Genomic DNA, 114,378 nt, shown 5'->3' on the forward strand with positions numbered 1-114,378 from the left:
ATGCCGATCGGGAAGACGACCGAGAAGCTGCCGAAGCCCTTCTGCTCGGCGAGCTCGCGCACGGCCGCGTACGACCCCGCGAAACCGATGCCGGCAATGACCACCGCACCGGCGACGACCACACCGATCAGAATCCGCTGCATTCTGCTTAAGACAACAGGCGCCTCTTCCCACGCCACTCACATACGGCCCCTCACCCTCACCACTTCCACCTCAAAAGCAAATCACATCCGCACACCACGAGCCAGCAACTTGAAACAGCAAAACACCCTCGTGAACCTCAACCAGGCCTGCCTGACACGCCCTTGATGTAGACCCGGAGCAGCCTCAGCACACCTCCGCCCCAGACTTCTCCGGCGCGAACGCAAAGTATGCGGCGCCCGCAGCACCCGGCAGCGGCCGCGCCCTCCATGCACACATCTGGGACTGCGAACTTCACGCCGAACACCGCAGCAGCCAACTGCGGGCCTCCGGACCGCGTGGGCGCGCCACGTCCGACCAAGCTCTCGCCGTCAGATACCTCCGTAAGGCCGTTGCGCGACAGCAGCGGTCGACTGCCGAAGGCGCGTGCATGAGCACGAAGAAGAAGCCTTACGAGCGCGAGCTGTGCTACCAGCGTCATCGCACTGGCGAGCCGTGCGCCCGCTGCGCTCGGATCAAGCCGAGCACGACGCGCTGGCCCATCGGGCCGGTCTGCCAGGTCTGCTGTACCCCCGTACTTTGATCATCGACAACGCCCTGGCCGCTCCCGAAGAGGCCGCGCAGCGCGTGCGCAGCCGTCTGCGTTCCCTCGCCCGTCACGGCCAGCCGGCGGCGTGGGACGAGGAAGACGACGGGGGTGAGGGCTGGGACGAGGACGGCGAGGAGGACGAGGAGCTCACCGCGCGGACGGCTGCGGTGCTGCGGGTGGCGCTCGAGGAGCTGTCCGAGCGGGCCGGAGTGAGTTGTCGATCACGACTGTAGCGGGGCGGTCGTCGACGTCACGGTTGAGCGAAGTTCCCACCCGGCGTCGGGGCTGGCCTCGCGCAACCCAGATCAGCCGCCCACTTGACGCCCATTCACCCAGGTATGCCGCAACCGAATCCTCTGGCAGTGACTCGGGCGACTTCGGCGAGTTCTACTCCACTACGGTCGAGCAGACGTTCAACAGTGTCCGCCGGATGCGAGTGGAGAGATCGAGTTGCCTGAAAAGTGTGACGGCGTTCGGGCCGTGCGCGCACTGCCCCTGGCCTCCGCGGCCGCCGACGCACTCAGGGCCTGGAGTGGGCAGGAGGACACCACCCTGGATCTGTGCGGTCTCGACGCGTCCGGCACCGACCTCACCGGCGCCGACCTGGCGCTGGGGCTGTTCATCGAGACCCGCCTCGAGGACGTGGTCCTGACCGGCACCTGCCTGTACCGCGCTGATCTGGGATACGCCGTCCTGGACCGCGCCGGGCTCGGCCGAGCCTGCCTGGTCAAGGCAGTGCTGGATAGGGCGAGCCTGCGAGGCGCTGTGCTGTCCGAGGCGAACCTAGGGGGCGCCGACCTCTTCGAGACCGACGCCCGTGGGGCTTGCTTCCGATCTGCGCGGCTCGATGGTGCTGCGCTTCTGGGTGCGCGAATGGAAGGGGCTGATCTGACCGGTGCGACGGTGCAAAGGACGTCCTTCAAGGTGCTTCTGGACGAGCACACGAGGGTGGAGGGCCTCACCGGCAGCGTGTACGGGCCCGCGCGCATCATGGCCAACGGGTCGCGCCAGGAGCTGGCGGGGCGTGCACTTCAACGGTGGCTGAATCAGCAGGGCGCCACGGTGGAAGTCCTCAACTCCGCGCCGGACACCACCACGTACTACGCGAAGGTCGGCGAGGGATACCCGCGCAGCCGTCCTGCGGGGATCGTGCGCCGCAGCACGGAGGACGGCCTCGCCTCGGATCACGCGTTCACCCGAAACCTGCGCTGGGAACCCACCGAGTATCTGCGCCTGTACTGGCTGGGGCACAACGACACCGACCACGTCGAGATCAGCGAGGCTGAGGCTGCGGCGTTCATCGCACGGCTCACCAAGAACCCTCCGCCCTGACAGCCTTCCCAGCACCGGCTCGGGACCGGCGCGCGCAAGGCATACAAGAAGGTCGAGAGCGCCGGCAACGGCGAGGCGCCTGGATATAGGTGTTAGCTACAGCCTCCAGGGCCGCGGCCACTATCCGCCTCGCGCCCTCGCGGACGATGTCGTCGATCAGGGAACCGTCTCGGTCGTTCCATCGGCATTCACTACGCTCAGCACGGGCGTGCCTTCCCGACCGACAGTGCAACGTCGGCCTACTCAATGACCAGAAGTCGATCACTCGGGAAGGTACGCCCTGCGCTTCCAACCCGAGGCCGATCCAGGGGTCATGAGCATTGCTCGGCGGCGGCAACATGATCGAGTCGGTGAGTTTCGAGCGGACGACGTGCGCGGCGATGCCGCACATGGTGGAGGCGGGCACCGGGAACGTCTCGGGCGTCGTCGGCCTCCTCGCGGCCATCGACTGGCTGCGCGGCTTCGACCAGCAGGCTGTGGCGGCGTACGAGCAGGCGCTGAAGTCGTACGCGCGGACGGCCATGGCGAGCGTGCCGGGGGTCGAAGTCATCGGCTCGGCCGCCGAGCGGATCGCGGTCCTGACGTTCACGCTCGCGGGCCCCGATCCGGCGCCGGTGGCTGACTGGCTCGACCGGGACGGGATCGCGGTGCGCGCGGGCCACCACTGCGCGCAGCCCGCGCTCGCCCACTACGGTCTGGAGTCCGCCGCCCGCGCCTCCCTCGCCCTGTACAACACCTCCGGCGAGGTGGACCAGTTGATGGCGTCCCTGCGGCGCCTCCAGGAGGCCGGTTCCCGGCGCCGGCGAGGGTTAGCCGGGAGGGCGGCCGCGGTCCGGTTCGGGGCCCGGGGTCGTCAGCGCGTCGGGCGGCGGCTCCGGGTCCTGAGGTGGAACACGATCAGACCGATGACGGCGAAGGCCGCCGCCCACATCAAGCCGAAGCCGAGATAGCGCCACATGACGGTGTCGCCGAGCGAGCCGCCGACGGAGAACTGCATCGGCCCGAAGGACGGGAAGTACTGCAGGGCCGGCTTGTTGGCGGCCGGGTTGCCGAGCGGGTTCTGCAGGAACGTGTCCGTGAGGCCGCCCATGATGATCAGGAAGAAACCCTCCAGATCGTTCTTGACCAGGACGCCGAGGAGCAGCCCAAGCGAGCCGTAGGTCAGCGTCATGGCGACGAACCCGGCGAGGATGGTCGCCCAGCCGGTGAATCCCGGGCGCCAGTAAATCAGCAGCGCGAGGGAGGTGTAGAGCGCGATGGTGCCCGCGACGATGGCGATGGCGAGCATCTTGGCGCCGATGAGGGTGGACTGGCTGAACCCGGCGAAGGCGAGGCGCTTGTCGAAGTTCAGGGCCTTGCGGACTGCGTCGAAGACGACGAAGCCGGAGATCATCGTCAGGGAGTTCATCCCCGCGGTGATCAGCGTGACGTGCTTGCCGTCGACGCTCAGGAGCTCACCGGTCGCGTAGAGCTTGAACTCCAGGTCCTTGTCGCCCGCGATCGAGGTCATCAGGAGATACCAGAGCGGTACGAACACGACCAGGAGCAGCGCGGCGAGGCGGTTGCGGCTCTGCTCGCGCACGGAGAACCCGAGCGCGGTCGGGAACTGGCCGTACAGCGGGGTGCTCGCGGCACTCCGGGTGCTGGGTGTGCCCTTGAGGGCCTCAGGCGCCGACATTGCTGTGCTCCTTCGCTGCCGCCGCCGTACGCGGTGTGAGTCGGCCCTCGACGAGGTCGGCGAGCACGTCGAACCGCTCCTGCTCGAAGACGAGGTGGGTGATGACGACGACTGCCTTGTCCCGCTCGTGCAGCTGGTCGACCAGGTCCCAGAAGCGCAGATACGTCTCCCAGTCGAAGCCCTGGTACGGCTCGTCGAGCAGCAGGACGTCCGGGTCGTGCAGCAGCGCGAGGGTCAGGTTGAGCTTCTGCCGGGTGCCGCCGGAGAGGTCGCTCGCGGCGGTCTCGCGGTACTTCTCGTAGCCGAGCATGCCCACCAGTTCGTCGGCGCGGTCAAGGCTGTGGAGCTTGTGGGCGGCGGCGAAGTACTGGAGGTGCTGGTCCACGGTGAGGTTGAGGTTGAGGACCGGGTCCTGCGGGCAGTAACCGAGCTTGCCGCCGAGGCGGACCTCGCCGCTGTCGACGGCCAGGGTGCCCGCGATCGCCTTCAGAAGGGTGGACTTGCCCGAGCCGTTCTCACCGACCACGGCGACCAGTTGGCCCGGTTCGACGGTGAGGTCCGCTCCCCGCAGGACCTGGTGTTTGCCGAACGCCTTGTGGATGTCCCTGGCGGCGAGTGCGGGCTGTGGCCTTGGAGTCATGCCTGGCCTCCTACTGCTTCGGGTTCCTGTGCTGCTTCCGGTGCTTGGTGCGATGCCTGTTCCGGCGCTTCTTCCGGTGCTTCCGGGGCTTCCGGTGCTTCCGGTGCTTCCGGTGCTTCCGGTACTGCCGGGGGTATCTCCGGTGCCGGGGCGGCGTCCGCGTTCAGGCCGCCCGCGTAGATGCTCAGGAGTTCGGGTCCGAGGCGGGCGAGACCGGCAGCGGACAGCGGGTCGACGCCGAGGACAGCGGTCAACTGATCGCGGAGCAGGAACACCGAGAGGTCGTTGACCAGCAACAGCGCCGCGCGCACCTGCGGGTCCTTGCCCCGTTTCGCGGCGCCGGCGTCGGCGAGGGCGTCCAAGGTCTGTCGGCTCACGGCGTACAGGCGGCGGAACAGGCCGCGGCCCCCGTCCGTGTCCGAGAGCAGGAGCATGCGCAGATAGCCGGGCAGCGGCGAGCCGACGGGCAGGTGCTGCAGAAAGATCTCACCCAGGGAGCCGGTCGCGGCGCCCGCGTCCTCGAACGAGACCGTGCCGTCGCCGGTCAGCTCGCTCAGCAGGCCTTCGAAGACGGTGAGGACGTACTGGTCGACCTCCTGGCGCAGGTTGTCCTTGGAGCGGAAGTGGTGAACGACCAGCCCCGGCGAGACCCCCGCCGCGGTCGCGATCTGCCGGACGGTGACGGATTCGGGGCCCTGCGCGGCGAACAGTCGCAGGGCCTCGTCTCGGATGACGGCGCGGGTGGTGCGGTCATCGGGCATTGAACGCATGTACAGCATGTTAAACAACTGTTTAGCCCGTTGTCCAGCAGGGCGGAACGCTGGACTCCGCGCGGATCACGCGCCCCCCGCTCCGGCGCGCCAACGCACTCGGGGCGCACCCTTGTCAGCCGTCCGTTGCGGCGCGCTCCGTCATTTCTCCACGAATGATCGAGGGGGTCTCCGGAAATTGATCGGGACACATGTCAGGTAAACCCGCCAGGTGATCGATGGTCGCGGGACAGCGCCCCCTGCGAAAATAGTGCACAGCCGAACAGAGGGGGCCGAGGGCGCCATGGAGGGGAGCAAGGAGCCAATGGGAATCCCGAATCCGTGTGTTCTCTCCCCTTTGAGCGACGAGTGCTGCCCTTTGCTGCCCAGTGATGTCGATTGCTGCACCGGGGGAACATCATGCACATCAATGTCCTGGGGCCCGTTTCCGTGGCCGCGGACGGAATGCGCCACGGAATCCAGTCCAACAAGGTACGGACCATGCTGGCCACGCTCGCGCTCGACGCGGGCCGGGCGGTCTCGCACGCGGACCTCGCCGACGAGCTGTGGGCGGGCCAGCCGCTCGGCAACGCGCGCAACGCGCTCCAGGCGCACGCCACCCGCCTGCGCAAGGCGTTGGACGGCCACCGTCCGCAACAGCGCGGGATGACCGTGCTCCGTGCGGTGCGCGGCGGTTATCTGCTCGACATGCCGCCCGCCTGCGTCGACGGCAATCGCTTCCTCGACCTGGCCACCCGTGGTGCGGCCGCGCTGTCCGTGCAGCCCGAGCGCGCCATCGAGTTGTTACAGGCGGGCCTGGAGCTCTGGCAGGGGCCCGCGCTCCTCGACGCGGGGGACGGGCTGCGCTGCCGGGGCGCGGCCGCGCTCTTCGACGAGCGGCGCCTCACCGTCTGGGAGGACCTCGTCCGCGCCCGGATCGCGGTCGAGGACACCTCACGGGCGGTGGCCGAGCTGCGCCGTCTGGTGGCCCAGCACCCCCTGCGCGAGCGCTTCTGCGAGCTGCTGATGCTCGCCCTGTACCGGACGGGCCGGCAGGCGGAAGCCCTGGAACTCTTCCACGCGACGCGGCGGCGTCTCGACCAGGAACTGGGGGTGCGGCCGGGAATCGTACTGCAGCGGCGGCACACGGAAATCCTTTCGCAGGATCCGGCGCTTTCCCTCTCCACCGCCACATCCACCCCGTGAGTGTTTTTCCCTACCACCGAAACCTTCCGGCATCACCCGGCGTCATCCGTCCCGCTTTCTCCACGCACTCGGAAAGGACTGCCGACCTCATTTCTCCACGCTCCCTCCACACATTGCTTGTCCTTTGAATTGCGTCGTTCTCCGCACGACGGAGTGCGCGATGGCGCAAGCCCGCCGACGACCGCAGGAGCAGCCGCGTGACGACGTTTGATCCGCAAGCCCGCCGGGCCCGGCCCGCGCGGCCGGGGGAACCCATCGCGATCGTCGGGATCACCGAGCTCGATCCGGGCACGCTCGACGACGTCGTCGTCGACGTGGCCCGGTTCGGCATCCCGCCGATGCAGGCCAAGTCCATGAACCGGATGCAGCTCCTCATGCTGGAGGCGGCACGGCGGTGCCTCGCCGACGCGGGCCACCCGGGACGGCCGCTGCCCGCCGAGCGCACCGATGTCATCACCGGCATGTGCTTCGCCCTGGACCGGCAGCACGCCAACGCCCTGCGCGTCGAACTGCCACGGTACGCACGCGAGGTGGAGCGCGCCGCGGCCGCCGCGGGCGCGGAGCCGGACAGCGCGGCGCGCGCCGCCGACGAACTGCGCGCGATCCTCACGCGACGGCTCGGCGGCTCGCCGCACGACCGGGTCGGCGAGATGGCGAGCACCATCCCCGCACGGATCGCCGCGGCCTTCAAGCTGCGCGGCCGCACCCTCGCCGTCGAATCGGCGGAGGCCACGTCGTTCGTGGCCCTCGCGCAGGCGGTCCGGCAGTTGCGCGCGGAAGTGTCCGACGCGGTCCTCGTGCTCGCGGGGCAGCGCCGCGAAAGCCCTTACGTGGCGCGGGCGTTGGCCGCGAAGCTGCGCGGGGGCCCGGACGTAGGCGGTCCGGAGCGGCCCGGTGGCGAAGGGCCGCCCGCGCTGCCGCTCACCGAAGGCGTCGGCGCCGTCCTCCTCAAGCGGCTCCCGGACGCCGTCCGTGACGGGGACCGCGTCTACGCCACGATCCTCGACTGCACGCTCCGCCACGATCCGCTGCCCGGCTGCTTCCGGCCGTCGCGCTCCACCGCGCTGCGGCGGCTCGCGGCGGAGGACTCGCTACGGGCGGCGGGTGCCGACGCGGACACCGTGCAGTACGTGGAGCGGGTGGAGTCCGCGCTCGGGCCCGGCGTCGACGCCGGTCACCCTTCCTTGGCCGCCGATTCCCCCTCCGTGGACGTGGGCCGCCCTTCCGTGGACGACGGCTGCCCTTCCGTGGGCGTCGGCCGCGGCTTCGCCGGCCCGGTCCTCGGCACCGGTGACGGCCGCGCGTTCGCCCACGCGGGGCTCGCCGCTCTCACCAAGGTCGCGTCCGCGCTGCATGCCCGGAGGTATCCGGTTCCGGGCGGGCCTGTCGCCGCGTCCCCCGGTACGCGTACGGGGACACCCTGGACGGCGGGCGTGCGGGCCGGTGTGCCACGGCGGGCCGTGGTCCACGGGGCGTCGCTGACCGGGACGTTCTGCCATCTCGTACTGGAGGAACACCCGGGTGCGGAGACGGGCCCCGCAGGCGCGGTGCCTGCGGGCGGGGTGCCCGGCGGCACCACGTCCGTGGGCCGGGCCCCCGCCCCGGTCCCTGGGCGCACCGGGCGCACCGCGCCGGGACGCCCCCGTGCCCGGCGCGCCCGAGCCGCCACGCGTGCCGTGCCGATCGCGGTGGTCGGGCTCGGTGGGCGGTTCGCAGGGGCCGACGACGCGGCCGGGTTCTGGCGTGTCGTGCGATCGGGCCGCACCCGCATCGCGCCCGTGCCGGACAGCGTCCTCGACCGGAAGCTGTACCACTCCCCCGGCGCCCTCAGCCTCACCCACACCTATACCGACCGCGGCGGCCATGTGCCGGTGCCCGCCGCGCCGCCGGAGGACCCGGCGGTGCTGCCGCCGCGGTACGCGGTGCTCGACGGCGCGCAGCAGCTCGCGCTCACCGTCGCCGCGGAGCTCTTCGCGCCCCGCCGCACCCGGGGGCGGCCCACCGGGCGCGGCATCGTCGCCGTCGGCGGCACCCTCGGGCCGACACGGGAGCGGCGCGCCCACACCGCCCTCGTCCTCGGCGGCCTCGACGACACGGTCACAGGCCTCGCGGCGCTCCGGGGCCTGTCCGCGCTGCAACACAAGAAGCTCCTCGATCGACTGCGGGAACGGACCGGCCAGACCGGCCAGAGCAGAGGGGACGAGCACGGCGACGCCCTCGCTCCCGCGCTCCTCGACGGCTGTCTGGCCAGCGGCGTCGCCGCGCTGCTCGCGAACGAGTACGAGCTCGAAGCGGTGCCGCTCGCCGTGGAGGCCGCCTGCGCGTCCTCGCTCGCCGCACTCGACATCGCCGTCGGCGAGCTGCGCGCGGGCACCGCGGACTACGCCGTCGCGGGCGGCGTCGAACTCGCCTGCACCGTACGGGACATGGTGCTGTGCTCGGCGCTCGGTCTCCTCTCGCACAGCACGAACGCACCGTTCGACGCCGCGGCGGACGGGTTCACCCCCGGTGACGGCTGCGGTCTCTTCCTGCTCAAGCGGTACGACGACGCGCGCCGCGACGGCGACCCGATCCACGGTGTGATCCGGGCCGTCGGCGCGTCCAACGACGCCAAGTCCCTCATCGCTCCGGACGTCGACGGCCAGGTGCGCGCCATGCAACGTGCCTTCGCGCAGGTCGACTTCGAGCCCTGCACCGTCGACTATCTGGAAGCGCACGGCACCGGCACCAAGGTCGGTGACCGCGTCGAGATCGCCGCTGCGGCCCGGCTCTACGCGGGCGGGCCTCGGGCCGAACCCCTGCGGATCGGCTCCGCGAAGTCGTTCTTCGGCCACACCTTCGCGGCGGCCGGCAGCGCCGGGCTGCTGCGCACCCTGCTCGCCCTGCGGGCAGCGACGCTGCCGCCCAACACCTTGCTGCGGACGCTCAATCCGGCACTGGGCCTCGCCGCCATCCCGGCCGAGATCCTCACCAGGCCCGAGCCATGGGCCCGGCCACCCGGCAGGCCGCGGCGCGCGGCGGTCAGCTCCTTCGGCACCGGCGGCATCAACTACCACGTCCTCGTCGAGGAGCACCCCGACGTCCGCGACGTTCGTGACGACCGCGACGAAGTCCAGGAAGAGGAGGTCCGGCCGCGATGACCCGCACCCACAGCACCACCACCGAGGCCGAGACGCAGGACATGTGCCGCGCGGTGGAGCAGTTCGCCCGGCGTCATCTTGGCGAACCGCCGCAGCCTTCCGATCACGCGGAGTTCCGGCGGCGCTGGCTGCTCGCGGGCAGGCAGGGCCTTGTCGGCAGTGTCGTACCGGAGCGCTACGGCGGCACTGGCCTGGACGCCGTGGCGGCGACCGCCGTCCTGGAGGCGCTGGGCCACGGCACGCCCGACACCGGGTTCGCGTTCTCCGTCGCCGCGCACCTGTTCGCCGCCGTGATGCCGATCGTGGAGTTCGGCACCGAGGAGCAGAAGCGGCGCTGGCTGCCCGCGCTCTGCTCGGGTGAGCGGATCGCCGCGCACGGCATCACGGAGCCGGAGGCCGGTTCGGACACCCTGGCCCTGCGGACGCGGGCGGTGCGCGAGGGCGACCACTACGTCCTGGACGGAGCCAAGGCATTTACGACGAACGCCCCCGTGGCGGACGTCCTTGTGGTGCAGGCGGCGACGGCGCCCGGCGGGGGCTTCTTCGGGCTCACTGCGTTCGTCGTCGACGCGGACACACCGGGGCTCACTGTCGGGCCCCCGTACGACAAGGTGGGTCTTCGCGGCTCGCCGACGGCGGATGTGCGGCTCGACGGGTGTGTGGTGCCCGCGGACCGTGTCCTGGGCGCCGAGGGCGCGGGGGCCAGTGTCTTCGCCGGGTCCATGAAGTGGGAGCGCACCTGTCTGTTCGCGGCGTACCTGGGCGCGATGCGACGGGTGGTGGAGTCCACCGTCGACCATGTGCGCGAGCGCGAGCAGTTCGGTGTGCCCATCGGGGGTTTCCAGGCGGTGAGCCATCGCGTCGTCGACATGGTTCTCGCCCTGGAGTCGGCGCGGCTTCTCCTGCACAAGGCGGCACGGGGGCTCGCGCGGGGCAGCGAGGACGAGGTCGCGCCCGCCCTCGCGAAGCTCGCCGTGAGCGAGGCGGCCGTACGGATCGGGCTCGACGCCGTCCAGCTACGGGGCGCGCTCGGCATTCTGACGGGTGGTGACGCCGAGACCCTGCTGCGGGACGCGCTGCCCGCGCGCATCTTCTCCGGGACCAACGAGATCCAGAAGAACAACATCGCCCGCGCGCTCGGTCTCGGCGGTAGCCGCCCCACGAACCGCCGCCGCGCCTCCACCCCGAAAGACCGTGCCTCCACCCCGACCGGCCGCGACTCCGCCCCAACCAGCTGATGGGATGTCACCCACCATGTCCTCCACCGCTCGCAAGCCCCCCGCCGCCCCGACCGTCATCGTGCACCGCATCCGCCTGCGCGAGGGCGTGGCACCGGAGCGCTTCGAGTCCTGGGTCCGTGACGTCGACTACGCGACGTGCCCGCAACTGCCGGGTGTCGTGGCGTTCGCGGTGTTGCGCGTACCCGACGCCGAAGCCGCGTCGCCCGGCGAGTACTTCGAGATCATCGAGGTGACCGGCCGGGAGGATTTCGAACACGATATGCAAAGCGAGCCATTCCGTCGACTGGTTGCCGATTTCGAGAAGATGGCCGTGGTGGTGGCCGAGTCGACCGGCGAGCGTGTGGGTTCCGGATACCGATCCCGCTGATGTTGCGAACCGAGAAACCGGGCGGTCGGAACAGGCCGCGGAAACGGCGGTGAATAAAGTCCAACCGTCCCGGCCGGGAACGGCCCCTTTCATCCTTCTTGGCCACGGAATTCAGCGGCCCGCCCGATGGCCGCCATTAATCCTGTTTCATAGGCAATGGCGACTGCCTGGGCGCGTGTGCTCACGCCCATCTTGCGGAGCACATGGTGAACATGGGATCTGACGGTCGCGAGGGACACCGAGAGTTCCTCGGCGACTTCCGCATTCGACTTGCCCTGCGCGAGCAGCACGATCACCTCGGACTCGCGCGGGGTGAGCTCCGCCGCCATCTCCGCCGAGCGGCTCGTCCAACCCTGCCGCTCGGGCAGCCGCTGCAGGCTGCGCCGGGCGGCGGCCGGCATCACCATGGTGGCGCCCGCGCTCACCGTACGGAGCACGTGAATCAGGTCGTCGGCCGAGGAGTCCGGGGCGAGGACCGCTCTGACGCCAATACACAGGGCCTCGACGCAGCGGTGCGCGGACTCGGCCTTGGCGATCAGGATGATCTTCGTCATGGCGGCGAGCTTCGCGAGCTCGCGTTTGTCGTCCAGGCCGAGCGCCGGGGCCACCACGATCATGACGTGGGGTGCCATCTCCGCGACGGCCGCCGCGGATTCACGGCCGGTGGCATAGCCCGTGACCTCGATGTCCGGCTGCTGATCGAGCAGCGCACGCATCGCCGCGGACATGATCGACTCATCGCAGCACACCAGGACACGGATCTTCATGGGTCGCCGCCTCACCGCATCCCGTCCGGCAGCGTCCCGCCGCCGCACCGGTCGCACCGGTCCGCACCTTCCGTCACGGCAGCACACCGGGGCAGACCGGCCGCACCGGCCCGGCGGTGACTTCCGGACGGTGCCTCTTGCAGCAGTTCCCCATCTCGCCGCCCCCTGTTGAATGACACGACCATGCGCCTTCGGATACCCCTCGTCGCTGCTGCCCGTAAACGAGTCCGTCGCGTGTTCGATTTGCGCTTTACACTGCCCCTCCTTCGCTCTGCCGACGTATCGGGGCAGACGTGCGGGCGCGGAATATTCCGTCCACTCTGCAACAGTATGCGGGTGCAACTGGTCTCGGGGCGAGGGTTAATAAAATAAGCATGAGAATGGCTCGAAACGGCGCGGAGCAAAAGTCAGATCGAGCGTATGGGTGCGCCTGCGGAGCGCCGCGGGGAGCGCGGGAACTCGGTGGTGGGCCACCCCAGACGGCTCACGAAGAAGGCGCGCCCAGGAATATCAAGGCGCGACTGGAAGGCGGCCCGCACGTCGTCGTGCTGGAGTACGACACTCACGGGGTGCAGGACGAGCCCGACCCGGGTCGCACACAGCCAGTAATCGGCCAGTCGCGCTCCGCCCTGTATGGCGTCCTCGACCGTCGGCGGGCCCCCGGCGGTCGGTGTGCCCCCGGCGTTCGGCTCGCTCCGGGTGAAGCTCATCGCGACGACGGCAGGGGTGGGCCGTACGGCGTGCGCGAGCCTGCGGGCGAGCAGGCGGTCGTAGCCGGCATGGCTGAGCAGTCGCATCGTCGTCGGGGCAAGGGCCACGCGCAGGGCCTGCCGACGCGGCCACGGCAGTGGCCCGAAGAGCTGGTCGAGGGCGAACCCGTCACCGCGCGCGGTGGCCGCCGCAGCGGTGGGCCGCAGATAGGCGTGGGTCTCGCGCCAGGCCGCGCGGTGGCTGAAGTCGCGGCCCCCATAACGCGCCACCAGGTCCGCGAACGCCGCGCGGTCGGCGCCGGATGTCAAGTGCCGTACGCCGACCTCGGCGCCGCGGGCCGCGCCGCGGCCCGACGGGGTCGCCAGGCCGTCCAGGAGGGCGGGGCGGACCGGGTGGGGGCGGTAGGGGGCCCGGTTGGTGCGGCGCGCCCTCGCGGCGGTGCGCAGGGCCGCCAGCTCCCCGGCCCCCTCCGCCGTCCCGGCCGTGGACCGCAGCCGCGCGACGCACAGGGCCGCCCAGGTGCGGGGCCAGTCGGTGCCGGGCAGCCGTAAGCCGGTCACCGGCTCGCCCTCCGCGGGGCCCGCCGCGAAGCGCAGGGCGTCCACGGTCCAGCCCTGGGCGTCGAGGGCCCGCAGCAGGAACTGCCCGTACAGGCCGCAGCTCAGCAGCATCTCGACGGCGTGGGCGGGCAGCGCGCGCAGACCGCGGTCCCGGTCGAGCCCGAGTACGAGGTACTGACACGTTCCCTCGGCGCCCTCTCCTCCGGGCGGTTCGCCGCCGCCCTCCTCCAGCAGCCGCGCCGCCGCCGTCCGCGACTCGGGGCCGCGTGCCCACGCGAGCGCCCAGGGCTGGCAGTTGTGCGACGAGGGACTGAGCACGGCGATCCGGGCCGCCGTGTCCAGGGCGTCGGCGAACCGGACGGTTTCGGCGGGGGCGGAGCGGGGGGCCCGGTTCGTGGTCATCGTCGTGTTCTCCTCAACTCCACACGAGGGCGAGGGAGTAGCCGTCGACCTCTTTGGCCCAGCTGTCCAGGCGGGCGGCGTTCGCGGTGGGGGCGTAGCGGCGCAGTCCGGGGCCCGGGCGCCAGGAGAAGCGGCCGTCGGCGCGCCAGGCGGTGAGTTCGACATCCCGGGTGTCGACGCGCAGGCCGAAGCCGAAGTGTTTGAGCACGGCCTCCTTGCAGGCCCAGCGCAGCGAGAGCGGCATGGTGGCGAGCAGAGGGCAGCCGGAGGCGGTCGGGGTCAGGAGCTCGGCGAGCGCCCGGGGCACCTGGCGGGTGCGTTCCAGGTCGATGCCGAGTGTACGGGGGCCGCAGGCGGCCACGGCCAGGTCGCCTGAGTGGGTGAGGCCGACCTCCACCGGCGCGTTCACCGTGGGCTTGCCCGCCCTGATGCCCCGGGGCACCGTGTCCACGCGCACGTCCCTGGTGGGGACGTGCGCGCCGTCGTGGCGGCGCAGATACGCGCTGACGCCGTGCTTGAGGGCGAGGCGCCCGGCCGTCCACTCCACGCGCCGCTTGGGTACGGGGAGTTCGGCGGCCCGGGCCGCCTCGTCGGCGGACAGGTGCCTGGCCCGGATCGCGGTGCGGTCCGCTTCGTCGCGGGCCCGCATCCAGGCGATGGACACCACGGCCAGGGTCAGGGGGCCGCGGACATGGGTTATTCGCAGCGGGCGGGCGGGGTCGAGGGTCACGCCGTCGTCGAGAGCGGGCGCCGCGGTACGCGCGAGGAGGGCCATGGGCTCAGCGGTCCACCGGGGGCGGAAGCAGGAAGGGGTAGGGCTTGCGCCGCACGGTGCGGTGCCAGAACCGGTCGACGGCGCGCAGCCGCTGGATCAGCTCCCACATCCGGGCGTCGCCCCGGTAGTACGCGGCGACCTCGTCGGCGGTGAGCGGCTTCTCCAGGCGGGCGTTGGCCTGTTCGAGGAAGGCGGGAATCAGGGCGTCGAGGCGTTCCTTGTGGAGGTTGCCGAGGAAGTCGAGCAGTACGCCGCGCGTCTCGTAGAACTTGTCGAAGACCGACTTGGTCATGGAGACGCGTACGGCGTCGCGCAAGATCCACGGCAGCGAGGTGAAGAAGAGCCGCACGTCGAGGCGTTCGCGGCCGCGGGCGTCACGCATCAGCGGCGTGGTGACGTCCAGGTAGGTCAGCTCGCCGCCCATGTCCATCCAGTTGGAGGCCTGCGCGTCGAGGCCGAGGCCGGGGTGTACGGCGGCGTCGACGCCGTCGAGGAAGCGGGCGAAGAAGTTCTTCGCCCAGGTCTCGTCCCGGGTGTGGAGCAGCCGCGAACACAGCCGCTCATGCGGGAGTTCGCGCTGCACGCAGTAGGCGATGACGCGCCCGCCGGGCCCCCGGGTGTGCCACACCTCGGTGGGGGCCACGGTGAGGCCGCGTTCGGTCAGGAGGCGCAAGTACTCGTCGAGGGAGTGGCGGTAGCGGTCGAAGCGGTCCTGGCCGGGGAAGGCGGGCAGCCGTTTGCAGGCGAAGGACCCCTCGGGGGTGCGGAGCCGCAGGACGAGGGTGATCTCACCGTAGCCCAGCACGTCGAGGGCGTCGCGGGCGCTGTGGGCGCTGTGGGCGCTGTGGGCGCCGCGGTGGTCGTCGGGGGCGCGCAGGGCGTCCTGAACCTGTGTCTCCAGGCGCGCCAGAGCGGTGTGCGGGACCGTGAAGGTCATGGGGTGCCTAACTCTCGGCGCGGGTCGTTCCGGTGGCCGGCGGCCCAGGGCCGCCTCACGCCGCGGTCACCACGAGCACGGCGTTCTGGCCCCCGAAGCCGAAGGAGTTGCTGACGGCGGCGTCGAGCCGTCGCTCGCGCGGGGCGCCCGCGACGATGTCCAGTTCGACGTCGGGGCCCTGGTGGCACAGGTTGGCGGTCGGCGGCACCCTGCCGTGCTGTACGGCGAGCACGGTGAGCGCCGCCTCGATGGCGCCCGCGGCACCCAGGGTGTGGCCGAGCACGCCCTTGGTGGAGGTGACCGCGGGGCCCGCGCCCAGGAACTTGCGAAGGACCGCTGCCTCGGCCGCGTCGTTGAGCGGTGTGGACGTGCCGTGCGCGTTCACATGGTCGACCTCGTCCGGCATGACGCCCGCCCGCGCGAGCGCCGTACGCAGCGCCAGGAGCACTCCGGTGCCCCGCGGGTCCGGTGCCGTCATGTGGTGGGCGTCGGCCGACGCGCCGTACCCGGCGATGCGGGCCCGTACGGTGGCGCCGCGCGCGCGGGCGTCGGCCGCCCGTTCGAGGACGAGCATGCCGCTGCCCTCGCCGATGACGAATCCGTCCCGGTCCCGATCGAAGGGGCGGGAGGCGGCGGCGGGTTCGCCGGTCCGCCGCGAGAGGGCGCCCATCTGCGCGAAGCCGGACACCATCAGCGGGGTCACACCGGCCTCGCCGCCACCCGCGACCACCACGTCGCAACTGCCGTCGCGGAGCAGGGCGAGCGCCGTGCCGACGGCGGTGGCGCCGGAAGCGCAGGCCGTGGCCGTCACCAGGTTGGGTCCTGTCGCGCCCAGGTCCATGGCGAGGTGTCCGGCGACCATGTTCGGCACCAGCATGGGGATCAGGAGGGCCGAGACCGCCTGCGGTCCTTCGTCGAGCATGCGGCGGTGCTGCGTCTCCCAGGTGGCGACGCCGCCGAGGCCGCAGCCCACGACGACGCCCACCCGGGCCCCGTCCCACGTACGCGGATCGAGCCCGCTGTCCGCGACGGCCTCGCGCGCGGCGGCCAGCGACAGCTGGATGAACCGATCGTGCGCCAGGGCGCTGCGCCGGCCGACGTGCTCGCGGGCGGAGAAGCCCGGCACGGTGCAGGAGATGTCGACGGGGAGCCCCGCGAGGCGCGGGTCCCTCGCGGCGGTGGAGCGGCCCGCGCACACCCCCGCCCAGGTGGCGTCCACACCGATGCCCGCTGCCGTGACAAGGCCGAGGCCGGTGACGGCGATGGCGGCGGTGCTCTCGGTGGCGGCGGTGTCGGGCTTGTCGGCGACGGGCGGTGCCGCGTCATCGCCGACGGCCGCGCCCGGTTCCTTCCGGATGGCCCTGCCGTACCTCGTGCTCATCGAATGCGCCCCACCTCTCCGGTCGCTTGAGGTCGAGTCTGCGGGCCGTGCCTGACCGGTCACGCCGCCGGACGCTGACCGATGGCTGACCACACGGGCTTCGAGGAGGGCCGCGGCGGCGCTCCCGGCCCGATCAGCGTGCCGTCAGCGAGCCGTCAGCTTCCGTGACCGTGTCCTGTCAGCCCGCCCCGCGACACTCGATGTGTACCGCACGGTTGCACCGCGATGCCTCCGACACCGCGGCACGCACCCGGGCCGCGCCCGGGCCGCCGCCATCCGAGCCGTAAGCCGGCAACCAGCAACCGCTCAGCACCACTACACCAGCGTCCTGCCATCCGGGAGACCGAGGAGCACGCGTGACCGCACCCCCACCGAGTCAGCCGCCACCGCAGCGAGCCGCGGTCCTCAGCGGGGTCGGCGGCTGTCTGCCGCCGACCGTCGTCAGCAACGACGAGCTCGCCGCGCGTCTCGACAGCTCCGACGCGTGGATCCGGTCCCGCACCGGCATCCGGCAGCGGTACTTCGCCGCACCCGGCACCGCCACCTCCGACCTGGCCGTCGGCGCCGGCGCCAAGGCCCTCAAGTCGTCCGGCACGCCCGTCGTGGACGCCGTGCTGCTCGCCACCACCACGCCGGACCGGCCGTGCCCGGGGACCGCGCCCGCCGTCGCGGCGCGCCTCGGCCTGACCGGCACCGCCGCCTTCGACGTGTCCGCGGTCTGTACGGGCTTCGTGTACGCCCTCGCCACCGCGGCCGGTCTGATCGCCACCGGTTCCGCCGACCGTGTCCTGGTGATCGGCGCGGAGACGTTCTCCACGCTGCTCGACCCCGGGGACCGGTCCACCGCGGTGATCTTCGGTGACGGCGCGGGCGCTGTGGTCCTGCGCGCCGGCGACCCCGCGGAGCCGGGCGCGCTCGGACCGTTCGACCTGGGCAGCGACGGCGGCAGGGAGGACCTGATCACGGTGCCCGCGGGCGGGTCGCGGCAGCGTCTTTCGGGCGTACCGCCGCGGCCGGCGGACCGCTACTTCGCCATGGACGGCAAGGAGGTGTTCCGGCACGCGGTGCAGCGCATGTCCGCGTCGGCGCGGGCGGTCCTGGACCGCGCCGGATGGGCGCCGGAGGACGTCGACCACCTGGTCGGACACCAGGCCAATCTGCGCATCACCAACCATGTGGCCGACGAGGTCGGCATCCCGCGGCCGCGCTGCTTCAGCAACATCGCCGACGTCGGCAACACCGCGGCCGCGTCCATCCCCCTCGCCCTTGACCAGGCCCACAACGACGGCGTCCTGCGGTCGGGCGGACGGGTGCTGCTCACCGCGTTCGGCGGCGGGCTCACCTGGGGGTCGACGGTGCTGACCTGGCCGCGGCTCGACCGCGGCTGAGGACTCGACCGCCATCCGAGGACTCGACCGGCGGCTGCGGACCGCAGCCGGGGCCGGTCGCGCGACAGAGCAGAAGGAGAACCGCATGAGCCAGACACGTAGGACGAGCGAGACGAGCGAGACGTACGGCAGGCTGGTCGATCTGCTGGTCGACCGGTTCGAGGTGGACCGCGCGGAGGTCGCCCCGGACACCAGGTTCGAGGACCTCGACATGGACTCGCTGTTCCTGGTCGAGCTGCTCCTCGTCATCCAGTCCGAGTTCAAGGTCGACATCGGTGAGGACGCGGCGACCCCGGGCGACACGGTCGCGGCGGTCGCCGCACTCATCGAGGGCCGGCGCCCCCTCGCGAGCCCGGGCGCCGGTGCGGCGTCGGCCGCCGGAGACCGGGCGTAGGGCGGCCATGACCACCGAAGAGTCGATCATCAACTACATCGCCGACGTCTGGCTCGACGGCGACACCGAAGGCCTCGACGCCCAACTCCCCATCGCCGACCTGAACATCATCGACTCGGCCGGGATCTTCGACCTGGTGCACTACTTGCAGAGCGACTTCCGCGTCACCGTTCCGCTGCAGGAGATCTCCCCGGCGAACTTCCGGACCGTCGACTCGATCGCCGCACTCGTCGAACGGCTGCGGGCCAAAGGAGAGAGCGTGCGATGACCGACGTCACGGACACCACGGCCCCACCCGTAACCGACCCCCATGTCTCCCACGGCCACGACGGCGCCGCCGTGCAGCGGCAGATCGTGGACATCGTGGCCTCGCGGACCCTGTACGACGAGTCGTACCTGCTGCCCGACAGCCACTTCGAGGCCGAGCTCGGCATCGACTCCGTGATCCATGAGTCGATCCTCGCCCTGGTGCGGGAACGCTTCGCGCTCGCCGCGCCGCTGCCCGCGGGCCTGGCGACCATCGGTGAACTGACCGCCGCCGTGCGGGCCGCGCTCCCGGGCCCCCGCCCCGAGCCGAACGGCCCGCCCGCACCGGCCGCACACGACGACGACCCCCTCGTCGAAGCCGTCCTCCGCGCCGCCATGCACCACACGCAGTACCGGCGCGACCAACTGGCCCTCGACGCCGACTTCGAGGGCGAGCTCGGCGTCGACTCCGTGGTCCTCGTGTCGATCGTGGCCGACTGCGCCCGCGAACTCGGCCTGCCCGACAACCTCGCGGGCACGCTCACCGCGCCGACACTGCGCGATCTGATCTCCGCACTGCGCGATCACATCTCCGCGACGGCCGCAGGGGAGCAGCGGCCCGCGGACGAGGGGACGCCCTGGGACAGCCGGTCCATGAAGGACTTCGTGGAGGAGCGTGACGGCGACCTCTTCGCCAAGACCCGCAGCTTCCGTTCCCATCTGCGTGGCCGCGAGGCCGAACGCCTCTACTGGTATGGCATGCCGCTGCACTCCCGCTGCGGCAGCCGCGCGGTCATCCTGGACGAACACACCGGCCGCAAGCGCGAGTTCCTGATGTTCGCCTCCAACAACTACCTCGGGGTCGCCAACCACCCGAAGGTGATCGAGGCAGTCTGCGACGCCACCCGCACCTTCGGCGCGACACACACAGGATCGCGTTTCATCGGCGGCACGAACATGCTGCACAAGGAGCTGGAACGGCGCCTCGCCGCGTTCAAGGGCCGGCCGGCCTGCATCGTCTTCCCGGGTGGGTACGCAGCCAACCTCGGCACCATCTCCGCCCTCGTCAAGAGCTACGACACGCTGGTCGTCGACAAGCTCAACCATATGAGCATCGTCGACGGCGCCCGCCTCGCGGGCTCCGCCCGCAAGATCTACCAGCACAACGACATGGCGGACCTGGAGCGCATCCTCAAGCGCTGCGACGACCGCGGCACCGGCAAACTCATCGTCGCCGACGGCGTGTTCAGCATGCACGGCGACATCTGCGACCTGCCCGAGATCGTCAGGCTCGGCCGTGACTACGGCGCCCGCGTCATGATCGACGACGCGCACGCCACGGGTGTGCTCGGCGAGCGCGGCTCGGGCACGGCCGAGCACTTCGGCCTCAAGGGTGAGGTCGATCTGGAGCTCGGCACCATGAGCAAGTCCCTGGCAGGCATGGGCGGTTTCGTCGTCGGCGAGGAGGAGGTCGTCGAGTACCTGCGGTACTACGCCAGTTCGTACGTGTTCGCCGCCAACATCCCCGCCGGGGTCGCCGCCGGGCTCATCGCCTCCCTCGACGTCATCGAGGCGGAGCCGGAGCGGCTCGTCCGGCTCTGGTCCAACATCCGCTTCCTGCACCGGCAGCTCGCTGACGCGGGCTTCGACCTGGAGAACACCGAGAGCGCCATCCTGCCGCTCGTCATCGGCGACGAGCGCAGGGCCCTGGAGATGGGCAGGGCCGTACGGGCCCGCGGCCTGTTCTGCCAGACGGTGGTGTTCCCCGGGGTGCCTCTCGGTGACGCGCGGCTGCGGGTCAGTGTGACCTGCGAACACACCAGGGAGGACCTGGAGACGGCCGCGGGCGTCTTCGTCGAGGCCGCCCGCGAGACCGGCGTCCTGCCGTCGGCCGGGTGAGCGCGATGACCTTCCCTACGCGGGACCTGTTCCGGTCCACCCCCGCCACCACTCCCCCTGGCCCCTCCGATCTCCCCGCTCCCTCCGAGCAGGCCCGGTCCGCCCGCACCTCACTGTCCGATGTCGCGCTCATCCGCAAGCCGTGGCCGCAGGACGCCGGGCAGTCGGCGCGGCCCGCCTTCGTGGGGCCCGGCGCCTGCACGTACGGCGAGCTTGCCGCGGAGGTCGCCGCGGTCGCCTCGGGGCTGCTCGGGCTCGGCGCCGAGGTCGGCGACCGGGTGGCGATCTGGGCGGACAAGCAGCCGCGCTACGCGCAGGCGGTCCTCGCCGCGCTGCACGTGGGCTGCGCGTATGTGCCGCTGGACGGCGGGCAGCCGGTGGCGCGGGTGCGGACGATCCTGGCGGACGCCGAACCCGTCGTACTCGTCACGGACAGCCGACGCCTGGCCGCCCTCGCCGACCGCCCGCTCCCCGCGTCGGTTCGGGCGGTCGTGCTCACGGACGACGAGCCACCGCGCCCGGGCGGCGGCCAGGACGCGTCCCGGCGCCCGGCTCCGTTCGGCGGGGCGTCTCGCGCGCCCGCCGTGCACGGTTGGTCCGCGTTCACCTCGAACGCCGCGGGCCACGTCGTCCTGCTGCCGTCACTGGAGCGCGACGACCTGGCCGCGCTCTTGTACACATCGGGGTCGACAGGAACCCCCAAGGGTGTCCGCATCTCGTACCGCAATCTCGCGTGCTTCATCCGGTGGGCGCGCGACGAGCTCGACGTCGGGCCCGGCGACGTGTTCGCGGGCCACGCCTCTTTCAACTTCGACCTGTCGACCTTCGACCTGTTCACGGCCCTGTCGGCGGGCGCGAGCCTGTGGATCGTGCCGGACGCGGCGACCCGGGACGTGGGCGCGCTCGCCGCGGGCATCCGCGAACACGGCGTCAGCGTCTGGTACTCGGTGCCGTCCGTGCTGCATCTGCTCACGGTCTCGGACGCGCTCACCGCGGACGCCGCCCGGAGCCTGCGGTACGTCCTGTTCGCGGGCGAGGTGTTCCCGATGCCGCAGTTGCGCGCGCTCGCGGCCCGGCTCGCGCCGGACACCGGGCTCTACAACCTGTACGGGCCCACCGAGACGAACGTGTGCACGTACCACCGGGTGCGCCCGGAGGACCTGGCGCGGCACGAGCCCGTGCCCATCGGCACCCCGCTGCCCGGCGCCAAGGTGTCCGTCGTCGACGACGCGGGCCGGGTGCTCACCGGGCCCGACGCGTTCGGGGAACTCGTCGTCGAGGGCGACTGCGTCACCCCCGGATACTGGCGCCGCGAGTCCGAGCCCGCGGCGGCCGGGCACCGCCAGGGCCGCCACGCCACCGGCGACCTGGTGGGCCTCGACGATGGCGCCCTCGTGTACCGGGGCCGCAAGGACCGCATGGTGAAACTGGCCGGGCACCGCGTGGAACTGGGCGAGATCGAGGCGGCCGTGCTGCGGCACCCCGGCATCGCGCACGCCGCGGTCGTCGTCGACAGCGGCACCGGCACCGGCACCGGGAGCAGCGACCTCTCGGGGGTCGCCCTCTACTTCACCCTCAGCGGCAGCACCCCGCGGCCCGGACTCATCGAGCTCAAACGGCACTGCGCGCGCTACCTGCCCCGCTACATGGTGCCGCGCACGGCCACCTGCCTCGACGAGCTGCCGCGCAACGCCAACGGCAAGACCGACTACCAGCGCCTCGGCGGCGCGGCGCCCGCGTCCGCCACCGCCCCGCGCGCCGTGCCCGGCAAGTGACGGAGACGTACATGACCCAAGGCCCGAGCGAGAACCACCGCCGTGGCGACGCGCCGCGGACCCTCGTCGCCGTGCTTCGCCGGCACGCCGAGCACCGGCCGGACACCCTCGCCTACCGCTTCCTGAGCGGCACCGAGGCCCCCGGCCCAGCGGGCGGCCCCGACCCAGCGGACGGCCCCGGCGCCGAGCACTCCTGGACCTTCGCCGAACTCGACCTCCAGGCCCGCCGCGTGGCCGCCCTGCTGCAGCGCGAGGGCGCGGCGGGCGAGCCGGTGCTGCTCCTGCACCCGCCCGGGCTCGACTACATCGCCGCCTTCCTCGGGTGTCTGTACGCGGGGTCCTTCGCCGTGCCCGCGTACCCGCCGGACACCCGCCGCTTCGGGCAGACCATGCCGCGGCTCGCCGCGATCGCGCGGGACTCGCGGGCCACGCACGCGCTCACCACCGGCGACCTGTCCCGGTTCGCGGGCGACCGCAGGAACGAGCTGGCCGCGCTCGGGCTCGGCGGGCTGCGCTGGCTGGTGACGGGCGGGCCCGACGGTGCTTGCGCGCCGGGTGCCGGGGGCGGCGGGCCTGACGGGCGGGGAGCCGTGCACGCGGACGACTGGCGCGAACCCGAACTGACCGGCGACTCGCTGGCGTTCCTCCAGTACACCTCCGGCTCGACGTCCGCGCCCAAGGGCGTCATGGTCGGCCACGGCAATCTGCTGCACAACCTCTCCGCCATCCACCGGAGGCTGGCGCACGACACCGCGTCCGAGATGGTGTCGTGGCTTCCCCCGTACCACGACATGGGGCTGATCGGCGGCATCCTGTCGCCCCTGTACGGCGGGTTCCCCGCGCATCTGATGTCCCCGATGTCCTTCGTGCGCCGCCCCCTGCTGTGGCTCCGGGCCCTGTCCGAGACACGCGCTTCGACCAGCGTCGCCCCTGACTTCGGCTTCGAGGCGTGCGTCGGGCGGATCACCGACGAGGAGCGTGACCGGCTCGACCTGAGCCACTGGCGCCTCGCCCTGAACGGGGCGGAGCCGGTGCGCGCGGACACCCTGGACCGGTTCACCGAGCGGTTCGCGCCGTGCGGGTTCCGGCGCGCCGCGCTGCTGCCCTGCTACGGCCTCGCCGAAGCCACCCTGATGGTGACCGGCGTACGCGCCCACGAGGCCCCCGTCGTCGGGGAGTTCGACACCGCGGCGCTCGGCGCGGGACACGCGACCCCGGCCACGGGGAGCCGTGTCACCCGGATCGTGGGCTGCGGTCCCGCGGTGCCGGGCCTCGACGTGGCGGTCGTGGACCCGCGGACGCGGCGCCGGATCGCGGGCGAGGGCACGATCGGCGAAGTGTGGATCGCGGGCGGCAGCGTGGCCCGCGGCTACTGGCGCCGCCCCGAGGCCACCGAGGCGACGTTCCGCGCCCTCCTGGACGGGGAGGACGACAGTGCGGGCAGCAGGAGCGGCACTCCGTATCTGCGCACGGGTGACCTGGGCTTCCTGCGCGACGGACAGCTCCACGTCGTCGGCCGCACCAAGGACGTCGTCATCGTCCAGGGCCGCAACCACTACCCCCACGACATCGAACGCACCGTGGAGCGCGCGGAGCCCGCCGTCCGCAAGGGCTGCGGTGCGGCCTTCGCCGTCGAGGTGGACGGCGCCGAGCGCCTCGTGGTCGCGTACGAGATCGACAGCCGGCGGGCCGACGACGCGCCGGGCCTGCTCGCGCGGCTGCGGTCCGCGATCGCGGACGAGCACGAGGTCGCACCGCACGCAGTCGTCCTGCTGAAGCGGTCCACGGTGCACAGGACCACCAGCGGCAAGATCCAGCGGCAGGCCTGCCGGCAGGACTTCCTCGACCTCGGCCTGAAGGTGGTGGCGGCCAGCGTCGCCCGCGACACACCACCACCACCCGCCCCGGTGGCCGTCCCGTCGCCGCGGCAGCCGGTGGGCGCGGCGGTCGAGGAGGTCCTGCGCACCTATGCCGACATCGACGGCGGCGTCCCGGACGCGACCACGCACACCTTCGCCGAGCTCGGCCTCGGCTACCAGGATCTGTTGTCCCTGGTGGGCGAGTTGGAGCAGCGGCACGGCGTCGCGATCCCGGTCGGGGAGCTGCTCGTACGGCCGCGCGTCGACACGCTGACGGGGCTGCTCACCACCCGGGGCCCCGCGGGCGCCGTCTGGGGTCCCGAAGCCGTTCAGGACTGGCTGACCGCCCGTGTCGCCGAACGCCTCGGGCTGACCGCGGCGGCGGTGGACCCGGCCCTGCCGCTCGCGTCTCTCGGCCTGGACTCCAAGCAGGCCGTGGCGGTCCTCGCGGAGCTGAGCGCCCGCACCGGCCACGAGATCCCCGCGACCGTGGTCTTCGACCACCCGACGATCCGGGCGATCGCCGCCCACCTCGCCACCACCGGCGCGGAGTCCGCCCCGGCGCCGCACACCACCGTGCCCGCGCGGTCCGCCACGGCCTCTTCGTGCACTCGGACCACACCGACCACACCGAGCACACCGACCGGGGAGCATCCCGAACAGCTCCGACAGCCCCTGCCCGACGGCGGCGGGCACGAGCCGATCGCCGTCGTCGGCATCGGCTGCCGCTTCCCCGGGGCGCCGGACCCGGACAGCTACTGGCAGCTGCTGCGCGACGGCCGCGACGCGATCACCGAGGTGCCGCGGGACCGCTGGGACGCCGGACAGGTCGCCGCGCCCGACTTCGGCGGGTTCCTCGACGGCGTCGAGGAGTTCGACGCCCGGTTCTTCGGCCTGTCGGCGCGCGAGGCCGTCCGGATGGACCCGCAGCAGCGGCTGCTCCTGGAGACCGCCTGGCAGACCCTGGAGGACGCGGGCAGCGACCCGACGTCGCTCGCGGGCAGCGACACCGGCGTGTTCGTCGGCATCAGCAGCCACGACTACGCCGAGCTGGTGATGGGCCGCCTGGACACCGTCGACGTGCACGGCGCCACCGGCAACGCGCACGCCGTCGCCGCCGGCCGGCTGTCCTACGCGCTCGACCTGCGCGGCCCGAGCCTCGCCCTGGACACGGCGTGCTCGTCGTCCCTGACGGCCGTCCACCTGGCGTGCGACAGCCTGCGCAGGGGCGAGTGCTCCCTGGCGCTCGCGGGCGGTGTGAACCTGATGCTGACGCCCGGCCTCTCGGTGGCGTTCGCCGACGGCGGGATGCTGTCGGCCGACGGGCGCTGCCGTACGTTCGACGACGCCGCGGGCGGCTATGTGCGCGGCGAGGGCGCGGGCCTCGTCTGTCTGAAGCCGCTTGCGGCCGCCCTCGCCGACGGCGACCGCGTGCACGCCGTGATCAGAGGCTCGGCCACCGGCCACGGCGGCCGCAGCAACGGCCTCACCGCGCCCCGGGGCTCCGCCCAGCGCGCCGTCGTCGAAGAGGCCCTGGCGCGCGCCGGGCTGAGCGGCAAGGAAGTCGACTACGTCGAGGCACACGGCACGGGCACACCGCTCGGCGATCCGGTCGAGTGGGAGGGCATCACGGAGGCGTACGGCATGGGGCGGCCGGACGGCGCCCGGTGCCTGGTCGGCTCGGTGAAGACCAACATCGGGCACCTGGAGGCGGCCGCGGGCGTCGCGGGCCTCATCAAGGCGGCGCTCGTCGTACGGGAGCGCGAGGTGCCGCCGACGCTCCACCTGAGCACACCCAACCGGCGACTGGACTGGGACGGCGCGGGCCTCGACGTACCGACACGCCGTACGCCGCTGCCGCGGCGCGGGCCGGTGCGGGCGGCCGTCAGCTCCTTCGGGTTCGGCGGCGCCAACGCGCACGTCGTCCTGGAGTCACCGCCCGAGGCCAGGACCGCGCTTGCGACCGCGCGGCCGGTGCACGCCCTGTGCCTGTCGGGCCACACGCCGACCGCGCTGACCGCCCTGGCCCGGCGCTGGCGCACCCACCTGGCCGCCAGCCCGGAGGCGCCGGTGGCTGGCCTGTGCCGGTCCGCGGCGACCGGCAGGGCCCGGCTCGGGCACCGCGCGGTGATCGTCGGCGGGTCGGCCGAGGCGCTCGACGCGGGCCTGGAGGCGCTGGCGGCCGGTGCGGCGTCGACGGCCGTGGTGCGCGGCACGGCCGGGCACGGACCCGGGCCGCGCACGGCGTTCCTGTTCGGCGGCCAGGGCACGCAGTACCCGGGCATGGGCAAGGGCCTGTACGACACGCACCCGCCCTTCGCCCGCAGCATCGACCGGGCGGACGACGTGCTGCGGCCGCACCTCGGCGTGCCCCTGACCGAGCTGCTGTTCGCCGACGACGGCACCCGGCGGCTGCGCGCCACCCGCTACTGCCAGCCCGCGCTCGTGGCCCTGGAGGTCGCGCTCGCCGAGCTGTGGATGTCCCTGGGCGTGCGGCCGGCCGCCGTGCTCGGGCACAGCGTGGGCGCCTACGCCGCCGCGTGCGTGGCCGGGGCGATGACGTTCGACGACGCGCTGCTGCTCGCGGCGGTCCGCGGCAGGCTCATGGACGAACAGCCGGGCGACGGCGCGATGATCGCCTGCCTGGGTGACGCGTCGGTGGTGCGTGACGTCGCGGAACGGTACGGACCGCTGTCCGTGGCCGCCGTCAACTCGCCCACGCATCTGGTGCTGTCCGGTGGCCGCGCGGAGATCGAGCGGGCCCGAACGGCGCTCGCGGAACGCTCCGTCGTCGTCAAGCCCCTCGCCGTGTCGGGCGCCTTCCACTCGGCGCTCATGGCGGGGGCCGCGGAGCCGCTGCGCGAGGCCGCCCGTACCGTGCGCTTCGCCGAGCCCGTCGTCCCGTGGGTGTCGGACGCCACCGGTGAGACCGTCGGCCGCATCGACGGCGACGCCCTGGTGGACCATCTCCTCGGCACCGTGCGGTTCGCCGACGGCTTCGGCACGGTGCGGCGGCTCGGCTGCACCGCCTTCGTGGAAGTGGGCCCGCATCCGACACTGCTCGGGCTCGGCCGGTCGATGACGGCTTCCGGCACGGCGGAGTCCGGCCCGGACGCGGACCCGCTGCTGTGGCTGCCGTCGCTGCGGCGTGGCCGGGCCGGTGCGGTGCCGGGCGCCGCGGGTGACTGGGAGACGCTGCTCCAGTCCCTGGGGCGGCTGCACTGCGCGGGCGCCACGGTGGACTGGGCGGCCCTCGACGAAGGGCGGCGCGGCCCTGTCGTTCCGGTGCCGCACGCGGTGTTCGAGCGGGAGCGGTACTGGTTCACGCCGCCTCCGCCGGAAGAGGCGCCCGGGCTCGCCCTCGTACCACGGGAAGCAGGTCCCGTACCGCGGGAAGCAGGCCCCGCCCCGGACGCCCCGGACGCCCCGGACGCCCCACAGGAAGTGTTCGCGCAGGTGTCCCGCGTCTGCGGGCACCCCGTCGAGCACATCCCGCCCGAGGCGCGCCTCGGCGCCGACCTCGGCTTCGACTCGCTGATGCGTACGGAGCTGGAGCGAGCCCTGCAACGGCTGTTCCCGGGGCACTTGAACGGGAACCGCGAGCGGCTGCCCGAGGACCCGACGGTGGCGCAGCTCGCCGCGCTCCTCACGGGCGCCGCGCCCGTGCGTACCGGTGCCCTGCCGGTGCCCGCGCCCGCCGCTCCCGCGCCCGCCGCCCCCGCGGCGCCGGACACCACCGGCCCGCCCGTCCGGCAGGAGCGCGTCTTCGAGGAGTGGCCGGAGTACGCCGAGCTGCAGGGACGGCTCCGACAGGCCACCGCCGACGGGGACAACCCCTACGGGCGCACCCACGAGGGCTACAACGGCGGCAGGGCCGCCGTCGGCGGGCGTACCGTCCTCAACTTCTCCGCCTTCAACTACCTTGCCCTGTCCCACCATCCGCGTGTCCGGCGGGCAGCCCGCGAAGCCGTCGACCGGTACGGCACGTCCTGCTCGGCGACGCCGCTGCTGTTCGGCGAGACCCCGCTGCACCACGAACTGGACGCCGAGATCGCCTCGTTCCTCGGCACCGAGGCCGCCATCGTCTTCGCGGGCGGGCACGCCACGAACGTCGCCACCATCGGGCACCTCTTCGGCCCCGACGACCTGATCCTGCACGACGAGTGGATCCACGACAGCGCCGTGCGCGGCAGCGTCCTCTCGGGCGCGCGGCGGCTGCCCTTCCCGCACAACGACTGGCGGGCGCTCGACCGCGCGCTCACCGGGTCCCGGGCCCGCGCGCGTCGGGCCCTCGTCCTCGTCGAGGGCGCCTACAGCCAGGACGGGGACCTCCCCGACCTGCCGAAGTTCATCGACGTCAAGAACCGGCACGGCGCGCTCCTGATGGTCGACGAGGCCCACTCCCTCGGCGTGCTCGGGCGCACCGGGCGCGGCATCGGCGAGTACTTCGGCGTCGACCGCGCCGACGTCGACCTGTGGATGGGCACGCTCAGCAAGGCCGTCGGCAGCCTCGGCGGCTATGTCGCGGCGCGGCGAACGATCGTCGAGTACCTGAAGTTCACCGCGCCGCTGCACATCTTCAGCACCGGCACGTCGCCCGCCAACACCGCCGCCGCCCTGGAGGCGCTGCGGGTCCTGCGGGACGAACCGGAGCGTGTCGCCCGGCTGCGGCACCTCGCCGAGCACTTTCGCGACTCGGCGCGCGCCCGTGGCCTCGACATCGGCGTGTCGCGGGCATCGGCGGTGGTCCCGGTCGTCATCGGCGGCTGGGAGGAGACCATGGCGCTCTCCAACGCGCTGCTCCGCCTCGGCGTGAACGTGATGCCGATCGGATATCCGGCCGTGCCGCGCGACGAGTGCCGCCTGCGCTTCTTCATCAACGCCGACCACACCGAGGACGAACTCGACCGCGCACTGGACCTGTTGGGGCACGCAATGACGCAACGCAGGACGAACGGAACCGCACGCACCGGGCAGCGCCCCGGGACGGCTCCGGAGACGGTTCCCCAATGGGCACCCGAGGCGGCTCCCCAATCGGTACCCGAGGCGGCTCCGCAGACGCCACCCGGGACGGCAGCGCAGACGCCACCCGCAACCACGCCCCCCGCCCCCTCACCCGCCGTGGCACCGGCCCCCACCGCTCGGTTCGCCGCGCCCGACGTCCTGGTGGCGGGCGCGGCCGGGTTCATCGGCGGACACCTCACCCGGCGCCTCGCCGAACGCGGCCACCGCGTGCGGGCCCTCGTCCGGGCGGGCAGCGACCGCTCCGCCTTCGCGGGCGCCGACGTCGAGGTGGCCGTCGGGGACCTGGGCGATACGGACAGCCTGCGCCGGGCCGCCGCCGGGGTCCGGCACGTGTACAACTGCACGGGTCTGTCCGCGGACTGGGGCCCCTGGGCGGACTTCCGGCGCGTCAATGTCGACGGCAGCCGCAACCTCGTCGAAGCCGCGGTCCACGCGGGCTGCGTCGAGCGCTTCGTGCACGTCAGCACCACCGACGTGTACGGCTACCCGGTTCGCCCCTGCGGCGAGGACACCCCGCCGCGCGACATCGGGCTGCCCTACAACCGCAGCAAGCTCCTCGGCGAGCAGGCCGTGCGCGAGGCGGCGGCGCGCGCGGACCTGCCGCTGACCGTGGTGCGCCCGGTGAGCGTGTACGGGCCGCGCAGCAAGGACTTCGTCGTCGAGATCGCCACGCTGCTCCTGAGCAGGCAGATGGTCTACATCCGCGGCGGCGACGTCCCCGCGGGGCTGCTGTACGTGGCCGACGCGGCCGACGCCATGATCGCCGCCTGTGCGTCCACGAGCGCCGCGGGCGGCACCTACAACCTGCGCGACGCCGACCGCACCACCTGGCGCGAGTACGTCGAGGCCCTCGCCCGCGGGCTCGGGGTGAAGCCGCCCTTCCTGAGCCTGCCCACGCCGGTGGCGCGCGGCGTGGCGGCGCTGTCGGAGGGAATTTACGGGGCGCTGCGGCTCAAGGCTCGGCCGGTGCTCACCCGGCACGCGGTGCACCTCTTCGACCGCGACCAGTCGTACGCGATCGACCGTGCCCGCGACGACTTCGGCTTCAAGAGCGAGGGCGGCTTTGAGGAGGGCGTGCGGCTGACGCTCGCCTGGCTCGACACGCCCGAAGGCCGCGCCCGCGTCCCGCGCTGACATCCCCCAGCCGCGACCCCGCCCGCCCCGAGCCCGAGAGGAACCCGATGCCCCGCACCGAACGGCCGCAGGCCCGCCGCCGTGCGCCGGCCCACGCCTGGTTCACAGGCCCCGGCTTCGCGCCCGCGACCGGCGCCGCCGATACCGCGGGGCCCCGGCTGATCTGCTTCGGCTACGCGGGCGGCACCCCGTCCGTCTTCCGCGACTGGGCGGACAGGATCGGGCCCGGCGTCACCGTCGTACCCGTCCTGCTGCCCGGCCGTGGCCTGCGGAGCGACGAGGCCCCGTACACGGAGATGGCGGAACTGGCACGGGACGCGACCGAGGCCCTGGTCGCGGCCGGGCACACCGCCCCCGGGTCCTGGCACGTCTTCTTCGGGCACAGCATGGGCGCCCTGCTCGCCTACGAGGTCGCCTGTGCGCTGCGGGACCGGGGCCTTCCCGGGCCCCGGCACCTGTTCGTGTCCGGCAGCAAGGCGCCGCACCTGTACGGCGGCCCGGACGGCCAGGAGCTCGGCGACGACGTCCTGCGGCAACTCGTGCGCGACCTCGGCGCGCTGCGCCCCGACGACCGGGTGGGCAACGCCTACCTGGAGCGCAGACTGCCGGTGCTACGTGCCGACCTCGCGTTGTGCGCGCGCTACCGCTGGCGACCGCGCCGCCCGCTCGGCTGCCCGATGACGGCGTTCTCCGCGAGCCACGACCCGATCGCCCTGCCCGCCCAGGTGGAGGCGTGGCGGGCGTACACCGCCGCCTCCCTGCTGCACCACAGGGTGCGGGGCGGCCACTTCTACCTGAACGGACCCGCACGGCTTCCGCTCCTTCGTGAGCTGCGCGCCGAACTCACCCGTACCGCCGAGGAGAGGGAACCCTCATGGACCTACTGAGCCTGGCCAGGACCGTCAAGGGCCGGGCGCAGGAGCCGTTCACGGGCGTGGCCACGATGGCCAGGACCGTCGCGGACCCACGCCTTCCGCTGCTTCTCGTGCTCAATCGCACCCTGTTCACCCCGCTGTACCGGGCCTCGTTCCTCTCCGCGGCCGCGGGCTCCGGTGTGCTGCGCTGCATGGCGACACGCCCCTGCGACCTGGAGAGCATCGCCGAACACCTGGACACGGGCCCCGAGGAGCGGCAACGCCTTCGCGCCTGGCTGGACATCGGGGTGCGCCTCGGCGAACTCGACCGGCGCGAGGGCTGCTACCGGCTGAAGAGCCGTACCGCCAAGGCGCTCGCGCGGGTCGGCAACGACGCCGTCGCGGCGACCCTCGAAGAACTGCTCCGCTTCCATGTGCCGGCGCTGCGGGACGCCCCGCGGATGCTCCAGGGGGGCGGCCGGTTCGGTCTCTGTGACCAGGACGGCCTGGTCGTCGCGCGGTCGTCCCTGGTGGTGCGCGGCTTCGTCGAGGCGGCCGTGAGGAAGGCGCTACCGCGCACCGCACCGGTGCGGCTCCTGGAGGTCGGCTGCGGCAGCGGCGCCTACGTGCGGTACGCGGCGGAACTCAATCCGCGCCTGACCGCGCTCGCCGTCGACCTGCAGGCGGATGTCGCCGGGCAGGCGGCCAAGAACATGGCCCAATGGGGGCTCGCGGACCGCGTCGAGACCCGTCACGGCGACCTGCGCACACTCGACCTGCAACCGCAGTTCGACATCGTGACAATGCACAACAACATCTACTACTTCCCGCAGGACGAGCGCGCCGAGATCCTCGCGCGCGCCCGCTCCCTGCTCGCCCCCGGCGGCACGCTGCTGCTCACCTCCTCCTGCCGGGGCAGCGGCACCCTCGGCCTGGAAGTGCTCAACCTGTGGTTCGAGTACGCGCCGTTCGGCGGGCCCCTGCCGCGCGAGGACGAACTGCTCGGCCAGCTCCGCGAGGCCGGTTTCGACGACGTACGGGCCACGCGGGTGCTGCCAGGACAGGCCTTCCGCGCGTTCACCGGCAGGAACTCCGTGACGGGCCCGGCCGGGGCACCCCCGGCCCGCTCCGCCGCCACCACCACCGTCGAGAGGACCGGTTCATGACGACGAAAGCCACGACCGAGACCGGGGCCGACGCGACGACCGGGGCCGGGGGTGCGACCGGGGCCGGGGCCCAGGAGGCCCCTGTCGCGGCGGGCGCGGCTGCGCACGGGGACCTCGTGGCCGTGCTGGGGGACCCGCACACGGCGAGCCCCGACGAGCTCGGCGGCAAGGGCGCCCGGCTCGACGAGCTGATCCGGGCGGGGCTTCCGGTGCCGCCCGCGTTCTGTCTCACCACCGGGCTCTTCGAGCTGTTCCTGCGCGAGAGCGGCCTCACCGCCGAACTCCGCGCCGCCGGGGCCCGCTCCGCGCCACCGGCCGCCGTCCGCGAGGTGATCCTGGCCCGGGACATCCCGGAGCCCCTTGCCCGCACGGTCCTGGCGGCGTACGAGGCACTCGGCCGCCCGCGGGTCGCGGTGCGCTCCTCCGCGCCGCGCGAGGACTCCGCCGAGCGGTCCTTCGCCGGTCAGCACGACACGGTCCTCGATGTGTCCGGGGACGCGGCGCTGCTCGACGCGGTCAAGGTCTGCTGGGCGTCGCTGTGGTCGGACCGCGCCGCCGCCTACCGTGCCGGGGAGCCCGCGGGGGCCATCGCCGTCGTCGTGCAGGAGATGGTGCCCGCCGACGTCAGCGGGGTGCTCTTCACCGTCGACCCGATCGGCGGCAGGCCGCACCGCCTGGTGGTGGAGGCCTGCTGCGGTCTCGGCGAGGGCCTGGTGTCCGGCAGGGTCTCCAGCGACTTCTTCGTCGTGGACGACCGCACGCTCGACGTCGTCGAGGAACGCGTGCGCTACAAGGTCACCAAGTGCGCGCCGCTCGCGCCGGGACGCATCGGCGTGACGAAGGTCGACGCCGCCGACCGGGACACACCCTGCCTGACGCGCGACCAGCTCGCCGCCCTCGCCCGGCTCGCCCTCGACGTCCGGCACCGGTACGGCACGGAGCAGGACATCGAGTGGGCCATGCGCGACGGGGCGCTGTATCTGCTCCAGTCCCGCCCTATCACCACCCGGCCCCGGCCCGAGACCTCCGGCGACGCCCGCAGCCCCTACCTCCCTGAACGCCTCGAAGGGCAGCCGGACGCCGTGCGGCACGGCACCCTCTGGTCGCGCATGGACATCGGGGAGATCTTCGTCGGCCTGATGACCCCGCTCGGCCTGAGCTTCGCCCGCCACTACCAGGACCATGTGCACGGCGACTGCGCGGCGGCGCTCGGCGTGCGCGACACCGGTGACGTGGGCCTGCACATGGGCTTCCTCCAGGGCCACGTGTACCTCAACATCTCCTACACCTCCTACCTCCTCGGCCAGGCCCTGCCCACCCGCGACCAGCGGCACTTCACCCGCCGGTTCGTCAGCGAGGAGGTGGACCTGGCGACGTACGAGAACCCGTTCGGCACCTTCTGCGGCGGCATGCAGGACCTGCTCTCGGCCACGCACTGGCTGCGGACCACGGCGAACGAGATGCTGGTGATGAAGGGCCGCGCCCGCACCATGGTCGACGCCCGCCTCTACGAGTTCGACCGGGCCCGGCGCCTGGACCTGACCCGGATGGGCCGCCGCGAACTTCACGCCGAACTCAGCCGCTACCTGGACTACTTCCACGACGCGCACGTCGGCTACATGCCGTACTACATCAACGCGTTCGGCTTCTACGGCATCCTCACCGAGCTGTGCGCCCGCTGGCTCGGCTCCGCGGGCGACAACCTGCAGAACCGCATCAAGACCGACATGTCGAGCCTGCGCACGGTCGCCTCGGCGCAGGAGATCTGGGCCGTCGCCCAGGCCGCGAAGGCCAGGCCCCGGGTCATGGAGATCATCGAGGCGGCGCCCCTGGAGGAGGTCGTGGACCGGCTGCGCGCCGACCCGGACGGCGAGGCGTTCTGGCAGGCACAGATGGAGCCGTTCCTGCGCGCCAACGGCACCCGCGGCCGCCAGGAGATGGAACTCACCCACCAGCGCTGGATCGACGACCCCTCGTACATCTTCCAGATGATCCGCCGCTACGCCGCCGACGGCTTCACCGCCGACGACATCATGGGACGCAGCCGCGCCCGGCAGGAGGGCGACGCCCGGGAGGTCCTGAAGGAGCTGCCGCTGCCGCAGCGGGCCACCATCGAAGGCCTCATCTCGATGTACGCCCTGTGCAGCGAGCTGCGCGAGACCACCCGGATGTCGATGATCACGTCGATCTGGCTGGTCAGGAACGTCGTGTACGAGGTGGGGCGGCGGCTTGTCGATGAGGGGCTGCTGCACTCCCTGGACGAGGTGGCCTACCTCGACTTCGCCGACGTACGCGGCTATCTGGCCGGTGAGCTGCCCGCGCGTGCCGTGTTCCCGCGGGCGCGGACCGAGGAGCGGCGCCGGGTGCACGAGTACCGCAACCGGCTGCCGGAGCCGCCGCTCACCTTCGTCGGCGAACACGACAGCACGCGCGCGGTGCGGCCCGTGAAGGACGGGGCGCGCCTCGCGGGACTCGGATCGAGCCCCGGGCGGATCGTGGGCCGGGCCCGCATCGTCGAGGACCTGGTGTGGCAGGCCGACGAGTTCCAGGCCGGCGAGATCCTGGTCACCCGGCACACGGACGCCTCCTGGACACCGCTGTTCGCCATCGCCGGCGGGGTCGTCACGGACATCGGCTCGATGCTCTCGCACAGCTCGATCGTGTCCCGGGAGTTCAACGTGCCCTCGGTGGTCAACACCAAGTACGCCACGCAAGTGATCAACACCGGCGACATGGTCACGGTCGACGGCGACACCGGTGTCGTCGAGGTCGTGGAGGGCTGAGCGCCCCGCTCGCCGGGCCGGCACGCGAGGTACACGAGAGGAAGGCGAGACGTTCGAGATGATCCCGAACCAGTGGTATCCGATTCTGCGGACCGAAGACATCAAGGAGGACGCGCCCACCGGCGTGCGCCGCCTGGGCGAGGAACTCGTGCTCTGGCGCGACCTCGAGGGCAAGCTGGTGTGCCAGTCGGCGCGCTGCCCGCACAAGGGCGCGAACCTCGCCGACGGGCGCCTGGTGGGCAACTCGATCGCGTGCCCGTACCACGGCTTCCGGTTCAACACCGAAGGCGCCTGCCGGCACGTCCCCGCGCTCGGCGCCGACGGCCGCATCCCGGCGTCCCTGAAGATCGACACCTACGAGGTACGTGAGCAGCACGACCTGGTGTGGCTGTGGTGGGGCGACAAGCGCGAGGTCCTGCCGGACATCGCCCTCGCGCGCGAACTGGCGGAGCACCCGCGGCCGTACGAGACGATCACCTTCAGCCGTCCGGTGCACTACACGCGCTACATCGAGAGCCTGCTCGAGTTCTACCACGTGACGTTCGTGCACCGCGATCACTGGGCGAACATCATCGACTACACCTTCATGTACGGCAGTTGGCGCAAACTCTGGCTGGACGGCCGGGAGCGCTACATCGCCGCCAACAAGATCGTGAACCATCGCGTGGACGTCGAGGGCACGATCATCCGCAACACCTTCGACCAGTGCGAGGAGGGCAACCCCTCCAACATCTGGCACTTCGACCTCATCTACCAGGCACCGTGCATGACCCACGTACGCCAAGGTCTCCTGGAGGTCACGACCTGGCTGGTGCCGATCGACGAGCACAACACCCAGGCCATCATGCGGCTCTACGAGTATCCGCTGCTCAAGATGATGGTGCCGGTCAAGCGGTTGCGGCCGCCGATCCTGCGGTTGTCGCTGATGATGGAGCAGTACGTCCAGGACCGGCAGGACAACGACATCATGGCGCGGCAGGAACCGAAGGTCAGCGAGCGCGGCGTGAACAAGTTCATCGCCGTGGACGAGATGAATGCCAAGTTCCTGCAGATGCGGGACCGGTTGAAGGCGGAGGCACGCGCGGCGGCCGAGGCGCCTGTGACGTCTGTCGCGTCTGTGGCATCTGAGGAGCAGCCGGGGGCGGCGGCGGCTGGCCCAGCCGCGGGCCGGGGCCAGGAGGCGGCGCCCGCTCCGGCCCGTGTTCACGGTGACGCCGGCGGAAGCACCAAGGGCAGCTCCGGCGGCACCACCAACGGGAACGGCAAGGTGCCCGGCAGCAGCAATGGCAATGGCAGCGATGACCGGCGGGCCAGCAAAGGGGCCCGTGCGGGCGGCCTGAGCAAGAGCGCGCCCTGACCCCGGAGCGCGTTCCGGCGCCGCCTGCCGGGACGTGCGCGACGGGGCGTCAGCCTGGCCACCCGCAGCACCACCGGCGCCGGCGCGTCGCCGTCGTCGGTGTCGTCGGTGAGCCGCGCGGTCAGGCCGGCCCACCACTGCGGCCCCTCCTTGATGGCTGCCGCTTTCAAGGTGCGCGGGACGGCTCCGGCGTCCAGAAGGACGCGCCATTCCTGGGCGCCGAGTGCCAAGAACTCCAGTCCGGTGAGCCCAGCGACCTCCAGGGGGTCGGCCAGTGTGCCGGGCAAGGCGGTGAGAGTGCGCAGGCGGGGCAGTCCTGCGACCGGCGCGAGGCTGAACGGTGTGCCGTCCCAGGCGCCGATGGACAGGACTTCCAGGGCGGGATGGGCGGCGGCCTGGACAGTATCAAGGCAGCCGGTGCCGACCCGAGCGACGGCCGGAAACTTGTCTCCGCGGCGGTCACGGCGTTCCTCCCGCATCCGGCTCAGAACGAAATCGGTGAGTGAATCGGCCACGAGTTCGACACCGAGGCTCTGCTCGTGATCGACCAGGATGACCTGCCCGAAGTGTCCGGCCGGGCCGGGAGTCAGGTCGACGGCGAACTCATCGCCGCCGTTGCTTCCGAAGCCGATCCAGCCGGGTGAGCCGCCAGAGCCTGCACCGCGGCGTCGGGCGCGGTGCTGACCGCTTGCGTCGCGCCGAGGTCCCGGCCGGGGTGACGGGCTTCCGCATCGATGGCATACAGGTGTTCCAGCCTGGAGAGCTTGCAGCCGACCGCCTCGCCGGCGCGGTCTGCCGCCTCGAAGTCGTCGCCCGAGTCGACCCGTGTCACCCTGTAGAGCACCTTGAGCTCATCGGACAGGGTGACACCGAGGCGCGCTTCGGCGGCAGCGATCTCGTCTTCTTGCCCGTGCTGCGGCTCATCCTGGCTGATGGCTACCTTCCCGAGCCCTGGCTCCACCGTCCCAATCCGGCGCCCGGGGCATTGCCGGCCCCATCGGCGGATCCGTACGGTCTGCGCATGGTTGATCAGAGACCCCCCCTCGTCATCGGTATGCGATTTCGCGACCTGGGACTGGAGTTGCTGGAGCCGACGCTACGGGAACGGTTGCCCGACGCGATCGGCGCGCGCCGACAGGCCACCCAAGACGCGAACATCGGCCAACTAGAAGGTTGTGACCGCGCCTCCGTGAAGGATTGACTCGATGAGGTACAGCCCGGCGATGCATCTGCCCTAGCAGTCATGGAAGCGCTGCCGCAACGGTCTCCGGCGAGCGGATCCGGTTTCGGGTTCCGACGACGGGGATCAGGGCCCGGCCGGTCGCACGGAGGCAGTCGGCCAGTACTTCGGGCCGGTACTGCAGCTTCTTCAGCTTCCTGACCGCCCGCCACCCGGGCCCTGTGATCCGGAATGTACTGAAAGGGACGCTCTCGGTGGCCAGTTCGCTCTCGCCGAGACGTCGTGGGACGCGACTGTGAGACCGACCTGGCCGGAGTCGGTCGCTTCTGACGAGTGCTCGGAAGGTCTCTCTCACGCGTCCGGGCCGGTGTCGACGACGTCATCGCCGAAGGCGGCAGTAAGCGCCTTGGCGATCAGGTTGGGCAGTTCGGTCTGTCCATCGTCCTCGGCCCAGCGCACCAGTGCCGTGTGCCTCCAGCCACGCCACGGAAGCGCAGATACTCAGCGCCTCCCCTTTTCGCGTACATCGAATATTCGCGCGAACGTGCGACTCACCAATTAGAAAGCCACGAGCCTGTCACGGAAAATCACTTGCTGACCAGGGCTTTGCCGTGGCGGTGTATTGCATGGTCGTGGCCTCGCGGTATGGCTGTGCGGGGCTAGTGAGGGCACCCGAATCGCCTCCTGGAGGCGGCGATGGCATCCACCCTGCGGGTACTCACGCTCGGCGGCTACAGCATGCCGCCTGCCGTACCACTCCAACAGCGCCTGGTGGGACATTGGCCAAGCAGGGGGGGTAGCGATCAACACCCCACCCGAGCTGCAGCACCACTCACACCGGACGCGTGGCCTCCGGCGCCAACAGTGTCTCGTAGTGGGCGGACCGCTCGTCGAACCGCGCCAGGACGGCCCTTGCCTCGGCCGGGACATGCGCGACCTCATAGTCCGGGCCGGTGAACTCCCGGACGGCGCCGATCGAGTCGAACAGCATGATGGTGGAGAACTCGACCTCACCCCCATCGAGCGGACGCCGAAGCAGGTAGGCACCGTGGTAGCCGGCGAGCTTTCGCTCAGCGATGGCGGGCAGCACACGCGTGCTGACGATCGACTCGTACGCGTCGGCGTTCTCGGATGTCGTCCATCCCCGCCAGATTCGAACAATCATGCGCACAGATTACAGGTGCCGACGGGCAATCCACAGGTCCTCACAATTGCTCGTCGGCCTTCACCAGCCGACGAATTAGTCGAGCGCGTGGCGCTGTTGCTCCTCGCGGGCGATCTGCTGCGCAAGGAATTTCGCGCGACCGCTCCCACCTCATCATCCGACTGTGCCAAGCATTTCCCTTATCGGCAGACCGAACAGTGGCAGCGTCGATACGCGATCCGCCTCGGCGTCGGCGTCGGCGTCGGCGTCAAGGCCACCCTTCTCGCAAAACGTACGAGCTCACGGTTCACGCAGAAGCCGTTACCGAGGTCCGCCCCGCCCCGACCCGCACCCACGTGCAGCACGTCTGACCGCCATGGCCTGAAACCTCAGCCACTCTCACCAACTGGTACGACGTCACCCCATCGGGCCGCCCGGCGCCCCACTTCCGAACTCTCCGCAACCCAGCCGGGTCGCCAGCACCTGACCACCTACCAAGAGCACAACAGAGTCACGGCAAGAGCCGCCTTCACCTGTGGACCGATCCGTCCAGCCGGTCGTAGCGCGCCCGCACCCGGGCATAGCTCCACTCCCCCGCCGGCCACACCTCGAGTGCCGGGTTGAGCGGGTTGAGTGGGGGGGTGCGGTCCGGAAGTATTCACAGGGCGTCGCGTACGCGTGCGATGTCGTGCAGTGAGCTGCCGGCGATCAATCCCGCTCCGAGCAGGACGAGGGTCTCGTCCCCGGCTTTTGGCGTGCTGGGTGCGCGGCGGGTGACGACGTGGTGCAGTGCGCGCACGGTGAGGGCGGTGAGGACCAACCAGCCGGCCTGGGGGGCTGCGACCAGCAGGCCTGTGGCGAGCAGGACGCCCATCTGCCGGCCGGTGCCGCCGATCAGCTGGATGGCGGCTCCGGACAGGGCCCACAGGAACATGCGCAGCAGGTCTGTGCTGTCGCTGAGGCCGGTGTGCATGGTTGCGGTGTAGACCTTGGCCAGGGGCGGCAGGCGCCCTTGGGAGAAGAGGGGTTGCCACAGCAGGGCGACGGCAGTGAGGGCAACGGCGAAGCCGATGAGTTGGGAGAGGTACTGCTGACGGCGCCCCGCCTGTTCGTAGGGCAGCCAGGGGACGGTGTCGGCGCGCAGCAGCCAGCCGGCTTTGAGGTCGTAGCCCATGTCGGCGAAGGCGGGGCCGGTCGCGGCGACGTATCCCACCAGCAGAGCCAGGGCCAGGGGCGGCAGGTGCAGCAGCAGGCCCAGGAACAGGAAGATCAAGGTGACGGCGAAGGCTGGGAACCAGCCAGAGTGCATCGCCGCCAGGCCCACGATCAGCTGGTGCACCAGCGCTGCCGCCCCTGCGAGCAGAATCCATCCGGCGACAGCCACGGCGGGCATGCTGGTCGTGATCCCGCCCAGAAGGGCGACCAGGGCGGCACCGGCGGTGAACAGCACCAGTCCCTCGGTGAAACCGCGCCGCAGACGCCTCTCACCGACCGTACGTACGCCGGGGGTGAAAGCGTCCATGGTCCGCTCTCTGGTCTGCTCGGGGGTGGCGGCTGGTACGCGCCGTGGGTCTGGGCGGGTGCGGAGCAGGAGCAGGGCTTGGATGAGGGCGACGGTGCCGGCGCCGATCATCAGTCCGTGGGGGATGTAGGAAGCGTGCAGGTCGGTGTGGGTGAGAGTGGGCGCGTACTGGGCGATGAGCAGGCCGAGGCCGAACATACCCAGTGCCCAGGCGTTGCCCAGGAAGGCCACTCCGGCCGCGCTCATGGGCCACCCGCACAGGCTGCCCGCCACCCCAGCCACCGCTCCGACGCCCAGGGTCTTCGCTTTGCGCCCTCCCTTGTCTCCGGCCTCGATCGTCTGGGCCGCGGCAACCCCCGGGGGCCAGGCGCCGGAGGCCGGAAGCAGCCGGGAGTCGAAGACCCGGTAGAGCACCCAACTGTCGACGGCCAGCCCGATCACCGCCCCGCCCAGCAAGGGCCACACCAGGTCGGTGCGGCCCAGCAGGAAGGGGACGGCGATAGGCAGGATCAGGGAGTTGGCAGCGGCGAACGTGGCCCCCGAGACCGCCGACTGAACCAGGTTCTGTCGGTGTCGATCCCTCATCCTCGATAGAGCGGCCACAGGGATGCGGCCGATCAGCATGGCGATCAGCGCGCCGACGACAGCCGTGTTGCAGGCGACGCCCAGGCTCGTGATCAGAACAATGCCGATGACGGCACCCAGCCCCGACAGCAGCACGGTCATCACCAGAGTCAGCGGCTCGAACGCCGACGGATGCCGCCTACCGGTGATGACGGTGGTCTCAGGGCTTTCGCTCATGCCGGACAAGCCGGTACGTGAGACAGGCGCCGTCGGCGCGGACACCGGCACAGCCCATGCCGGACAGGCTCCCCTGCGGGCGCACACCGGTCGCCGGTTGCTGCGCTTCGCCGTCCTGCTGCTCGGAGGCCAGACCCGCCCGGCAGGCACGGCGGCACCTGAGTCCTGCTGTCAAAGCCCATGAACAACAAGGTCACTCATGCGTGCCGGGTGCCGCCCACCGGCCGTGCTGCAGATGGCTCAGCCCATCCTCTCGCCTACAGGGCGGGCCCGGGCGAACTTACCTCTGAAACTGGCGAACTTGCCCTGGAGGCCCTTCACCGCGGCGGGTCTGCCCCCACGCGGGGAGCCTCGGGGCATCTTATGGTGTTTTCTGTCGGTGATCGTATGATTCGGGTGAGATGGGATGAGGGCGCGAGGGTGGAGAGCGAGCTGGTGGACGTCGATCCCTGTAGCGACAACTGCGCCCGCATCCTGTCGGCAGGTGAGCACCTGGTCCTCATGGTCAGCCCCGGCAATCCCTACTTCTCCGTCTCCCGCCTGGCGATCCTGTTCCAGTGGGCCGCCCAGAACATCAAGCACGTCGACGTCGTGGTATCCGACCTGCAGATGACTGAAGCCACCTACCTCGCCCGGGGGCTTGCCGAGAACCAGGCCCGTAAGAAGGCCCGGGCGGATCTCCGGCAGATGGCCTCGCGTATCCGGCGTGCCCGGGACATGGTAAGCGCCCCCGATCTGCGGGTGAGCGAGTTCGGGGGCTGGACCGGCAACCCTGAGTACCGCCGAGCACACGCCTTCGCTCAGGAGGCTTTGCGGGACCCCGCATACCGTGCCCTCTACAGGGAGGGGACCCGGGAGGCCGCCAAGGCGAGGATGCCTGATGGCTGGGAGCCCACCGAACAGCAGATCACCGCCGGACTGATCCACAGCGAAAAGGCTTTGCCGTTCGTCATCAACGCCTCTGGGATCCTCGGAGCCTCACAAGCTGTCACCGCCTACAGCAGGCCGGCAGCACAGTTCACCTACTTCTTCACTGAAGGCTCCGCGTTCCGGGCGTTCTCCGGGCAGGGGTACATCGGCGTGCGCGCCCGCGAGCGAGAGGCGAAAGGATCCTCCAGCGGGAGACGGTGAAGGACGTTGCACCGATCGGACGCTGACCCGCAGATCCCTCGCGACCACCGAGCTCGGCTCGCCGCAGGCGAACCGCTCGGCCGCCGTCTGCCGGATGTCCTCGCGGAAAACCCGCCGCTCGTCCGTCAGACCGCCACCCCGCGGATACCTCATGACAATGGCGTACCGCGAGGATCAAGGCTTGTCAGCAGCTACGACTCCACGAGTTCAGGCTCAGTAACTCACCAACAAACGCCGTCGCAGGAGAAGACGGCAGAGCAGAGCGGGCCGACGAGGCCGCGGTAGCGACGAGCAGCAAGTACGGGGAGAACTGTCACGAGCTGCCCTCTTCGGACGGATGTTGCGGTGCGGCGACGACGAGGCCCGCGTAGGAGAAGCCCCCACCGAAGCCGAAGAGGAGAAGGGGCGCGCCGGGCGGGATCGAGTGCTGGTGGAGCAGTTTGGACAGAGCCAGGGGGATACTCGCTGCGGACGTGTTACCCGATTCCTGGACGTCGGTTGCGATGACCGCGTCTGTCAACTGAAGTTGGTCGGCAAGGTGCTCGACGATGCGGAGATTTGCCTGATGCGGGATGAACGCCGCGAGCTGGTCGGGGCGGAGGTTCGCGGCTTCCAACGCTTTTCTGGCGTGAGGGGCGGCTTCTGTGATCGCCCAGCGGAACACCTTGTGGCCTTCCTGAGCGAAAGTGCCCTCCGGGGCTTCAATGCGCGCCGCGTCGGCGAGGCCGGGCACGGTGCCCCAGACGATGGGTCCGAATGTGTCGTGCGCGCTCGCTCGGAGGACAACGGCACCTGCGCCATCACCGACGAGGATGCAGGTGGAGCGGTCGGTGAAGTCGGTGACGTCTGTCATCCGCTCGGCGCCGACTACGATGGCGGTGCGCGTGGCGCCGCCGGCGAGTAGTTGCCGGGCAGTCTCCAGTGCGTGGACGAATCCGGAGCAGGCGGCATTGACGTCGAATCCTGCTGCGTCCGTCAGGCCCAGGGACTCGATGACTCTCCCCGCCGTACTGGGTGAGCGGTTCACATTCGAGCAGGTCGCGACGATCACCAGGTCGACTTCTTCAGCATGGACACGGGCATCGGCGAGAGCAGCGCGGGCTGCCTCGGACGCCATGTCCGCAACGGACTCAGTGTCCGCGAAGCGCCGGCTGACGATCCCGACGCGCTGTCTGATCCATTCGTCGTTGGTATCGACCATGCGCGCGATCTCGTCGTTGCTCACCACCCGCGGGGGCTGAAAGTGGCCTACGCCCACGATTCGGGCTCCCGGCTGCGGCGACGACACAGTCATCTCAACTCTGCCTTTCTGCGTGTTTCGAGAACGGGACCTGCGGTGTTCCCGGGATGGGCGAAGGCGAGGCGCCAACTGGCCTCGCCCACCCTGTGGACGGGTTCCGGGGGAGGTTGAACGGGCCTTGTCAGTAGTCGAACTTCTCGAACCGCAGGTATTCACCTGCCGTCCATTCCAGGACCGACCTCCTCAGACCGGAACCTGTACACACATAGAACCGCCGCCGACCCGCTGTGATCTTGGTCAGAACGTCGTTCTTCTGGATGCGTCGGGTGCGTACCACTGTGCCGAGCCGGCGGATCCTGTCGATTTCTGCGTTCTGTTTCCCGTCGACCGATCGGGTCACGAACAGCTCCGTTACCGCTCCCAGACCGTCGACTTTTTCCAGGACGTCGACTGCTAGCGGCAGGTCATCCGCTTTCAGGCTCCAGAGGATTCTCATCCTCCGGCCGGAATCCAGCACGGGCTGCGCCTGCGCCATGAGAGGTGTGATTCCTACTCCAGCAGCCACCACGATGATGTCGTCATCGGTGCGCGACCCGCTGGCTACCTCGGCGTATCTCACCTCTTCTTCGCCACCGAAGCCCAAAACGGTAGCGGAAAGCTGTGCACCGGGATTCCATTTGGCCAGGAGTGACGTGACTGGCCCTTTCCTCCGGACAGTGATGTCGAATTCGACCTCGCTCAGCGGCCCACGGTGTTCCGTTCCTGCGGTGCATTCTTCAAGGGCTTCAAGTGCTTCACGGGTGGGAAGCGCTGGGCTCGAAATGGTGAAGGTCCTGATGTAATCGTCGTTGAGTGACCGGGGGTCGTGGTCGCGCATGTGTGACCATCCGCGATCGAGCGTGGCGGAGAAGTCAAGGGTGACGTGTTGCCCTGCGCGCCATGGTTCGAGCTGCTGGAACTCTGCGTTCGACTGTGGGGTGGACAGATCGGGGGCGAGTCGGAAGGTGTATCGCGAGATCGTCGGCGTCAGCTGGTGTGCGCGGATCAATGTCGCCGTCGCTTTCCCCACCGGTCGGCCGTCCGCGTCGACGTTGCCGGTTGAACCAGACTCCGCTCCGCTGATTTCGTGAGCCAACCTGCGTACCGGCGGGTTGTAGGGCGACTGGTCCAGCAGTTGCCCACGGAACGGCAGCCCGTCCTTCACGAATCGAGCTGCCTCCACCCGCACGCGGACAGCGAGCCTGCTGTGCGGGATCATGGATGTGGCGTCCGCGCGGGCCAAGATCTCTGCCCGTCCTGTCAGGTAGAGGACGTCGCCGGTTTCGAAGTCGGGAAAGGTAATTCCCACGACAGGGTCGGACTTGATGTTTCCCAATGTCTGGAAGAGGCGATTCCCTGAATACTCGGGATACACCAGGACGACACCGTCAGTGTCGGAGTTCGTGTGTACTCGCACGAACCCGGGAGCCCCGCCTCGGTTGTTGGTGTCCATGCTCTCAGCGCCGTGCCTGCTTGAGATGAAAAACAGGTCGGATTTGGCGATGAGTTGCACCGCCTCGGGCGGCAGTGGGAGCCGGTCGCTGACCAGGTGAGGAGATGCCTCATGAGGCTGGACTGTTTTCCTGTTGAGGTATTTCGGGCAGTTCCCCAGCGTCTCGTCCACGGCGAGGGCGACCTGCACTTCCGCAGGCCCCCTCCTCCTCCAGGCCACCGTATTTTTCTCCGACGGCCTGGCTAGAACAGCTCCGCCGAGCACCCTCCCGGCAATCTTGACCCGTGTCCTGGTTTCCAGGTCGATCACCAGGCCGGCGGCCAGCCTTCCCCCGTCCTCGTGCCTGACGAGGATCCCGTCGCGGTCGTGCCCTTCCTCGTCCCTGTCCTGCTCCTCGCTGTTTGCTCGGCGCATGTGGCCGTCATCGTCGGAGAAAAGCGCCTCCAGTGTCGGGTCATATCCGAGCGTGCCCGCACTTTGTCCCCCGGGCTGGTGTGCGACGTGAGCCAGCGAAGTCACCTTCAACACGCCTCTGGCCAAGGGAAGCGTGGTACCAGGTTGCCCGCCGAGCACTGTTGTCCATACGTGGCCGTTCCGGTCGACCGCCCCCAGTGCGATGAGAGGGCTCTGCGTCATCCAGGGCACGTACTCCACGGGCAGCCCGGGAGCTGTGGGATTGAATCCGTACGGCACCTCGAGAAGCCGGTGTATGGCTTCCTCACCCTCGTGCCACTGGGGCCGCGAGTGCGAAAGATTCGTCGTCATAGGCTCTTCTCCTCCCACGGTGGTGCTGCGAGAACCGCACGGTTATTCAGCGTCGAGAGCAGCTGTGCGGGGTTCCGGCCTGCCCGGGATCGCCGAAAGCACGGCCGCGCCAGCGCACAGAAGGGCGGTCCAGGCCAGTGTCGCGGCGGTGGCCATACCCACTCCCAGGGGATCGAACCGATCAGTACCATCTGAGGCTAGCACGACGATCGAACCGGTTGGTACCATCACCTCATGCCTGTTGCCAAAGGTTCGACCATCGATCCCGAGCGAACCCGCGCCACGATCGTGCACGCAGCCACCCAGGTGCTGTACGAGCGAGGGCTGGACGGCATCGGGGTGGCGGAGCTCTGCGCACGTCTTGGCGTGTCCAAGGAGACGCTCTACCGGCACTTCGGCACCAAGGACGGGCTGGTGCACGCGGTGCTCGACACGCGAAGCGACCGGGTCATCCACTGGCTGACGGATACGGTCTCATCGAGCGGAGACCGTCCTGCCGACCAGCTCACGGCCCTGTTCCGGGCTCTTCAGGGATGGTACGACGGTCCTGAATTCCGCGGCTGCGCGTTGATCAACGCTGCCACGCAGCACCACACTGACGCCGTCCGCGCCATCGCCGCGCGCCACGTCGAGCGTTACCTCGAGCTGCTCATCGGCATCGCCGAGGGAGCCGGCGCCGACGATCCGCACCGCCTCGCGCTGCAACTGCTCATTCTTGCGGAGGGTGCCACCGTCGTGGCCGACCATCACAGCTCCGCGCGGGCGGGTGAGCTGGCTTGCCAGGCCGCCCTGGCTCTCCTCGCCGCGGCGGAGCGATCCTGACCGGTTCCGCAGGTCGAACCCGGGCGAGGAAGTCGCTCCGCCCCCTGTAAGGGGGCGGAGCTGGGTGCGTTCGAGGGTCTTCAGCCTTCGGGTGCCGTCATGCGGCCGGAGGCGGACTCAGCGGGCGTTGCGGAAGATGACGCCGAGGGTGTTGCGGTGTCCAGAAGCGACGGCGTTGGTGCCGTGCCGCATGGGGTGGCGACGGAAACCGTTCTTGCCGCGGACCGGGCGGTGGCGGACGGGGAAGATCATCCCCTGGCCGAGCTCAGGTTTGACGACGATGGCGCGGGATTGAAGGCGGGGTCGCTGCTCGACGAAGACCTTCTCGCCGCCCGTGAGGTCCTCCCCGGGCTGGTTGAGCATTTTGGCGATCTGCAGCGGGAAGACGATGTCGCCGTAGATGTCTTGGTGCAGGCAGGGGTAATCGCCTTCGCCGTACTGCAGGATCAACGGGGTGGGCCGCTTCTGTGCGTTGTCCGCGCACTCGGCGATCAGCTCGCCCAGCGTTGCGGGGAAGGACCATTCGTTTAGTTGCGGCGCCCACTGGTTGGCCATCCACGGCATCGGCAGATACAACTGCTCCCTCAGATATTGCACCAGGGCTACGGCGGTCGGCTCGGCGTAGCACTCGTAGGTACCGCGACCGAACTGATAGCGCTGCATCACCACGGTCGAGCGGAACAGCCCAGGGTCGTCGAACGTGTCGATAATCTCCGCTGGCTATGAAGGTGAGTCGGGGCTCTGGCCTTGGGCCGCAGAGGCAGGAACCGTCGTCCACCGCGGCGGCCTCGGTTTCGGCGAGCGCCCGGTAGAGCGAGGCGACCGAGGGGGACTTGCCCGCGTTCTTCCCGACCTTGCGACTCCAGACGCTCGGCCATCTGCTTCCGGCCCGCGGCCAGGGCCCGCACCAACTCCGCCAGGTGCTCCGCGACGGGCATGTCCAGGCTCAGCCCGGCCAGCACGTCCCCGCACACCGCCTCCCACGCCGCCCCTTCCAGGAGCCGGGCCTTGGGGTTGGACCAGCGGTGCGAGGGCGAGGCGAACACGTCGCGGCGCTGAAGGGCGCGGTGCAGCTGCTCCAGCACACACACCACGTACGCGTCCCGGTCCACCGACCCCTGCGGCAGGTCGGCGTTGGCGTACACCGCCTTGCGCCACGCGGCCGGCACCGGCTTGTCGTCGACCTCGCGCGGCAGCAGCGGCTTGTCCTTCACCCGCCGCCGCACCAGCGCGGGCAGACCTGCACCCCGGCCAGCACCCGCGTGCCGGGGGTCGCCGCCTGGAGGGCCTTCGACTCGCCCAGCAGCGCCAGGAACGGACGCACCGTGTTGTAGCGGGTGGTCAGGGCCGCCCGCATCGCGACGTCGGCGGAGCCCTCGTCTTCGGGCATCAGGGAGACCACCAGCGTGGCCGCGCTCATCACCGCCGCCCGCGGGGCGACCTCCCCAACCGCCGCCCACAGCGCCGCGGCGTCCAGGCCGGTGCCGTGCGTATCGACCAGCTCCACCTCCTCGAGCAGCACCTTCGCCGCCCGTGCGAGCACCCGTGACACCTTCTCCAGCTGCGGAAGCGTCGACAGGCGATCCTTCTCCGTCGCCCGTTTGCCGTGCTGATCAGCCTCGTTGCCAACAGCACCTGGAACAGATCCAGCGCTTCGCCGATGGCCTTCGCCTCCAGGTGCCGCATCACCGCAGTGAGCACCGCGGTGCGCTTCTGCTCCTCTGCCCGCTGCAGGCTCGCCGCCTTCGAGCCCAACCCGTAGCGCGCCAGAGCGGCCAGCCGGTTCGGCGGAACCTGCGACAGCCGCACCCGCCCCCGTTGGAACGCCGCGATCTCATCGACCCGCTCCAGCAACCGGGCGAACGCCGTGCCCGTCGTCCGCGTCGGCGGCCGACGCAGCCGCTCCAGCCCCGAGAACCGCCCGCCCTCCGGAATGACCAGCGTGGCTACCAGGTCCCCGGGCAGCGCCGCGTCCACGCGGCGAGCCGCCCTGGCGACCGTGGCATGCAGCCGCTTCTCCGCGACGGCACGGACCTTCGACACCTTCCGGGCCAGCACCGATACCCCGGGCAGCAGCACTCGGTGCCGGCGCAGCCAGCCCACCGCCTGGTTGAACAGTGCCACCGGCCCCTCGGCGTGCGTCCAGGCCCGGCCGTGCAGGAACGTACGGAAACTCCCGCCCCCACTCCGGGTCGTCGTACCCCGCCCCAGGGCCTACCACCTGTGCTAGACGCTCAAGATCACCGGCTGAGCGTTAACCGCTGTACCCCAAGGCCGGCTGCCGCACTGGCTGCACATCCGGACGCTCTTCTTCACCACATGTCCAGCGTCCTCCTGGACGCCCCACGGCTCCCTGGGGACAGTCCTTGAAGCGCTGTGGGCGGTTCCGGTTTACTGACCTGTTCGAAGTGTTGTCGTGGTGGGTGACGAGTGGTGATCCCTGCGGTAGGCCGGTGGTATGCGCTACGCACAGGGCGGCGGGCTGACCGCCGAACGGCAGCACTTTCGTGAACGGATTCGGTTCGAGGCCGGCGAGCGGTTCGAGCGGGGTGAGAAGAACGCGGTGATCGCGAAGGAACTGCGGGTGAGTGTGCGGTCGATGGAGCGCTGGCGGCGGGCCTGACGTCAGGACGGGACGGCAGCCCTGGCTTCCGCCGGACCGCCCAAGCTGCCCAAGCTGACCGATGACCGATTCGCCGGACTGGAGCAGGAATTGGCCCGGGGGCCGTGCACGGCTGGGAAGACCAGCGCTGGACCCTCGCAAGAATCCGCATACTGACCTTCCGGCAGTTCACGCTGGATGTCTCACCGGCCGCGGTATGGCGGCTGCTGCACCGGCACAGCTGGTCCTGGCAGTCACCCGCACGCCGGGCACGCCGCGGGCAGGAGCACACTCATCGGCTCGCCGCCATCGATGACACACACCCGCTCGCCGGTCTCCTCGACGCGACCGATCAGACTCGCGAAGTCCGCTATGGCGTCGCTCAGTTCAACGTTGTCCAGGGGACATTACGCGCGGCGATGCGGCGGCCGGGCCGAGGGGCAGGGTGCCAGGTGGCCACCAGGGCGGCGGCAAGGAGGAAGTTGATGTGGTCGAAACTGAAGGGTGAGAGGCGGGCGAGGAGGTCGTCGGTGACAAGGAAGCCGTTGGCGGCGAGCTGCTTGGCCTCCCTGTCGAGGTACAGGCTGTTCCACAGGACCACGGTGGTCAGAGCCAGCCCGTGAGCGCCGAGCCGGTCTTCCATTCCTCCTCCGCTCTCGCCTGGATCTACGCAACGCAGGGGGAAAGACGGCTCGCCTCGCAAGCCTGCACAGCACGGACCCGTCGGCGCCTGAGGGTCTTGAGCTCCAGCCCGGCCCTGTCCACGCGATTCTCCGCACCGAGATCGAGTCGTACGCAGGCCGATGCGCCGGGGCTTGATAGTTGGAGCCGCGAACCGCAGTGACCTGGAGCTTCGGACCTTGCGGGGGGACGCGCTGGTTGGAGCCAACCGGTCACTGCTCTTGGAACCAACGGCGAATTGCCATCGCTGTTGGAACCGGAGACGAACATCAGGCTTCCGCAGCCCGGGGAGGATGGTCACCATGGATACGGCACCACTGGCCCTGGTCGAAGCGGGTGGCAGAAGGTCCGCGACGACGGGCGGGTCCGTCCGGAACTGGCTCGAAGCGGCCTACGCCGAACCCCGCCTACGCCAGTTGTTCCCCTGGACGGGGATGGGAGAGCTGCACTTCAGCCGCTGCACGGAGTGGCCGTGGGCATGGGACGTTCCTTACATCCAGCCCGCAGCAGACGGCGGATACTGGGTCTGGGTCTCCGGGCCCCTGCGCAGCGAGTCCGTGGGTCCAGCCACGACGGCACAGCAGGCCGTCACGATGGTCGTCGACCGACTCCCTCCCAACTGCGGATCTGCCCTCGTCGGAACCCGAGAAGAACTCGCCGCCCACGACGCCGCGGCCCGGCCCGCCAACGCCGAGCCCTCAGGTCCCAACCGCTCCGCGAGCTGATCTTGATTCCAACCGTCGTGGCCCAGTTCCAACTATCGCGTCCCGGCTCAGCCGGCTCACACCGTCGCATCGACAGCGAGTGACAACTATCGCGAACAAGTTCCACATCTACCGCGAAAAGTCACACGCCAGGATTCAGACGTGATCGATTCGCCGCTTTCACCCTTTCGCACACCTGTGCGGGTATTGGTGATCGTGGCCAACTGGGACGGGACAGCCGGGCAGGGGGTGTGACCAGTGGCAGGAGGTACGTGATGGGCGGCTTTGCGCAGCTTCATGGCGCTTCCGGCTACTCGGCCCGGTACGGCGCCTCGCTCCCCCACCACCTGGTACGCCGAGCGCGGCATCGCGCGCTGGCGCTGACCGACCGCGACACGGTGGCGGGCACGGTGCGCCTTGCGAAGGCCGCGACAGCTGCCGGGGGGCGACCGCTGTTCGGCGACGATCTCGCGGTCGCTCCCGCCACGGATCCCGAAGAGGCGGGGCCCGGTGCCGTGCGCCGGTGCGCGGCGGTGCGCATGTGGTCGAGGCGCGGTGGCGGGTGACGCTGCCGGCGCAGGATGCGGGCGGCTGGGAACGCTGTGCCGGACCGTGTCGGCCGCGCACGCCGCGCCGGTGGACGGGGTGCCGGTGGCGCCATGGCCGACGCTTGAGGAGCATATGGGTCCGGGCCTGGCTAGGACCGACCACTCTGCCCCCTGCGTCAGCGAGAGAGCGGCGGTCAGCCGACCGTGGCGGCCGGTGGGGTCCACCGGTGGGTGCGGAGAACCGTGTTGGAAACGCCGAAATCCCTTTTGAGCTGCTCGGGGATGGCGTAGTGCATGACGCGCCCGCGGGTGAGGGAGGACAGTTCGAGAACGCTGGTCAGATGGCCGAGGCGGTCCAGCGCCCAGGCGCCGAGCGGGGAGCGGTCCTCGATCGTCTCCAGTACGCCCAGGAGATGGGGCACGGTCTTGACGACGGTGTCCCACGGAGTGCGGGGAACCGCCAGCCAGTCGGCGCAGGTGTCTCCGACGAGGAAGCGGATGAGAGCGGAGACGATCGGGTCGAGCACGGTCCCGGGCACCACTTCCTCGTAGAGGTCGATGAGTTGCCGGGTCAGATGCGCACCCTCCTCGGAGGGTGCCATATGCCGGACCATGTACAGGTCGAGGAAGCGGCGGGCCTCGTCGAGGGTCTTGGGGACGGCCTCCTGGTCAACGCCGAGCATGGCACCGACCACACGCCAGGCGTAGTAGTACGCTTCCGCGCCTTCCGTCGACATGTGGATGCCCAAGCGGTGCAGGCTGTCCAGCACGAGCATCGAGAAGAACATCTGCCCGCCGATCATGTCCTCCTGACAGATCGGCGTCCCGAGCACACCAGTGTCCCACCGGTTCTCGCGTTTGAGGTGGTGGCGGATGGAGGCGTGCAGCAGGCGGACCTTCTGGGCGGCGGGGATGAAGCGGCTGCCGCTCTCGAAGGCGTCGGGCTGCATGAGGTAGACGGTGAACTGTCCGGTCTCCGCCATCCGTTTGGACGGGTACTTCAGTCCGTGGGTGGTCGACAGCAGCTTCGCCACGTGCGGAACGACGTAGCAGGCGGGCATGGAGGCGAAGGACAGCGCGGTGGAGATGTGCACGTTGTTGTCGATGAAGAACAGCCGCGCCTTCTCCATCTCCCCCCAGTCCACCCAGGCCGGCGGGGTACGGGTGGCTTCGAGGTACTCGCGAGCGACCTCCGGAAGGCCCTCAGGCAGGGGCGAGCCGGCGGTGGAGACGTAACGCATCAGGGTGTTGAACGTGCCGACCTGCCCACGGTCGAAGAGTTCGGCGACGGTGGCGTCGGCGAGCTCGTCCCCCACTTGGCGCAGGGAGTCCATCGATGCCTCGGTGTAGGTCATGGCGGGGTCCTTGTCTTCTGTGTCTTCCACATCTCTACATGTCCGCTGCCGGGCCGGCCGGCGCCGGCCGGGCAAGGAAGGCGCGGGTTCACCCACCCTGGTGCGAGGGTCAGGACAGGCGGAGGGCCGCCGAACGCGCCAACACGGTCAGGGCGGTTCCGGCGTGCGTCGGCACGTCAAGGGCGTGCAGGGCGTCGAGCGCTTCCTCGACCCGCGCGCTGATCATGGCTTCGATGCGGGCGGGCGCCCCGAGCCTGTCCATCACTTCGCGCACCTCTTGCAGGCCCTCCGCGCCCAGGTCGCGCTTGCCGAGGAGGGCACGCAGCCGCTCCCGCTCGTCGTCGCCGGCCAGGCGCCAGGTCTCCGCAAGGAGGGCTGTCGGCCGGTGGCCGCGCACGTCGTCGGCGTTTGCCTTACCGGTCAGCTCCGGGTCTCCGAAGAGACCCAGCAGGTCGTCCCGGAGCTGGAACGCCTCGCCCAGCGGCAGCCCATACGCTCCGTAGCCCTCGCGCAGGCGGGGCCCGGCGCCGGCTAGGGCCCCGCCGATGAGCAGGGGTTGCTCGACGGTGTACTTGGCGGTCTTGTAGCGGATCACTTTCAGCGACGCCGCGATGTCCGGACCGGATCCGGTGCGCAGGATCTCCAGGCACTCCCCCGCGATCAGCTCGCGGGCCATCACCAACCACAGCGGGCGGGCCCGGGCCAGATACGCGGCGGGCAGTCCGCTGGTGGTGAAGAGGTGTCCGGCCAACGCCATCAGCAGGTCTCCCACCAGCATCGCCAACGACCTCGCCGCGGCGTCGGCGCGCGGGCGGCGGCGTACGGCGCCGCGCAGGGCGAGGTGCGCGGTGGGCCGCCCGTGCCGCAGCGGGCTGTCGTCGATGAGGTCGTCGTGCACGACGGCCGCGGCGTGCACGAGCTCCATGGAGGCCGCTGCCCGCACCAAGGCGTCGTTGTCCGGCTGTCCCACCGTGCGCCAGCCCCAGTAGCAGAACGCCGCCCGCAGCCGTTTGCCGTCCGCGACCGCCGCCTCCAGTTGCCCGGCCACTGGGGCCAGGAGCGGATCGATGGCCACGAATTGGTCCGCCTCCCTGGCGACGAACCGGCGCAGTGTCTCGTCGACGCGGGCCTTGAACGCGTCCGGCTCCCACGCCTCAGACGTCATCGGCGGCCCGTCGAGCCAGCGCCCGCCGGGCCAGCACCTCCAGGTGAGCCGGGGGCACGGTCGCGTACCGGTCGAGTACCAGGCGGCCGCGCGTCAGAAGTTCACGCTCGGCCTCCGTCGCCAGCTCGGCGGCGTCGGAGCGTCGCAGCATCCCGCGTACCGTCCCCAACGCCGAACCCAGCGTGCTCACCGCCAGATCGGCCAGTCCGGCCACCAGCAGTACCGCCTGGCCGTCCAGGCCGCCGCGCCGTTCCGCCGGCTGTGTCATGCCAAGCCCCCCGCCCCAGTGGACATCCGGACGGCGCCGGTCACGCGCCGCCCTTTGCGAGCATCCCGCCGTGCCCGGCCGGAGAGCGGAAGAACTCACGATCGAGTGATCACATCGCTCGACAGTACGGATCACGCGACGATCCGGACCGCGTGTCAGTACGTATGGATCACCGCGACGCGAGCCACATCGCACCGCCCGCGCCCCATGTCCCGGTGCACCACCACCGGTGAGGCCGTACAGACCTGCTCAGCCCGCCGTTGCGGGGCGGGTTCGAGACGAGTCGTCGCCAAGGAACCATCCACGCCTCTCGTGTGGCGTCGAAGCGTCACGTCACCCGGGTGAGGTCCAAATCCAGGAGGAGCGGGCAGCGATGGCCAGCGCGATCCCGTACACGGCGAACGCGGCCAAGCCGATCCAGGCGACCAGCAGCGCATCGCTCGGCGAGAGGACGTCGCCTCGCGGCATCGTCACGCCGGCCGTGGCAAGGGCCGCGTAGCCGACACCGAGCACCCCGTACGGAGCCAGGGCGGCGTCGACAAAGTCGGGGTCGTGGGGAGCCAGTGCGGGACGCGCCGACCGCTCATCGGTTATGCGGTGGACGGCGGCGGATAGCCGTCGACGGCCGTGGAGTCGTAGAGGCGCGCACTCTTGAAGGTGAGGCGCAGCAGGACTCTGGACCAAGACGGCCAGAGAAATCCCCGAGTCACTCGCCCGCTTCTGCCGACGGATCTCTGGCGCATCACACTAGCTGAAGGTGCGCGGAGCATGACCATCAAATCGGGGGGTCAGGTCACCGAGATTCGCCACTTGCCGCGTTCGGACAGGGTGACGTATCCGTGCTGCGGAAGGCGCAGGGTGCCCTTCTGGTTGACAGCGGAGGTGAGGCGGATCAGTTGCTTCCCGCCGTTGGCCGGTGTGTAGATGATGGTGCCGGGGGCATCGATGAAGTCGTAGTGCACAACCGGCGCGTATTCGAAGTACGGCTTGGGGCTGAAGTAGCCGAAGGTCTGGGTTCCCTTGCCCTGGGCCTTTTTGGTCGGGAGCTGAGGTAGCGCACCGCTGTCCACGATGCGCACCTTCCACCGGCCCAGGCCACTGGCGGCATCGCTGCCCACCATGACTCGCCAGATGGCGAGGGCGTCGCAGTCGGCCGGTAGGACGATGTGTGACGGCCCAGTCCGGCCGATGGTGACGAGCGGGTCATGGGCCCGCTGATGATAGGAACCCTTGCGCACGGTCGACAGGCTGAACCTCGTGGTGAGGCCGGCGCGGAACTCCAAGAGGACCGGCTTCCCGCCCCCTGCACCCGGCATCTCGACAATTCGGCTGCGCCAGCCGGACCATTTAGCGGACGTAGTGCTGCCCACGTTCCCCTCCCCTGTGTCGGTCGCAAAGCACTCGGGAGTCATGGTTGCACGCAGGCCTGGGGCTCCGGCTCCACTCCAGCCCGTCGGAGGCCAACTGACGATTAGAAGAAGAACCGGGCATTGCCGACGCCGGAGCGGCCTCCGCCTTCGGGAGTCGCATCCGATGCAATTGGCGTCGGTAGACCAGCCGTACATTGGCGCTAAGCGCTTGATCACCGCTCTCAGCGCAGGTCGCAGCGTTCGGGTGGGCCTGGGACTGGAGCCGCTCGCGGACGTCGATCTCCTGACCGTCCGGTGGGAGGTGCGGATGGGCCGGCGTGGCTTCCTGGTTGCGCGTGGCGAGCCCGCAGCGCCGTGTTATATCGCGATGCTGGAAGGCGTGAACGCACCCTCACTATCTGGTGACTTGTCCGTGACTGTACCGACTATTGGGGTGGAGGAGGAGTTCTTCCTCGTCGACCCGCACACCCGATTCCTCGTCCCGGCCGGGCCGGCGGTAGCCGAGCGCGCCGCCGAAGAAGTGGGTGATCTGGTGACGGAGGAGTTCGCCCTGTGCCAGGTCGAAGGGCGCACGTCGCCGTGCCGGTCGACAGGTGAGCTGCGCGGGGACCTGGAGCGGGTGCGCGGAGCGCTGGTCACGGCGGCTCGTGCCCAGGGGGCTGATCTGTGTGCGTCGGGTACAGCGGTGATGCAGGAGGCAGGGCCGGTGCTGGTGGCCGACCATCCGCGCTACCAGGCGGGACAGATGCAGTACCGGAGCATGATGGATGACTTCGCCATCAGCGCCCTCCATGTCCACGTCCACCTGCCCGACCGTGAGCTCGCGGTGTGGACAGCCAACCATTTGCGGCCCTGGCTGCCGCTGCTCATCGCGCTGAGCGCCAACTCGCCGTTCCACCGCGGGAGTGATACCGGCTACGCCAGCTGGCGGTCCATCATCCGCAGCCGCTTCCCCTGCCTGGGCCCCCCGCCCTATGCGGCGACGTTGGAGGAGCACGAGCAGCTGGCCGTGACCATCGCGCAGACCGAGGCCATGCTGGATGCGGGCACGCCGTTCTGGGACCTGCGCCCCAACCCGCGGCTGCCCACTTTGGAGATCCGCGCGATGGACGTGCTGCAGGATCTCGACGACACCGTCGCGGTCGCCGTGCTGCTGCGCGCGCTCACCGTCACCGCTGCCGCCCGCGCGAAGTGCGGTGACCCGGGACCTGTGTGGGAGGGGGAGGTGCTGCGGGCCGCGTGCTGGCGGGCCGCCCGCGACGGGTGGAGCGGCAAGGGCTTCGACCCGGTCACCGGCCAGTACCGGCCCGTGGCCGCCCTGGCGGAGAACGTGTTGGCTTTCCTTCGGCCAGCGTTGGAGGAGGCCGGGGACCTGGGCGAGGTCGTGGCCTTGTTCGACCGGCTCTCGCGCCGCGGTGACGGAGCGGCCCGGCAGCGGGCCTGGGCGGCTGGCGGGGCCGGGCCGCGGGCGGTGGTGGACCGGCTCGTGCTGGCCACCGCCCGCGGGCGTGGTGCCCGGGGGTGAGGTCAGCGGGCGGTGAGCGTGGTCACCAGGACATCGCGGTGGCCGGGCCGGCCGATGTCCTGCGGGCGGACTGGCGAGACGGCGTGCCACGTCGCCCGGTCATCGCTCAATAGGAGGGTGCCGGGTTCGCTGAGCGTGGCGGCCGCGATCTCGCGACCGTCCGCGCCATAGACCGTGCTGCAGCCGCCGCTCACGTTCTCACGGCCGATCAGCAGCGAGGACACCAGGTCGACGCCATCCTTGTGCCGTCCTTCAGGGGTGGGCTGCGAAAGGCTGTCCGCCTGCGCGACCACCCGGAAGGGATGCACTCTGACGATCCACTCAGCGGTATCGCGCATGCCCCCGGCAACGTCACCTAGCAACCGGATCAGCGCGTACAGCACCGGTTCTGCCCGGAATGCCTCGGTCAGCGGCTCGAAACGACGTTCGACACCCACATACAGGGGGTTACTCTCCTCGGGCTGCACGAACACCTCATGGCCCAGCGGCGCGATCTCCCCGTCCCGGGACAGCAGGAACTGTCCGTAACGCCGGAGACGGTGTGTGCCTTTCTCGGCTGCGTACGGATCCGCCACCAGGTCTTCCCAGTGTGCGGCGAACCGTTCCCACACCAAGGGACCGGCGCTCACACACTGCGAGGCCGCCGCCGGGGGCATCAGGTGCCAGCCAAAGCCGGCGACGGCTTCGCGCGCTGCCTGGACCAGGGATGTCGCGTCGCCCGCAGCCGTACTGCCCCCGTTGCCCTGGGCCGCCTGGTCCCGGTCGGCCTTCGTGATGACGTGGTCGTCGTCCATACGTTCATGCTGCTACTCACCGCCGTCCACGGCATCCGCAGCACTCGTAGGGATACTCCGGGCTGGTGAGCGGCCGAATGGCCACCTTCCGCCACCGGGATCATCGTCTGCGGCCGCGCGGGCCCGCTGAGCCATTCCCGGGCGACCGCCGGGGGCAGCCGCTTGTGAAGGGAGAGCAAGGTGATCGTCACCATCGTCGTGGCCGTCGGCGCCGTGCTGGCCGGAGTGTTCGGTCGCCGCCTCCTCCGCCGCCAACTCGAGTCCCTGGAAACCCCGACCCTGACCGTGCGGGACTTCGTCCTGCCGTTGCAGGCCCTGACCGTCTTTGTACTCGCCTTCGTCCTGGTGATGGCGTCGAACTCCAACGGCAGAGCCGAAGAAGCGGTACGCAAGGAAGCCAAGGCCCTGGACCACATGTACGAAGTGGCCGACTTCGCCCCGGCGCCGCAACGCCAGAGGCTGCAAGCAGACGTCATCTGCTATGTCCGCTCCGTACGGTCATCGGAGTGGCCAGCGATGGCCCACGGCCACGGCTCCACCGGTCCAAGCACCTGGACCTCCGACTTCCACGCGGCATTGCAGGACATGGGCACCGACGCTGCCCCCTTCACCATGCTGCTGGCCTCCGACAAGGAGCGCGACCAGTACCGGCAAACACGGGTGGCGGAATCCACCCCCACCATCCCCAGCACCGTCTACTGGGTCATGCTCGCCGCACTGGCCGTCCTCGTCGTCGTCCTCGGCCTGTGCCTGCCCCAGACGAAGAGCGCGACCGTCACTGCCACCCTGATCGTGACGACCGCCCTGCTCACCAGCGTCCTGCTCGTCATCCGCGATGTGGAACGCCCCTTCAGCGGCATGATCCAGATCAGCTCCGGCGCCATGACCGCGGTCGACGACGACCTGACCAAGAATTACACCGCCACCCACGGCGACCACCGCATGCCCTGCGACGAACAGGGCAACCGCCCCCGCGCCACTCACTGAGCGTTTCGTCCCGGCAGGGTACGAGTGCCCCAGACAGCGCCGAGCCAGAGGGCGCAGCGTGGCCGGTGACGACCTGGCAGGGCTGGCAGCACTTCACCATCACCCCTCCCCCACAACCACACCGCACCCCGAGAACCAGAACGAGGCACGGAAGAAGGCCTCACCTACCACTCCGCGTTCGTCACCGTATGGACCCCTGCCATCGACACCCTGACCACGAACGTGCGCACGCTGATGATCCTGGGACAGCACCAGCAGACCACCGCACGCCCCTCGCTGATCGTCACCGGACCGGTAGCGGCCGGAAGACCACCGCCCTCCTGCATACCGGGCGCACCTGCCACCTCGTCCACACCCGACAGCACCCGCCATCGGACCGCAGCACGCACGCAGCGGTGCCATGGCGTATGTGCTGATCCCGCCCGCAGCGAGCGCGAAAGCCCTCGACCGAGCTCGCCCGCTACCTCGGCATTCCCGTGACCGGCCGGATGACCCAGGCCCAGATCATCAACGCCGTCTGCCACACCTACAACCAGGCTGGCGTACGCCTGATCCTCATCGACGAGATCCACCCGCTCAACCCCGCACCACCACCGGCGCGGAAACCGCCGACCTCTTGAAAGACCTCACCGAACGCATCCGCGCGACCTTCGTGTACGCGGGCATCGACGTCACCCACACCGCCCTGTTCTCCAGAGTACGCGGAGCACAACTCGCCGGGCGAGCCTCCCTGGTGGAACGCGGAGCATTCCCCGCACGCCTCGGACAACATGAACCGTTCCGCGAGCTCATCACAGGCCATCACCGCTATCTGCGACGGCACCGAACGCATCACCAGAACCAGCCTCGAAGCGATCCGCCTGGACCACCTCGCCGAAACCCACCACCGCTCCGCCCCGAAATAGCCCCCACCCGCCCAAGGCCAGCCTGTCTAACAGGATCGCGCCTTGGTCGACATCGTCATCGCCTTCCATCAGAAACAGGCGGCCGACGCAGTCGACTGGCAGTTCGAATTCCCCCACCCCGTCCCAGTCGTTCCAGGCCGTTCGCGGACAAGTGCGGCGAGGACCAACTACGCGGTGAGTACCGGAGTTTGGCATTCGTGTTTGAGCGCCGGTGGTACGTGCGCGCCCCAGTGGGCCCGATGCGCGACCGGCTGGGCGGGTAGGGCTTTTACAGTCACCCCCTTGGGCTGGCTGTGGCTCTGAGAAGCGGCGTCGAGGAGGCCGGTGTGCGTCCGCGCTTCGATATCACTCGGCGGGTGGGCGGTTGTCGTTCGCGCTGTGGATCCACTGCGGGTTGTACCAGTCGACCCAGGTCAGCGTGGCGATCTCGACGTCGTCGAGCGTCCGCCAGGCGGTTCTTCTCGCCGCGGACCGCGCCGACGAGGCCGAGCACGCGCATGATGCGTTCGACGGTGCGCAGGCGACTTCGATGCCCTCGCGGCGGAGCTGGTGCCATATCTTTGTCGCCCCTTGTACCTACCGTTTTACCGTTTTTCGTCGTACACGCACTGGATCTCCTTCTTCTACTCCTCGTGCTGCAAGGCTTGTTGGGAGGGTTCGCCTTCCGCCTTCTTGGCGGCGTAGTAGGTGGGGGCGATCTGGAGTTCGCGGCAGACCGACTCGACGCCGAGCTCTTCGCGGACGGTGTCCACGAAGGCCGTCACCTGGGCCGTCGCGGGGCGAGTTCCTACGCAAAGAATGCCGACGCCGGTTTGAGGATCTCGTTCGCCCGCCGCAGTGCCCAGTTCTCGCGCTCCAGCTCGGCTATCCGCTGGGCGTCCGCGGTGTTACCCAGTGTCAGATGTCGATGGACAGCAGCGTGCCCTCCTCGGCGCGCGATACACAGGGAAGCAGAGCGCCGGCATCGCGCTCCTCGGATGTCAGTAGGTGGTCGCGGTGGTCAGGAGTGCCGTCGAGCACCTGGATACGGCAGGTCCCGCAGTAGCCCTGCCGACAGGAGCGAGGGGCGGCCGGGTAGGCGTCGAGCAGGACGTCGAGGGCAGTCTGGTCGGCGGGGACCGGCAGACGAGTGCCGTCGCGCAGGCGGAGAGTGAAGGGTGCGCCTTCGGCAACTGAGTCCTTGGTGAACCTCTGAGCATGCAACCCCCGGTCGGTCTGTGCAGAGAGGGTGCGGCGAACGGAGTCCAGGAGCCGTGTGGGGCCGCAGCAGTAGACCGCGGCGGAGCGTGGGGCACGAGCGAGGAGTACGGCGGGGTCGGGGTAGCCCTCGATGTCGTAGCAGTGTCTGGTGATTCGGGTGCCGATGGGGTCCAGTGCGGCCAACTCGGCGGCGTAGGCCAAGGAGGCGTGATCGCGTCCAGTCTGTACAAGGTGCCAGTCGAGGCCACGCCGTGCGGCTTCGCGGACCATGGGCAGCAGTGGCGTGATACCAATGCCTCCGGCCAGGAAGAGGACGGTGGGTTCGGCCGCGAAGGGGAAGGTGCAGAAGGGGCCGCGAGCGGTCAGCCGGGTGCCGGGCAACACGACGTCGTGCAGTTCTCGGGAGCCACCCCGGCCGTTGGCCAGGCGGCGTACGGCGATTCGGTACACGGTCGTGTCGACGGGGTCGCCGCACAGGGAGTACGAGCGCATCCGCCCTGAGGGCAGGATGACGTCGAGGTGGCTGCCCGGCTGCCAGGCCGGCAGCGGTTCCTGCGGCCGCTGTGCTGTCAGGGTGAATTCGGCGACGTCTGGGGCGAGATCACGGCGTGACCGTACGGTCAGAGGTGTTTCTGCCGGGACGTGCGCGGGCGTGGGCAGCCGGGAACTGCGTCGGACACCGGGGAGGGTGAGGCTGAAGAAGAGGACTCGGCTCAGCCGGGTCAGCTGGGTCATGAACTGATCGGGGCGTTCGGGCCGGTACAGGTCGTTCGGAGGCTGCGGCTGCGTGGGCATGAAAGAGCTCCTTGGGCGAGGAGGGGCCGCCGGAAGCGGGGCGGCCGCGGCTTCGTTTCGGCCGGCGCCGCCGAGTTGCGGCAAGGTGAGTCAGAGCCGGTCGGCGGCGCGAGCTGCGGGAGAGCGGGCCAGGTACGCCAGGGCGGGCCGCAGGTCGAAATCCAGTGACGGGTGATACTTGGGGCGGGCGTATCGCAGCGCGGAGCCGCCGAGCGAGGCCAACGGCCACAGCAGTCCCCGGCGGGCCGCATTCTGGTGAGCCCGCAGGCTGAATCGCACCGAGCCGCGCAACTGGGGGTCGATGCTCATGAGGTAGCGGGCGCCACGCGTCAGGAGCCAGAGCACGTTGACTTCGGTGAGTGCGGCGGTGCGCAGTCGTCGGGCGTAGCCCGGGTCCAGGTGGGTGAGCAGGTCGAAGGCGACACTGGAGTGTTCGACCTCCTCGGCGCCGTGCCAACGCAGCAGGTCGAGCATCGCCGGGTGGGTGCCGGCGCTGTCGAGGGCGGGAGTGTCGAGAACCCAGGCACCCAAGTGGGCGGTGAAGTGTTCGGCTGCGGCGACGATGGCGGCCAGCTCCGTCACCTGTTCGCGGTATCGGGGCGAGGTCGGCTCGTCGCGAGGGGTGAGGATCTTGCGGAAGTGCCACTCCATCTGTCGCAGGTAAGGGTCGATGTCCAGTCCGAGATCGCGCAGCCTGCCGTGTACTTCTTCATGGGCCCGGGCGTGGATGACCTCCTGGCCGATGAAACCGTGCAGCCGCTCACGCAGACGCTCGTCGGTGACCATGGGGAGCGCCTGCTGGAAGACCCGGCAGAACCAGCGCTCTCCCTCGGGCAACAGCAGGTGCAAGGTGTTGAGAGTGTGGGTGACCTGAGGCTCGTTCGGCACCCAGTGCAGCGGCAGGTCCGACCAGTCGAAGCGGACGTCTCGCGGCAGGTGACGCAGGGCGGTGTGGGGGTTGGTCATCTCAACTCCGGTTCAGCTGCAGGAGGGTACGGATGGTCAGGTCGACGGCGGCGGACGGGATGTGCTGGGCGACCCGCCCCAGGGCTGCTTCGTAGCCGATGCCGTAGCGACGACGGGGCCCCGGGACGGTCAGGGCCCTTCTGACCGTCCGGGCGACGACCTCGGGCCCGAGGGGGCCGCGTGCCGCGACGAGCCGGCGCATCACCGCGTAGGCCTTCGTGTAGCGGGTGTGAGCCGGCAACTGCCTGAGCCCATTGGTGAGCATGGGCGTGTCGATAAAGCCTGGTTCGATCAGTGAGACATGGACCCCGCTGTCGGCGATCTCCCTGCGCAGGGCATCGGTCAAGGCTTCGAGTGCGTGCTTTCCGGCGCAGTACCAGCCGTTGAGCGGCATGGCGACCAATCCTGCCACCGAACTCATCTGCACGATTCGGCCTTCGCCCCGTCGGCGCATGGCGGGCAGCGCGAGGCGCGTCATCCGGGCGGTGCCGAGCAAGTTGGTCTCCATTACGGCCCAGGCATCCGTCTCAGAGACGTCTTCAAAGGCTCCGGAGACCGCGATGCCGGCGTTGTTCACCAGAGCCCAGGGACCGCCCTCGGTCATGTCGGTGATTTCCGCCATGGCTGTCCGGCAGGAGTGCATATCAGTGACGTCGAGTAGAACCATGTGAAGGTTCACGTTTCGCTCGGCCGCCGCCGCAGTGAGCTTCCCGGCCTTTTCGGTGGTACGGGCCGTGCCAATGACCTGGAATCCGTGGGCGGCCAGTTCCAAAGCTGTGGCCATGCCGATGCCGCTGGTAGCTCCGGTGACGACGACGCTTTTCATGGATGCGCTCCTGCACGTACGAGACGACTTGGTGGCTTGCGGGGCAGGGCCTTCCTCTTGCGCGACGGTGGGGGCCGCCGCCGCCTTGCCCCGTACCGCGCGGGGGCGGAGGCACCGGGCGATACGAGTTCCCGCTGAAGGCCGCCGGACGGCCGGTGCGGCCACGTGGACATGCCGCCGCCCGGATATCCGATGCCTTAAACGTTCACTGTGGGAGCATGACGAATATGACGGCTTGTGTCGTACTCGACACAGCGAAAGATCCTCTACTGCATGGCCGTGTACACAAAAGGGCTATCAGATATACAAAAAGGTAAATAGCTCTTTCAGGTGAAGTCTGTTCTGCCTACCCGCAAAAGGAGCCGGTAGCTGTGCCGTGGCCAGATACCCGAAAGGGGCGGTATATCGTCCTGCTGTGGGCGGTGTTCGCACTGGGTGCCTGCCTGGTTATCCCGGCGGGGCAGGAGCGACTGCGGGGCATCGCTCCGCAGGTTCCGGGCAGTCCATCGGATCGTGCAGCCGAGCTTGTCGCTCACCACATGCCTGGTCTTGGCTCCGAGCAGATGCTCCTCGCTTTCAACTCCCCTTCCTTGCGGGCACATGAGAAGCCCTACCAGCGTGCTGTGTCCGCCACCTTGAAGGCGGTCGGCAAGGCTGCCGGCGTCGGCACAACGATGCCGCTTCCACAGCCGCACGGCGTTCATCCCCGCCATGCGCATGCTCTGGTGGGAACAGAAGGGGACGCCGAGACTCGCCGCCGACTGCTGCCCCGCTGGCGTGCAACGGCCGAGCACACGGTGGCCGTTGCCTCCGGCGGCCGGGTCTCTGTGGCGGTGACCGGCCTGACTCCGGTCTTCGCCGAGCTACAGCAGTCCGACTCGCGCGACCTGCGACGCCTCGAGCTGGTGACCGCGCCCATCGTGCTGCTGCTCCTCGTGCTGGGGCTGCGCTCATTCGGCGCGGCACTGGTGACAGCGATGACGGCGGGGACGTGCGCGCTACTCAGCGCCGGCCTCCTCAGCGCCCTGGCACTGCTGTGTCCGGTGGACAGCATGGCTCTCACCGTCGCCACCACGATCGGCTTCGGCCTGGGCCTCGACTACGCCCTGCTGTTCGTGCTCCGTCACCGCGACCTCGTACGGGAGGGGGCCGGGCATCGGGAAGCGGCCGTTCGGGCACGGACGACCGCTGGGCGGGCCATGCTGTGGTGCGCGGGCGCGGTCATCGTGACCTCAGCGATCCTGTACATCGTTCCGTCACAGATGGTCCGCACGATGGGGTTGGCCGCCGGACTCACCGCCCTGGTGACCGCCACTACAGTCTGGGTGGTCCTGCCCGCCGTACTGCCCCGCCTCGGACCACTTCTGCGCTGTGACCAGCGTGCTCCCTCCCGACCGCTACTCAAGACGGGCTCCAGGAACGACGAAGGCACATGCCCCCGTTCGGACCGCTGGGAACGATGGGCCGTACATCTCATGCGCCACCCCTGGCCTTGGCTGACGGCAGCCATCGCCGTACTTGCCCTCGCCGTCGCGCCGGTCGGCGGACTGCTCCTGACCCCGAACCTGGACCGCGCTGCCGTTGCCCGCAGCGCCGCGGGCAACGGACTGGAGCAGCTGGAGCGGAACGGCCTGGCCAACACCACCCTCCTGGCACTGCCGCACCGCGCCGGCCAAGGCGCGGTGAAAACGCACACTCTGACTGCCGCACTCCAGGACGACCCACGCGTCACCGCCGTCAGCACACTGGACAACGGGCGCGACCTGACCCTGGCCGTCGTCACAGACCGGGTGCCGGTGGACACGGCCGACTCCGCCCGTCTGGTACGCGACATCCAGTCGGCGGCAGCCCGTGCCCTACCTGCCGGACAGCCAGTGCACACGGCCGGTCCAGCCGCAGCCATGGCCGACTTCCACGCGACCTTGCGCGCCGCTCTGTGGCAAGTGGCCGGCTTCTGCGCGGCGGGCGCCCTCTTGCTGATGCTCGTGGCCTTCCGCAGCCTGCTCATCCCAGTCAAGGCCCTGCTGATGAATGCGCTCGCCACGGCAGCCGCCTTCGGTCTCCTCGCCTGGTTCACGAACCATACGGGCGACCAGGTGAACGTAATGGTCCCGGTGCTCGCACTGACCATCGTGTTCGGGCTGTCCCTTGATTACGAGGTCTTTCTCGTCCACCGCATCACCGCGCACTACCGTACCCACGGCGACCACCGCGCGGCTGTCGTGCGCGGCCTCAGCGAAACGGCTCGCCCCATCACCCTGGCCGCAGTCACGATGGCCGCCGTCTTTGCCGCGTTGATGACCACTCAGCGCCAGGATCTACGGCACCTGGGTTTCTTGGTGGCCGCAGCGGTACTCGTGGACGCCACGCTGATCCGCATGGTGCTCGTACCGACCCTCATGCGGTTGTTCGGCCACCTCAACTGGTGGCTGCCGCCCGCTCTGCGCGCACTCTTCCCCCGAATCGCCACCCCGCCTCTACGCCCTGCGTACCGGTCAGACCTGGAGCCCATAGGGGCCAGCGACGCCGAACGCCTACCACTCCCGATCCATCGAAACTCGAGCGAGGTCACCTCCGTGGACGACATCACCACCGACACCTTCGACGTCATTCGTACCGCCCTCACCTCAACTTTTCGCGTACCCGAGGAGGAGGTGCTCGCCAGCGCCACTCTCGAACAACTCGAGCTGGACTCCCTGGCTCTGGCGGAGTTCGCACTCATCCTGGAGGAGCGGCTCGGTGTGAAGATCGACAGCGAGCATGCCGGACGGACCACCACCCTCGCCGAAGTCGCCAGCCACCTCGATGAGCTGCGCTCGGCCACGGTTGCGCCCTGATGGGCCCGGCCAAGCCCCCGGTCGCCATCACCGGACTCGGTATGATCACTCCGGCCGGTGAAAACGCGGACACCACCTGGGACGGCGTCTGCTCTGGACACTCCCCGGCCACCAAGGACCCTCTCCTCTCCGGCCTGCCGGTGGACTTCTCTTGCCGCATCCAGATGTCGGACGAGACGATGGACAGCAGGCTCGGGCGCAAATCCTGGCGGATGGGCCGCGCAGAAAAGTTCGCAGTCCTCGCCGCCCGCGAAGCCGTGACCGACGCAGGGTTGGACCCGAAGTCCTGGGACGGAACCAGGGTCGCGACGGTCATCGGCTGTGGCATGGGCGGTGTACAGAAGTGGGAGGAGCAACACGCGCGGCTTCACGAGCGCGGGCCCGACATGGTCTCGCCACTGGCCATCCCCATGATCATTCCCAACCAGGTGGCGGGTGGCGTCTCCATCGACCTGGATGCCCGCGGCGCCAGTCTGACACCCACCACCGCCTGCGCCTCCGGAGCCACCGCGATCGCCGTTGCCCGCGATCTGCTTGCGTCGGGCCTTTGCGACGTCGTTGTGGCCGGCGGTGCCGAGGCGGCCATCGGACGGCTTTGCACCACCGGCTTCTGGCGTATGGGCGCCCTCTCCGAGCGCACCGATGACGTCACCGGCGCCTCGCGTCCCTTCGCAGCGGACCGGGATGGCTTCGTGATGGCCGAGGGAGCCGGCATCCTGGTCATGGAGCGTCTGGACGACGCCCTTGCCCGCGGCGCCCGCCCCCGCGCCTTGCTCGCCGGGTGCGGCAGCACGTCCGACGCCTACCACCCCACCTCGCCTCCGGAAGGAGCCTGGGGCGCGGAAGCCGCATTGACCTTGGCATTGACGGAAGCGGGCATCTCTCCGCACGATGTCGAGCACGTCAACGCCCATGGCACCTCCACCCCGCTGAACGATGCCACGGAGGCCGCGTTGATCGCCCGTGCCCTACCGCACCGTCCCAGTGTCACCAGCGCCAAGGGCGCGCTGGGGCACACCCTCGGGGCGGCCGGTGCCATCGAGGCAGCCCTTACCGTGCTGACGATGCAGCACCACGTGGTTCCGCCCGTGGCCAACCTTCAAGCACCCGCCCCGGAATTCGACGTCGACTTCGTCGTGAAAGAGCCGCGTCGGCAGCACGTGCGCACCGCCCTCAGCCACTCCTTCGGCTTCGGAGGCCACAACGTCGTCCTCGCGTTGAGAGCCTGGTAAGCCTGACAGCCTGCCGTCGTGGCTCCCGCGCCACGCCGGAGGGACTCCAGGAATCCCGCAATCCTGCAATCCTGCGGACCGAGCTCTGCACCGCGCCTACGGTTCCTTCCTCCACTAGAGGGCTTCGGCGCTCCGGTGCCAGCCACCCGACGGGTCGCTGCGGCGCCGCCTTGAACCTCGCCTCGGTTCCGCTGAACACCTACCTCGCCCATACACAGGAGACTGCACATGTCCGCCGCCTCCCCTCCCCCTCCTGCCCCGCCCTCTTTCGACTCCGCCAGTGCGCCCCGGCTTTGCCAAATCGCAGCCCATGGAACGGAAGGCACCACGCCAACCGTCGGCGTGTCGCCGTCTGCCGGGGTGGCGTCGCACGGACCGCGAGTCACCGAGGAGGTGGCTCCCCCGAGATGAAGCGCTATAGCACCGTCAGCCAGGTCGCTGTACACGTGCCCCCCGGCCGCCAAACGGGTCAAGACATCGAGGAGTTGCTGAGCGCACGTGATCCCGACGCACGAGTGATGCCTGGCCTCCTCAGGCAGATGTACGGCTTCGAGCAGCGCCGCGTCGCGCCGCCGGGTACGTGGCCCTCAGACCTTGCCGCAGCAGCCGCACGACGCGTTCTGAGCCAGGCCAGTCTTCTCCCTGACGCCATCGACTTGCTGATCTTCGCCTCGGCGAGCGAAGACGTGGAAGAACCGGCCACGGCTCACATCGTGGCTCAAAAGATCGGCGTCGGCGCTTCAGCCTTCGATGTGAAAAACGCCTGCAACGGCCTCCTGAACGCCATGGAGATCGCTGACGCCCTGATTCACACGCGCCAGTACCATCGAGTCCTTATCTGCACCGGGGAACGGGGAAGCCTTCTTTCCCGCCTGCCTCCCCACCACAGCAACGACCTCGCTGAGTTCCTGCCCGCCTGCACGCTGGGTGACCTGGGTGCAGCGCTCCTGATGGAGGCATGCGACCGCCCCGGGATGCTCGGCGGTCACTTCCGAGCCAACTCCGCGGGCTGGCAGGCCGCCACCGTCAGCAATCCCTACTTCACACCGGCCCTCGGCACGATGACCGTACGCTTCGACTCTGCCGCCCTGGCCAGTTCCTTCCAGGGCATGGAGACCGCGGCGCTCGACGCCCTGCACGCCATGGGCCGCAAGATCGACGACATTGACCTGTTCTGCGTCCACCAACCGTCCGTGGCCTTCACGCACACCATCCGCGACGCCCTGGGCATCCCGAAGGACAAGCTCGTCCACACCTTCCCGCACTACGGCAACGTCGCCACGGCCAGCCTGCCCCTACAGATGGTTGAAGCCATGCGTCAGGCCCGGCTGCGCCGGGGTGATCTAGTGGCTCTGTTCGGGCTCGCCAGCGGCGCAGCGGCCGGCCTGGTGCTCATCGAGTGGTGACACGCCCGGCACATGAATCGCCCGTGACGCGATACGCCAACATAGGTCCAGGCGGTCATCAGCGGGTTCGGCATAGCGAGATGTGCCTTACGCTTGACCGGCTCGACAAGCTGATCGTGCCAGCCTTCGCATGCACGCAGGAGCGCAGGCAGCCCGAAGCTGCCACGAAGTGACCAGTGAGCGACCTCCAACCTGAAGTTGCAGGTCGTGGGGCCAGGTTGGGGTGCTGATGCCAGTCGGATGGGCGATCGCTTAAAGAGCAGCCTGGGTGTTCGCCTGTGACTCTTGCGGGCCGCGGGACGGCAGTGTCCGACTGAGGACGAGGTTGGTGGTCATGCTTCCGAACTCGGCCAACGCGTCAAGATCAAGAAGTGCCGCCCAAACCCATCAACGAGCGCTGTCCGAAGCAATCAACGAAGCCAACATGCCATCCACCACGCAGATTTACTACCGGGTCCACCCACCCCTGCCGGGTCGAGGCGGTCCGGGCCATCGCCTCGAAGTACCAGTTCGATGTCGTCGGCGGCCGGCTCCGGCACCGCAGCGGCGACGAGGACTTGGCCCTGCGGGTCCGGGCGGGCGTCGGCTCAGTGCCGGTCCCCGGCGGCTCCTGCCACGAGATGAACAACGTCCGGGCCGACGGGCACGGCTGCCCGGTCTACTACCGCTGCTACTCCCGCAAGTTCTTCACCACCGACTTCTCCCAACTGCCGGAGCTGTGCCAGTTGCGCGAGGCAAAGGCCCAGCAGCTCGCGATGCTGGAAGCCGCCTACGGAAGCGTGCTCACCCGAACGCCTTGACCCGGGCGAACATGGAGCTGCTGCGGCAGGAGATCGTTCAGGTCGACGAGCTGATCGCCAAGTGCGAGACGGATTTCGGGTCGCTCACCGACAACGACCGCGCGCCGGTGGAGGCGTGGATGCACAGCCGCGACCGGTTCGTCACGCTCATCCCCGTGGCAACGGTGCTTGTCGGCCGCCAGCAGCTGGACCGGCCGACAACCGACCCCATCCGGCTCACCGGCGAAGCGTCATGACCATGAGCCTGCCGCGGGAGCGACCCGGCGCCTCCGCGGGCCCTGCGCGAGCGAGCGCTCTGGAAGCAGGTCGCGAGGCCGCCGTCGTGCGCCGCCGCGCCGACAGCGAAAAGCGCCGACGACGCGTACTCGACGTGATCGCCGGCATGCGCAAGACGCGCACACCCCTGTCCGACGCAGACATCACGCGCCGGACACAAGTGAATCCGCAGTACCTGCAGCGCCATCGGGTCCTCAAGGCGGAGGTGGAAGTCGTCCGCGCACACCTTGCCAACAGCCGGTCCCGAACCGCAGCCGCGCAGGCAGCCCGCACGGAGGCCGCGGATCGGCCACCGGTTTGACCTGGGCGTCGAGCTGGAATGGGCCGGTGAACGGCTTCAAGGGCGGATCTACGAGGTTGACGGCGAGGGAGCCACTGCGCTTTGTACAGGACGAGCGTGCGCGGGTGGGCGGTGAGCGTCGCCTTGAGGAGATGGTCGAACTCGGTAGCGTAGCGAGGAGGTTGGCCCGGCGTCTGAAAGGACGGCGTGCAGTTCGTGACGCACGGCGCGGGTGGTGACGTGAGCGTGGAAGGTGATGCGGGCGTGGAAGGTGATGCGGCGGATGTCTTCGCTGGCTTCGAGTTCGCGTAGGCAGTGGGTGACGGCGACGGTTTTGCCGAATCCGGCGTCACCGTGGAGACACATCATCGCGCGGGCGTTGATGGTGCCGGTGAGGTTCTCCCTGGCGCTGAGCAGGGCGCGGGTGGTGACCAGGCGGGCGTCGGGCAGAGGGGAAAAGTCAACAACTTCGCCCGACCGCAACGCACTTCGGCTCGTTCGTAGGATACTGGCGGGCATGCCAAACAGTGAGGAAGGGTGGCGGCCTCGGGGGTACAAAGGGCCGGGTTGGGAACCACCCAGGGAACCTCCCAACGGCCCGCCCAAGAACAATGGAGACGCCCACGGGGGACGGTCGCGTTGGAGCCTTCCGGGTGTGGCTGCGGTGATCACGGTCGCGATCTGGACCCTCTTCGCCTACCAGTGGACTGAGCAAAACGGCTGTGAGGTACCGGAATCGTACGGCCTGGTCCTCTCCCATGGCACTCCGGACCCTTGGGAGAGATGCGGAGACTAGAGGACTCGCAGGCTCTCATCTGGTAGGCAGCGGCCTCGCTTCCCTCGAAGGGAAAAGGCCATGACTCTGCCGACTATGTGATGCACTTCCGCGGCTCCGACGGATCGCACAGGCGCCATGGCGCGACTATCAAAATCCACTCCTGCCGGGCCTCCGAAGAACGGAGTCGGTGCGTACACGCAGGGACTTGCCGCCACCTTGAAGTCACCCGAGGGCTGGCCGCCTCCGACCTCGATGTAATGGGTGGTGAAGTAGGACTCCCCTTGTCCCTTGGTCGCATCGGCTAGCACCGGTTCGCCGACGAGGGGCGGAATATGTGGAGCTGGAGACCTTCGTAGGATGCTCCGCCCTGCGCCGGAAGCCGCACGATGGTGTGCCCGGTGGTGTGCCCGGTGCTCTTCCGGCAGGTGACGTCAGTGACCTGCCAGCCGATGATGACCACGGCGGTGGACCGGGTACTCATCACGTTCATCTGGAACACGTCGGCGTACCCTCCGAGGGTGCTCGACGCCAGCTGATCCCTGTATCGCTTGGGGGCGCTCTCCAGCGTGGCTTCGAAGGGGAGCGGGTGACCGCCCAGATTCCTCAGGTACGAGAAGGTGCCCGAGCGGTCGTTCTCGACGGCTACCAGTTTCCGCCTCTCCTCGGGAGTCAGTGCCCGGTCGAGAGCCATCGCCCACGCCTCGGGCTCGTCTTCCTCGGGCCGCACGGACACCGTGAACGGCACCTTTTTGGCGTCGTACTCCGCGTTGGAGTCGTTCTCCCTGCCCGCACTGGGTTTGATCATGAGGTAGCAGGTCAGCGTGTCCCGGAAAACGGCCACGAAAGCGATCGACAGCATCACCAGCAAGGTCACCGCTCTTCGCCGCCGAGAGGAGCCGGGCGACAGGCCGAGCGTCTCGGCGACGATCGATGCGAAGCTCTCACGCGCTCCGTTTCCCTCGTCGGCGTCGCTCTGTCGCGGCGGCTGCGCTCCCGCGGCCGGCGGGCCGCCGGCCGAGTCCCCGTTCTGCCAGGCCTGTTATGGGGCTGGCTCCGCAAGAGTGCCGCCGGCACCACCCGGCCGCGGTTCATCCCGTCTCTCGTTCGGTGGCTCGGTCGTCGTCATGCCCGTCCCCCCCGTAGGCCCGCCACGCTTCCGTCCACGGACTGCCGACGTGTGCAGTCTCAGGACTCGCTTGACGCTGTTGTTGCTGGTGGCGTGCCCGGCGGATCGCTCACGGGCTGACCCTGCGCGATGTCGCGAACGCGCAGGACCGGTCGACCGTGCACCGCATCCTGGTCCGCAACGGGCTCGTCAACCACCAGGTTGAGGTCCACCGACGCGTCTATAGGCGGTGGCAGCGGGATGCCCCGATGCAGTTGTGGCAGATGGACCTGGTGAGCAGCGGACACCAGACCAGAGCCCCCCTCAAAACCACTGCTCCATCACACCCAGGCGATCAGTTCAGCCCGGTTACCGCCACACGGCCTATGGCTGGCCCTGCCCCCGGGACTCGCTGATCAGTGCCTGCATCGCTGCTCGGTCGCCGCTAGCACGGTGGTAACGCTTGCACAGGGCCAGGTTCGCTTCGTACTGGGCGCCTTCCTTTACCGCCTCTGGGTGGTGAAGGGTGTAGGCGCGGCCGTTGTGGCGCTTTGGTGGTGTGCCCATCAGGGTGCGGTGGGCGAGGTCGAAGGAGGCGTCCTCGAAGCCCCAGCCGCGAAAGCGTGTGTCCTGGCCGCCTAGGGACCACCAGGTGGCGGCCGCGGTCACGTAGACGCCTCCGGCGGCTTGGTCGACAGTGACGGCGTGGCAGGCGGGCAGAGGAACGCCCGCGCTGTACTCGCTGCTGCCCGTGGTTTGCAAGGAGCGCAGTTCGGTGTAGGGCAGGTGGACTTGGCCGCTGGTCGCGGCCTGGGTGATGGCGGCCCGCACGGGTGCCGGCTCAACCAGGATGTCGGCGTCCGAGAGGATTACGACATCGGCGTCGTTCTGTTCGGCGAGGCGGACGCCGGCGTTGCGGCAGGCTGCGCGGTTGAATGGTTCAACGTCGGTGTCGACGTCGATCACGTCGGTGCCGGGCAGCACGCTGTGCCAGTGCGCGGTGGTGACGTGGTGGGCCCAGGCGCGCCCGGGCGCAGGACGCCAGATGATGGCGACCAGCACCTTTGTTCTCCCCAGCCAAGGGGTGTGACCGGCCATCACGTGGTCTGGCGTTGCGTCTTCCATGATGTTTCCCCTCTTTCTGGCCGTGCAGGTTCCGTGCAGGTCCGTCCGGCCCTCGGTGCCGGCACAGCGACCGGCCGTAGCTGTGCAGGGGTGCTTCGGGCGCGGTGCCTGTCCGGGCCGTCGCTGTGTCCGGGGTGACGGAGCGATCCGAGGGCCTCGCTTACAGGTCCAGGTCGCTGGTGGAACTCAGGGCGTTCGAGCGGGCCGCGGCCCGGCGGGAGGAATGGCGCCCACTGCGCGGCGTGCAGGCATTGCAGGGAGTGGATCCAGGCGGTCAGGTCATCCGGTAGGCGAGGATGCCCGTTTCGACCAGCGGTTCGTCCAGGCCGGGGGCGGATGCGCGGTGACGGGAAGGTCGTAAGGCGCGGGCCTCGCGGCCCCCCGCCGGGGGGAGCCGGAGGGCTTTTTGCAGCCCAGAGAGAGGGGGGTACGCGCAGGCACCGCTGCAAATTCCGGTCCACCAGCCGTTCGTCTGGCTGCCGCGTGCCTGCGCGTAGCCAATAAAATTCATTCTGCCGTCGACGCTCAGTGCCGTAACTGTCCGGATGTTGAACAGAATCGACCACGAGTTCTTCCTGACGTTTCGGCCGGAATCTGCGATATTTTGCCGCACATCTGATTTCTCCTCCCTGGGCAACGGTTTCCTCCGACGGAAATACCCCGGAAGCGGCGGCAGCAGAGAAAGATCGCGTCAACGTTAGCCACGGTGGCGCAGCTGCTGGCGGAAACCGGCCGGCACGCCGACAAGGCCCCGCTCCGAAATCGGCCTCATTTTCCCGAGGATCCGTTGGCTTCCTGACGGCCCCTCGTGCTGCGAGCAGTGGAACTTCGCTTTGCTTCGATGCTTGCGTGACGCTTTTTCGCGCCCGGAAACCGGCTTACTCCATAGTGGACAACGATGACACGGAGGGCTTCTGCACGCTTACCGGCCTGGGCATATTCGAAGCGACAATCCATTGCTTGAAAGGAGCAATGCCATGCAGGACAGCACTTCACAAACCCCGGCCGAGACAGCACAGGAAGGTCTCGTGCAGGACCCCTGGTTCCAGGACTGGGAGGCGACGGCGGGCTGGACCGAGAACGGCAACATGGACTACGTCGACTTCGCGCCGGACCGCGGCACCAAGCTGAACAAGTGGCGGACCGGGGTGGCTGCCGGCTCGGCCAACCACCCGGTCAGTCTCTACCGCCGGAGGTACTCCTCCTTCACCCTGCCGCCCAAGGCGCCGCGTGAGGCCTGTGTCGTCGACCTCAACGGTTTCGGCTCGCAGGGCTACGTCGAGCAGGACATCAAGACCACACCGGGAAGCTCGTACACGGTGTCGTTCTGGCTCGGCTACGACATGTTCAGCGGCACCGGATTCGCCAAGGTGGCCGCCCAGATCAGCGCCATCAACGCCGACACCCAGCAGGCGATCAAGCTCAAGCAGTTCGAGGCGCCGAAGGGCGGCAAGCAGGCGAACAACCACAACAACGAGCCGGGCTGGAAACAGTACCGTCTGCAGTTCAAGGCCGAGTCCGAGGAGACCACCATCCGTCTGACGGACTGGACGGGGCCCGCCAACGGGAACAACAAGTGGGAGTGGTGGACCGGCGCGGACGTCACCGGCGTCGTCGTCACCGAGGACTCGGCACCCGTCTCCCTGGCGCCCGGCGGCGACGTGACCGTCAAGCGCGGCAAGGACCCTGCGTACCCGGGGGTGCACGTGACCGCCACGGGAGACCACACCGCCGCACAGACCGTCAAGGTGACCCTGCCCGGCGGCCGCGGCCTGCGCTTCGGCACGCCCAGCCTGACGGTCATGACCGGCAATGGGAACACCTCACACACGGGAACCCCGTCCGCGGACGGGCAGACCCTGACCTTCGACAAGGTGGACCTGCGCCTGACCGGCAAGGGAACCAGCGCGACCCTGTTCCTGCCGGTCACCGCCGACAGTAACGCCGCGCCCGGCGACACGTCCCTGACCTTCCAGGTCGGCGGCCAGAGCGGACCGTCCTCGACGATCCACGTCACCAGCTGAGCCAACCGACAACCCCCGGGGTCCTCCTGCCGCGCGCGAGCGTGGCGGGAGGACCCATCCGTACCGGCCGCGACGAACGCCGCCGCGTCGTGTGCCCGCCCGCACCAGGAACGGAGTGCCACCATGTTCCGCTCACGCCATTCCCCGCGCCCGTCCCGCCCGTCGGCCACGCCGCGCAGTCTGTCCCTGGTGGGCCGCGTGTTCGGCTACCCCCCTGCACACAACGCGGGCTCGGAGTGGATGCTGCACTCCATGCTCAAGCCGCTGGCCGATCGCGGGCACCGGGTGACGATCTGGCTGTCCCACCCAGGCAAGATCAAGAAGGCGTACGACTTCGAGGGCGTCCGCGTCGTTCCATTCCAGGAGGGCACGGGGTTCGCCGCCGCCGCGCAGAAGGCGGACATCCTGCTGTCCCACTACGAGAACGTCCCCATCGTCGCGGGCCTTGCCCGTACCCATGCCATCCCGACCGTCGTGATCTGCCACGACAACTTCGCCGCCACCTTCCACAACGCGGCCGGCGCCGACCTCGTCGTCTACAACAGCGAATGGATCAGGCGCGAGGGAGAAGTCCACTTCGCCCGCTACCCGCACGCTCTGCTGCCGCAGCACTCCCTCGTCGTACGGCCCCCGGTGACCGCGGCCGACTACGCCACCACCCCCGGCAACAGCGCGACCCTGGTCAACCTGAACCCCGACAAGGGGGGTGAGCTGTTCTGGCAGGTCGCCGCCTGGTCGCCCACATGGCACTTCCTGGGGGTGCGGGGTGCCTACGGCCAGCAGCTCGAACCGCCCACGCCGCTGGCCAATGGCGAGGTCATCGACGGCGTGCCCGGCCATCAGATGCGCCACCACGTATACGCCCGCACCCGCGTGGTGCTGATGCCCAGCATCTACGAGTCCTGGGGCCGGGTCGCCGTGGAAGCCTTCGCCTCCGGCATCCCCGTCATCGCCCATCCCACCCCCGGCCTGGTCGAATCCCTCGGCGAAGCGGGCATCTTCGCCTACCGCGACGACCTCAGCGCCTGGATCCACGCACTCAAACACCTGCAGACCCCGCGCAACTGGCGCCAGGCCTCCCACCGGGCCAAGGCCCGCTCCAGGGCCCTGTCCACCACCACCGACCTCGATGCGTGGTGCGACGCGATCGAGTCCCTGCCCCGCTGATCCGATCCGCACAACAGGGCCAGACGCTTCCTGCGCGCCGGCCGGTGGCCGACAGCAGCGCACGGGCGGCGCCGCAGACGAAGTCGGGCGTTCAGGCAGGACGGGAGCGGACAGCAGGCGACGAGCTGCTGCGGGAGGAGCGGCCCGGATGGTCGAGCCGGCGCACTGGGGCGAAGGCCTCGCACTGCCGGTTGCGGCACACACTCGCGGGCTGCGAGGTGGCTGAGATGGACGCGTATATGACTGGCACCTGAGCAGAAGGGGCAACGCTCCAGCCAGGACTCCGGAAATCCGCCGAAGTCACCTGTGATCGTCATTCCCCCCACCTCAACCCCATCTCCCACTCACCTGTCTACCGCCGTCACACGCCTGCTGCTCATGGACCGGCTGCTGTACCGGCGCAGGTGAACTCCGCGTCACCCGGCCAACCGCAGGACGCACACGCCAGCCGCCAAGCCGACCCCCGGGGCACGACAGAGCTGATCCGGCATGCACTTCCCGCTCCGGCCGCCTCTCACACACGCGACGACACGATCAGGGATGGGCACGAGCAGATGTGGACACAGTGGCGTACAGCCGCCGCTCACACCTCGAATTTCCGGTCCACTGTGTCCATTGTTTCCGCTGCTCATGCCCACCAGGCTGGCAACGGCGGCCGACGGGCGAACACCCCCGGCCGACTGACCACGGAAACAGGAGAAGTACGTCGTGAACTCACAGAAGTGTCATGATGCCGTCCCCCTTTCCCCGTCCTCCCCCGCACGACCCTCATCCGCTCGACCGCGCAGCGCTCTCCACAACGTCGCCGTGAACGCGCTGGCGCAGCAAGTGCTGTGCGGCCCCCTGCCCGCCGCCGTACAGGACTCTCCCCTGGCGACGCGGTTGATCACCGCTGACCTGACGGTGTGGCTGGAGACGCTGGCACACGACCTCCCCGCCGCCGAGATCGCGCAGGCGTTCACCCGGAGATTCGCCGCACACGCCTCCGCGGGCCTCTCCCGTGCAGACGCGATGTGCCTGCAACACGCGTACGCAGCCGCCCTCTTGAGCACTGTCGGCGATCCCGCCGCACCACACAGAGCCGGTCGGAACTCCCCAGCGACCGACGCGGCACACCTGATGAGGATCCTTACGCAGGTGATGGCGGCCGCCGAACGGGACCCCGCCTTCGTACGCCCACACCCGTCCGTCGGCAGCCACACCCCCTCGTCCTCCACACCCCACCGCCCCTCCTCGCAAACGGCCCGCTGGTGCCTGGCCACATCCTTCGCCGACGGCGACATCAGAGAGGCACTACGTGCCTTCCGAACGGCCAACCCCGACGCGCTCATCGCCGTCGCCGGCGTCCACATGACCGTCTTCACCACACGTCCCCCAACCAACACCGCTGTTCTGGGACCGCACGGACTGGTACCGGTCGTCAACGGCGACACCACGCGCGCCGCCCGTCGCGCCGCCCTCGCCGCCGTGATCGCCCGGTACTACGGCACCGATGTGAAAGAAGAAGACGCCACACCCCTGCTCGCCGCAGTGGACCTGCCCGCAGCCGAGCGAGAGGCTTATACCGTGCGCTGCCTGGGCGCGCTCCACACCGCGGAGGGCAACCGCCACCTCCTACAGACGCTCGCCGTCTACCTGGCGCACAACCAGTGCACTGCGGCGGCCGCCCGCAGCCTCTACATCCACCGCCACACGCTGGCCTACCGTCTGCGGGCCATCACCGCCATCACCAGCCTCGACCTGGACACCCCATTCGATCGGATGCGCGCCGAGATGGCCTTGCTCCTGGGCAACGCAGACTGCTGGTCCACGCCCCGCCGACGTGGTGCGAGCCACTGACCCGAATCGCCCGGCCGGAACGAGCAGCCCCGATCGTCTTACGAACACGAAATCGTGATACGCGCACACTCGAACGGCCCCTGGAACACCCCATCGAACGTTCACTACGCTACCTGCTATACCGCCCCAAAGCAGGTCAACCCCGTATTGGTTGACGGGAGGGTACTCCACTGATTCCGGTACGTCACCCACAGAATCGGAAGGCGCCCATGTCCCCTCGCCGCGTGCCGCATCAAACGCCTACCCCCCTCACCACGACGCCTCCCGCAGGCAGCCCAAGGCAGCAGTGTGCGACGCCTCCCCGCGCAGGCCGGCCCGAGGGAGGAAACACAGAAACGCCCATGCCCCCCGGCCCCGCCACTGACCACCTCTGCTTCCATCCTTCGGCAACCGACACCCACCCCAGCACGACACTTCGGGCCCTCCTCTACTCGGGGCACGCACACCCGAAAGCGGCCCCACTACCGCTGCCGGCCCACGTCGCCCAACCGCTGCGCTGGTGTATGGCCACCACACCCCTCGACATCCCGCAACGAGCGGTCGAAGCGGCGGTGCTACGCCAAGACAACCCCCGTGCCCTCGTCGGTGAACTCGGCGAGCGAATCCTGCTGTTCAGCGCCGACAACCCGGTCTGCGACCGGGTTGTCGGCCCGTGCGCGACCGTAGCCATCGAGGAGGCAGAAGGCCTCGATACTGCGGCCGACCGTGCCTGCCAAACAGCCGTCCTCGCCCACCTCTACGGCCACACCCCTCTCGACGCCCGCGACGTTCTGCCACTCGTCCGCTTCCTGGAGCAAACCAACGAAGGCAACGAGGACTTCCTGCATCGCAGCCTGGGCGCCCTCCACAGCGACCCCCGAAACGCCCACCTGCTGACCACTCTCAAGGCCTACCTGCACCACGGCATGTCCACAGCCGCCACGGCACGCAGCCTCTTCATCCATCGCCACACGCTCGACCACCGACTCCGCCGGATCCGCCACCTCACTGGCCTCGACCTCACCCAGCCCCTCCACCGCCTACGCGCTGAAATCGCACTGCTCCTCACCACCCCTTAGCTTGTCGTTCATCCTCCCGGTGTTGAACGGCCTTCGAACCTGAGCCGTGTTTTCGCAGTGCAGCGGACTTGCTGGCGGCTTCGGGCGGCCGGTCCGTCCTCGTCGTCGTCCGGGTCGCGCAGCAGCCGCAGACGGCCGCCGGCCGGAGTGGAGGCGGTGAAGCTGTAGCGGCCCGAGACGTTCAGATCATGTGCGAGGTCGAGCATCGCCTCGTCGCTGCCTTGCTGTTCATCGATGACATCGTCGATGAACCACATCAGGGCATTCCACGCGGCGGCCGTTTCCAGGTTGGCGGCATGTGGATGGCAGTAGGCGGCGAAGCGGCCGAATTGCGCGCGGGCGAAGCGCCGCGCGGCGGCTTCATCGCTCAGCAGGTGCAGGTCGGTGGCCCACCGGGTGAGATGGCCCTCGATGCGGTCCGCGTCCGGATGGACCATGCTCGAGACAGGGAACTGCAGGTCAGGCAGCGGCAGGGTGCCGGACAACTCGGGCAGCGTGGTCATGAGGTCCTCACGGTGACGGAGTCGGCGAATTGAGACAGTGCAGTGGTTATGGGGGCTGGCAGAGCGCTGCGTGCGAGGGCCTGCCGGCCCTGGGTGCAGCGCACGTTGATTATCTTTTCGACTGACTCGCGGGCTCCGGTGACGTTCAGGACTTCGCGAACGCGGGCTGCTCCGTCCTCGTCCAGGTCAGCTGCGCCGATCAGAGTGGGCAGCAGGCCTCGCTGGACTCGGTCGGCTCGCGTCAGGGCGAGGGCAACCAGAGCGGTGGCTTTGCCATCGCGCAAGTCGTCCAGAACGGTTTTGCCGGTCACGGCCGGATCCCCGAAGACGCCCAGCAGGTCGTCACGGAGTTGGAAGGCTTCACCGAGCGGTACGGCAAAGGTGCTGAGAACCGCCAGCAGGTCCTTGTCGGCGCCTGCCAGTGCGGCGCCCAGGTGCAGGGACCGCTCCACGGTGTACTTGCCGCTCTTGAGCCGCGCGATGCGCAAGGCGCCGTCGACATCGGGACCGGGACGGCCTGAGGCCGTCAGGTCGAGGTACTGGCCGAGCATGAGTTCCGTGCGCATGGTGTCCACCACCGCCTGGGCCGCGGCGAGCTGGGAGGTGGTGAGACCGGCTGTGTGGAGCAGCTCGTCGGACCAGGTCAAGGCCAGGTCTCCGAGGAGAATGGCCCCGTTGACGCCCAGCCGTGGAGCATGGGGGTGCCCGGCATGATGGGCTGCCAGTGCTTCATGGCCAGCGGGCCGCGCCCTCGGCGGGTGGTGCTGTCGTCCATGACATCGTCGTGGATAAGCGTGAAGGTGTGGAACATCCCCAGCGATGCGGCGGCTTTGAGGACCGGGACGATGTCACCGTGCCCGCTGGCGGCGTACCAGCCGGCCACACACAGCACGGGGCGCAGACGCTTGCCACCAGCGAACAACAAGCCCTTCAGGACCTCAGTGATCTCGGTCGGCATCTGGTACGTGACAGCCGGTGTGGCCTTGCGCTCGACGAAGGCGGCGAGGACCGACTCGACTTCGGCGCGGATGACCACCAAGTCGACCGGCGCAGCAGGAAGCGGCGGGGCAGCCACAGGAACGCCTCCCTTCCCGGCGACGCCCGGAGCCATCGCCTGAATCGGAAGGCCAGGACCGACCGCGGATCAGAACCAGCGGCAGCCGGGCCAGCGTTGATGCGTGCGCATGCGTGAAGGCGCGCATGCTCCAGGCCGGTCTGGCTCTCTCCTGGTTGCCGCGGGAGGGAACGAAACACTCATGGTCAGGGGGCGCACGGATCGACGTGGCGCATCCAGAACCAATCTGCATATGCCCATAGCGGGCTTCTGCGCCCTGTGCGCCCGGCGTGGCGGGCTTTGGTCAGGGCCTCGCCCTTGCCAGGGTGTGCTTGGCAATGACTCGCAAGGCTCACGCGGGCCCCCAGGCCCGCGCGGCCGCGGCAGCGGACATGGGCCTCTTCGACCTTCTTTCCGGCTTCACCGCGCTGGCCACTCCACTCTTTTCTGTCCTCATGGGAGAGTCCGGCTCCAATGGTGAAGGTTCGGTCCTACACTCCCTCCTCACGTCGGTCGTCAATTCGGAGGCCGCGGCGAGGCGGGGAAAGGGAGGAAATCCCGTAAGGGCTGACTCCACTTGCCGCGGCGACTGGCAGGGGCTTTTCTCTGACGGACCTGGGTTCAGCCCCGCCCTGGGACCGGCCGAGCGCCTGGCGAGCCGCCGCAGACTCCGGATCCGAGACGGGTCTTCGCCCAGGTCACCAGGGCGCCTGCATAGGTGAAGTCGGCCCAGACGGTGGCGATTTCGGGGTGCATGAGGTGGAGGCGGAAGAGGACTTCGCGGGCTGCGTCCCGGTCGGTGATGAGATGGCGGAACACAGTGAGAGGCATCAGTGGCTGCGGGGCGAGTACATGATCACAGCCAGCCCAGCTAGGCAGGTCAGCGCGCCGATGACATCACAGCGGTCGGGGCGGTAGCCGTCGGCGAACATGCCCCAGGCGATCGACCCCGCGACGAAGTTCCCGCCATACGCGGCCAGTAGACGACCGTCGTTCTGCCAGCTTGGCGATGACCCCATAGATGCGCAGCCGGTTCGAAGAGGGCGAGCAGGACGGGCCGCGGGCTACCCGTTGATGTCGTCGTGGCCGAGATCGCCGCCCAGTTCTCGGGAGGCTTCGGCCTGGGTGAGGAGTTCCTTGGCCTTGGCCGTGGCGCCTTCGATGGCGTCGGCGCCGGCGAGGAAGCGCTGCGGCGGCTCGTTGTGGTCGGCGATGGTCAGTAGAGCGTGGGCGAGCTTGGTGGGGTCGCCGGGCTGCTGCCCGTTGATGCTCTTCCAGGCTTCGACGGTGGCGGTGGTGCGCTCGGCGTAGTCGTCGATGGTCGGTTCGGGCCAGGTGGTGGAGGCGTCCACGAGCAGTTCGGTGCGGAAGAAGCCGGGCTCCACGATGGTGGTGCGGATGTTGTACGGGGCGATGTCGTGGTGCAGGGCCTCCATCCAGCCCTCGACGCCGAACTTGGAGGCGGCGTAGGCGGCGTTGAACTCAGCGCCGACCAGGCCGGCGATCGAGGAGAGGGTGATGATGTGGCCGTCGCGCTGACGGCGCATGACAGGCAGGACGGCGCGGGTGACGTTCATGGGCCCGTAGAGGTTGGTCTCGACCTGCCGGTGCATGTGCTCCGGAGAGATCTCCTCGAAGAAGCCTGCGTAGAAGTTTCCGGCGTTGTTGATCAGGACGTCGATGTGGCCGAAGCGGTCGACGGCGGCCTGTGCGGCTGCGTGGGCGTCGTCCAGGCTGGTGACGTCCAGTTTGGTGGCGAGTAGGTTGTCCTGCGGGCCGCCCAGGGTCTTCTCGACCTCCTGGGGGCGGCGGCCGGTGGCGACGACCTGGTGGCCGACTGCGAGGGCTTGGCGGGCGATGTCGGTGCCCAGACCGCGTCCGGCACCGGTGACGAAGATGACCTTGCTCATGAGGAATTTCCTTTCAGGCACCGGATGCGGCACCCGGTGGGGGGTGGGGTGGTTCCGTGCTGCGCCGACCAGGGAGGCCCGGTGATGGACGTGCTCAAGCTTGTTCGGTGGGCATGATCCACAGCTCGCCGACGGTGGCGTGGCGGGGACGGGTGACCATGTAGGCGACGCCGTCGGCAATGTCCTCGGCAGCGAGGACCTCGGTCCCCTCGAAGAAGGGGTCGATCATTTCGCCGCGGACCTCGGGCTTGTTGTGCGTGCCCAGTTCGCTCTCCACGGCGCCCGGCTCCAGGACACCGACGCGCACGTGGCGCTGGGTGACTTCCTGGCGCAGGGACTCGGTGAAGGCGTGCACGCCGAACTTGGTGACGTTGTAGACGCCGAAGCCCTTGCTCGCCACCCGGCCGGCGTACGAGCCGATGTTGACGACGTCGGCTACCTGACGCGGGTCCTGTTCGGCAGCCTTCAGCAGGTGGGGCAGGGCGGCGCGGGTGGTGTAGAGCAGGCCCTGAACGTTGACGGCGATCATGCGGTCCCACTCCTCAGGGTCCGCGCCGACGACGGGACCCAGGAGCATCAGACCGGCATTGTTGACCAGGATGTCCAGCCGTCCGTACCGCTCGATGACCTGCTGTACGGCGGCCTCGGCCTGGAGGCGGTCGGTGATGTCCTCAGCCACCACCAGCGCGGTGCCGCCCGCCTGCTCGATCTCAGCGGCAAGAACTTCCAGGCGGTCCTTGCGGCGGGCCACGAGCGCCACCGAGGCCCCGCGCTCGGCAAGCCGGCGGGCGGTTGCGGCACCGATACCGCTGCTCGCGCCGGTGACGAGTACGACGGTGCCAGTCAGTTGCGAAGCCATAAGTGGTCCTCTCTAGATGTACGGCGTAAGGGCAGGCGGCGGCGATGACGAGCTCTGTGCGTACTTCTCGAATGATCAGTGCCGTGTACCGGGCCCGTTATCCAGGCAACCACCCGGGAACGCCCAGTGGGCCGTCGTAAAGGGCACCGCTCTTCCGGGGGTCTGGCAGTACCCCCTACGACAAGCTGACCTGCTGGTTACGGCCGTACCGTGGGCACATGGACCGCAGCAGCGAGATCCGTGAGTTCCTGCGCACCCGCCGGGCCCGGATCACCCCCGACCAGGCCGGCCTCACCCCGCACCGCGGCCCCCGCCGCGTACCGGGACTGCGCCGCGAGGAAGTCGCCCAGCTCGCCGGCGTCAGCGTCGACTACTACATCCGCCTGGAGCGAGGCCGCACGCAGGGCGTCTCCGAATCTGTCCTGGAGGCCGTCTCCCGCGCCCTGCAACTGGACGAGGCCGAACGCGCCCACCTCTTCGACCTCGCCCAGCCCACCACCGCCCGGACCCGCCGCAAGCGACCCCTCGCCCCCCAACGGGTCCACCCGGTCCTCTACCGGACCCTGGACTCTCTCAGCGTCCCCGCCGTGGTCCAAGGGCGACGCACGGATGTCCTGGCCGCCAACAAGCTCGCCTACGCCCTCTACACCGATTTCGAAGCCCGGCCCCGCCGCGAACGCAACTTCGCCCGCTTCGTCTTCCTCGACGAAGCCGCCCGCACGCTGTACGCCGACTGGGAACGGGTCGCCGGCGACTGCCTGGCCATGCTGCGCCTGTACGCCGGACGTCACCCCGACGACCCGCAGCTCACCGAGCTGATCGGAGAGCTCTCCCTGCACAGCGACGTCTTCCGCCGCATGTGGGCGGACCACGACGTCATCGCCCACAGCACCGGAACCAAACGCCTTCACCACCCGCTCGTCGGCGACCTCACCCTCGACTACCTGGTCCTGGCCGTCGAAGGCGACCCCGAACAGACCCTCACCCTCTACACCCCCGAACCCGCGTCCCCCTCAGCCGAAGCCCTGAGGCTCCTCGCCAGCTGGACCGGCACTTCCGCCTCCCGGCCGCAGTCTCCCGAAGAGACTCACAAGCCGGCAGGCTGACGCCCGCGTCCTCCCGCAACACGAGCGTGCCGGGCGTTGTCCGGCCGGGAACGCTTCACAGCGCCCCTACGACCGGTCAGGCGACCCGGCCGAATCCCGCACTGTTCGGGGCCGAAGTTGCGTGAAATCTTATCCAACCTCGGGTCGCACGCCTCGGGCTGCATGCCGAGCGCGTGCGTTCTGTACTCGCCGAACCGGTTGATGTGCTCGGTTACCGGTAGTTCGTTAAATCCGGCGGTAGAGGTCGATGCCGTGTCCGGTGGTGACCACCTCGGTCAGGGCCTGGAGCTCGGAGGGCGGTTCCTTGTCCGTCCACGCTCGCCACCAATGGGTGAGGGTGACGGCGGGGGCGAGCCAGGAACGGATCGCCCGTAAGGCCCTGGGCCAGCAGGGCTGTTGGTGCTGGTGGGACGGGGGCGGGCCCCCTCTCTGGCCGCTCGCTGGGACACGGGTCCGGCTCGGTGGCATCCACGGGGCCGGGTGGGGCGAACCACTGGTCCCAGCAGATGGAGAACGCGCAGGTGACCAGGGCCCGGTGGCGGCGGATGGCGCGGTCGGAGCGACCTGGAAGTCGGCCCAGCCGAGTTCGTCTTTGACCTGCTTGTAGCTCTGCTCGGTTCAGGGCCGCAGGCCGTAGAGGCGGACGATTTCGGTGAGGTCGGCCGGCGGGTGCGAGCCGGCGGCGGCGTGGGTGCGTCGGGGTGGGGCAGGTTGGAGGCCAGGTATCAGGTGGCCTTCTCCGGCAGGGTGGCTGCATCGGTGGTGGCCACGACCAGTCGGCAGGGTGAGTGGGGGCCATATCCGCCCAGGCGGGCGTCGGCGGCCCACCAGGTCTGGGTGTGTCCGTCGCGCAAGTGCCGCTCTACCGGTGTCCAGTCGCCGGAATGGTCGGCGTTCTTCCAGGCCGTAGCGCGTGCGGCGGTGACGGGGGTGTGCCGTCGGAGGAGCCATCGGCTGGTGCTGCGGAGCATCCGTGCCTGCTCACTGCCCGAGGTCATCGGGGAGGTGGAGGCACGGGGCCCGGTCGCAGCCTGACACCCAGCTGCTGTCTCGCATCAACGATGAACTGCTGCGCGACAAATGCCCCGCCGCCAGCTGAGTGCCGGTCAGTTGAGGCCACTGACCGGCGACGCTACCGGAGGGGGCGAGCTTCTCAGTGGAGGCGGGTCCAGGGCTTGTTGCAGATCAGCTTCATGCCCGGGCTGATGCATGAGGTCTCGTACACCTTGCCATCGGTGGTGATGGCCTTGATCCAGACGTTGTTTCCCTGCTCGCTGAGGGTGATGTCGCAGGCGCGTGCGGGGTAGCCCTTGTTGTCGGACAGTTCCTGCCACCTGATGTTCTTGGCCTTCTTGTCCCAGGCGCCCGCGTAGGCGTGGCCGTCGGAGAGGGCGACGGTGTGCTCCTCGTTCTTGTTGGGGGCGAAGGAGTCGATGGCCTGGCAGTTCGGCCCGCTGTGGCGTGGCTCAGGGGCAGCATGCGCCGGCGCGGTCAGGGCGGCCAGGGCCAGAACGAACGGGGCCGCGACACTCACGGTGCGGCGTGCATTGGCAGTCATTGTTCCTCTTTGCTGATAGGGAGTTCGGCCCGGAACAGTCATGGGCTCAGATCCCTCATCGGCGGCTCAGGCCACCCACTGAAGACGGCCGGAGTGATGATCACTCCCGTGGTCGTACTGTCCGTCCCGGACAACACGGCCTGCCTCGTGAACCGAGACGTTCAGCGGCACGGGTGCGGTCCCGTCCACCCTGCCTGGCCTCTGCTTCCCAGTGGCGTAAGGAAGCCTTCTCCCGCCACTTCGAGAACCAGGTCGGCACCAAGGGCCGGACCCTCCCATCTGGACGGCTGCCTGCTCACTTTCGAGGCACGGAGGTGGCCGCCCGCAGCTTGGCACCGACCATCAGGCGTCGGGCCCGGGCATCTCAATGCCTTGGGTCAACATCGTTGCTCCAGGTAAGTGCTCTATGTGACGGTTAGTGTGGGCGCGCCTCACTGTCCCTACCGGTAGTTCGTTGAATCCGGCGGTCGTATGCGTTGAGGGCGGTGCAGGTTGGCCGTAGGCCGGTAGTAGGAGTCAACTGCTCTGGTGGGAGCTGGAGATGACTGCTCGCCGCCCGTGTCCGCCTGCACCGGGGCCGTTGGAGGAGTACGCGGACCGGTTCGACGACCTCTTCAAAGTGCGAGAGAGAGGGGCACAGGCGCTACTGTCCGCCCGCGGCCGGACTCGCAGTGGGCACCAGATGCGCCGGACGTTTGGCAGGCCGGGGTCAGCGGCCTGCGTGTCCAGACGGAGTGCCTCTCCTCAGGCATGGTGGAGGAGAGGCACCCTGTCGTCAGGTGACGTTGATCGTGGTGGAGGCGGAGGCCTGGTCGCCGACGGTGAAGGCGACCGCCGTTGGGCCAGTGCGGGCATCCTCTGCGGCGCTGACGCAGACCCACATGACGGACACCGCCCCAGGGTCACCGGCGGCCAGGTCGACGCCGGTGAAGGCCAGGGTGCGACCGTCGGCGGAGAGTGTGCCCACGGATACGGCGGAACGTCCGTTGCTGTCCAGGATGGTCAGTTGCAGGTCGGGAAGGCTCGGCGTGCCAAAGCGCAGCCCTGAATCCAGCGGGAGCGTCACGGTGACGTTCTGCGGAGGGATGCCGCGGGATCCGTTGTTGCGGACCTCCACTCCGGGATATCGGGGCGACCCGCCGCGCCCGACGGTCACCGCGGCGCCGCCTGGTGAGACGGTGTACGCCGGTTTGACGACGATCGGTGTGGAGGCGGACGTCTTGCCCGCGACGGTGTAGGTCAGCTCGGTGGGTCCGGCCGGGGAGTCGTGCGTGGCGCTGACGGCCACCCACATCGTCGTTGTGCCGGGCAGGTGCAGGTCGATGTCGGTGAAGGTGAGGGAGGTGCTGTCATCGGACAGCGCGCCGGTGTATACGGTGGTCGTCCCGTCGGTGTTCTGCAGCGTCAGCTGGTAGTCGGCCAGGATTTGTGTGCCGAAGAGCAGCTTGCGATCGGCGGGCAGGGCCACCGTCACCGTGACGGGTGCCAGGGCAACGCTCGAGGCGACACTGATACCGGGATATCCGGCAGGACCGTTCTTGGTGAGCTCCACGGTGGGCGGCCCGCCCGGTGTGAGTGTGAACTCTGTCCACTGCAGCACCACTTGCCCGTGGTTGTTGGCGTCGCCGATGCCGGTCTCGTAGGCGGGATCGTCCTTGCCGCCGGCCTGGCCGCCGGTGCCGGCCAGGGTGCGCCCGTTGCTGACCCCAGGGCCGTCGACGTAACTACTGCCCCCGCCGGCGGCACCGTGGAATGTGGCCTGCACGCCGAGGCCGCCTCCTCCACCCGCGTAGCCGGCGCCGTCGGCGCCGCCCCCGTCGCCGAACGCTGGGTCGAGGACGGCCCCGTCAACACCGCCGCCGGAGACTCCGCCGGCATCGACGTCGCCCTTGCACCTCATCGAACGCACCGCCGGACCCCAACTCGCCCCGCACCATCCAGCTGTTCATCGAAAGACCCGCAGCCCCCGCAAGGCCCGATCGGATGAACGCTCCCGGGATCACAGCCCTCGCCGCCCCGCCAGCCCCACCCCACAGCCCGCCCCACACCGATCCTGGCCGACCACCCAGAACTACTGGCCCGATTGACCACCGGATCGCCCCGCTCACCGACGGCCCCCATACAGCCACATCTCGGGCAGGAGCGCCGGGCGATCGTAGACCGCTTAGCGGACAGCTACCAGGCTACCGGCAGCCGCTCAGGTACCCGCTTCATGAACCGGGTGCGCCAGACCAGTTGGTCCAGCGGTACCCCCAGTTGCAGGCCGGGCATTTTCTCCAGCAGCACCCGCAGAGCGATCTCGGTGTGCTTCTTGCCCAGGGCGGTGGCCGGGCAGTAGTGCCCACCCCCGCCGAAGGAGAGGTGCTCGGCCGCGTTGGGCCGGTCGACGTCCACGGTGTGCGGATGAGGGAACACGTCCGGGTCGGTGTTGGCGCCCTCGACCAGGACGAGGACCAGTTCACCCTTCTTCACCTGGACGTCGCCCAGAAGGATGTCCTCCGTGGCGATGCGGGGCAGCCCGTCGCCGATGGACAGGTTGACACGCAGCAGCTCATCGACCGCGGCCGGCAGCTTGTCGGGTTCGGCGAGTAGTTGGCGCCACACGGGCGGGTTTTGAAGGAGAGAGACGATCGCCATCGTCAGGAAGCCCATGGTGCTGATGACGCCGGCGCCGAACATGGTCACGCCGACGGTGGCCAGCATCTCGTCGGTGAGATGTGCGTATTCTTCCTTTCCGCGCAGCGCGGCGAGTTCGCTCATCAGGCCGGTGGTGAGCGGGTCGTCCAGGCGCTCCACCATGTAGGCGATGTCTCGGTCCCAGTTGAGCTTGGCTCCAGGGACGGGGCACGCCGAGTTCATGAATGCGATGTCGAGACTGGCGGCCAGGCGGGGCGCGTCCGCCTGGGGAATGCCCAGGATGCGGCAGTGGAGATGCTCCGCGTAGGGGCTGGTGAACCGGCCGCGCAGATCGATGGGCGGGCCGTACGCGAGCAGGCCGTCGAGCATGGCAGCGGCGTGGGTGTGCATCCAGTCTTCGAGGCCGGGTGTCCTGGGGCTGATGGCCTTCAGCACTGCCTTGCGCAGTCCGGATCCGGTGATGTTGCCCATGTTGTTGACCACCTCGGGCGGAATGGTCAACGCGTATTGCCTCGGTGCCCCGGGTGCGGAGGTGTCCTTGAGGCTGAAGCGCGGATCCTCCAGCACCTGCCTGCACAGACGGTACGACGAGACCAGCCACGCCGGATCCCCGGCGATTGTCCTTACCCGCTTGACCGGCTCGTCCCGCAGCTGGGCGAGCTGGGGCGGGAGGCGGTCGCCGCGCGGGGAGAACGGGAAGGCCAGCAGCGTGTCAACGTTCATCAGGTTCTCCTTCGGCGGGGGTGAGGACGGCGTGGCCCTGGTTGCGGGAGGCGCGCAGCCCGGGGCCACGCGCGTACAGCAGCTCGGCCATCGGCAGCAGCTGGTGGTAACAGTTCAGCGAGGACGGCACATTGAGGATTGCGGGGGTGTCGAGGAACAGCGGTGCTTCGGCGCACAGGTACTTGAGGCACACGTCGCGCTGCCGGCGGGTCGCCGCCTGGCCGTGCAGCAGCTTGGCCGACAAGAACGCGTCGACCAGCGAGTCGCACGTGGCGCGGAACTCCGGGTCGCCCTCAAGGAGGGTGATCAGTTTGGTGTGGATGTTCTGGTAGGCCGCGATGGTGGTGAGCGCCGACAGCGCGTGGGCGCGTACACGGCTGCCGGAGGGGTCGGCGTCCTTTGCTGCTGCCGTGACCTTCGCCCGCACCCCGCGCAGGTTCTTGACAGCCTTGCGACGGGCGTCCTCCGGGGGGTAACCGAGTGCTTCGAACATTTCCCCCACGAACAGATCGGTGTAGATCAGATCGACCTGTTCAAAGTTGGCCGCACCCCAGCGGGCAAGATCGGTGACGCGCCGTGCGGAAAAGTAGCTGTTGCCCGACGAGACTCCGATCACCGCGTGTGCGCCTTCCCTTGCCATCACTTCGCACTGCGGCGTGTACGGCTGAGCTTGGAAGAGTGCAGTCGCTGTCTTCAACGTGGCTGTGCCTCTCTGTCCCGTGAGGCCCAGTCCGATCCTGTGCCCTGTACGGCGTCGACCAGATGCGGGCTGGACCGGCGCAGGTGACGTGCCCGGTGCCCACGCAGGCAGACTGCCCGGAAAGATCACGCGCCATGGCGCGAACCACCTGCCCGGGTGACACCTCGGACTGGCGTACCTCTCCCGCCCCGGCAGTCAAGCAGGCCGCAAAGGCGAGCAAGGCGCAGCAGGCATTCCAGCGCGGTCTGGACTGAGCATGGCATGCTCCTTACACCGGAGGAAATGAGCCGCTATGCCGTTTCCCTGGCCTATTTCAGCGACTGTGAATTCATCTGATCTGGCCGAATGGCGTGGCGAACTCCAGGCCCGGATGAACAGGCTGCGTGTCCTGATCGACCATGCGTCCACAGAGGGGCTTGCGGCTGCAGCGCGGGAGGGGATCACGGCGCTTCGACGGAAGGCCGATGCCGCTGTAGACCCGTGGCAGATCGCTGAGGTGGACGAGGCCGAGGTCTGCGTCGTCGGTCGCGTCCTGCACCTTGCCTTCGGCGGAGCCCAGATCGCCCCGGCGGTGGAGGGTTCCGTTGCACGTCATCCACGCCAGCTCGTCTACGGGCCGGACGACGACATCTACACTCCGTGCGGCGCCGTCATGCGCCGCCATGCGGCGGGCCCAGGCACATGCGACGGGTACACGCTCGATGAGAACCTTGAGCAGATGGGCCGGCAGGCTGCGGCCGCGCTCGGGGGTGCAGGCAGCACCGTCTTGATGATGTCCAGCGGAATGGCGGCTGTCCGGGTCCCACTACTTCTGATGCTGGCCCGCCTGCGCGCCGCGGGGCAGAAGCTCCTGATTCCTGAGGAGAGCTGGCTGGAGACCCTCACACTGCTTCGGCAGTGTGGCCCTGACGTGTGCCGGACCGTGTCCGCCGAGTGCGCAGAGGAACTCGCCCACTACGCCGCTGACCCACAGGTGGGGGCTGTCCTCTTCGAACCGATCACCAACTCTCCCGTGCAGCGTCGCTTCGCCCCCCAGCGATTCTGGTCCGCTCTTACGGTGACCCGGCCGCTGACCGTGCTGGTGGACGCGGCGCAGACTCCTCTGCTGGATGTGATGACCGGTTCGCCGCCTGGTGTCGATGTCCTGGTGGCTCATTCGCTGACCAAGTGGGCAGCCGGCGGCAGCCAGCGCGCCACCGGTGGCTTGCTGATCGTTCGGGCGGGGCAGGAGGTCGTCGCCGATCTGCTGCTGGCCCGAGCAGTTCAACGCGCGGCGCCGGCTCGGCTCGAAGACGCCGCGTGGATGAACGTGGACAGCACCGCATCCCTTCGCTCCCGGCTCACTCGCTACCAACGCAACCTCGGCATCCTCGCTGAACACCTGCACCACCTGCCCGTCGAGGTGCGTTATCAGCCTGGAAGCGCCTACCTCGTATTGCTCGACCACCCCCGCACCCCTGGCTGGGCCCGAGCGACAGCGTCCCAAGTCGCCAGAGCCGCTGCCCACCGCCGTGTTCCGGCAGGGGTTCAAGGAACCTTCGGTCTCTCCGGCCCGGCGTTGTCCACCATGCCCAGTTGGCGGGAGGCCGGCCTGCGCCTGGTGCCCGGCTCCGGCCCACGGTCGACGGTCGGCCAATTCGCCCAGGTCGTACGCGATGTACTGACGGCGCCGCGACGGCGCTAAGTCACAATCGTGTGGCTGAGCGCGGCATCTGGCTTGGCAGGACAACTTCGATTCACAGCGCCTGCTGGCTCGCCCGGCGTGCGAACCGGGTCACCACCGGGCGCGCAGTACGCCGTCGCTGTCCGGGAGGGCAGCACAGAGCAGCGGGTGGTGTTCGGCGAGGGGCAGGGCGCAGGCGGCGCGGGCATCGGCCACGTGGGCGCTGAGCTCCTGGTAGTCCGTGTCGTCGACGATCGCGTGGCTGATCGTCCCGTCCTGCGCCTCCCAGACGAAGTCGATGGATTCCTCCCGGGGGGTGATGGCGCTCGGCCAAGTGCTGCCGGTCCCGCTGGGCTACCTGGCCGCCGAACCGGCGAGCGCGTACTTCGGGGTACGAGCGACGCTCGCCGCCGGGGCCGCCGCGATCGTGGCCGCCATGATCGCGCCGTTGCTACTGCGTCAGGTCCGGGCCCTGGCCCTCGCCCCGGTAGGGGTGGCGGAGGAAACGCTGGTGAGCGCGCCAAGGTAGAAGGTGCGGTCAGTCTCGACGGCCGCAGTGAAGCTGCGCGGGCCGCGGTCGCGGGCGGCGGCGTCGCGCTCATCGATGCCGGCATCCGCGGGCAGGCTCCAGTGGCCGAGCAGGTGGGTGGCGATCCGGTCGGCAGACAGGTGCGCGGTGCTGTGGGCCGGGTGCTCAGCCAGCGCGGCGGCATTCGTCCGCAGGGCGTGCAGCACGTGGTCTTCCGTGGACCGTCCGGCGTTGAACAGTGGGCCCGCTTCGGCGGATGGGACCGGATAGACAGGCCAGCGTCGTCGAGACGTGCCGAGCGCACCACGAGACGGAGCAGCTGCGCGCCCGGCCCCACATGTGATCGCTCGTACGCGGTGAGCCAGTAGCCGAGCTGCTCGCCGGTGAGATCGGCCAGCACCAGGCCGCGGCGGGCCGCGAAGTCCTCAACAGCCCCTTCGTGGAGGTGGCGCGTTGGCCATCGGCGACGACGAGGCGGGATAGCACATGGGTGCGCCAACGCCGGGGAAATGCAGGATCGTAGAGCTGCTGGTGCTGGAGCAGCGGCAGGAAAGGAAGACCGCTGTCCGTGGCAGGGATGAAGGCTGCACCCAGTAACGAACGAAGCTGGTCCGCCACCGCTCCTTCGCCCACGCCGGAGCCGTTGCCTCCGCGGTGGAGAACTTACCATTGGCCAGGACGCGCAGGGCGGTCTCCGCATCCTCGCGTTTGAGGTCGTGCGGGGTACCGCATCCCCAGATGTCGGCTCTCACGTAGACGTCGCCGACGCCGCGCTCGGCCATGAGACGGCCCAGCGCGGTGCGGGTCCATCGGCCGTAGGGCAGCCGGCGCGCGTTCTCGGTCAGGGCCTGCGCCTCGGGCTCGGTGATGTGACCGGCATCTGCGGCGCGTTCGAAGGCGGCACGGAGGTTCACCAGGGCCTGCGTCAGCGGCCGTCCGTTCGGCTCTTGCAGGACGGCGACGTCGTCATCGGCGTCCAGCAGCCCGCTACGGAAGGCCCGATAGATCCGGCCGATGCCGACCATGCCGTACGGCGCCAGTTCGGCGGCGCGCGGCGCGCCCATGCTGGATGCCCCGTAGACGGCGACGCTCTGGGCCACGAGCAGCATGATCTCCTTGTGCCGCACCGGTGCGCTCTGGTGCCACAGCCCATCGATGATCAGGACACGGTCGCCACCCTTCACGGCCCGGCGAAGACATGCGTGCTCATCAGGCCACCTGCTTCGGGCGGGGCATGGTGTGCCGGGCGGTGTAACGCAGGGCGGGGGCACACACCTTGACCACGGCGAACTCCGCGCACTCGTACGGGCCCCAGGTCAGATCCACCACCAGCGATGCCCGTCCGGTCGCGGTGGTCACGGCGGTCGCCAGATCGTGCGCGAGCTCGGTGTCGGTGTCGGCGGGGGCGCCGTAGCGGCTCGCGATCTCCGGCCACGGCGTCAAGTTCCCGGCGGAGGAAGCGGGGGCACGGTGTGGGCCGGGCCGGTAGACGAGCGGCTGGTTGTCCTCGCGGCTCCCACTGATCAGCGTGGGCCGGGTCTGCGCGGCCTCGGTGATCGCCCGCGAGAGGGCGATACCCGGGTCCGGGTGAGCGCCGGAACCGGCGACGACGGCCGCGGACTGGTCCTCGCGCCACAGGTGGCAGCACATCACCGGAACTCCGTACCGGTTGGGCACGTGACGCAGCTCCCACCAGCATCCTCGCTCGGCGAACCGCTCCAACAGGGCCGCGCAGTACGGGTGTTCAGCGTCGACGCGTCCACCAGCTCGGCCTGAGCCGCGCCGGTGAGGCCGGACAGGACGTCGCGCTCGATCACCTCGTACAGGCCGTGTGCGATCGCCTCGGCTCGGGTGTTCCCGGACGCCAGGCCGTTCGTGGAGGCTGGGCAGATGCTGGCGCCAGTCGTCGTGGACCGTGCGGCCCAGCCGCACCGCAGCCTCGGGCACGAAGGTCTCGGCGTTGTCGAGAGCAGAGCGCGCGGAGATCCAGTAGCGATAGCGGTCTCGTACACGGCCGTACGGTCATGCGCTCCAGATCTTCTGTCCTTCGATGCCACGGGCAGGAGGACCCGGTTCGCTGCCAGTCAGCCTGCCGTCGGTTGTTCACCCCATCCCAGCGGATGAAGGTCCGTGCCTTCGTTCAGGGACGGTGCCAGTGGTTCGCCGCCCACTTGGTTGAAGTCGGTCAACGCGTCGACGAGCGCCGTCCGCTGCTGCGGAGCGAGCCTCTCGACGATCGACGCGATTTCCTGACGGCGCCTCGCGGTGACGTCCTCCACCGTGCGGCGACCTTCGTCGGTGAGCCGCAGCAGGGTCTCGCGACGGTTGTCGGGGTTGATCTGCCGGTCCGCGAGCCCGGCCGCGATCAGGCGGTCGACCATGCGCATCGCCGTCGACGGGGCCACGCCCAACAGCTCGGCCAGTGCGACGAGTTTGCTCTCCCCACGGGAAGAGAGCACCACCAGCATGCGGAACTGCGGCAAGGTCACCCGGTCTTCGACCTCGGCGAGCGAGCGCGCGGACACCGCCACCAACACCCGCGACGCCGTCAGCACCGCACGGGTCACCGCATCCACATCGTCCATGCGCTCTGCCGGAGCCGCTTTCCTGGTCATGACACTTTTCTACCCTGTCCGCGGGGCAGCGGGCCCTTCGCCTTTCGATGTTCATCGTCCACCGTCACCGGTAGCGCAGCAGCAGCATGGCCGCGTCGTCGTGCAAGGGGCCGCTGGAGTGCCGCACCACGTCCTCGCGCAGTGCCTCGAGCGCGGCCTCGGCCTCCGGGTTCTTGAGTAGGCCGGCCCGCTCGTTCAGCGGGAAGAAGGTGCCGTCCGCGTCGCGGGCCTCGGTCACACCATCGGTGTAGAGCAGGAGTTGGTCGCCCGGGGCGAAGTCGACGCGGAACGAACGGGGTGGCTCGCCTCCATGCACGCCCAGGCCCAGCGGCAGCGCGTAGTCGGGCGGGCGCGGGAAGTCGACGGCACCGTCGGAGTGTACGAGCATCGGGGCCGGATGCCCGCAGTTCAGCAACACGGCAGTCCGTTCCTCGGCCCGCACTTCGGCGAGGACCGCGGTCACGAACTTCTCGCCGTTTGCCTCCCGGGCCGCACTGCGCTCCAGCCTGGCGGCGAGAGCGACCAGGTCCGGCTCGTCGTGCGCCGCTTCGCGAAAGGCGCCCAGTACCAGGGCGGCCGTCTCCACCGCGGCGAGTCCCTTGCCCTGCACGTCTCCGACGATCACCCGCACGCCGTACGGGGAGGCCACGACCTCGTACAGGTCACCGCCGATTCGCGCCTCCGCGACCGCAGATGTATAGGAGACGGCGACCTGTAGCGGTCCCGCGGTCCGCGGTACCGGGCGCAGCAGCACACGCTGCGCCACCTCCGCGATCGAGCGGACACTGGCCAGCTCCGCCTCGCGCCGCCCGCGCATCCCTGCCGCGATGACCCCGGCCAGCGTCACTCCGGCGACCGACGCCATCGCCGTGTAGCCGCGCCGGGTGTCGAAGAGACCGTCATACGTACCGAGGGCCACGCACAGCAGCAGCGCCGCCACGCCGTACGACGCGGTGCGCCGCCAGCTGCCGATCAGCCCGGCGAAGGCAGGCCCGAGCGACACCAGCGGGAGGAACCCCACCCCAGGACCGGCCGTGAGGTCCACGACAGTCACGACCGCCATCACCACGACCGGCAACCAGGAAAGGACGAGGCGTCCCTCCTCGTGCTCCGCAGTGGTCATGGCGCTCCCGGCAGTGTCGTCACAAGCTTCGGGCCGCCTTCACCGAGCAACCCTCCCCACATTTAGACTATGCAAAGATCGCGTCAGCTAAGGAACAAAGCAGCACGCTCGTTACCCGATTGAATCCAACACGCAGCCCCCAGGGAGGGCGAGGCAATGATGGCAGAACAGCGCGCCACAGACCCACAACCGGCCGTGCGACGCCCCCAACTGCCGCACAGATGGCGACGGCGACTGGCCCGCCTCCCCATCGGCCTCTACCGCGTGGGGCTCGGCTACCTGTTCGGCAAGCGTCTTCCGCTCCTGCACCACATCGGACGTGCCAGCGGACTCGACCAGAGGGTGGTCCTGGAGGTCGTCAGTCACGATCCCGAGCAGAGCAGCTGGACGATCGCTTCCGGGTTCGGCACCGGATCCGCTTGGTACCAGAACCTTCGCAAGACGCCGAAGACCATGGTCCAGGTAGGCAACCGCCTCCACGCCCTCACTGCCCACTTCCTCACCGAGGCCGAGGGCGGTGAGGCCATGGCCCGCTACGCGCCGCTTCACTCGCGCGCAGCCAGGCGCCTGTGCGCTTTCATCGGCTTCGACGTCGACGGCAGCGTGGAGTCCTACCGCCGGGCCGGCCACCATATCCCCTTCGTGTGTCTAGACGCCGCGTCCGACCGGCCTCTGCCGTGATACCCGACGAGGCACCCGAGCCCGACGACGTGTGGCAGCGGTTCCTCTCGGACAGCGAGCAGGCCATACGTTGCTCCGCCCCAAGGGAACCGTCGGCCGAAGAACGCGTTGCTCTGGCAGGCATCACTGACACAGATGTCGATCCAGTCGCACCCGCGACGACAGAGCGTCTGCGTATGGTGGGTGAACCCTGGCATCCGCAAGATCCGTCCGGGTGGCCCGCGTGGCGGGAACTGGGCACACAGGCCCGACGCCGTCGCGTCGGACGGATACTCGTTTCGGCCGCCGTACTGGTGGCGGTCCTCACCACCGTCTCCCGACATTCCACCGACACCGATCCCTCGGATGACCGACCAGGCGACATCACACCCCAGGAGTCCGAGAACACATCCGGCGAACTCCCTTCGCAGACCGCTTCCGAGGTACCGGCGGCATGGCCCACGCCATCCGCCTAGTGACCGTCGGGTGAACTGAAGAGGTGCGCAGGACGCCATCGTGGCATGAAGCGACCGCCCATGGATTTCACCGAACAGGGCACGCAGTTGTTGGACCTCTGGGCCAAGAGTCGTGCCGACGACTTCAAGCCTTCCGAGAGCCTGCGGAAGGGCTGCCGCAACAGCTAGTCCGAGAGGCACAGGGACACGGTGAACTCCTGGAGAAGTAAACGCGAAAGGAATGATCCCCGAGGCCGGTCGGCCGACCACGACGAACTCGCGGCAAGTGTCGCCGAACCGTTGGGTGGCGTTCATGGATCCGCGGACCTATGCCCGGGCGCGCACGGCGGGCCTGAAGGGGGGCGCCGGGTTCTACCCCGAGTGCGATGAGGCGTACTGCGATCGGCACTGGCACGCGGTCAGGGCTGCCGGAGCCCAAGTGCCCACGCGGGCAAGGGCGGTGACCGTGCGGCGGCGGCTGGTATGGAACCGGTGGCTACTCGGGCGTGAGCTACGACTGCGACTGGTCCGGAGAGGTCGGCATCTGCCCACAACCACTGCATTGGGCCCAGAGCAGCTACGCCAACCAAGGAGCCTGCATCGTGAAGAGTAGATGAAGCCAGGGCAAGCGGAGCCGAACCGTGCACCAGGGGATGCCTTGCGATCCGACCCTGGAGAGGGGCGCAGCGTGACGACAAACGAGAATGGCGTGACCGTGGAGAATGTCGAGATCGAGCCGACTGCGCCTACCGGCGGCTGACTGACCGTGCGGGTGTGGCGGATGTCCATATCCGCCGCCCGAGGACGCTCTGGCGGTGGTCTGCACCCAGCAGCCTTGATGTGTTCGGCCTGCCCGCGGCCGGGGAAGGCAAGTTCACCGATCAGGAGGGCGACGGTGAAACCGATGCCGCCCAGGGTGCCGAGCCCGAAGACATCGGCCCATGCCAGGTCGGGATTGAGCTCAGCTCGGGTGAAGCGTGCGGTGAGGTAGATGCCGAGGATCTTGCCCGCGACGAGCCCGATGACGACACCCAGGGGTTCGGGATCGGTGAACACGATGGTCGAGGCATCTCCTGAGACGGTGACGCCTGCGGTGAAGCGGGCGAACAGTGGGACTGTGACGCCTGCGGAGACCGGGTGCAGCCAGTGGGAGACGCGGGCGGCCGGTGTCATCTTCTCGTCCTTGTCACGGTTGGTGCGCAGGATGAGGCCCATGGCGCCGGCGACGGTGGCGTGGACTCCGGAGAGGCGATGCCCGTGGCCATCGGCACCGCCCAGCCATCAAGGCTTCCGCCTCCCACCGTGGCAGTGAGGGCGTGGAGGCCAGCGGGGACGACCATGCCGCAGACAGCGGCGATGACAGGCAGGGCGGCAGTGGCGGGAGTCCGCAACTCACCGACTACGAGTTCGCGTTTCAGCTCGATTCCGGCGATCAGGAAAGAGATGGCGAGCAGGCCGTCGGCTGCCCAGTGGCCGACCGAGAGGTCCAGCCCCAGGGCAGGTATTCCGAAGTGGAAATCGCGTATGCCCGTGTACGCCGCGCTCCACGGGCTGTTTGCCCAGACGAGCGCGACGACGGCAACGGCGAGGAGGACCAGTCCGCCGACTGTCTCCGTACGCAGGGTTTCGGTGACTGTTTGCCGCCCGGCCCACGGCAGCACCGCTCGTTTGGCATGCCCCAACAACCAGCATCCCGCGTAGCTTTGCATAGGCGATGGAACACCACTGCCTCCGTCCAGCCCGGTCAGATGACAGTCCTGCAGCCAACGAATACTTTCGATCAGAAACGGACTCCTATCCCACGCTTCTGCCACTACGTCGTAGCCTGTCCGCCACAGACAGGCAGAAAGGTGCCGATGATGAACTGCCAGCTCGCGCATGCCCGTTCGCCTTTGGCTTCCGGTCTGCTGTTGGCTTTCGTCACGGCCTTGCTGGTTTCGCTGGACCTGACCTTCCACGAGCACCACCGCGGCATCGTTGTCGCCTTGGTGGCCGTTCCCGTTCTGAGCCTGGCCGTGCCTGCCGACCGTCCCTTGCGGTGGCCGCTTTTCGCAGGAGGGCTGGCCCTGAGCGGTGCCCTGGTGAGCGGTGCGGTCGACTGGCGCAGCCGCCCCTTCGTCCTGCTCGCCACCTTCGGGAACATCGCTCTGCTGACCTTGATCAGCCACCGGCTCCAGCTCCGGCTGCACTCTGCCGAACCGCCTCCGGCGGCTGCCCCCGTGCCGCCGTCAGAGCCGCCGGGCCCCGTCTACTCTTCGAGACGACCGTCGGCGCCAGGTGCCCGAACGTACTCGATCGGCGACTTCCAGCTGGCCCTGCGGACCGTGCCGCAGGCGAACCGGACCATCATGGTGGCCGACCTGTGCGACGCGCGCGAAAGCCCGTACGGCACACGCATCCTGGTCGCCGACTTGATGGGCAAGGACGAAGCCACACGGACCGCTGGTGATCAACTCCTCGACCAGTGGAGGCGGCTGGCGGCAACCGAGCCAAGCCTCGCTGAGATCGCACGCCGTCTCGATGCGGATCTGGCCAAGCGCACCGAACGGTTCGCCAAGGCGCTCCTCGTCACGTTCCACGACGACGACCGCGCAGAGCTCGTCTGCTGCGGGCACCCACCCCCCCTGCTACTTTCCGACAGGGGCGACGTCCGCGAGCTGAACGTGCTCACCCCACTGCCTCCGCTCGGGCTGTTCAATCTCGTTCCGCACGGCTGCGCCGTGTACACCACGTCCTTTACGGTGAGCCCCGCCAAGCGGCTGCTCCTGTACACGGACGGACTGGACGCCATGGTGAACGCGCAGGGCGGGCCCTTCCCGCTGCGCGACTGGGCGGCCGCTCATACAGATCGTCCGCCTGCCGCACTGCTCGACGCCCTCGTGACCGCCCTCAGCCGACATTCGGGCGACGACCTGCGGGACGAGGCTATGCTGCTCCTCCTCCAAGTAGGGAAGCGCGAGTTCCGCCACGTAACGACCGCTCTCCACGCCGACCCTGCCTCGGACCATGTCGAAGCCCCACCCGACTGCGACCGAGCCAGGGTCTGAAGGGAACACCCGAAACGCGGGTTCGGGACAGAGCCTTGGGACAGCGGGTTCGCATCTGTCGCTTGGACCAGCCCAGTAGCCGGGCGCCGACTATCGCGATCTGCAGGGTATAGCGATGAGCGGGGGCAGGCGCCAGTACATCCTCGCCGTCATCGAACACGCCGACCGCCGCGTCCGGATCGTCGATGCCACCGCCCCCCCCCACCGCAGCCTTGGTGACTCAGGCCGCCCGCAACCTGGCCATGGACCTGGCAGACGCCAAAGCCACCGTCGATTACCTGATCAGAGCGCGGGATGCGAAGTACCCCGTCCTCTTCGACGAGATCCTGAGCAACGCCAGCATCGGGGTCGTGCGCACTGGACTGATTCTCGTCTGGAACGAGCGTCATCTGTGTCACGCACTTCGCCAGTTTGAACTGCACTACAACCTTCACCGGTCCGACCAAGCGATAGACGGGGAGCACCTCTGCGCAGTAACCCCGAACCGCTCACCCGCACACAGACCCCCTACCTCGACGTCCGCCGGAGAGGCCGCCTCGGGGGAGTTTTGCACGAGTACCAAGATGTCGCTTGAACTGCACGGATGGACTTTTCGGCAGGCGCAGTGCTCGACGCGGGCACGGACCTGTTTGTGCGAGCGGTTGTGCCGCTGTTTCCAGTCGGGCAGCCCCTCGTCGGCCCGGCGGCGGTGCGGCATCATGAGTCCGGTGCCTGGTAAGCCGCCTTGGGAGGCCCGGACTTGCTCCGGGTTTCGTCCATTGGCACACGGCCGGGCTCGAAGTGGCCTTCCGACCCGCAGGGTCGGGCACATATTGCGAGGGCGCTCGGTCTTCATCCGCACTGATCGCTCACGCTCGCGATCGACGGCCTCTGTGTACCGTGGTCGCCGTCAGGGTGGCTGGACGTCGTGCACCAGAGGTGGTTATGCGGTCTGGTCGCGCTGACGGTGCTGCTCCTGTTCGGCCTGATCGCGATGGCGACGTACTCAACTACCTTGGTTTTCATGATCAAACGTGGTTCGCTGCTGCCCTTGGGCGTCGTCTTCGCCGTCGCCGCCGCGACCTGGCCGGCTCTCTTCCTGGCAGGGGCGCACAGCACCGAAGGAGAGGAAGAGACGTGAGCCACGGCGACCAGCGACCCGCTCGCCTCACCCCCGACGAGGAGCCCGTGCTTCCAGGTCAGGCGCAAGGTCTCCCGCGGAGGGGGCACATGATCGTGTGCGGTGACGACGCGCTCACCGAACGTCTCGCCGCCGAGCTGCGCTCGGTGTACCGCGAGCGCGTGACGGTCGTCGTCCCAGCCGCACGTGCGGTCGACGGCCCACGTTCCGGACCGGCCGGGCGAGCACGGGCCGCCGCTCTGCTGAGTCGGATGCAAGCCGTCATGACACGCGGGGCCGGTGCACCGGGCGTGGGCGATCCGCCGCCTGAAGCGCCCCAGGTCCTTGAGGCACCGGAGCCCGACGAGGGAACGCTCATCGAGGCAGGTGTACACGACGCCGCCGCGCTGGCGCTGGTGTACGACCAGGATGAGATCAACATCCGCGCCGCCCTGGCCGCCCGCCGTCTCAATCCCCGCCTGCGTCTGGTGATCCGGCTCTACAACCGCAAGCTGGGCCAGCACTTGGAGGAGCTCCTCGACCAGGCCGCCACAGTCGCCTCCCCCACCTTGGATCTGGCGACGCTGGACACCTCAACCACCGTCCTCTCCGACGCCGACACCGCGGCCCCCGCCCTGGCCGCTACCGCCGTCGCCGGGACCAGCAAAATCGTCCAGGCCGACGGACTGCTCCTGCGTGCCGTGGAACGCACCCCGCCGCGCCGCGGAGAAGTCGCCGACCCCGGCCTGTGCACACTCGCCCTTCTCTCGTCGACCACCAACGACCCGTCCGGAGCCGAGGGTTCGGACGACGGCGGGCAGGACGCACCTCTGCTGCTGCCCGACGATCGAACGGTCGCCGCCGCGACCGGCCGAGGCACCGTTGTCCTGGAGGCCATCTCGCACGCCGGTCCCGCCCTACCGCCCAGCCGCCTGGCAGCCCGCGGATTCCCGATCAGGTCGCTCTTCTCGCCGCGCCTGCGATGGTCGGTGGCCGGGCTCATGGCCTGCGTCCTCGGCCTGGCAGTGGCGAACTGGCTGACCGGCAACACCCACCCCCTGCACGCCGGGTACCTGACCCTGCTCGACCTGTTCGCCATCGACGACCCCGCGCTCGGCGAACCCACCGCCCGGCAGATTCTCCAACTTCTCACCGGGCTGGCCGGGCTGCTGCTCCTTCCTGTGCTCCTTGCCGCCGTCCTCGAAGCCCTTGGCACCTTCCGCACCGCCTCCTCTCTGCGCCGGCCGCCCCGCGGGCTCTCCGGCCACGTGGTCCTGCTCGGACTCGGCAAGATCGGGACCCGCGTCCTGGCCCGCCTCCGCGAACTCGGCATCCCCGTCGTCTGCGTGGAAGAAGACCCCGAAGCCCGCGGCATCCCCCTCGCCCGCCGCCTGCGCGTCCCCACCGTCATCGGCGACGTCACCGACGAGGGCGTCCTGGAAGCCGCCAAGATCCACCGAGCGCACGCGCTGCTCGCCCTCACCAGCAGCGACACCACCAACCTCGAGGCAGCCCTCTACGCACGGTCGGTCAAGCCTGGCGTGCGCGTGGCCCTGCGCCTCTACGACGACACGTTCGCCACCGCCGTCTACCGCACCCTGCGCGCCGCCCACCCCCAGGCCCTCACCCGCAGCCGTAGCGTCTCCACCCTCGCCGCCCCCGCATTCGCCGGCGCGATGATGGGCCGCCAGATCCTGGGCGCCATCCCGGTCGAGCGGCGGGTGCTGCTGTTCGCGGCCCTTGATGTCGCGGGGCACCCCAATCTCGAAGGGCGGACCATCACGGAGTCCTTCCGGGCCGGTGCTTGGCGGGTGCTCGCCCTGGACCCCGCGGCACCGCACGAGCGTCTGCCCGACCTGGCGACATCACCGGCCGACGATGGCACCGGCCACCCCACCGGGCTGGTGTGGGACCTCCATCCGGGATACGTACTGCGCCCCCAGGACCGCGTCGTGCTTGCCGCCACCCGCCAGGGACTGGCCGAGCTCCTCGGCCGACGGGCCCCGGCCCGGACCGGCTCGACGGAACCGTAGGCCGGCTTTGAAGTAGCGGAAAGACCATGGAAGTCGGCGTTCGCCGACTGTCCCGTCCACACGAATACGCTCAGAGAGTCGGGCTGCGCCGGGCCCGGCGATGACCGCCCTGCGGATGCGATCGGCACAGGTGGGCCGGGAAGCCTGGTCGGCGGCACGCTTCTCCTGCCCAAGACCGGCATCACCAGATGCACCGCTACGACGCTCACCAAGGCGGGACACCGCACTTGATCAGCCTCCACGCGGACGAACACCCGGCGCCATGACCTGGATCGCGTTGAGTGCCTGCACTCTCGTCGTACTCATTCCGAGTGCCGTCCTCCTTGCGGGCTGGACGCCCCCCTGTGAGGCGCCGCCCCGGCCCCACGAGACTGCTCGGCGCTGCAGGCCTGCTGTTCGACGCCGCTGTGCTCGCCGCCGCAGTACCGGACCTCGCCGGTGCGTCGCGTGGGGTGCGCGCGGCGTGTTCCTACACCGCTGTCGGCCTCGTGTGCATCGCCATCCTGCTCCTGATCGCCTACGACCTCAGCAGCAGGCGCTCGCCCCGACCACGATGACAAGAACGCGGCTCCACCCGCCCACCCCCGAGCTCGTACAAGCCGCACTAGCTTCTCGTCCTGGGCAGCACTTGACTCCATGTAAAACCGGTACAAGTGGGGCCGCACAAACGCCACGGCATGAACGTCCAGGTCCTCACCGATCCCTTCGGACGACTACTCTGGGCCGCGCCAGCTCTGCCCGGCTCGACCCACGACCTGACCGCCGCCCGTACGCACGGGGTCATCGAAGCCCTCGCCGACGCAGGGCTCAAATGCTGGGCGGACAAGGCATATCAAAGCGCCGGCGGACCCGTCCGGGTTCCGTTTCGGAGCCGCCGCCTCAAGGGATGAAAGCGCCGCCACAACACCACCCGCGCCAAGATCCGCTGCCTCGGCGGGCAAGCCATGGCCACCCTCAAGGGCTGGCGCCTCCTGCGGAAACTCCGCTGCAGCACCAACCGAATCACCGACCTGGTGAAGGCCGTCCTCATCCTTCACCACGCATCAGCGTGAGGTTGGAAAACGCTCCCTCACGCCTCAACCAACGAACACCAACGCCACCAGTCACACAACCATCCCAGAACACCAACTGCCTAGATCAGATGCTCTCTCAGCGGACAGCCACATCCGAAAGCTCAGCTGCGTTCGAAGTTGCCCTGACCGAGCAGGTCGAACCGACTCACACGACCGGGTGCGCGAAAAGTGCACTGGGGAACGAGGTCCGCCAGGCGCTGGCCGTTGTCAGCGAACGATAGGCGGGCGCGCCAGTCGCCCTTCGTGTACTGGATTACCTGAAACGTGAAGGAGCGTGCTGCTCCACTCTGCGAGGTCAGGGTGGCGGTGCCGTCCTTCAGGAAGCGAAAGGTGCCTCTTTTCTCGGCGTCCTTATAAGTTCCGGCCCAGGCCGCCTTGTCACTCCCGCATCCTGCGGATTCCGGCGCCTGCGCCCGGTCCACTGCAGCAGTTTGCCCCACAGCTGCAACTGTCGACAGAACTGCGCAGGCATATACCAAGCGGTGACGCATAAGACTCTCCTCTGGACGAAGCCGATGAGGTTGTGAGGAAGACGGCGCCCGCCGCACCATGTGCTGAGCGGGCCGGTCGACCTACGGCGGCGCCCGGGAAGTGGTAACCGCCCTGAACGTCGAGGCGAGTCAGCTTACTACTCTTCGTAGTCACGATTGACTGTGAGTAAGGGGTTCTTGTAAAGGCGATCGGGCTGCGGTGTGCGAGCCGGGAAGACGGCGCGTCGGGGCTCCGGCACGAGGACACCTGACGGCTCGTCGGCGAACGGGCCCAGCAGGGGCACCTCATGTGCGACCTCGGGCACGTCTACGACGCAGTCGGCTGCCACCGGGAGGCGCCGATGCAGCACAGTCGTGCACTGGGCCCTTTCGAGGGACTGGGCGACGTGCACGGGGCCGCAGAGGCACTGGGCGGTCTCACACCCAGCTCCGGGTCGCGCGGACACTGTCACGAGAGCCGACGGCAGCACGGCATGGCCCTGGCCACGTTCAGGGAGACACGCGACCGACACGGTGAGACGCGCGCCACGACGGGCCTCAGCCTGGCCGACTGGTTCGTGCACGGTCACGATGAGTCGGCGGCACACCGTCGTCAGGTGCTCACGCTGCTCCACAAGAACGGCGACAGGCGCACGCTGGCCCAAGAACTGGTCGACCTCGGGCTGATCCAGTGGCCCGCCCCCTATGAGGGCAAGCGGGTCATCGTGGTGGGCGGCGGGAACTCGGCCGTCCAGGTCGGCTACGAGCTGGCGGAGGTAGCCACGGTGACCCTGGCCACCCGCACGCCCGTCCAGCTCCTGCCCCAGGTGCGCGAAGGTAAGGACATCCACCACTGGCTGACGAGCACTGGCTTCGACCACCTGCCGCCCGAGTGGCTCATCCACTTCGCCGGCGACACCCTCGTCATGGACACCGGCACCTACGAAAGCGCCCTGACCACAGGGAAGTTGGACCGACGACCGATCTTCACCGCACTCGACGGCAACGCGGTGGTGTGGTCCGACGGCGTCCGGGAGGAGGTCGATGTGGTGCTGCTCGCCACGGGATACCGGCCCCACCTCGGCTACCTGAAGAAGCTGGGTGCCCTCGACGCGGACGGCGCGCCCCTGCACAGTAACGGCATCTCCACGACCCACCCGGGCCTGGTCTACCTCGGCCTGGAATTCCAGCGCTCGTTCTCCTCCAACACGTTGCGCGGCGTCAGCCGGGATGCCGAGTACGTCATACCGCCGCTAGCCGCTTACGTCCGCAAGGCTCCCGCGGCAGCCGGATTCTGACCTCCAGGTCGGCATCGGTGCCATCGCACCCCTCGTCACCTTGGTTCGACGTGTGTCAACATAGATACATGTCGAATACGAAGGTGCTGCCGGTCCTCGAACCCGAGACCGTGGTTCCGTGCTGTCCGCCACTGACAGAACGGTCTCTGACCGCGGAGGAGGCGGTACGTACAGCCGCGATGTTCAAGGCGCTCGGCGATCCGGTGCGGCTGCGGCTGTTCTCGTCGGTCGCCTCACACGAGGGCGGCGAGGCGTGCGTGTGCGACATCTCCGACGTCGGTGTCTCGCAGCCGACCGTCTCCCACCACCTCAAGAAGCTCAGGGAAGCGGGTCTGCTGGCCTCCGAGAGGCGCGGGACGTGGGTGTACTACCGCGTCGAGCCCGCCGTCCTTGCCGCTATGGGACAGATGCTGCGGCAGTACGTCGTCTGAACTGCCCTCATTCATGGGAGCAGGTCATCGCAAACGCTTGCGCCAGGACAGCAGGACATGCGCGTTTCGAGAGGGCTTTTGCAAATGGCGACCGGCGGGAACGTGATCACTCCGGCGGCTGTCGCAGAACTCGCACCGATGTTCGTTTGTGAGAGTCGCCGAGCGTGACCGCTGCGGGGCGGCCCCGGCCTGGCACCGCCCGCGTTGGGACTTGACCTTCGAGTTGAGTTGAAGGTTTACCGTCCGAGACATGAGCACCTACCGGATCTCGCAACTGGCGGAACGCTGCGGCGTTCCCGCCACCACGCTGCGTTTCTACGAGGACGCCGGACTGCTCCCGGCCAAGCGGACCCCGTCGGGCTACCGCGTGTACGGGGAAGACGCTGTCGAGCGCCTGGGTTTCATCTCCTCGGCCAAGCTCCTGGGCCTGGCCTTGGAGGAGATCCGCGAGCTCCTGGACGTCCGGGAGGAGGGGGTGTGTGCGGCAGTCCGCACGCGGATGGTGCCGCTGGTGGCGGGTCGGATAGCGGAGACCGAGGGCCGGATGGCCGAGCTGTCGGCATTCTCCGCGCACCTGGCCGCCGTGCACACGGACCTGTCGGGTCCGGCGCCGGAAGGCGGGTGCGGGCCGGACTGCGGTTGCACCACCACCCCCGCCGCTGCCGGGCCGGTGCCGGTGACGCTGTCGCGCACCCGGCCCGCCGCGCCGGCACCGGCGGCAGAGCCGTGGCGGGACGCGCCGGTGGCCTGCACCCTGGGTGGCCACGAGCTGGAAGGCCGCACCCAGGAGTGGCGGCAGCTGGTGGAACAGGCCGAGACCCGCGAGGAGATCCCCGACGGTCTGCGGTTCACGTTCCCGGCGAGTGCTGAGCTGGCCGGGCAGATCGCCGTTCTGGCGGCGGCCGAGCAGGGCTGCTGTGCGTTCTTCGACTTCACCCTGCATCTGAGTCCCGCCGCACTGAAGTTGACCGTGCGCGCGCCCGCAGCAGCGTCGCCGCTGCTGGCCGCTCTGTTCGGAGTGACCGCATGAGCCATCCTGTCTCCTCGCCACGCCGCCCACGCCCTTGGGGGACGGACGGCGCCGGTATCGCCGCGGTGGCCGCCTGCGCTGTGTGCTGTCCCGGAGTTACCGGACAAGCGTCTCGGCCCCGTTGCCCCCGAAGGCCTCACGGGCGCAGGTAACGCAGGCTGGCTCATTTCCCGGACCGGTAATCGGGGCGCTGAGGCCCGTATCCGGTTACCCACGTGTGCCCCACCCCGGTGAATCTGCGATTACCCGGCTCTGACCTGGACTTTTGCCATGATTGGGCAGGCAGTCAGGTAAGGGGAGATGGCGATGGTTCACGGCAGTTGATCCGAAAGGAGCCTGCCGTGAACACCTCGCACCTCGACACCAACGTGGTCCATCGCCTGAACGCCGAATGGCGCCGGCTGTGTGACCGCACCATCCCCGCCGCCCGGCTGCGCGGCTGGCTGATCGAAGCGGGCGTCCTCGACGAGCACGCCCCGCACCGCCTGGACGAGCTCCACGACCACCTGCAGCAGCAGTCGAAGGAACAGGGACGGCACTTCAGTGACCTCTGGCTGACCGTCCTCCCCGAGCGGGCAGACGGCGAGGGCGAGCAGGCGCAGTTGGCGGCGCGGGTGGTGGTGCAGGCGATGCTGCCCGGCGCGGTGCGGATGACGCAGCGGTGCCAGCGGGATGGCGAGGCGTTCGCCGATGTGGCCCAGGTGGTGATTGCCTCGCTGTATCAGGTGGTGCGCCTTTCCCGATCGCGCGGCGCCGCCGGCAGCTGGCACGGAATCTGCGCCTGCAGTTGTGGCACGTCGTTTCGCGTGAGCTGGGGCGGGAGTTCGCTCCCAGCGGCGAGGAACTGCCCGGCGCGAGCGACCCGGTGGCCGGCGACGCCGCCGGACCCTCTGGCCCAGGCCGAGGTCGTGCTGCTGGCCAGCGCCGCCCAGGCGGTCGGCCTGTACAGCGCGGACGAACCGGTGGAGGAGCCACCGGCGCGCGGGGCGAACTGGTCGAGCTCCTGGTCTGGGCGCTGGCAGAGAAGGTCCTCACCACCGATGCCGTGTCCGCGATTACCGATCACTACCGCGCCGCGGGCGCGGTCAGTGACGCTGCGGCGGCCCGCGCGGCGGGGGCGAGCGCGGCGGCCATCCGGCAAAAGCGCAGGCGCGCCGTTGCAGCTGCGCACCGCGGCCCCTTTGTGGCTGACCGCCGCGTGAGTCACCCCGAGGTCTCTCAAAGTTTCTCGGCTCTGGCTGTCACATCCGCCGTGAGCCGCCTCCCCTTCCCGTCATGTGCGGGCGTCAGGCCTGCGGCGGGCCGGGATGAGCGAGGTGTTACGCAATGAGTGAGGAGCAGGAAGGCGTGGAGCTGCAGGCGGATGAACAACGGCTGGTGGCGACCAAACGGCCAGCGATGCTCGTCGCGGCGGCGTTGGTGAAGGAACCGTTCGCCGAGCGGACGGTGGAGGCCCTTCGGGCGTATGTGGACGAGGACGCGGACGAGGGCCAGGAACTGGCGGATCGCCTGCGCGCGCTGCCCGAAAGCGTGCTGTGGCCCCGTATCAGCGAGCTGCAGTCCCGCGCAGCGGACATGTACAGCGGTGAGATGCGCCGGGGCGAGACGCCGCTGCGGGCGCTGGACGCGCGGGCCGACCGCTGCCGCTGCGCAGCTTCCTGAACTCCCTTGGCAAGGCGTCGACGTGTCGGACGAGGCAGCTGAACGTCATCAGCGGCCCCGGTGCGGTCACGCTCGCCACGGACAAACGCCTTGCCCCCATCGGGCCGTCAGGTAGCGGAGAGATCAGGCTGTACTACCCCACCGCTTTCCACACCAAGGCATGGAGGAGCAAGTCCGTACCCGAGACGGGTGGTTCCCCCAAGCCACCGCCGAGCTCATGAAGCTGACCGAGCAGATCTTCAACAGGCTCGACGGCCCAGCGGACCTCACCGACGGCGCCCTTGTGGCCACTTACGATGCGACCCTCACAGCCATCGCCGGCATCCGCCATGCCACCAAGACACCTGACGCCACTCCGTCACTCGACAAGGTCGGAGCCACCTGGCCCGCCTTGAAGGGACAGGACAAGGTGGAAGGAGCCAGCGGCTGGATCTGCCTGGACGACAACGGCAACCCCTGGAACAAGGCGATGCCCATCGCCCGACTCACATTCGACCGATCCGGCGCGAAGCCAGACCTCCTCACAGTCGCCTGGCCGACGGGTGAACCGCCTGCCGGCTCCTGCACTCCCCCGCCCCCATCGTGACACTGACGGACCGAACGCTGCGAAGACTTGACCGGTGATAGCGCAGGAGGTGATAGCGCAGGATTGGAGTACCTCCTCTCGACCGTGTGCCGGGTGATCCGACGGCTGGGTCCACTGCTCGCGCTGGAGCCCATCGACCGCCCGGCCGATCCCACGGACCGGTTGTGGATCGTCGACGGCCCTCTGGTCCCGGTCCATGACCGGCAGGTCGGGGCGTCCAGTCGCACTTACCGGTTCTCGGCGAACGTGCAGGCCATCGTGGACGCCGACAGCCGTCTCGTGATCGCGGCGGCCCGCCCGGCACCGGGCACCACCGCGGGTGCGCATGCCTGGCGTGCCTCCGGCCTGGCTGAGCGCTGCGACGTGTTCCACGAGCTGATCCGCCAACCTGTCGCCCTCGCACGACAGGAGCGGGACGCACAACGGCGCGCTGCCTCCAAGTAGCTGCGGTTCAGTGCTCCAGGGCCGGAAGACCGGCCAGGCCGGTGTCGCACATGATGCGGTCGACGGTGTCATGCAGCGCACTGTCGGCGCCGATGACGGTCTCGATGCCGCCGGGCAGCAGATCGAGCGGCCGGTACCACTCGCGCAGCTGGCTCTCGCTGACGTCGCGGCGATCGGCTTGGTGGCGTGCCGCGCCAGCGTCTGCTCGAAGGGCACGTTGAGGTAGTAGCAGTGCGTCCGACCTCGATGGTTATCGCTCATGCACACCCTTACGGCTCGGCCCGCCCTTGACCGCACGAACCTACTGGCCTCAGAGCGCGCCAAACACATAAGGGCCCCCGACACCGCGACCCGCCCGGGCACTGGCCGCGCTCCGCGCCGAAGCTGTCGCGCGCCCCCTCGTCTCCGTCCCGCAGACCACCGGGGCCAGCGTCTCGGCACAGCTCGGCTACCCGACCCGCACCGCCCTGACCGCCACCTGAGCGCACCCATCAGAGGTGCCAGAAGTCCTGGTAGGCGAGGTGCAGTTCGTAGGGCAGAGGCAGGGCCTTCAGCGTGGCAAGGGCAAGGATGCAGCCTATGGGCCAACAGAGCTCCGCTCGTTCCCGCCTGACGCGCTCGTTGCGGGGGTGCAGTATCCGTTGGGTGACTTGCCGACGCCGGGCACGACACCCCGGCCCCTGCGCGCCTACGCGCTCCTCCGCGGCTGCCGTCAGCACGGCGACGGCCTCCCACACGCAGTTCAGGCCGTCGCCCCCATGTACAACCTCGCGCTCGCATCATGGCCAGAAGACCGCCATCACAAGCCCTGACCTGCCCAGACAATGCCTTGCAACACCCTTTAGCTGGCGACGATGGCGCCGAGGATCATTCCGCCGATCAGTCCGATGGCGCCGACTATCAGGGCGATGGTGGAGAGTCGTTCGTGTCGAGCGAATTTGGCGATAAGGGCCAGAATCAGCCCGCCCAGTCCGAACACGATCGGCAGGAAGAGTAGGCCGATTGCTCCCAGCACGATCGCGATGATGCTGAGAACGTTGTCGCTGGCACCGCCCTTGGCCGGGCCGTGATGCTGGCCGGTCGGCTGGTTGCCGTACTGCGTGGTCATCTCTCGCTCCTTCAGATCGGTTGCTTCAGGACCCGGTCTCATGACGCCCGGCTTCCTACCGCTCGAATGCCCCGAAATCCCTTTCTCAGACGCCGAGTTGGTTACGCCGCAGACCACTCCACCGCCTGGGAGACATCGTCGCAGCGGTGCGGCAGGAGACCGACCTGCTGTGGAAGCCGCCGACGGCGTGGGTCAGCGTCAACGCCTTCTACGTGCCCGACGGCCCCGCGCACCGGCTGCGGAACCACACCTGCAGGGTGCGCAATACTCCACGAGTGACTATGCCGATCGGCCCCGTGATTCTCTTCGATGACGATCACTACATGTATGTCCTCCAAGACCGAGCTTTCGCCGAGGCGTGGTGGGAGATGCCCGATGAGTACGTCTGCGGGTTCGATGCTCTGGCCAGACCGTTGCGCATGACGGGTGATCCACATCAGGTCACCCTTGAGCTGACGGGTGATGAACCGGCCGAGGCAGATCTGCGTCGTCTCGTCGCTGGCCACTACCAGCGGTTTCTGCATGGGCAGGCGCCGCCTCAAGCGTCCGATCTTGCAGTGTTCGTGGCAGGGCTACCGGTCGAGGGTTCGTAACGTCGCCAGCGGCGCATGCGCCTGACGCTTGACCGGCTCGACAAGCTGATCGTGTCAGCCCTCGCATGCACGCAGGAGCGCAGACAGCCCGAAGCTGCCACGAAGTGACAAGTGAGCGTCCTCCAGCCTGAAGTTGCAGCTCGTGGGGCCGGGTTGGGGTGCTGAAGCCAGTCGGATGGGCGACCGCTTAACGAGCAGCCTGGGTGTTCGCCTGTGGTTCTTGCGGGCCGCGGGTCGGCAGCGTCCGGCTGAGGACGAGGTTGGTGGTCGTGCTCCCGAACTCGGCCAACGCGTCGATAACCTCCTCAAGGTGGGCCATCGACGTGGCTGCCACCTTCAGGACATAGCAGTCGTCCCCGGTGGTGCGCAGGCACTCCAGGATCTCCAGGCGCTCCCCGAGTAGCCTGCGCAGCGGCTCGTGTCGGTTCCCCGGGTACTTCAGCCGCACCACTGCAAGCACCGCATATCCGGTCCGCTCCAGATGCACCTGCGCCCGGTAGCCCGTAATCACCTGAGCCGCCTCCAGGCGCCGCACCCGCTCCGTCGTCGCCGACGCGCTCAGGTTCACCCGCCGCGCCAATTCCGTGGACGCGATCCGGCCGTCCCGTTGAAGCTCATCCAGGATCGCCCAGTCCGTCGAGTCAAGATTCTCGGTCATCCGCCCAGATCACCGGCGTATCCACAGGCGAACCGTGTCTGAACAGGCAGGGATCCCTTCTGCCGGCACATGTGGCCTGGCTAGGCTGATCTCTATGAAGCTCGGAGTCAACGCCCTCAATTTCGGCCCCGGCACCGACCCGGGAGCCCTTGGGGCTGCCTCGTAGCCGCTGGTCACGGGTGGCCGGTCTCGGTGGCCTCCGTGGGCGTGCAGGGGGCGGGAGGTGTGGAGTCGGACGGCGTCGGTGAAGGGGAGGGCGTCCCCGTCGGCGAGGAGGACGGGGACGGGGACGGGGAATCCGTAGCGGACGGTTCGGTCGACGGGGGTCCTGAGGGGCAGGGCGAATCGGTGGGGGCGGGGTCCGTGGGGGCCGGAGTGGACGGTCCTGGGCTCGTTGCCGGGCCGGAGGGGCGCGGGCCTGGCCGGGTCGGGCCCGCGGTGGCGGAGTCGCCAGGTCGTGGGTCCTTCGGGTGCGAAGGGGCAGAGGGGCTGGAGGGGTGCGAAGGGTTGGACGGCTGCGGGCCGACGACCACCCCGCCGCCCACCGGCCGGGTCGCGGGGGTCTTGCCGCCCGGTCCGGGGCTGGTCGGCAGCGGGCCCCTGCCGTCGGGCACCTCATGGACGCCGCTCCGGTAGAAGGCCAGCCATTCCAGGACCGTGCGGAGGTAGGCCGTGGAGTGGTTGTAGCTGAGGATCGCCCGGTCCAGGTCCGCCTTGACCGCGAGGTCGCGGTCGCCCGCGCACAGGTAGCGGCCGGCCGCGAGCGCGGCGTCGTGGATGTTGTTGGGGTCGGCGCGTCCGTCGTCGTTGCCATCGGCTCCCCAGCGGGCCCAGGTGGAGGGGATGAACTGCATCGGCCCCACCGCCCGGTCGTACGTCGTATCGCCGTCGTACGCGCCGCCGTCCGTGTCGGAGATCCGCGCGAAGCCGCTGCCGTTGAGGACAGGGCCGAGGATGGGGGCGAGGGTGGTGCCGTCCGCGTCGACCCGGCCGCCGCGGGCCTGCCCGGACTCCACCTTGCCGAGAGCGGCGAGGAGTTCCCAGGGCAGGTGGCAGCCGGGGTCGGTGGCGGCGAGGGAGGCTTCCGCACGCCGGTACGCGGCCAGCACGGACGCCGGGATGCCGGACTGAGTCCTGGCCTCGCTGCCCTGCCCGCCGGAGCCGGGCGCGCCCCGTTTGGCGTGCAGGGGCGGGAGTTCCGTGTGGTAGGTATCGGCCGAGGGCCCGGCGGGTGGTATCCACCCATCGTCCCCCGCGTACGGATGATCCGGTCCCGCCGTACCGCCCTGCGCGGCGAGCGGCCCGCCCGGCGCCTGCGACGCGGTGAGCGCGGCCACCGCGGCGGCCGCCATGACCGTGCCTTTCATGCCCCGGCGGATGCGACGGCCGCCCTTCCTGCGGTGCCTGTTGCTCGCTGCCATGGTCAGCCTTTCGACAGTTCGGATCTTCACGGTTCGGTGCTCGACGGTTGGCGTACGGGCATCCGGCGTACGGAGGTTCGGTGCGCGGTCGGCCCGCCCGACGCCGCCCACCCGACACG

At 69.4% G+C, this 114,378-nt stretch carries 96 protein-coding genes, 14 pseudogenes and 1 other annotated feature; of the genes and pseudogenes, 55 read left to right on the forward strand and 55 right to left on the reverse strand.

The genetic code is table 11. The features are described from left to right. A partial coding sequence (locus AB0I94_RS34075; protein ID WP_363313705.1) for a DUF2637 domain-containing protein occupies window positions 1-143 on the reverse strand: 143 nt, incomplete at its 3' end. A 493-nt stretch (window positions 144-636) separates the two neighbouring features. Between AB0I94_RS34075 and AB0I94_RS34080 the strand changes: the two genes are divergently transcribed. From AB0I94_RS34080 to AB0I94_RS34090, 3 genes are all read left to right on the forward strand, one after another. Next, window positions 637-963: a hypothetical protein gene (locus AB0I94_RS34080; RefSeq protein ID WP_363313606.1), complete on the forward strand. Its 327-nt coding sequence runs from the start codon at window positions 637-639 to the stop codon at window positions 961-963. Window positions 964-1,210: 247 nt separating this feature from the next. Further along, the gene (locus AB0I94_RS34085) at window positions 1,211-2,062 is read left to right on the forward strand and encodes a pentapeptide repeat-containing protein (RefSeq protein WP_363313607.1); all 852 of its coding nucleotides are present in this window, start codon (window positions 1,211-1,213) and stop codon (window positions 2,060-2,062) included. Between the two features lie 320 nt (window positions 2,063-2,382). After that, window positions 2,383-3,012 (forward strand): aminotransferase class V-fold PLP-dependent enzyme, encoded by a 630-nt coding sequence (locus AB0I94_RS34090; protein ID WP_363313608.1) that lies wholly within the window; start codon window positions 2,383-2,385, stop codon window positions 3,010-3,012. Here AB0I94_RS34090 and AB0I94_RS34095 read toward each other — a convergent pair. The 3 genes from AB0I94_RS34095 to AB0I94_RS34105 are packed head-to-tail and all read right to left on the reverse strand — an operon-like array spanning window position 2,916 to window position 5,150. Beyond that, window positions 2,916-3,740 carry a hypothetical protein gene (locus AB0I94_RS34095; protein WP_363313609.1) on the reverse strand — a complete coding sequence of 275 codons (825 nt, stop codon included), beginning with the start codon at window positions 3,738-3,740 and terminating at the stop codon, window positions 2,916-2,918. The two genes, AB0I94_RS34090 and AB0I94_RS34095, sit on opposite strands and share 97 nt — an antisense overlap. After that, window positions 3,727-4,380: an ABC transporter ATP-binding protein gene (locus AB0I94_RS34100; RefSeq protein WP_363313610.1), complete on the reverse strand. Its 654-nt coding sequence runs from the start codon at window positions 4,378-4,380 to the stop codon at window positions 3,727-3,729. Before AB0I94_RS34100 ends, AB0I94_RS34095 begins: the two co-directional genes overlap by 14 nt. Next, a complete protein-coding gene (locus tag AB0I94_RS34105; protein WP_363313611.1) occupies window positions 4,377-5,150 on the reverse strand; it encodes a helix-turn-helix domain-containing protein in 774 nt (257 codons plus the stop codon). Before AB0I94_RS34105 ends, AB0I94_RS34100 begins: the two co-directional genes overlap by 4 nt. 399 nt (window positions 5,151-5,549) lie before the next feature. Here AB0I94_RS34105 and AB0I94_RS34110 point away from each other — a divergent pair, with 399 nt between their 5' ends. The 4 genes from AB0I94_RS34110 (at window position 5,550) to AB0I94_RS34125 (ending at window position 11,083) form a co-directional block, all read left to right on the forward strand. After that, on the forward strand, window positions 5,550-6,335 hold the full coding sequence (locus tag AB0I94_RS34110; RefSeq protein WP_363313612.1) for an AfsR/SARP family transcriptional regulator: 786 nt from the start codon (window positions 5,550-5,552) through the stop codon (window positions 6,333-6,335). A gap of 197 nt (window positions 6,336-6,532) precedes the next feature. Further along, window positions 6,533-9,475 carry a polyketide synthase gene (locus AB0I94_RS34115; protein ID WP_363313614.1) on the forward strand — a complete coding sequence of 981 codons (2,943 nt, stop codon included), beginning with the start codon at window positions 6,533-6,535 and terminating at the stop codon, window positions 9,473-9,475. Further along, the gene (gene redW, locus AB0I94_RS34120; RefSeq protein WP_363313615.1) at window positions 9,472-10,713 is read left to right on the forward strand and encodes an L-prolyl-[peptidyl-carrier protein] dehydrogenase; all 1,242 of its coding nucleotides are present in this window, start codon (window positions 9,472-9,474) and stop codon (window positions 10,711-10,713) included. Before AB0I94_RS34115 ends, redW begins: the two co-directional genes overlap by 4 nt. 16 nt (window positions 10,714-10,729) lie before the next feature. Then, the gene (locus tag AB0I94_RS34125; RefSeq protein ID WP_363313617.1) at window positions 10,730-11,083 is read left to right on the forward strand and encodes a RedY protein; all 354 of its coding nucleotides are present in this window, start codon (window positions 10,730-10,732) and stop codon (window positions 11,081-11,083) included. A gap of 89 nt (window positions 11,084-11,172) precedes the next feature. Here AB0I94_RS34125 and AB0I94_RS34130 read toward each other — a convergent pair whose 3' ends face one another. The 5 genes from AB0I94_RS34130 to AB0I94_RS34150 form a co-directional block, all read right to left on the reverse strand. Continuing rightward, on the reverse strand, window positions 11,173-11,850 hold the full coding sequence (locus tag AB0I94_RS34130; protein ID WP_363313618.1) for a response regulator transcription factor: 678 nt from the start codon (window positions 11,848-11,850) through the stop codon (window positions 11,173-11,175). Between the two features lie 407 nt (window positions 11,851-12,257). Continuing rightward, window positions 12,258-13,523 carry a RedV protein gene (locus tag AB0I94_RS34135; protein ID WP_363313619.1) on the reverse strand — a complete coding sequence of 422 codons (1,266 nt, stop codon included), beginning with the start codon at window positions 13,521-13,523 and terminating at the stop codon, window positions 12,258-12,260. 13 nt (window positions 13,524-13,536) lie between these two features. Next, window positions 13,537-14,298, reverse strand: a complete 762-nt coding sequence (locus AB0I94_RS34140) for a hypothetical protein (RefSeq protein ID WP_363313620.1) — start codon at window positions 14,296-14,298, stop codon at window positions 13,537-13,539. 4 nt (window positions 14,299-14,302) lie between these two features. Continuing rightward, a complete protein-coding gene (locus AB0I94_RS34145) occupies window positions 14,303-15,235 on the reverse strand; it encodes a DUF6206 family protein (protein WP_363313621.1) in 933 nt (310 codons plus the stop codon). Between the two features lie 55 nt (window positions 15,236-15,290). Then, a complete protein-coding gene (locus tag AB0I94_RS34150) occupies window positions 15,291-16,616 on the reverse strand; it encodes a beta-ketoacyl-[acyl-carrier-protein] synthase family protein (protein WP_363313622.1) in 1,326 nt (441 codons plus the stop codon). 356 nt (window positions 16,617-16,972) lie between these two features. On the opposite strand from AB0I94_RS34150, the gene AB0I94_RS34155 reads away from it, so the two are divergent. From AB0I94_RS34155 to AB0I94_RS34200, 10 genes are all read left to right on the forward strand, one after another. Then, complete coding sequence (locus tag AB0I94_RS34155) at window positions 16,973-18,004, forward strand: beta-ketoacyl-ACP synthase III (RefSeq protein WP_363313623.1); 1,032 nt, start codon at window positions 16,973-16,975, stop codon at window positions 18,002-18,004. Window positions 18,005-18,089: 85 nt separating this feature from the next. After that, entirely contained in the window at window positions 18,090-18,398 is a 309-nt protein-coding gene (locus AB0I94_RS34160) for a phosphopantetheine-binding protein (protein ID WP_363313624.1), read from the forward strand. 7 nt (window positions 18,399-18,405) lie between these two features. After that, complete coding sequence (locus AB0I94_RS34165; RefSeq protein ID WP_363313625.1) at window positions 18,406-18,666, forward strand: acyl carrier protein; 261 nt, start codon at window positions 18,406-18,408, stop codon at window positions 18,664-18,666. Beyond that, window positions 18,663-20,543, forward strand: a complete 1,881-nt coding sequence (locus tag AB0I94_RS34170; RefSeq protein WP_363313626.1) for an aminotransferase class I/II-fold pyridoxal phosphate-dependent enzyme — start codon at window positions 18,663-18,665, stop codon at window positions 20,541-20,543. The genes AB0I94_RS34165 and AB0I94_RS34170 overlap by 4 nt, the downstream gene beginning before the upstream one ends. A 5-nt stretch (window positions 20,544-20,548) precedes the next feature. Beyond that, the gene (locus AB0I94_RS34175) at window positions 20,549-22,318 is read left to right on the forward strand and encodes an amino acid adenylation domain-containing protein (protein ID WP_363313627.1); all 1,770 of its coding nucleotides are present in this window, start codon (window positions 20,549-20,551) and stop codon (window positions 22,316-22,318) included. Between the two features lie 11 nt (window positions 22,319-22,329). Continuing rightward, window positions 22,330-30,336 (forward strand): aminotransferase class I/II-fold pyridoxal phosphate-dependent enzyme, encoded by an 8,007-nt coding sequence (locus AB0I94_RS34180; protein ID WP_363313628.1) that lies wholly within the window; start codon window positions 22,330-22,332, stop codon window positions 30,334-30,336. Between the two features lie 47 nt (window positions 30,337-30,383). Beyond that, window positions 30,384-31,223 carry a thioesterase domain-containing protein gene (locus AB0I94_RS34185; RefSeq protein WP_363313629.1) on the forward strand — a complete coding sequence of 280 codons (840 nt, stop codon included), beginning with the start codon at window positions 30,384-30,386 and terminating at the stop codon, window positions 31,221-31,223. Continuing rightward, a complete protein-coding gene (locus AB0I94_RS34190) occupies window positions 31,211-32,356 on the forward strand; it encodes a class I SAM-dependent methyltransferase (protein WP_363313630.1) in 1,146 nt (381 codons plus the stop codon). The genes AB0I94_RS34185 and AB0I94_RS34190 overlap by 13 nt, the downstream gene beginning before the upstream one ends. Beyond that, a complete protein-coding gene (locus tag AB0I94_RS34195) occupies window positions 32,353-35,139 on the forward strand; it encodes a PEP/pyruvate-binding domain-containing protein (protein WP_363313631.1) in 2,787 nt (928 codons plus the stop codon). The genes AB0I94_RS34190 and AB0I94_RS34195 overlap by 4 nt, the downstream gene beginning before the upstream one ends. A gap of 58 nt (window positions 35,140-35,197) precedes the next feature. Continuing rightward, window positions 35,198-36,496: a Rieske 2Fe-2S domain-containing protein gene (locus AB0I94_RS34200; protein WP_363313632.1), complete on the forward strand. Its 1,299-nt coding sequence runs from the start codon at window positions 35,198-35,200 to the stop codon at window positions 36,494-36,496. A 152-nt stretch (window positions 36,497-36,648) separates the two neighbouring features. Here the strand turns inward: AB0I94_RS34200 and AB0I94_RS34205 are convergent. Continuing rightward, window positions 36,649-37,400, reverse strand: a pseudogene (locus tag AB0I94_RS34205) (SMI1/KNR4 family protein); the annotation flags it as partial. Between the two features lie 15 nt (window positions 37,401-37,415). Between AB0I94_RS34205 and AB0I94_RS34210 the strand changes: the two are divergent. After that, window positions 37,416-37,625, forward strand: a pseudogene (locus AB0I94_RS34210) (hypothetical protein); the annotation flags it as partial. A gap of 883 nt (window positions 37,626-38,508) precedes the next feature. Here the strand turns inward: AB0I94_RS34210 and AB0I94_RS34215 are convergent. Continuing rightward, window positions 38,509-38,841 carry an antibiotic biosynthesis monooxygenase gene (locus tag AB0I94_RS34215; RefSeq protein WP_363313633.1) on the reverse strand — a complete coding sequence of 111 codons (333 nt, stop codon included), beginning with the start codon at window positions 38,839-38,841 and terminating at the stop codon, window positions 38,509-38,511. A 637-nt stretch (window positions 38,842-39,478) separates the two neighbouring features. Next, entirely contained in the window at window positions 39,479-41,143 is a 1,665-nt protein-coding gene (locus AB0I94_RS34220) for an OPT/YSL family transporter (protein ID WP_363313634.1), read from the reverse strand. A gap of 420 nt (window positions 41,144-41,563) precedes the next feature. On the opposite strand from AB0I94_RS34220, the gene AB0I94_RS34225 reads away from it, so the two are divergent. Next, window positions 41,564-42,274: a tRNA-dependent cyclodipeptide synthase gene (locus AB0I94_RS34225; protein WP_363313635.1), complete on the forward strand. Its 711-nt coding sequence runs from the start codon at window positions 41,564-41,566 to the stop codon at window positions 42,272-42,274. 313 nt (window positions 42,275-42,587) lie between these two features. On the opposite strand, the gene AB0I94_RS34230 is transcribed toward AB0I94_RS34225, so the two are convergent. Then, the gene (locus AB0I94_RS34230) at window positions 42,588-43,568 is read right to left on the reverse strand and encodes a beta-ketoacyl-ACP synthase 3 (RefSeq protein ID WP_363313636.1); all 981 of its coding nucleotides are present in this window, start codon (window positions 43,566-43,568) and stop codon (window positions 42,588-42,590) included. A gap of 127 nt (window positions 43,569-43,695) precedes the next feature. Continuing rightward, window positions 43,696-45,771, reverse strand: coding sequence for a pyridoxamine 5'-phosphate oxidase family protein (locus AB0I94_RS34235; protein WP_363313637.1), 2,076 nt, complete (start codon window positions 45,769-45,771; stop codon window positions 43,696-43,698). A gap of 234 nt (window positions 45,772-46,005) precedes the next feature. Between AB0I94_RS34235 and AB0I94_RS34240 the strand changes: the two genes are divergently transcribed. Beyond that, the gene (locus AB0I94_RS34240; protein ID WP_355440208.1) at window positions 46,006-46,593 is read left to right on the forward strand and encodes a TetR/AcrR family transcriptional regulator; all 588 of its coding nucleotides are present in this window, start codon (window positions 46,006-46,008) and stop codon (window positions 46,591-46,593) included. 117 nt (window positions 46,594-46,710) lie between these two features. Here the strand turns inward: AB0I94_RS34240 and AB0I94_RS34245 are convergent, their stop codons facing one another. Both AB0I94_RS34245 and AB0I94_RS34250 read right to left on the reverse strand, forming a co-directional pair. Beyond that, window positions 46,711-47,256, reverse strand: a complete 546-nt coding sequence (locus AB0I94_RS34245; protein ID WP_363313706.1) for a 2OG-Fe(II) oxygenase — start codon at window positions 47,254-47,256, stop codon at window positions 46,711-46,713. 197 nt (window positions 47,257-47,453) lie between these two features. Beyond that, window positions 47,454-48,793: pseudogene (locus AB0I94_RS34250) on the reverse strand (DUF4158 domain-containing protein); the annotation flags it as partial. A gap of 258 nt (window positions 48,794-49,051) precedes the next feature. On the opposite strand from AB0I94_RS34250, the gene AB0I94_RS34255 reads away from it, so the two are divergent. Both AB0I94_RS34255 and AB0I94_RS34260 read left to right on the forward strand, forming a co-directional pair. Continuing rightward, window positions 49,052-49,216, forward strand: a complete 165-nt coding sequence (locus tag AB0I94_RS34255; RefSeq protein ID WP_363313638.1) for a hypothetical protein — start codon at window positions 49,052-49,054, stop codon at window positions 49,214-49,216. Between the two features lie 104 nt (window positions 49,217-49,320). Next, window positions 49,321-49,413 (forward strand): annotated as a pseudogene (locus AB0I94_RS34260) (hypothetical protein); the annotation flags it as partial. A gap of 164 nt (window positions 49,414-49,577) precedes the next feature. Here the strand turns inward: AB0I94_RS34260 and AB0I94_RS34265 are convergent. Next, window positions 49,578-49,838 (reverse strand): Tn3 family transposase, encoded by a 261-nt coding sequence (locus tag AB0I94_RS34265; RefSeq protein ID WP_363313639.1) that lies wholly within the window; start codon window positions 49,836-49,838, stop codon window positions 49,578-49,580. Window positions 49,839-50,178: 340 nt separating this feature from the next. Between AB0I94_RS34265 and AB0I94_RS34270 the strand changes: the two genes are divergently transcribed. Both AB0I94_RS34270 and AB0I94_RS34275 read left to right on the forward strand, forming a co-directional pair. Then, window positions 50,179-50,601: a DUF6193 family natural product biosynthesis protein gene (locus AB0I94_RS34270; RefSeq protein ID WP_363313640.1), complete on the forward strand. Its 423-nt coding sequence runs from the start codon at window positions 50,179-50,181 to the stop codon at window positions 50,599-50,601. Between the two features lie 254 nt (window positions 50,602-50,855). Then, window positions 50,856-51,243: pseudogene (locus tag AB0I94_RS34275) on the forward strand (PHP domain-containing protein); the annotation flags it as partial. Window positions 51,244-51,322: 79 nt separating this feature from the next. Here the strand turns inward: AB0I94_RS34275 and AB0I94_RS34280 are convergent. The 5 genes from AB0I94_RS34280 to AB0I94_RS34300 all read right to left on the reverse strand — a co-directional run bounded on the left by AB0I94_RS34280 (window position 51,323) and on the right by AB0I94_RS34300 (window position 55,286). Continuing rightward, window positions 51,323-52,483, reverse strand: coding sequence for an oxygenase MpaB family protein (locus AB0I94_RS34280; protein WP_363313641.1), 1,161 nt, complete (start codon window positions 52,481-52,483; stop codon window positions 51,323-51,325). Between the two features lie 109 nt (window positions 52,484-52,592). Continuing rightward, window positions 52,593-53,648: a polyprenyl synthetase family protein gene (locus AB0I94_RS34285; protein ID WP_363313642.1), complete on the reverse strand. Its 1,056-nt coding sequence runs from the start codon at window positions 53,646-53,648 to the stop codon at window positions 52,593-52,595. Continuing rightward, entirely contained in the window at window positions 53,638-53,916 is a 279-nt protein-coding gene (locus AB0I94_RS34290; protein WP_363313643.1) for a polyprenyl synthetase, read from the reverse strand. The genes AB0I94_RS34285 and AB0I94_RS34290 overlap by 11 nt, the downstream gene beginning before the upstream one ends. Before the next feature lie 333 nt (window positions 53,917-54,249). Next, window positions 54,250-54,390: a hypothetical protein gene (locus tag AB0I94_RS34295; protein ID WP_363313644.1), complete on the reverse strand. Its 141-nt coding sequence runs from the start codon at window positions 54,388-54,390 to the stop codon at window positions 54,250-54,252. A gap of 314 nt (window positions 54,391-54,704) precedes the next feature. Next, window positions 54,705-55,286, reverse strand: a complete 582-nt coding sequence (locus AB0I94_RS34300; RefSeq protein WP_363313645.1) for a hypothetical protein — start codon at window positions 55,284-55,286, stop codon at window positions 54,705-54,707. Window positions 55,287-55,698: 412 nt separating this feature from the next. Between AB0I94_RS34300 and AB0I94_RS34305 the strand changes: the two genes are divergently transcribed. Next, the gene (locus AB0I94_RS34305; RefSeq protein ID WP_363313646.1) at window positions 55,699-56,811 is read left to right on the forward strand and encodes a YbdK family carboxylate-amine ligase; all 1,113 of its coding nucleotides are present in this window, start codon (window positions 55,699-55,701) and stop codon (window positions 56,809-56,811) included. 2 nt (window positions 56,812-56,813) lie between these two features. Here AB0I94_RS34305 and AB0I94_RS34310 read toward each other — a convergent pair whose 3' ends face one another. Next, window positions 56,814-57,605, reverse strand: coding sequence for a 2OG-Fe dioxygenase family protein (locus tag AB0I94_RS34310; RefSeq protein ID WP_363313647.1), 792 nt, complete (start codon window positions 57,603-57,605; stop codon window positions 56,814-56,816). Between the two features lie 180 nt (window positions 57,606-57,785). Between AB0I94_RS34310 and AB0I94_RS34315 the strand changes: the two genes are divergently transcribed. Together AB0I94_RS34315 and AB0I94_RS34320 are read left to right on the forward strand one after the other, a co-directional pair. Beyond that, window positions 57,786-58,592, forward strand: a complete 807-nt coding sequence (locus tag AB0I94_RS34315; protein ID WP_363313648.1) for a DUF4239 domain-containing protein — start codon at window positions 57,786-57,788, stop codon at window positions 58,590-58,592. 488 nt (window positions 58,593-59,080) lie between these two features. Then, window positions 59,081-59,212 carry a hypothetical protein gene (locus AB0I94_RS34320; protein ID WP_363313649.1) on the forward strand — a complete coding sequence of 44 codons (132 nt, stop codon included), beginning with the start codon at window positions 59,081-59,083 and terminating at the stop codon, window positions 59,210-59,212. Window positions 59,213-59,383: 171 nt separating this feature from the next. Here the strand turns inward: AB0I94_RS34320 and AB0I94_RS34325 are convergent, their stop codons facing one another. The 5 genes from AB0I94_RS34325 to AB0I94_RS34345 form a co-directional block, all read right to left on the reverse strand. Then, window positions 59,384-59,614: a hypothetical protein gene (locus tag AB0I94_RS34325; RefSeq protein WP_363313650.1), complete on the reverse strand. Its 231-nt coding sequence runs from the start codon at window positions 59,612-59,614 to the stop codon at window positions 59,384-59,386. Between the two features lie 506 nt (window positions 59,615-60,120). Then, on the reverse strand, window positions 60,121-60,249 hold the full coding sequence (locus AB0I94_RS34330; protein ID WP_363313651.1) for a hypothetical protein: 129 nt from the start codon (window positions 60,247-60,249) through the stop codon (window positions 60,121-60,123). Next, window positions 60,187-60,300: a sequence feature (AL1L pseudoknot), on the reverse strand. (Overlaps the previous gene by 63 nt.) A gap of 94 nt (window positions 60,301-60,394) precedes the next feature. Beyond that, window positions 60,395-61,492, reverse strand: a complete 1,098-nt coding sequence (locus AB0I94_RS34335) for a PDR/VanB family oxidoreductase (RefSeq protein ID WP_363313652.1) — start codon at window positions 61,490-61,492, stop codon at window positions 60,395-60,397. Between the two features lie 90 nt (window positions 61,493-61,582). Next, on the reverse strand, window positions 61,583-62,458 hold the full coding sequence (locus tag AB0I94_RS34340) for a metal-dependent hydrolase (RefSeq protein ID WP_363313653.1): 876 nt from the start codon (window positions 62,456-62,458) through the stop codon (window positions 61,583-61,585). Window position 62,459: 1 nt separating this feature from the next. Then, window positions 62,460-63,284: an SDR family oxidoreductase gene (locus AB0I94_RS34345; protein ID WP_363313654.1), complete on the reverse strand. Its 825-nt coding sequence runs from the start codon at window positions 63,282-63,284 to the stop codon at window positions 62,460-62,462. Window positions 63,285-63,706: 422 nt separating this feature from the next. Between AB0I94_RS34345 and AB0I94_RS34350 the strand changes: the two genes are divergently transcribed. From AB0I94_RS34350 to AB0I94_RS34375, 6 genes are all read left to right on the forward strand, one after another. Beyond that, on the forward strand, window positions 63,707-66,121 hold the full coding sequence (locus AB0I94_RS34350) for an MMPL family transporter (protein ID WP_363313707.1): 2,415 nt from the start codon (window positions 63,707-63,709) through the stop codon (window positions 66,119-66,121). Further along, window positions 66,121-67,353: a beta-ketoacyl-[acyl-carrier-protein] synthase family protein gene (locus tag AB0I94_RS34355; protein ID WP_363313655.1), complete on the forward strand. Its 1,233-nt coding sequence runs from the start codon at window positions 66,121-66,123 to the stop codon at window positions 67,351-67,353. The genes AB0I94_RS34350 and AB0I94_RS34355 overlap by 1 nt, the downstream gene beginning before the upstream one ends. A 407-nt stretch (window positions 67,354-67,760) precedes the next feature. After that, a complete protein-coding gene (locus AB0I94_RS34360) occupies window positions 67,761-68,759 on the forward strand; it encodes a 3-oxoacyl-[acyl-carrier-protein] synthase III C-terminal domain-containing protein (protein ID WP_363313656.1) in 999 nt (332 codons plus the stop codon). A 371-nt stretch (window positions 68,760-69,130) separates the two neighbouring features. Continuing rightward, window positions 69,131-69,559: a hypothetical protein gene (locus AB0I94_RS34365; protein ID WP_363313657.1), complete on the forward strand. Its 429-nt coding sequence runs from the start codon at window positions 69,131-69,133 to the stop codon at window positions 69,557-69,559. 11 nt (window positions 69,560-69,570) lie between these two features. After that, window positions 69,571-69,795: a hypothetical protein gene (locus tag AB0I94_RS34370; protein ID WP_363313658.1), complete on the forward strand. Its 225-nt coding sequence runs from the start codon at window positions 69,571-69,573 to the stop codon at window positions 69,793-69,795. Window positions 69,796-69,797: 2 nt separating this feature from the next. Continuing rightward, a complete protein-coding gene (locus AB0I94_RS34375) occupies window positions 69,798-70,136 on the forward strand; it encodes a hypothetical protein (RefSeq protein WP_363313659.1) in 339 nt (112 codons plus the stop codon). A gap of 48 nt (window positions 70,137-70,184) precedes the next feature. On the opposite strand, the gene AB0I94_RS34380 is transcribed toward AB0I94_RS34375, so the two are convergent. Together AB0I94_RS34380 and AB0I94_RS34385 are read right to left on the reverse strand one after the other, a co-directional pair. Continuing rightward, complete coding sequence (locus AB0I94_RS34380) at window positions 70,185-70,634, reverse strand: hypothetical protein (RefSeq protein ID WP_363313660.1); 450 nt, start codon at window positions 70,632-70,634, stop codon at window positions 70,185-70,187. A 560-nt stretch (window positions 70,635-71,194) separates the two neighbouring features. After that, window positions 71,195-71,752 (reverse strand): hypothetical protein, encoded by a 558-nt coding sequence (locus tag AB0I94_RS34385; protein WP_363313661.1) that lies wholly within the window; start codon window positions 71,750-71,752, stop codon window positions 71,195-71,197. A 356-nt stretch (window positions 71,753-72,108) separates the two neighbouring features. On the opposite strand from AB0I94_RS34385, the pseudogene AB0I94_RS34390 reads away from it, so the two are divergent. Further along, window positions 72,109-72,294: pseudogene (locus AB0I94_RS34390) on the forward strand (IS481 family transposase); the annotation flags it as partial. A gap of 88 nt (window positions 72,295-72,382) precedes the next feature. Here AB0I94_RS34390 and AB0I94_RS34395 read toward each other — a convergent pair. After that, window positions 72,383-73,123: a hypothetical protein gene (locus tag AB0I94_RS34395; RefSeq protein WP_363313662.1), complete on the reverse strand. Its 741-nt coding sequence runs from the start codon at window positions 73,121-73,123 to the stop codon at window positions 72,383-72,385. A gap of 977 nt (window positions 73,124-74,100) precedes the next feature. Here AB0I94_RS34395 and AB0I94_RS34400 point away from each other — a divergent pair. The 4 genes from AB0I94_RS34400 to AB0I94_RS34415 all read left to right on the forward strand — a co-directional run bounded on the left by AB0I94_RS34400 (window position 74,101) and on the right by AB0I94_RS34415 (window position 79,211). Beyond that, the gene (locus tag AB0I94_RS34400; RefSeq protein WP_363313663.1) at window positions 74,101-75,147 is read left to right on the forward strand and encodes a DUF642 domain-containing protein; all 1,047 of its coding nucleotides are present in this window, start codon (window positions 74,101-74,103) and stop codon (window positions 75,145-75,147) included. 123 nt (window positions 75,148-75,270) lie between these two features. Then, window positions 75,271-76,314: a glycosyltransferase family 4 protein gene (locus AB0I94_RS34405; protein WP_363313664.1), complete on the forward strand. Its 1,044-nt coding sequence runs from the start codon at window positions 75,271-75,273 to the stop codon at window positions 76,312-76,314. Between the two features lie 807 nt (window positions 76,315-77,121). Then, entirely contained in the window at window positions 77,122-78,153 is a 1,032-nt protein-coding gene (locus AB0I94_RS34410; RefSeq protein ID WP_363313665.1) for a helix-turn-helix domain-containing protein, read from the forward strand. A 503-nt stretch (window positions 78,154-78,656) separates the two neighbouring features. Then, window positions 78,657-79,211, forward strand: coding sequence for a helix-turn-helix domain-containing protein (locus AB0I94_RS34415; protein ID WP_363313666.1), 555 nt, complete (start codon window positions 78,657-78,659; stop codon window positions 79,209-79,211). An 8-nt stretch (window positions 79,212-79,219) separates the two neighbouring features. Here AB0I94_RS34415 and AB0I94_RS34420 read toward each other — a convergent pair whose 3' ends face one another. The 7 genes and pseudogenes from AB0I94_RS34420 to AB0I94_RS34450 form a co-directional block, all read right to left on the reverse strand. Continuing rightward, window positions 79,220-79,714: a hypothetical protein gene (locus AB0I94_RS34420; protein ID WP_363313667.1), complete on the reverse strand. Its 495-nt coding sequence runs from the start codon at window positions 79,712-79,714 to the stop codon at window positions 79,220-79,222. After that, complete coding sequence (locus tag AB0I94_RS34425) at window positions 79,711-80,361, reverse strand: polyprenyl synthetase family protein (protein WP_363313668.1); 651 nt, start codon at window positions 80,359-80,361, stop codon at window positions 79,711-79,713. Before AB0I94_RS34425 ends, AB0I94_RS34420 begins: the two co-directional genes overlap by 4 nt. Beyond that, a complete protein-coding gene (locus AB0I94_RS34430) occupies window positions 80,358-80,789 on the reverse strand; it encodes a polyprenyl synthetase family protein (RefSeq protein ID WP_363313669.1) in 432 nt (143 codons plus the stop codon). Before AB0I94_RS34430 ends, AB0I94_RS34425 begins: the two co-directional genes overlap by 4 nt. A 666-nt stretch (window positions 80,790-81,455) precedes the next feature. Next, window positions 81,456-81,554, reverse strand: a pseudogene (locus AB0I94_RS34435) (IS5/IS1182 family transposase); the annotation flags it as partial. Window positions 81,555-81,598: 44 nt separating this feature from the next. Then, window positions 81,599-81,757: pseudogene (locus AB0I94_RS34440) on the reverse strand (YnfA family protein); the annotation flags it as partial. Window positions 81,758-81,832: 75 nt separating this feature from the next. Continuing rightward, on the reverse strand, window positions 81,833-82,678 hold the full coding sequence (locus AB0I94_RS34445; protein WP_363313670.1) for an SDR family oxidoreductase: 846 nt from the start codon (window positions 82,676-82,678) through the stop codon (window positions 81,833-81,835). 94 nt (window positions 82,679-82,772) lie between these two features. Next, window positions 82,773-83,537, reverse strand: a complete 765-nt coding sequence (locus tag AB0I94_RS34450; RefSeq protein ID WP_363313671.1) for an SDR family NAD(P)-dependent oxidoreductase — start codon at window positions 83,535-83,537, stop codon at window positions 82,773-82,775. A 218-nt stretch (window positions 83,538-83,755) separates the two neighbouring features. On the opposite strand from AB0I94_RS34450, the gene AB0I94_RS34455 reads away from it, so the two are divergent. After that, complete coding sequence (locus AB0I94_RS34455) at window positions 83,756-84,643, forward strand: helix-turn-helix transcriptional regulator (RefSeq protein ID WP_363313672.1); 888 nt, start codon at window positions 83,756-83,758, stop codon at window positions 84,641-84,643. Between the two features lie 725 nt (window positions 84,644-85,368). Here the strand turns inward: AB0I94_RS34455 and AB0I94_RS34460 are convergent. From AB0I94_RS34460 to AB0I94_RS34480, 5 genes are all read right to left on the reverse strand, one after another. Next, window positions 85,369-85,641, reverse strand: coding sequence for a hypothetical protein (locus tag AB0I94_RS34460; protein WP_363313673.1), 273 nt, complete (start codon window positions 85,639-85,641; stop codon window positions 85,369-85,371). Window positions 85,642-85,796: 155 nt separating this feature from the next. Further along, window positions 85,797-86,201, reverse strand: coding sequence for a hypothetical protein (locus AB0I94_RS34465; protein ID WP_363313674.1), 405 nt, complete (start codon window positions 86,199-86,201; stop codon window positions 85,797-85,799). A 775-nt stretch (window positions 86,202-86,976) separates the two neighbouring features. Continuing rightward, a complete protein-coding gene (locus AB0I94_RS34470; protein WP_363313675.1) occupies window positions 86,977-88,101 on the reverse strand; it encodes a hypothetical protein in 1,125 nt (374 codons plus the stop codon). A gap of 275 nt (window positions 88,102-88,376) precedes the next feature. After that, window positions 88,377-89,561, reverse strand: a complete 1,185-nt coding sequence (locus tag AB0I94_RS34475) for a cytochrome P450 (protein ID WP_363313676.1) — start codon at window positions 89,559-89,561, stop codon at window positions 88,377-88,379. Further along, window positions 89,551-90,258: a tRNA-dependent cyclodipeptide synthase gene (locus tag AB0I94_RS34480; RefSeq protein ID WP_363313677.1), complete on the reverse strand. Its 708-nt coding sequence runs from the start codon at window positions 90,256-90,258 to the stop codon at window positions 89,551-89,553. Before AB0I94_RS34480 ends, AB0I94_RS34475 begins: the two co-directional genes overlap by 11 nt. A gap of 295 nt (window positions 90,259-90,553) precedes the next feature. On the opposite strand from AB0I94_RS34480, the gene AB0I94_RS34485 reads away from it, so the two are divergent. Continuing rightward, on the forward strand, window positions 90,554-91,945 hold the full coding sequence (locus tag AB0I94_RS34485) for a PLP-dependent transferase (protein ID WP_363313678.1): 1,392 nt from the start codon (window positions 90,554-90,556) through the stop codon (window positions 91,943-91,945). A 220-nt stretch (window positions 91,946-92,165) separates the two neighbouring features. Beyond that, a complete protein-coding gene (locus AB0I94_RS34490; RefSeq protein ID WP_363313679.1) occupies window positions 92,166-92,453 on the forward strand; it encodes a hypothetical protein in 288 nt (95 codons plus the stop codon). 425 nt (window positions 92,454-92,878) lie between these two features. Here the strand turns inward: AB0I94_RS34490 and AB0I94_RS34495 are convergent, their stop codons facing one another. The 5 genes and pseudogenes from AB0I94_RS34495 to AB0I94_RS34515 all read right to left on the reverse strand — a co-directional run bounded on the left by AB0I94_RS34495 (window position 92,879) and on the right by AB0I94_RS34515 (window position 96,191). Then, complete coding sequence (locus AB0I94_RS34495; protein ID WP_363313680.1) at window positions 92,879-93,724, reverse strand: TfuA domain-containing protein; 846 nt, start codon at window positions 93,722-93,724, stop codon at window positions 92,879-92,881. Continuing rightward, the gene (locus AB0I94_RS34500; RefSeq protein WP_363313708.1) at window positions 93,663-94,343 is read right to left on the reverse strand and encodes a YcaO-like family protein; all 681 of its coding nucleotides are present in this window, start codon (window positions 94,341-94,343) and stop codon (window positions 93,663-93,665) included. Before AB0I94_RS34500 ends, AB0I94_RS34495 begins: the two co-directional genes overlap by 62 nt. Next, a pseudogene (locus AB0I94_RS34505) lies at window positions 94,259-94,510 on the reverse strand (YcaO-like family protein); the annotation flags it as partial. The gene AB0I94_RS34500 and the pseudogene AB0I94_RS34505, both read right to left, overlap by 85 nt. A 27-nt stretch (window positions 94,511-94,537) precedes the next feature. Then, window positions 94,538-95,068: a MarR family transcriptional regulator gene (locus tag AB0I94_RS34510; RefSeq protein ID WP_363313681.1), complete on the reverse strand. Its 531-nt coding sequence runs from the start codon at window positions 95,066-95,068 to the stop codon at window positions 94,538-94,540. A gap of 64 nt (window positions 95,069-95,132) precedes the next feature. After that, on the reverse strand, window positions 95,133-96,191 hold the full coding sequence (locus AB0I94_RS34515) for a PP2C family protein-serine/threonine phosphatase (RefSeq protein ID WP_363313682.1): 1,059 nt from the start codon (window positions 96,189-96,191) through the stop codon (window positions 95,133-95,135). 156 nt (window positions 96,192-96,347) lie between these two features. On the opposite strand from AB0I94_RS34515, the gene AB0I94_RS34520 reads away from it, so the two are divergent. Both AB0I94_RS34520 and AB0I94_RS34525 read left to right on the forward strand, forming a co-directional pair. Further along, window positions 96,348-96,872, forward strand: coding sequence for a nitroreductase family deazaflavin-dependent oxidoreductase (locus AB0I94_RS34520; RefSeq protein WP_363313683.1), 525 nt, complete (start codon window positions 96,348-96,350; stop codon window positions 96,870-96,872). 500 nt (window positions 96,873-97,372) lie between these two features. Further along, a complete protein-coding gene (locus tag AB0I94_RS34525; RefSeq protein ID WP_363313684.1) occupies window positions 97,373-97,495 on the forward strand; it encodes a hypothetical protein in 123 nt (40 codons plus the stop codon). A 669-nt stretch (window positions 97,496-98,164) separates the two neighbouring features. Here AB0I94_RS34525 and AB0I94_RS34530 read toward each other — a convergent pair. Then, window positions 98,165-99,015, reverse strand: a pseudogene (locus tag AB0I94_RS34530) (Na+/H+ antiporter NhaA); the annotation flags it as partial. A gap of 201 nt (window positions 99,016-99,216) precedes the next feature. Between AB0I94_RS34530 and AB0I94_RS34535 the strand changes: the two are divergent. Continuing rightward, entirely contained in the window at window positions 99,217-100,353 is a 1,137-nt protein-coding gene (locus tag AB0I94_RS34535; protein ID WP_363313685.1) for a PP2C family protein-serine/threonine phosphatase, read from the forward strand. A 604-nt stretch (window positions 100,354-100,957) separates the two neighbouring features. Here AB0I94_RS34535 and AB0I94_RS34540 read toward each other — a convergent pair. Beyond that, a pseudogene (locus tag AB0I94_RS34540) lies at window positions 100,958-101,083 on the reverse strand (IS5/IS1182 family transposase); the annotation flags it as partial. 479 nt (window positions 101,084-101,562) lie between these two features. Between AB0I94_RS34540 and AB0I94_RS34545 the strand changes: the two are divergent. From AB0I94_RS34545 to AB0I94_RS34555, 3 genes and pseudogenes are all read left to right on the forward strand, one after another. Then, the gene (locus tag AB0I94_RS34545; RefSeq protein ID WP_363313686.1) at window positions 101,563-103,485 is read left to right on the forward strand and encodes an NAD-binding protein; all 1,923 of its coding nucleotides are present in this window, start codon (window positions 101,563-101,565) and stop codon (window positions 103,483-103,485) included. Window positions 103,486-103,829: 344 nt separating this feature from the next. Next, window positions 103,830-104,042 carry a hypothetical protein gene (locus AB0I94_RS34550; RefSeq protein ID WP_363313687.1) on the forward strand — a complete coding sequence of 71 codons (213 nt, stop codon included), beginning with the start codon at window positions 103,830-103,832 and terminating at the stop codon, window positions 104,040-104,042. A 99-nt stretch (window positions 104,043-104,141) separates the two neighbouring features. Then, window positions 104,142-104,537 (forward strand): annotated as a pseudogene (locus tag AB0I94_RS34555) (transposase family protein); the annotation flags it as partial. 122 nt (window positions 104,538-104,659) lie between these two features. Here AB0I94_RS34555 and AB0I94_RS34560 read toward each other — a convergent pair. Beyond that, the gene (locus AB0I94_RS34560; RefSeq protein ID WP_363313688.1) at window positions 104,660-104,980 is read right to left on the reverse strand and encodes a hypothetical protein; all 321 of its coding nucleotides are present in this window, start codon (window positions 104,978-104,980) and stop codon (window positions 104,660-104,662) included. Window positions 104,981-105,390: 410 nt separating this feature from the next. On the opposite strand from AB0I94_RS34560, the gene AB0I94_RS34565 reads away from it, so the two are divergent. The 7 genes and pseudogenes from AB0I94_RS34565 to AB0I94_RS34595 form a co-directional block, all read left to right on the forward strand. After that, on the forward strand, window positions 105,391-106,326 hold the full coding sequence (locus tag AB0I94_RS34565; RefSeq protein ID WP_363313689.1) for a hypothetical protein: 936 nt from the start codon (window positions 105,391-105,393) through the stop codon (window positions 106,324-106,326). Window positions 106,327-106,394: 68 nt separating this feature from the next. Then, window positions 106,395-106,757, forward strand: a complete 363-nt coding sequence (locus tag AB0I94_RS34570) for a metalloregulator ArsR/SmtB family transcription factor (RefSeq protein ID WP_363313690.1) — start codon at window positions 106,395-106,397, stop codon at window positions 106,755-106,757. 250 nt (window positions 106,758-107,007) lie between these two features. Then, window positions 107,008-107,787 (forward strand): heavy metal-responsive transcriptional regulator, encoded by a 780-nt coding sequence (locus AB0I94_RS34575; RefSeq protein ID WP_363313691.1) that lies wholly within the window; start codon window positions 107,008-107,010, stop codon window positions 107,785-107,787. Between the two features lie 341 nt (window positions 107,788-108,128). Beyond that, window positions 108,129-108,989: a hypothetical protein gene (locus AB0I94_RS34580; protein ID WP_363313692.1), complete on the forward strand. Its 861-nt coding sequence runs from the start codon at window positions 108,129-108,131 to the stop codon at window positions 108,987-108,989. A gap of 124 nt (window positions 108,990-109,113) precedes the next feature. After that, window positions 109,114-109,449, forward strand: a complete 336-nt coding sequence (locus AB0I94_RS34585) for a hypothetical protein (protein WP_363313693.1) — start codon at window positions 109,114-109,116, stop codon at window positions 109,447-109,449. Window positions 109,450-109,666: 217 nt separating this feature from the next. Further along, window positions 109,667-110,035 carry a hypothetical protein gene (locus AB0I94_RS34590; protein WP_363313694.1) on the forward strand — a complete coding sequence of 123 codons (369 nt, stop codon included), beginning with the start codon at window positions 109,667-109,669 and terminating at the stop codon, window positions 110,033-110,035. Window positions 110,036-110,100: 65 nt separating this feature from the next. Then, a pseudogene (locus tag AB0I94_RS34595) lies at window positions 110,101-110,386 on the forward strand (IS5/IS1182 family transposase); the annotation flags it as partial. Between the two features lie 100 nt (window positions 110,387-110,486). Here AB0I94_RS34595 and AB0I94_RS34600 read toward each other — a convergent pair. Next, window positions 110,487-110,731 (reverse strand): annotated as a pseudogene (locus tag AB0I94_RS34600) (kinase); the annotation flags it as partial. A gap of 589 nt (window positions 110,732-111,320) precedes the next feature. Then, window positions 111,321-111,587 (reverse strand): hypothetical protein, encoded by a 267-nt coding sequence (locus tag AB0I94_RS34605; protein WP_363313695.1) that lies wholly within the window; start codon window positions 111,585-111,587, stop codon window positions 111,321-111,323. 146 nt (window positions 111,588-111,733) lie between these two features. Between AB0I94_RS34605 and AB0I94_RS34610 the strand changes: the two genes are divergently transcribed. After that, a complete protein-coding gene (locus tag AB0I94_RS34610; protein ID WP_363313696.1) occupies window positions 111,734-112,180 on the forward strand; it encodes a hypothetical protein in 447 nt (148 codons plus the stop codon). Window positions 112,181-112,367: 187 nt separating this feature from the next. Here the strand turns inward: AB0I94_RS34610 and AB0I94_RS34615 are convergent, their stop codons facing one another. Together AB0I94_RS34615 and AB0I94_RS34620 are read right to left on the reverse strand one after the other, a co-directional pair. Further along, window positions 112,368-112,838, reverse strand: a complete 471-nt coding sequence (locus AB0I94_RS34615) for an Lrp/AsnC family transcriptional regulator (protein WP_363313697.1) — start codon at window positions 112,836-112,838, stop codon at window positions 112,368-112,370. A gap of 173 nt (window positions 112,839-113,011) precedes the next feature. Continuing rightward, window positions 113,012-114,259: a lytic murein transglycosylase gene (locus AB0I94_RS34620; protein WP_363313698.1), complete on the reverse strand. Its 1,248-nt coding sequence runs from the start codon at window positions 114,257-114,259 to the stop codon at window positions 113,012-113,014. Window positions 114,260-114,378 lie beyond the last annotated feature (119 nt).

This window comes from Streptomyces sp. NPDC050147 (genome assembly GCF_040660195.1).
Taxonomy (GTDB): Bacteria; Actinomycetota; Actinomycetes; order Streptomycetales; family Streptomycetaceae; genus Streptomyces.

Coding starts and splice junctions, on each gene's coding strand:
- AB0I94_RS34095 (WP_363313609.1), bottom strand. CDS start 3,740: ATGTCGGCGCCTGAGGCCCTCAAGGGCACACCCAGCACCCGGAGTGCC.
- AB0I94_RS34100 (WP_363313610.1), bottom strand. CDS start 4,380: ATGACTCCAAGGCCACAGCCCGCACTCGCCGCCAGGGACATCCACAAG.
- AB0I94_RS34105 (WP_363313611.1), bottom strand. CDS start 5,150: ATGCGTTCAATGCCCGATGACCGCACCACCCGCGCCGTCATCCGAGAC.
- AB0I94_RS34110 (WP_363313612.1), top strand. CDS start 5,550: ATGCACATCAATGTCCTGGGGCCCGTTTCCGTGGCCGCGGACGGAATG.
- redW (WP_363313615.1), top strand. CDS start 9,472: ATGACCCGCACCCACAGCACCACCACCGAGGCCGAGACGCAGGACATG.
- AB0I94_RS34125 (WP_363313617.1), top strand. CDS start 10,730: ATGTCCTCCACCGCTCGCAAGCCCCCCGCCGCCCCGACCGTCATCGTG.
- AB0I94_RS34130 (WP_363313618.1), bottom strand. CDS start 11,850: ATGAAGATCCGTGTCCTGGTGTGCTGCGATGAGTCGATCATGTCCGCG.
- AB0I94_RS34135 (WP_363313619.1), bottom strand. CDS start 13,523: ATGACCACGAACCGGGCCCCCCGCTCCGCCCCCGCCGAAACCGTCCGG.
- AB0I94_RS34140 (WP_363313620.1), bottom strand. CDS start 14,298: ATGGCCCTCCTCGCGCGTACCGCGGCGCCCGCTCTCGACGACGGCGTG.
- AB0I94_RS34145 (WP_363313621.1), bottom strand. CDS start 15,235: ATGACCTTCACGGTCCCGCACACCGCTCTGGCGCGCCTGGAGACACAG.
- AB0I94_RS34150 (WP_363313622.1), bottom strand. CDS start 16,616: ATGAGCACGAGGTACGGCAGGGCCATCCGGAAGGAACCGGGCGCGGCC.
- AB0I94_RS34160 (WP_363313624.1), top strand. CDS start 18,090: ATGAGCCAGACACGTAGGACGAGCGAGACGAGCGAGACGTACGGCAGG.
- AB0I94_RS34165 (WP_363313625.1), top strand. CDS start 18,406: ATGACCACCGAAGAGTCGATCATCAACTACATCGCCGACGTCTGGCTC.
- AB0I94_RS34170 (WP_363313626.1), top strand. CDS start 18,663: ATGACCGACGTCACGGACACCACGGCCCCACCCGTAACCGACCCCCAT.
- AB0I94_RS34175 (WP_363313627.1), top strand. CDS start 20,549: ATGACCTTCCCTACGCGGGACCTGTTCCGGTCCACCCCCGCCACCACT.
- AB0I94_RS34180 (WP_363313628.1), top strand. CDS start 22,330: ATGACCCAAGGCCCGAGCGAGAACCACCGCCGTGGCGACGCGCCGCGG.
- AB0I94_RS34185 (WP_363313629.1), top strand. CDS start 30,384: ATGCCCCGCACCGAACGGCCGCAGGCCCGCCGCCGTGCGCCGGCCCAC.
- AB0I94_RS34190 (WP_363313630.1), top strand. CDS start 31,211: ATGGACCTACTGAGCCTGGCCAGGACCGTCAAGGGCCGGGCGCAGGAG.
- AB0I94_RS34195 (WP_363313631.1), top strand. CDS start 32,353: ATGACGACGAAAGCCACGACCGAGACCGGGGCCGACGCGACGACCGGG.
- AB0I94_RS34200 (WP_363313632.1), top strand. CDS start 35,198: ATGATCCCGAACCAGTGGTATCCGATTCTGCGGACCGAAGACATCAAG.
- AB0I94_RS34215 (WP_363313633.1), bottom strand. CDS start 38,841: ATGATTGTTCGAATCTGGCGGGGATGGACGACATCCGAGAACGCCGAC.
- AB0I94_RS34220 (WP_363313634.1), bottom strand. CDS start 41,143: ATGAGCGAAAGCCCTGAGACCACCGTCATCACCGGTAGGCGGCATCCG.
- AB0I94_RS34230 (WP_363313636.1), bottom strand. CDS start 43,568: ATGACTGTGTCGTCGCCGCAGCCGGGAGCCCGAATCGTGGGCGTAGGC.
- AB0I94_RS34235 (WP_363313637.1), bottom strand. CDS start 45,771: ATGACGACGAATCTTTCGCACTCGCGGCCCCAGTGGCACGAGGGTGAG.
- AB0I94_RS34240 (WP_355440208.1), top strand. CDS start 46,006: ATGCCTGTTGCCAAAGGTTCGACCATCGATCCCGAGCGAACCCGCGCC.
- AB0I94_RS34245 (WP_363313706.1), bottom strand. CDS start 47,256: ATGCAGCGCTATCAGTTCGGTCGCGGTACCTACGAGTGCTACGCCGAG.
- AB0I94_RS34255 (WP_363313638.1), top strand. CDS start 49,052: ATGCGCTACGCACAGGGCGGCGGGCTGACCGCCGAACGGCAGCACTTT.
- AB0I94_RS34265 (WP_363313639.1), bottom strand. CDS start 49,838: ATGGAAGACCGGCTCGGCGCTCACGGGCTGGCTCTGACCACCGTGGTC.
- AB0I94_RS34270 (WP_363313640.1), top strand. CDS start 50,179: ATGGATACGGCACCACTGGCCCTGGTCGAAGCGGGTGGCAGAAGGTCC.
- AB0I94_RS34280 (WP_363313641.1), bottom strand. CDS start 52,483: ATGACCTACACCGAGGCATCGATGGACTCCCTGCGCCAAGTGGGGGAC.
- AB0I94_RS34285 (WP_363313642.1), bottom strand. CDS start 53,648: ATGACGTCTGAGGCGTGGGAGCCGGACGCGTTCAAGGCCCGCGTCGAC.
- AB0I94_RS34290 (WP_363313643.1), bottom strand. CDS start 53,916: ATGACACAGCCGGCGGAACGGCGCGGCGGCCTGGACGGCCAGGCGGTA.
- AB0I94_RS34310 (WP_363313647.1), bottom strand. CDS start 57,605: ATGGACGACGACCACGTCATCACGAAGGCCGACCGGGACCAGGCGGCC.
- AB0I94_RS34320 (WP_363313649.1), top strand. CDS start 59,081: ATGACCCAGGCCCAGATCATCAACGCCGTCTGCCACACCTACAACCAG.
- AB0I94_RS34335 (WP_363313652.1), bottom strand. CDS start 61,492: ATGCCCACGCAGCCGCAGCCTCCGAACGACCTGTACCGGCCCGAACGC.
- AB0I94_RS34340 (WP_363313653.1), bottom strand. CDS start 62,458: ATGACCAACCCCCACACCGCCCTGCGTCACCTGCCGCGAGACGTCCGC.
- AB0I94_RS34345 (WP_363313654.1), bottom strand. CDS start 63,284: ATGAAAAGCGTCGTCGTCACCGGAGCTACCAGCGGCATCGGCATGGCC.
- AB0I94_RS34355 (WP_363313655.1), top strand. CDS start 66,121: ATGGGCCCGGCCAAGCCCCCGGTCGCCATCACCGGACTCGGTATGATC.
- AB0I94_RS34360 (WP_363313656.1), top strand. CDS start 67,761: ATGAAGCGCTATAGCACCGTCAGCCAGGTCGCTGTACACGTGCCCCCC.
- AB0I94_RS34370 (WP_363313658.1), top strand. CDS start 69,571: ATGGAGCTGCTGCGGCAGGAGATCGTTCAGGTCGACGAGCTGATCGCC.
- AB0I94_RS34375 (WP_363313659.1), top strand. CDS start 69,798: ATGAGCCTGCCGCGGGAGCGACCCGGCGCCTCCGCGGGCCCTGCGCGA.
- AB0I94_RS34380 (WP_363313660.1), bottom strand. CDS start 70,634: ATGCCCGCCAGTATCCTACGAACGAGCCGAAGTGCGTTGCGGTCGGGC.
- AB0I94_RS34385 (WP_363313661.1), bottom strand. CDS start 71,752: ATGCTGTCGATCGCTTTCGTGGCCGTTTTCCGGGACACGCTGACCTGC.
- AB0I94_RS34395 (WP_363313662.1), bottom strand. CDS start 73,123: ATGGAAGACGCAACGCCAGACCACGTGATGGCCGGTCACACCCCTTGG.
- AB0I94_RS34400 (WP_363313663.1), top strand. CDS start 74,101: ATGCAGGACAGCACTTCACAAACCCCGGCCGAGACAGCACAGGAAGGT.
- AB0I94_RS34405 (WP_363313664.1), top strand. CDS start 75,271: ATGTTCCGCTCACGCCATTCCCCGCGCCCGTCCCGCCCGTCGGCCACG.
- AB0I94_RS34415 (WP_363313666.1), top strand. CDS start 78,657: ATGGCCACCACACCCCTCGACATCCCGCAACGAGCGGTCGAAGCGGCG.
- AB0I94_RS34420 (WP_363313667.1), bottom strand. CDS start 79,714: ATGACCACGCTGCCCGAGTTGTCCGGCACCCTGCCGCTGCCTGACCTG.
- AB0I94_RS34445 (WP_363313670.1), bottom strand. CDS start 82,678: ATGAGCAAGGTCATCTTCGTCACCGGTGCCGGACGCGGTCTGGGCACC.
- AB0I94_RS34450 (WP_363313671.1), bottom strand. CDS start 83,537: ATGGCTTCGCAACTGACTGGCACCGTCGTACTCGTCACCGGCGCGAGC.
- AB0I94_RS34455 (WP_363313672.1), top strand. CDS start 83,756: ATGGACCGCAGCAGCGAGATCCGTGAGTTCCTGCGCACCCGCCGGGCC.
- AB0I94_RS34460 (WP_363313673.1), bottom strand. CDS start 85,641: ATGACCTCGGGCAGTGAGCAGGCACGGATGCTCCGCAGCACCAGCCGA.
- AB0I94_RS34465 (WP_363313674.1), bottom strand. CDS start 86,201: ATGACTGCCAATGCACGCCGCACCGTGAGTGTCGCGGCCCCGTTCGTT.
- AB0I94_RS34470 (WP_363313675.1), bottom strand. CDS start 88,101: ATGAGGTGCAAGGGCGACGTCGATGCCGGCGGAGTCTCCGGCGGCGGT.
- AB0I94_RS34475 (WP_363313676.1), bottom strand. CDS start 89,561: ATGAACGTTGACACGCTGCTGGCCTTCCCGTTCTCCCCGCGCGGCGAC.
- AB0I94_RS34485 (WP_363313678.1), top strand. CDS start 90,554: ATGCCGTTTCCCTGGCCTATTTCAGCGACTGTGAATTCATCTGATCTG.
- AB0I94_RS34510 (WP_363313681.1), bottom strand. CDS start 95,068: ATGACCAGGAAAGCGGCTCCGGCAGAGCGCATGGACGATGTGGATGCG.
- AB0I94_RS34515 (WP_363313682.1), bottom strand. CDS start 96,191: ATGACCACTGCGGAGCACGAGGAGGGACGCCTCGTCCTTTCCTGGTTG.
- AB0I94_RS34520 (WP_363313683.1), top strand. CDS start 96,348: ATGATGGCAGAACAGCGCGCCACAGACCCACAACCGGCCGTGCGACGC.
- AB0I94_RS34525 (WP_363313684.1), top strand. CDS start 97,373: ATGAAGCGACCGCCCATGGATTTCACCGAACAGGGCACGCAGTTGTTG.
- AB0I94_RS34545 (WP_363313686.1), top strand. CDS start 101,563: ATGATCGTGTGCGGTGACGACGCGCTCACCGAACGTCTCGCCGCCGAG.
- AB0I94_RS34565 (WP_363313689.1), top strand. CDS start 105,391: ATGCAGCACAGTCGTGCACTGGGCCCTTTCGAGGGACTGGGCGACGTG.
- AB0I94_RS34570 (WP_363313690.1), top strand. CDS start 106,395: ATGTCGAATACGAAGGTGCTGCCGGTCCTCGAACCCGAGACCGTGGTT.
- AB0I94_RS34575 (WP_363313691.1), top strand. CDS start 107,008: ATGAGCACCTACCGGATCTCGCAACTGGCGGAACGCTGCGGCGTTCCC.
- AB0I94_RS34585 (WP_363313693.1), top strand. CDS start 109,114: ATGAGTGAGGAGCAGGAAGGCGTGGAGCTGCAGGCGGATGAACAACGG.
- AB0I94_RS34590 (WP_363313694.1), top strand. CDS start 109,667: ATGAAGCTGACCGAGCAGATCTTCAACAGGCTCGACGGCCCAGCGGAC.
- AB0I94_RS34605 (WP_363313695.1), bottom strand. CDS start 111,587: ATGACCACGCAGTACGGCAACCAGCCGACCGGCCAGCATCACGGCCCG.
- AB0I94_RS34615 (WP_363313697.1), bottom strand. CDS start 112,838: ATGACCGAGAATCTTGACTCGACGGACTGGGCGATCCTGGATGAGCTT.
- AB0I94_RS34620 (WP_363313698.1), bottom strand. CDS start 114,259: ATGGCAGCGAGCAACAGGCACCGCAGGAAGGGCGGCCGTCGCATCCGC.